The 115,343-nt window shown below is 71.2% G+C and carries 91 protein-coding genes and 2 pseudogenes (1 of these 93 running past the window's edge); 58 read left to right on the top strand and 35 right to left on the bottom strand.

The features are described from left to right. The 10 genes from FB557_RS00475 to FB557_RS00430 all read right to left on the bottom strand — a co-directional run. Positions 1 to 588, bottom strand: the 5' end (the start) of a protein-coding gene (locus FB557_RS00475) for a hypothetical protein (protein WP_144854660.1). 3,132 nt of this gene lie to the left of the window's left edge; the window shows 588 of its 3,720 coding nt (coding positions 1-588); its start codon is at positions 586 to 588; its stop codon lies beyond the left edge, outside the window. Further along, a complete protein-coding gene (locus FB557_RS00470; RefSeq protein WP_144854658.1) occupies positions 585 to 4,394 on the bottom strand; it encodes a hypothetical protein in 3,810 nt (1,269 codons plus the stop codon). The genes FB557_RS00475 and FB557_RS00470 overlap by 4 nt, the downstream gene beginning before the upstream one ends. A gap of 2 nt (positions 4,395 to 4,396) precedes the next feature. Further along, positions 4,397 to 5,368 (bottom strand): hypothetical protein, encoded by a 972-nt coding sequence (locus FB557_RS00465; RefSeq protein ID WP_144854656.1) that lies wholly within the window; start codon positions 5,366 to 5,368, stop codon positions 4,397 to 4,399. Next, positions 5,368 to 7,476 carry a hypothetical protein gene (locus FB557_RS00460; RefSeq protein ID WP_144854654.1) on the bottom strand — a complete coding sequence of 703 codons (2,109 nt, stop codon included), beginning with the start codon at positions 7,474 to 7,476 and terminating at the stop codon, positions 5,368 to 5,370. The genes FB557_RS00465 and FB557_RS00460 overlap by 1 nt, the downstream gene beginning before the upstream one ends. Further along, complete coding sequence (locus tag FB557_RS00455) at positions 7,473 to 17,405, bottom strand: DUF6603 domain-containing protein (protein WP_144854652.1); 9,933 nt, start codon at positions 17,403 to 17,405, stop codon at positions 7,473 to 7,475. The genes FB557_RS00460 and FB557_RS00455 overlap by 4 nt, the downstream gene beginning before the upstream one ends. A 13-nt stretch (positions 17,406 to 17,418) precedes the next feature. Continuing rightward, entirely contained in the window at positions 17,419 to 18,060 is a 642-nt protein-coding gene (locus FB557_RS00450) for a hypothetical protein (RefSeq protein ID WP_144854650.1), read from the bottom strand. 517 nt (positions 18,061 to 18,577) lie between these two features. After that, complete coding sequence (locus tag FB557_RS00445; protein WP_144854649.1) at positions 18,578 to 20,476, bottom strand: protein kinase family protein; 1,899 nt, start codon at positions 20,474 to 20,476, stop codon at positions 18,578 to 18,580. 144 nt (positions 20,477 to 20,620) lie between these two features. Beyond that, complete coding sequence (gene murJ / locus FB557_RS00440; protein WP_246074255.1) at positions 20,621 to 22,297, bottom strand: murein biosynthesis integral membrane protein MurJ; 1,677 nt, start codon at positions 22,295 to 22,297, stop codon at positions 20,621 to 20,623. After that, a complete protein-coding gene (locus FB557_RS00435) occupies positions 22,294 to 24,402 on the bottom strand; it encodes a DUF6049 family protein (protein WP_144854647.1) in 2,109 nt (702 codons plus the stop codon). The genes murJ and FB557_RS00435 overlap by 4 nt, the downstream gene beginning before the upstream one ends. Beyond that, positions 24,375 to 24,857, bottom strand: a complete 483-nt coding sequence (locus FB557_RS00430) for an NUDIX hydrolase (RefSeq protein ID WP_144854644.1) — start codon at positions 24,855 to 24,857, stop codon at positions 24,375 to 24,377. Before FB557_RS00430 ends, FB557_RS00435 begins: the two co-directional genes overlap by 28 nt. 76 nt (positions 24,858 to 24,933) lie before the next feature. Here FB557_RS00430 and FB557_RS00425 point away from each other — a divergent pair, with 76 nt between their 5' ends. From FB557_RS00425 to FB557_RS00345, 17 genes are all read left to right on the top strand, one after another. Next, positions 24,934 to 26,547: a serine/threonine-protein kinase gene (locus FB557_RS00425; RefSeq protein WP_144854641.1), complete on the top strand. Its 1,614-nt coding sequence runs from the start codon at positions 24,934 to 24,936 to the stop codon at positions 26,545 to 26,547. After that, positions 26,544 to 28,019: a CCA tRNA nucleotidyltransferase gene (locus tag FB557_RS00420; RefSeq protein ID WP_144854639.1), complete on the top strand. Its 1,476-nt coding sequence runs from the start codon at positions 26,544 to 26,546 to the stop codon at positions 28,017 to 28,019. Before FB557_RS00425 ends, FB557_RS00420 begins: the two co-directional genes overlap by 4 nt. Before the next feature lie 69 nt (positions 28,020 to 28,088). Continuing rightward, positions 28,089 to 28,475, top strand: coding sequence for a hypothetical protein (locus FB557_RS00415; RefSeq protein ID WP_144854637.1), 387 nt, complete (start codon positions 28,089 to 28,091; stop codon positions 28,473 to 28,475). A 90-nt stretch (positions 28,476 to 28,565) separates the two neighbouring features. Next, positions 28,566 to 30,002, top strand: coding sequence for a WXG100 family type VII secretion target (locus FB557_RS00410; protein WP_144854635.1), 1,437 nt, complete (start codon positions 28,566 to 28,568; stop codon positions 30,000 to 30,002). Positions 30,003 to 30,029: 27 nt separating this feature from the next. Next, the gene (locus tag FB557_RS00405) at positions 30,030 to 30,503 is read left to right on the top strand and encodes a hypothetical protein (protein WP_144854633.1); all 474 of its coding nucleotides are present in this window, start codon (positions 30,030 to 30,032) and stop codon (positions 30,501 to 30,503) included. A 10-nt stretch (positions 30,504 to 30,513) separates the two neighbouring features. Then, positions 30,514 to 30,987: a hypothetical protein gene (locus tag FB557_RS00400; protein ID WP_144854630.1), complete on the top strand. Its 474-nt coding sequence runs from the start codon at positions 30,514 to 30,516 to the stop codon at positions 30,985 to 30,987. A 32-nt stretch (positions 30,988 to 31,019) separates the two neighbouring features. Further along, on the top strand, positions 31,020 to 31,796 hold the full coding sequence (locus tag FB557_RS00395) for a PP2C family protein-serine/threonine phosphatase (RefSeq protein ID WP_144854628.1): 777 nt from the start codon (positions 31,020 to 31,022) through the stop codon (positions 31,794 to 31,796). Next, positions 31,789 to 33,390 carry an FHA domain-containing protein gene (locus tag FB557_RS00390; protein ID WP_144854626.1) on the top strand — a complete coding sequence of 534 codons (1,602 nt, stop codon included), beginning with the start codon at positions 31,789 to 31,791 and terminating at the stop codon, positions 33,388 to 33,390. The genes FB557_RS00395 and FB557_RS00390 overlap by 8 nt, the downstream gene beginning before the upstream one ends. Further along, on the top strand, positions 33,387 to 35,048 hold the full coding sequence (locus FB557_RS00385) for a serine/threonine-protein kinase (RefSeq protein ID WP_144854624.1): 1,662 nt from the start codon (positions 33,387 to 33,389) through the stop codon (positions 35,046 to 35,048). Before FB557_RS00390 ends, FB557_RS00385 begins: the two co-directional genes overlap by 4 nt. A gap of 30 nt (positions 35,049 to 35,078) precedes the next feature. Continuing rightward, positions 35,079 to 35,792 (top strand): hypothetical protein, encoded by a 714-nt coding sequence (locus FB557_RS00380; RefSeq protein ID WP_144854622.1) that lies wholly within the window; start codon positions 35,079 to 35,081, stop codon positions 35,790 to 35,792. A gap of 97 nt (positions 35,793 to 35,889) precedes the next feature. Then, positions 35,890 to 42,384 carry an Ig-like domain-containing protein gene (locus FB557_RS00375; protein ID WP_144854620.1) on the top strand — a complete coding sequence of 2,165 codons (6,495 nt, stop codon included), beginning with the start codon at positions 35,890 to 35,892 and terminating at the stop codon, positions 42,382 to 42,384. A gap of 73 nt (positions 42,385 to 42,457) precedes the next feature. Beyond that, positions 42,458 to 43,432 carry an AAA family ATPase gene (locus tag FB557_RS00370; RefSeq protein WP_144854617.1) on the top strand — a complete coding sequence of 325 codons (975 nt, stop codon included), beginning with the start codon at positions 42,458 to 42,460 and terminating at the stop codon, positions 43,430 to 43,432. Positions 43,433 to 43,436: 4 nt separating this feature from the next. Further along, positions 43,437 to 44,951, top strand: a complete 1,515-nt coding sequence (locus tag FB557_RS00365; protein WP_246074254.1) for a DUF58 domain-containing protein — start codon at positions 43,437 to 43,439, stop codon at positions 44,949 to 44,951. Continuing rightward, positions 44,948 to 47,356 carry a transglutaminaseTgpA domain-containing protein gene (locus tag FB557_RS00360; RefSeq protein ID WP_144854615.1) on the top strand — a complete coding sequence of 803 codons (2,409 nt, stop codon included), beginning with the start codon at positions 44,948 to 44,950 and terminating at the stop codon, positions 47,354 to 47,356. The genes FB557_RS00365 and FB557_RS00360 overlap by 4 nt, the downstream gene beginning before the upstream one ends. Beyond that, on the top strand, positions 47,353 to 51,762 hold the full coding sequence (locus FB557_RS00355) for a type VII secretion EssC family protein (protein WP_144854613.1): 4,410 nt from the start codon (positions 47,353 to 47,355) through the stop codon (positions 51,760 to 51,762). The genes FB557_RS00360 and FB557_RS00355 overlap by 4 nt, the downstream gene beginning before the upstream one ends. 138 nt (positions 51,763 to 51,900) lie before the next feature. Further along, a complete protein-coding gene (locus FB557_RS00350; RefSeq protein WP_144854611.1) occupies positions 51,901 to 52,176 on the top strand; it encodes a WXG100 family type VII secretion target in 276 nt (91 codons plus the stop codon). A gap of 49 nt (positions 52,177 to 52,225) precedes the next feature. Next, complete coding sequence (locus tag FB557_RS00345; protein WP_144854609.1) at positions 52,226 to 52,510, top strand: WXG100 family type VII secretion target; 285 nt, start codon at positions 52,226 to 52,228, stop codon at positions 52,508 to 52,510. Between the two features lie 111 nt (positions 52,511 to 52,621). Here the strand turns inward: FB557_RS00345 and FB557_RS00340 are convergent, their stop codons facing one another. The 4 genes from FB557_RS00340 to FB557_RS14260 form a co-directional block, all read right to left on the bottom strand. Further along, positions 52,622 to 52,840 (bottom strand): biotin/lipoyl-binding carrier protein, encoded by a 219-nt coding sequence (locus tag FB557_RS00340; RefSeq protein ID WP_144854607.1) that lies wholly within the window; start codon positions 52,838 to 52,840, stop codon positions 52,622 to 52,624. A 340-nt stretch (positions 52,841 to 53,180) separates the two neighbouring features. Then, the gene (locus tag FB557_RS00335; RefSeq protein ID WP_144854605.1) at positions 53,181 to 54,272 is read right to left on the bottom strand and encodes an inositol-3-phosphate synthase; all 1,092 of its coding nucleotides are present in this window, start codon (positions 54,270 to 54,272) and stop codon (positions 53,181 to 53,183) included. Positions 54,273 to 54,334: 62 nt separating this feature from the next. Further along, positions 54,335 to 54,913: a PadR family transcriptional regulator gene (locus FB557_RS00330; protein ID WP_144854603.1), complete on the bottom strand. Its 579-nt coding sequence runs from the start codon at positions 54,911 to 54,913 to the stop codon at positions 54,335 to 54,337. Between the two features lie 300 nt (positions 54,914 to 55,213). After that, positions 55,214 to 55,576 carry a hypothetical protein gene (locus FB557_RS14260; RefSeq protein ID WP_211356445.1) on the bottom strand — a complete coding sequence of 121 codons (363 nt, stop codon included), beginning with the start codon at positions 55,574 to 55,576 and terminating at the stop codon, positions 55,214 to 55,216. 31 nt (positions 55,577 to 55,607) lie between these two features. Between FB557_RS14260 and FB557_RS00320 the strand changes: the two genes are divergently transcribed. The 10 genes from FB557_RS00320 to FB557_RS00275 all read left to right on the top strand — a co-directional run bounded on the left by FB557_RS00320 (position 55,608) and on the right by FB557_RS00275 (position 64,468). Beyond that, complete coding sequence (locus FB557_RS00320; protein WP_144854599.1) at positions 55,608 to 55,871, top strand: hypothetical protein; 264 nt, start codon at positions 55,608 to 55,610, stop codon at positions 55,869 to 55,871. Between the two features lie 105 nt (positions 55,872 to 55,976). Beyond that, positions 55,977 to 58,328, top strand: a complete 2,352-nt coding sequence (locus FB557_RS00315; protein ID WP_144854597.1) for a transglycosylase domain-containing protein — start codon at positions 55,977 to 55,979, stop codon at positions 58,326 to 58,328. 32 nt (positions 58,329 to 58,360) lie between these two features. After that, positions 58,361 to 59,737, top strand: a complete 1,377-nt coding sequence (locus FB557_RS00310) for a hypothetical protein (RefSeq protein WP_144854595.1) — start codon at positions 58,361 to 58,363, stop codon at positions 59,735 to 59,737. Positions 59,738 to 59,769: 32 nt separating this feature from the next. Further along, complete coding sequence (rpsF, locus tag FB557_RS00305) at positions 59,770 to 60,057, top strand: 30S ribosomal protein S6 (RefSeq protein WP_144854593.1); 288 nt, start codon at positions 59,770 to 59,772, stop codon at positions 60,055 to 60,057. Positions 60,058 to 60,139: 82 nt separating this feature from the next. Continuing rightward, entirely contained in the window at positions 60,140 to 60,733 is a 594-nt protein-coding gene (locus tag FB557_RS00300; protein WP_144854591.1) for a single-stranded DNA-binding protein, read from the top strand. Between the two features lie 89 nt (positions 60,734 to 60,822). After that, entirely contained in the window at positions 60,823 to 61,059 is a 237-nt protein-coding gene (gene rpsR / locus FB557_RS00295; RefSeq protein WP_144854589.1) for a 30S ribosomal protein S18, read from the top strand. 22 nt (positions 61,060 to 61,081) lie between these two features. Next, positions 61,082 to 61,528 (top strand): 50S ribosomal protein L9, encoded by a 447-nt coding sequence (gene rplI / locus FB557_RS00290; RefSeq protein WP_144854587.1) that lies wholly within the window; start codon positions 61,082 to 61,084, stop codon positions 61,526 to 61,528. 201 nt (positions 61,529 to 61,729) lie between these two features. Beyond that, entirely contained in the window at positions 61,730 to 62,290 is a 561-nt protein-coding gene (locus FB557_RS00285; protein WP_144854585.1) for a hypothetical protein, read from the top strand. A gap of 5 nt (positions 62,291 to 62,295) precedes the next feature. Then, a complete protein-coding gene (locus tag FB557_RS00280; RefSeq protein ID WP_144854584.1) occupies positions 62,296 to 62,886 on the top strand; it encodes an OmpA family protein in 591 nt (196 codons plus the stop codon). 37 nt (positions 62,887 to 62,923) lie between these two features. Beyond that, on the top strand, positions 62,924 to 64,468 hold the full coding sequence (locus tag FB557_RS00275) for a gamma-glutamyltransferase (protein ID WP_144854582.1): 1,545 nt from the start codon (positions 62,924 to 62,926) through the stop codon (positions 64,466 to 64,468). Between the two features lie 297 nt (positions 64,469 to 64,765). On the opposite strand, the gene FB557_RS00270 is transcribed toward FB557_RS00275, so the two are convergent. The 3 genes from FB557_RS00270 to FB557_RS00260 all read right to left on the bottom strand — a co-directional run bounded on the left by FB557_RS00270 (position 64,766) and on the right by FB557_RS00260 (position 68,291). Next, positions 64,766 to 66,457 (bottom strand): alanine/glycine:cation symporter family protein, encoded by a 1,692-nt coding sequence (locus tag FB557_RS00270; RefSeq protein ID WP_144854580.1) that lies wholly within the window; start codon positions 66,455 to 66,457, stop codon positions 64,766 to 64,768. A 135-nt stretch (positions 66,458 to 66,592) separates the two neighbouring features. Further along, entirely contained in the window at positions 66,593 to 66,919 is a 327-nt protein-coding gene (locus FB557_RS00265; RefSeq protein ID WP_144854578.1) for a rhodanese-like domain-containing protein, read from the bottom strand. Between the two features lie 25 nt (positions 66,920 to 66,944). Further along, entirely contained in the window at positions 66,945 to 68,291 is a 1,347-nt protein-coding gene (locus FB557_RS00260; RefSeq protein WP_246074253.1) for an MATE family efflux transporter, read from the bottom strand. A gap of 363 nt (positions 68,292 to 68,654) precedes the next feature. On the opposite strand from FB557_RS00260, the gene FB557_RS00255 reads away from it, so the two are divergent. From FB557_RS00255 to FB557_RS00230, 6 genes are read left to right on the top strand one after another with little or no spacing between them, the layout of a single operon-like run. After that, entirely contained in the window at positions 68,655 to 69,665 is a 1,011-nt protein-coding gene (locus tag FB557_RS00255; protein WP_144854576.1) for an AAA family ATPase, read from the top strand. Between the two features lie 14 nt (positions 69,666 to 69,679). Continuing rightward, positions 69,680 to 70,561, top strand: coding sequence for a DUF58 domain-containing protein (locus tag FB557_RS00250; RefSeq protein WP_144854574.1), 882 nt, complete (start codon positions 69,680 to 69,682; stop codon positions 70,559 to 70,561). Beyond that, positions 70,551 to 71,021 (top strand): hypothetical protein, encoded by a 471-nt coding sequence (locus tag FB557_RS00245; RefSeq protein WP_144854572.1) that lies wholly within the window; start codon positions 70,551 to 70,553, stop codon positions 71,019 to 71,021. The genes FB557_RS00250 and FB557_RS00245 overlap by 11 nt, the downstream gene beginning before the upstream one ends. Further along, positions 71,012 to 71,995: a VWA domain-containing protein gene (locus FB557_RS00240; RefSeq protein ID WP_144854570.1), complete on the top strand. Its 984-nt coding sequence runs from the start codon at positions 71,012 to 71,014 to the stop codon at positions 71,993 to 71,995. Before FB557_RS00245 ends, FB557_RS00240 begins: the two co-directional genes overlap by 10 nt. Then, entirely contained in the window at positions 71,992 to 72,975 is a 984-nt protein-coding gene (locus FB557_RS00235; protein WP_170236133.1) for a vWA domain-containing protein, read from the top strand. Before FB557_RS00240 ends, FB557_RS00235 begins: the two co-directional genes overlap by 4 nt. Next, complete coding sequence (locus FB557_RS00230; RefSeq protein ID WP_144854565.1) at positions 72,972 to 73,721, top strand: hypothetical protein; 750 nt, start codon at positions 72,972 to 72,974, stop codon at positions 73,719 to 73,721. The genes FB557_RS00235 and FB557_RS00230 overlap by 4 nt, the downstream gene beginning before the upstream one ends. Positions 73,722 to 73,986: 265 nt before the next feature. Here the strand turns inward: FB557_RS00230 and FB557_RS00225 are convergent, their stop codons facing one another. Both FB557_RS00225 and FB557_RS00220 read right to left on the bottom strand, forming a co-directional pair. Then, positions 73,987 to 75,201, bottom strand: coding sequence for an NAD(P)/FAD-dependent oxidoreductase (locus FB557_RS00225; RefSeq protein ID WP_170236132.1), 1,215 nt, complete (start codon positions 75,199 to 75,201; stop codon positions 73,987 to 73,989). 20 nt (positions 75,202 to 75,221) lie between these two features. Beyond that, the gene (locus FB557_RS00220) at positions 75,222 to 75,962 is read right to left on the bottom strand and encodes a GntR family transcriptional regulator (RefSeq protein WP_144854561.1); all 741 of its coding nucleotides are present in this window, start codon (positions 75,960 to 75,962) and stop codon (positions 75,222 to 75,224) included. 144 nt (positions 75,963 to 76,106) lie between these two features. Here FB557_RS00220 and FB557_RS00215 point away from each other — a divergent pair, with 144 nt between their 5' ends. From FB557_RS00215 to FB557_RS00175, 9 genes are all read left to right on the top strand, one after another. Further along, positions 76,107 to 77,213: a Gfo/Idh/MocA family protein gene (locus FB557_RS00215; protein WP_144854559.1), complete on the top strand. Its 1,107-nt coding sequence runs from the start codon at positions 76,107 to 76,109 to the stop codon at positions 77,211 to 77,213. Continuing rightward, on the top strand, positions 77,210 to 78,139 hold the full coding sequence (locus FB557_RS00210; RefSeq protein ID WP_144854557.1) for a TIM barrel protein: 930 nt from the start codon (positions 77,210 to 77,212) through the stop codon (positions 78,137 to 78,139). The genes FB557_RS00215 and FB557_RS00210 overlap by 4 nt, the downstream gene beginning before the upstream one ends. After that, positions 78,139 to 79,104: a 5-dehydro-2-deoxygluconokinase gene (gene iolC, locus FB557_RS00205; protein ID WP_144854555.1), complete on the top strand. Its 966-nt coding sequence runs from the start codon at positions 78,139 to 78,141 to the stop codon at positions 79,102 to 79,104. Before FB557_RS00210 ends, iolC begins: the two co-directional genes overlap by 1 nt. Next, on the top strand, positions 79,101 to 80,030 hold the full coding sequence (locus FB557_RS00200) for a Cgl0159 family (beta/alpha)8-fold protein (RefSeq protein ID WP_144854553.1): 930 nt from the start codon (positions 79,101 to 79,103) through the stop codon (positions 80,028 to 80,030). The genes iolC and FB557_RS00200 overlap by 4 nt, the downstream gene beginning before the upstream one ends. Further along, entirely contained in the window at positions 80,027 to 81,064 is a 1,038-nt protein-coding gene (gene iolB / locus FB557_RS00195; protein WP_144854551.1) for a 5-deoxy-glucuronate isomerase, read from the top strand. The genes FB557_RS00200 and iolB overlap by 4 nt, the downstream gene beginning before the upstream one ends. Beyond that, positions 81,061 to 83,001, top strand: coding sequence for a 3D-(3,5/4)-trihydroxycyclohexane-1,2-dione acylhydrolase (decyclizing) (gene iolD, locus FB557_RS00190; RefSeq protein ID WP_144854549.1), 1,941 nt, complete (start codon positions 81,061 to 81,063; stop codon positions 82,999 to 83,001). The genes iolB and iolD overlap by 4 nt, the downstream gene beginning before the upstream one ends. Before the next feature lie 30 nt (positions 83,002 to 83,031). Continuing rightward, positions 83,032 to 84,012, top strand: coding sequence for a sugar ABC transporter substrate-binding protein (locus tag FB557_RS00185; protein WP_144854547.1), 981 nt, complete (start codon positions 83,032 to 83,034; stop codon positions 84,010 to 84,012). Continuing rightward, positions 84,009 to 85,055 carry an ABC transporter permease gene (locus FB557_RS00180; protein WP_144854546.1) on the top strand — a complete coding sequence of 349 codons (1,047 nt, stop codon included), beginning with the start codon at positions 84,009 to 84,011 and terminating at the stop codon, positions 85,053 to 85,055. Before FB557_RS00185 ends, FB557_RS00180 begins: the two co-directional genes overlap by 4 nt. 95 nt (positions 85,056 to 85,150) lie before the next feature. Beyond that, positions 85,151 to 85,900: an ATP-binding cassette domain-containing protein gene (locus tag FB557_RS00175; protein ID WP_246074402.1), complete on the top strand. Its 750-nt coding sequence runs from the start codon at positions 85,151 to 85,153 to the stop codon at positions 85,898 to 85,900. Positions 85,901 to 86,053: 153 nt separating this feature from the next. Here the strand turns inward: FB557_RS00175 and FB557_RS00170 are convergent, their stop codons facing one another. Genes FB557_RS00170 through FB557_RS00160 form a run of 3 tightly spaced genes read right to left on the bottom strand, consistent with a single transcriptional unit; the run spans position 86,054 to position 89,064 of the window. Further along, positions 86,054 to 87,070 carry a Gfo/Idh/MocA family protein gene (locus tag FB557_RS00170; protein ID WP_144854542.1) on the bottom strand — a complete coding sequence of 339 codons (1,017 nt, stop codon included), beginning with the start codon at positions 87,068 to 87,070 and terminating at the stop codon, positions 86,054 to 86,056. Continuing rightward, positions 87,070 to 87,840: an SDR family oxidoreductase gene (locus tag FB557_RS00165; RefSeq protein ID WP_144854540.1), complete on the bottom strand. Its 771-nt coding sequence runs from the start codon at positions 87,838 to 87,840 to the stop codon at positions 87,070 to 87,072. Before FB557_RS00165 ends, FB557_RS00170 begins: the two co-directional genes overlap by 1 nt. Positions 87,841 to 87,891: 51 nt before the next feature. Further along, positions 87,892 to 89,064 carry a phytanoyl-CoA dioxygenase family protein gene (locus tag FB557_RS00160; protein WP_144854538.1) on the bottom strand — a complete coding sequence of 391 codons (1,173 nt, stop codon included), beginning with the start codon at positions 89,062 to 89,064 and terminating at the stop codon, positions 87,892 to 87,894. 105 nt (positions 89,065 to 89,169) lie between these two features. Here FB557_RS00160 and FB557_RS00155 point away from each other — a divergent pair, with 105 nt between their 5' ends. Further along, on the top strand, positions 89,170 to 90,207 hold the full coding sequence (locus FB557_RS00155) for a LacI family DNA-binding transcriptional regulator (protein ID WP_144854536.1): 1,038 nt from the start codon (positions 89,170 to 89,172) through the stop codon (positions 90,205 to 90,207). A 52-nt stretch (positions 90,208 to 90,259) separates the two neighbouring features. On the opposite strand, the gene FB557_RS00150 is transcribed toward FB557_RS00155, so the two are convergent. Continuing rightward, positions 90,260 to 90,766 carry a hemerythrin domain-containing protein gene (locus FB557_RS00150; protein WP_144854534.1) on the bottom strand — a complete coding sequence of 169 codons (507 nt, stop codon included), beginning with the start codon at positions 90,764 to 90,766 and terminating at the stop codon, positions 90,260 to 90,262. A gap of 52 nt (positions 90,767 to 90,818) precedes the next feature. On the opposite strand from FB557_RS00150, the gene FB557_RS00145 reads away from it, so the two are divergent. After that, positions 90,819 to 92,117, top strand: coding sequence for a hydroxyacid-oxoacid transhydrogenase (locus tag FB557_RS00145; protein ID WP_144854532.1), 1,299 nt, complete (start codon positions 90,819 to 90,821; stop codon positions 92,115 to 92,117). Positions 92,118 to 92,121: 4 nt separating this feature from the next. Here FB557_RS00145 and FB557_RS00140 read toward each other — a convergent pair whose 3' ends face one another. Beyond that, a complete protein-coding gene (locus FB557_RS00140; RefSeq protein ID WP_144854530.1) occupies positions 92,122 to 93,843 on the bottom strand; it encodes an alkaline phosphatase D family protein in 1,722 nt (573 codons plus the stop codon). A gap of 113 nt (positions 93,844 to 93,956) precedes the next feature. Between FB557_RS00140 and FB557_RS00135 the strand changes: the two genes are divergently transcribed. From FB557_RS00135 to FB557_RS00115, 5 genes are all read left to right on the top strand, one after another. Continuing rightward, entirely contained in the window at positions 93,957 to 94,292 is a 336-nt protein-coding gene (locus tag FB557_RS00135; RefSeq protein ID WP_144854507.1) for a YtxH domain-containing protein, read from the top strand. A 163-nt stretch (positions 94,293 to 94,455) separates the two neighbouring features. Beyond that, positions 94,456 to 94,731 carry a DUF2277 domain-containing protein gene (locus FB557_RS00130; RefSeq protein WP_144854528.1) on the top strand — a complete coding sequence of 92 codons (276 nt, stop codon included), beginning with the start codon at positions 94,456 to 94,458 and terminating at the stop codon, positions 94,729 to 94,731. 300 nt (positions 94,732 to 95,031) lie between these two features. Then, entirely contained in the window at positions 95,032 to 97,635 is a 2,604-nt protein-coding gene (gene dnaB, locus FB557_RS00125; protein WP_144855937.1) for a replicative DNA helicase, read from the top strand. 67 nt (positions 97,636 to 97,702) lie between these two features. After that, on the top strand, positions 97,703 to 98,509 hold the full coding sequence (locus FB557_RS00120; RefSeq protein ID WP_144854511.1) for a MerR family transcriptional regulator: 807 nt from the start codon (positions 97,703 to 97,705) through the stop codon (positions 98,507 to 98,509). Further along, the gene (locus tag FB557_RS00115) at positions 98,506 to 98,895 is read left to right on the top strand and encodes a VOC family protein (RefSeq protein ID WP_144854513.1); all 390 of its coding nucleotides are present in this window, start codon (positions 98,506 to 98,508) and stop codon (positions 98,893 to 98,895) included. The genes FB557_RS00120 and FB557_RS00115 overlap by 4 nt, the downstream gene beginning before the upstream one ends. On the opposite strand, the gene FB557_RS00110 is transcribed toward FB557_RS00115, so the two are convergent. Beyond that, on the bottom strand, positions 98,859 to 99,350 hold the full coding sequence (locus tag FB557_RS00110; protein ID WP_144854515.1) for a hypothetical protein: 492 nt from the start codon (positions 99,348 to 99,350) through the stop codon (positions 98,859 to 98,861). The two genes, FB557_RS00115 and FB557_RS00110, sit on opposite strands and share 37 nt — an antisense overlap. Before the next feature lie 140 nt (positions 99,351 to 99,490). On the opposite strand from FB557_RS00110, the gene FB557_RS00105 reads away from it, so the two are divergent. Then, positions 99,491 to 99,724: a YdeI/OmpD-associated family protein gene (locus tag FB557_RS00105; protein WP_144854517.1), complete on the top strand. Its 234-nt coding sequence runs from the start codon at positions 99,491 to 99,493 to the stop codon at positions 99,722 to 99,724. 378 nt (positions 99,725 to 100,102) lie between these two features. On the opposite strand, the gene FB557_RS00095 is transcribed toward FB557_RS00105, so the two are convergent. After that, positions 100,103 to 100,747: a class I SAM-dependent methyltransferase gene (locus tag FB557_RS00095; protein WP_144854519.1), complete on the bottom strand. Its 645-nt coding sequence runs from the start codon at positions 100,745 to 100,747 to the stop codon at positions 100,103 to 100,105. After that, entirely contained in the window at positions 100,728 to 102,431 is a 1,704-nt protein-coding gene (locus FB557_RS14775; protein ID WP_211356444.1) for an NAD(P)H-binding protein, read from the bottom strand. Before FB557_RS14775 ends, FB557_RS00095 begins: the two co-directional genes overlap by 20 nt. A gap of 126 nt (positions 102,432 to 102,557) precedes the next feature. On the opposite strand from FB557_RS14775, the gene FB557_RS00080 reads away from it, so the two are divergent. Then, the gene (locus tag FB557_RS00080) at positions 102,558 to 103,331 is read left to right on the top strand and encodes a siderophore-interacting protein (RefSeq protein ID WP_144854526.1); all 774 of its coding nucleotides are present in this window, start codon (positions 102,558 to 102,560) and stop codon (positions 103,329 to 103,331) included. 312 nt (positions 103,332 to 103,643) lie between these two features. Here FB557_RS00080 and FB557_RS00070 read toward each other — a convergent pair whose 3' ends face one another. Continuing rightward, entirely contained in the window at positions 103,644 to 104,417 is a 774-nt protein-coding gene (locus FB557_RS00070) for a siderophore-interacting protein (protein WP_144854526.1), read from the bottom strand. A gap of 126 nt (positions 104,418 to 104,543) precedes the next feature. Here FB557_RS00070 and FB557_RS00065 point away from each other — a divergent pair, with 126 nt between their 5' ends. The 3 genes from FB557_RS00065 to FB557_RS00055 are packed head-to-tail and all read left to right on the top strand — an operon-like array spanning position 104,544 to position 106,871. Continuing rightward, a complete protein-coding gene (locus tag FB557_RS00065) occupies positions 104,544 to 105,449 on the top strand; it encodes an NAD(P)H-binding protein (protein ID WP_144854523.1) in 906 nt (301 codons plus the stop codon). Continuing rightward, complete coding sequence (locus tag FB557_RS00060; protein WP_144854521.1) at positions 105,446 to 106,246, top strand: TspO/MBR family protein; 801 nt, start codon at positions 105,446 to 105,448, stop codon at positions 106,244 to 106,246. Before FB557_RS00065 ends, FB557_RS00060 begins: the two co-directional genes overlap by 4 nt. Beyond that, on the top strand, positions 106,227 to 106,871 hold the full coding sequence (locus tag FB557_RS00055) for a class I SAM-dependent methyltransferase (protein WP_144854519.1): 645 nt from the start codon (positions 106,227 to 106,229) through the stop codon (positions 106,869 to 106,871). The genes FB557_RS00060 and FB557_RS00055 overlap by 20 nt, the downstream gene beginning before the upstream one ends. A gap of 378 nt (positions 106,872 to 107,249) precedes the next feature. Here FB557_RS00055 and FB557_RS00045 read toward each other — a convergent pair whose 3' ends face one another. Then, positions 107,250 to 107,483, bottom strand: coding sequence for a YdeI/OmpD-associated family protein (locus FB557_RS00045; RefSeq protein WP_144854517.1), 234 nt, complete (start codon positions 107,481 to 107,483; stop codon positions 107,250 to 107,252). Between the two features lie 140 nt (positions 107,484 to 107,623). Between FB557_RS00045 and FB557_RS00040 the strand changes: the two genes are divergently transcribed. Beyond that, positions 107,624 to 108,115 (top strand): hypothetical protein, encoded by a 492-nt coding sequence (locus tag FB557_RS00040; RefSeq protein WP_144854515.1) that lies wholly within the window; start codon positions 107,624 to 107,626, stop codon positions 108,113 to 108,115. Here FB557_RS00040 and FB557_RS00035 read toward each other — a convergent pair. From FB557_RS00035 to FB557_RS00015, 5 genes and pseudogenes are all read right to left on the bottom strand, one after another. Continuing rightward, entirely contained in the window at positions 108,079 to 108,468 is a 390-nt protein-coding gene (locus FB557_RS00035) for a VOC family protein (protein WP_144854513.1), read from the bottom strand. The genes FB557_RS00040 and FB557_RS00035 overlap by 37 nt on opposite strands. Next, positions 108,465 to 109,271: a MerR family transcriptional regulator gene (locus FB557_RS00030; protein ID WP_144854511.1), complete on the bottom strand. Its 807-nt coding sequence runs from the start codon at positions 109,269 to 109,271 to the stop codon at positions 108,465 to 108,467. Before FB557_RS00030 ends, FB557_RS00035 begins: the two co-directional genes overlap by 4 nt. A 67-nt stretch (positions 109,272 to 109,338) precedes the next feature. Then, a pseudogene (gene dnaB / locus FB557_RS00025) lies at positions 109,339 to 111,941 on the bottom strand (replicative DNA helicase). Positions 111,942 to 112,241: 300 nt separating this feature from the next. Further along, on the bottom strand, positions 112,242 to 112,520 hold the full coding sequence (locus FB557_RS00020) for a DUF2277 domain-containing protein (RefSeq protein WP_144854509.1): 279 nt from the start codon (positions 112,518 to 112,520) through the stop codon (positions 112,242 to 112,244). A gap of 162 nt (positions 112,521 to 112,682) precedes the next feature. Then, a complete protein-coding gene (locus FB557_RS00015; protein ID WP_144854507.1) occupies positions 112,683 to 113,018 on the bottom strand; it encodes a YtxH domain-containing protein in 336 nt (111 codons plus the stop codon). A gap of 113 nt (positions 113,019 to 113,131) precedes the next feature. Here FB557_RS00015 and FB557_RS14905 point away from each other — a divergent pair. The 3 genes and pseudogenes from FB557_RS14905 to FB557_RS14765 form a co-directional block, all read left to right on the top strand. Continuing rightward, a pseudogene (locus FB557_RS14905) lies at positions 113,132 to 113,197 on the top strand (DUF7800 domain-containing protein); the annotation flags it as partial. Positions 113,198 to 113,294: 97 nt separating this feature from the next. Further along, the gene (locus FB557_RS14770; protein ID WP_342778881.1) at positions 113,295 to 113,789 is read left to right on the top strand and encodes a hypothetical protein; all 495 of its coding nucleotides are present in this window, start codon (positions 113,295 to 113,297) and stop codon (positions 113,787 to 113,789) included. Then, complete coding sequence (locus FB557_RS14765) at positions 113,786 to 114,856, top strand: metallophosphoesterase family protein (RefSeq protein WP_342778880.1); 1,071 nt, start codon at positions 113,786 to 113,788, stop codon at positions 114,854 to 114,856. Before FB557_RS14770 ends, FB557_RS14765 begins: the two co-directional genes overlap by 4 nt. A 4-nt stretch (positions 114,857 to 114,860) precedes the next feature. Here FB557_RS14765 and FB557_RS00005 read toward each other — a convergent pair. After that, a partial coding sequence (locus tag FB557_RS00005) for a dehydroquinate synthase/iron-containing alcohol dehydrogenase family protein (RefSeq protein WP_144854505.1) occupies positions 114,861 to 115,343 on the bottom strand: 483 nt, incomplete at its 5' end.

Below are 115,343 nucleotides of genomic sequence, written 5' to 3'. Positions count from 1 at the left end.
GCCGACATCGACGGTGGCGGGGCCGATGGCGGACAACACGCCCACCCCCGCCATGCGCCCGCCTGTAGGGCCACGCGTTGGCGTGATCTCGCCCGTGCCCACAAGCACGACATCGAGGTCCTCAATGATCCCGAAGTCCACCAAGATCGATCCGCAGGCCTGCGCGTTGACGTGGCCGCCGGTGGTCGGCGAGTACTGTGCCCAACCGCCCACGGGCTGCCACGAGGCGCCCGCGTCGTGGGTGTACCAGACGCCGCCTTTGGCGGTGGCCGCATACGCGCGCACCCCATCGGAGTCCACGGCCAGATCCCGAATGCGGCCGGTGACGTTTGGGCGGTCCAGCGCCTGACCCCTCCGCGCCACAGACGGCCCAATGGAGACCCACTTACCTTGCTCATTGATCGGGAACGCCCGGGCAGCCCGCGATCGCGACGGGCGCCCGCTGGCCGTGGTCAGCGATTCCTCGCGATCGCGCAGCAGCGCGGCCATGGCCTGCGCCAAAGCTGCCTGGTCAACACCGGCCTCGCGGGCGGCGTTGTACGACGCCCGGGCTGCTGCCCGAGCCTTCTTGTTGGGGTCGCGGCTCACGGTGACTCCTCCTGGGGAGCCACCCGAATCCAGCCCTCTTGCACCTCATGGGGCATCGGGGGCAGCAGGGCAGCCGACGTCGCCGCGGTGATCGGGTCATCGCGCCACGACAGCCCACCGGTGCGCCGGGTGAATACCTGGTCTTGCGGCAGAGTCGAAACCGTGGGCAGACGGATCGCGGCCGGGTCGACCAAGACCGGCCCTAGCCGCACCGACGGTGACATGCGCCGCAACCCGGGGCTGACCCAGTCTTCGGACAGCGCCAGGGCCTTGCGCGGAGCAATGCCCGAGGTGAGGTGCACCCGGCCGGCAGGCAACATGATAATGGTCAGCGAGCGCACTTGCCCGACCCGAATAGTCAGGGTGTCTTCGAGCACGAGATACGGGTGGTCAAGGGGGTCTTCATCGGGCACCACGGTCTGCCCCAGGAGCCCCAGTTGGCCCCGGTGGGCGCCCGCCTGCCGGGCCGCACTGGCCACGGCCTTGTCCACCACGTGGAAGTGGGAATAGTCGTCGTCGACGAAGAACCCGAGGGCGGAGTCATCGGAGCGGCCCAGGTCACCCAGCCGGAACTGCAGGCTCTCGGTGCTCAAGGCTGCGAAAGCTTCCCGACGCTCGGCCTCGCCACCGGGGGAGGTGACCTCAACCCCGGCGAGGTCATCGGGGGCGTCGAAGCGGATGCTGGCTCGTACTACCGCCAGCGGCCGACCGACCAGGCCCGCGATCGTCGGCGCCCCCACTCCGGCGTAGGCGTCGACGGTGTGCAGGGTGGTGTCGATCGCCCGCAGTAGTGCGGTCAAGGTGCTTTCGGTGGGAGGGCTGGCGGCATGCCGGGTCTGGACATCACTGGTCACCAAACCCATGGCCAACAGCGCCACATGCGTAGCGGTGGGCGGCGCGCCGTCGGTGGGCGCGGCATCCGGCGGCAATGGACGCCCCGGGGCTGGCACCCATTCCACCCCGCCGGTCAGGGGGTCGTGCCCTACCTCGCCCAGCGGATTGCCCTGCGCGTCGAAGACCTCCAACGTTTCGTCGATGTGGTCGGGCAGCAAGAAGCCGGATACCGGGTTCACGGTCAGGGTGGGATCGACCTGGTTGACGAAGGCCTCGGGGGCGGCGGCGATGTCACTGCCGATGGGGTGAGCGGGATCGATGAGGCGCAGTAGCCAGCGGCCACCATGTTGCAGCCGTGGCGGCAACGTGATGGTCGCTGGCTCCCCCTCGACTTCGCGGGCCAGCGTGGTGGCCACCTGATCAACCGTGACCCCACGCACCCGCCCAAAGGCATCAACGATGCGCAATGCGTTGACGGTCAAGGTGCCGCCGAACAGCGGAATCGGTGGTTGGTCGGCCCGGGGCAAGACGTCGCTGGTCTCGTCGTCGGCGGTCATCGTGAGCAGACTCTGGAAGTCGATGCCGAGGAGGTTTTCCCGCACGCCGTCGAGGCTGCACGACATCACCTCTAGCGGTTCCAACAGTTCGCTGAGGGCCTCGAGCACGGATTCATCGGGGTCGGAGAGCACCGACGAATTGGGCGAGGCGAGGTCGCGCTCGTTCTCGGTCTGGAGCCAGCGGGCGATGCCGTCGGTGAGCGCCTTTCCCACGCCGCGGGCCAGCGGGCTGCGTCCGGTGCTCCGGCGCTCCAGCGTTGGCGCCGGGCCGCCCGTGAGATCACGCCCGGTGAGCTCCCAGCCCTTGAGAGTGGTGGAGCCACGCACCGTGACATCCCACTCCACGAAAATCGGCACCCAGGGTTGGCGCCACACGGTAAAACCGACCGGGCTGGGTGGTGTACCCGGCAGGAACGCGTGGCGCGCCAGTTCGCTGGCGGCCGCCGTCATCGCGGGGCTGTGCAGATCGTGGAAGAGGTTGCTGGCCCGAGCCCGGGGCCCGTTTTCACGCACTCGGCTCTCGGCGATTGCGAACCGTCCGGAGGGATCGTAGGTGCCGGAGCCGCCCAGCACGCGCACGCGCTCGGCGCCGAGGCGGGCTATCACCGCAGGCAGTTCGGCGTCGGCGCGGCCGGATGCCCCCGCCAACCAGCCGTCCGCCCACGGGTCGAGAAGGATCGCTTCGCGCACCACGCCCACCACTTCCGGAGGGATCGACCCACTGCCCAAGCTCGGCAGGATCAAGGCGCCGGACACGGTGCCGTCGATCTCGGGGATCGCCTCCCCTGGGTAGCGGCACCGGAGAATCCCGGCGTCGTCATAGAGCCCGTCGCCGTGGTGTCGAGGGTGCGGTTTCGCCCCGCGGATGCCGACCATCGGCGCGGCCGGACGGAAGATCCGGGGTGCCGGGCGCACCTTTTCGCGGCCCACGGCGCCCGAACTGGCTGTGGGCTTGACTTTGGGCTCATCGAAACGCCGCACTGCGGTTGCTGGCTGTTGATGGCTGCCGTCACGCAGGCCCTGCCAGCCCATGACTTTGCCCGTGCGGGTGCGGCGTCGTTCGACCGTGGTGCGCGCGGTGATGGCGGGCCCAGCGGCAGCGGTGCGCCCCTTGCGTCCGACCGACAGCGGCCCTCGCGAGAGCGCATCGTCTTCGCGCACGACGTCGGGGCGGGCGCTGGGCAACGGCGGGCCGGGAGCCGAGTCAAAGGTGTCGCTGTGCTCGCGATCTTCCAGCGAATCCAGGCCGTCGGGCTGGCCTAGTTCCTCGAGCAGGTTGCCGGTAAAGGCAGCCAGAAGCCGCTCGCCCGTGAGACGGTCCTCATCGCTGGTCCCCAGAGAGGGGGCGGCGAACGCGGCGGCGATGTCGTCGACGTCGAGCCCGAGCGAGGCGGCCAGCGCCGCGGTGCGCGGGGCTTCGTCCACGGTGGGTACATCGGTCAGGGGCACCCCCACCACGCTGCCGTGCAGGAGGGTGGCGTAGCGGGTGGGTGACGGTGCCACCAAGACCTCGCTGATGGCCTCAAAAGGAACCCCCACGCGGGGTGCGAAGTCTTCGTAGGTGTTGCGACCCAGCGAGTACTGCCCGATGGTCGTGGTGCGGGTGCGGTCGCTGCTGGATGTCGCGCCAGACATCGACTGCAGCTGGAGCTCTCGAGGGTCAGCGTCTTCGTTGAGCCGCGCTTCCCCGTCGGGGGTGAGTCCCCATGAGCGCTCAGCCAGCCGTTCCAGCAGGCTCCACGGTCCACCGGTCAGCGGGTCCTCGTCGGTGCGTGACCACCAACCGGCCACGGTATAACTGGCCCGCGCCACCGTGAGGGCTCCGAAGTCCACGTCGCTCAGCGGGTCGTGCAAAGAGTGGCGGCCGACGCTGCCGTGATACGTGGCCCCCCACATCAACGACCCTCCGCTCGCTGCGGTCGGGGCGCTCACCGCGGCATCGCGCTGCCCACCGCCCCACTCGGTCAGCGGGGTCACCGTCAGCGAGGCGGTGTCGATCACCCAGCCGTCCGTGCGGGCCGCGCGGGAGCCCTTGGGCAGCAAGGCCCGCACCACCACGAAACGGTCCGGCAGGTCGGGCAGTTCCAGGTCGTTGCCGTCCTCGCTGGCGACGCCGTGCATGAGGGCGTCGGGCATGGCCCAATGCAGGTGCACGCCCGCGGCCAGCTCGGTGCCGTCGCTGAAGGGGGCGGGGTCGTCGCTGCGGCCGGCCAGCCCCACCACGGACTCGCTGGAGCCGTTGACGACGTAGGCCTGAAGATCGATGGGTACCAGAATTCGCTTCAGCCGCGAGAGGGTCACATCCCAGGTGCGCAAGGTGGCGACATCGGTCTCGAACCGGGTGAGCCCCGACCAGCGGCGCGACGTCGTGGTGGTGATCAGGACATCGCGGTTGAACATCTCCTCGGTGGGCATGATCAGCCTCCATCGTGTGCGATCGTCGCCCAGTTGATGTACGACACGGTGGCCTTGAAGACCGAGGCGTATTGCGCGGATTCGTCATCGCCCCACACCTGACGCCAGGGGAACCGGATCATCTGGAGCGCATACTCGGCGGAGTCCAGGGAGTCTTGGGCGCCGGTGCCGTGAAGCTCGGCCAGGTCCTTCTCGAGTTGCTCGATATCGATCACCCCACTGGCTCCGGGCAGGCTGCGGAACATGACGGGCACCGGATCCTCGTTCAGGTACTCAAAAGAGTCCCGGTCGCGGGGCGGCACCACCGCGGTGGCCCCCGAGCCGTCGATCTCCATGTCAACCCCGAACTGCACTCCTTGTCGCGGTTCTTCAAGGTGCACCACTTCGGGGATGCCATCGATGAGGCAGAACAGCACGCCCGGGGCCAGCCGCTCCAGCCGCAACAAGCGCAGGCGGCGAGGGTCGTCGTCGGCATAGCGGGCGTCGTCGGCCTCATCGGGGTCAACGGAAAAGGCCCGCACGTGCAGTCCGGGCCAGCCCGCGACCGCAGCGGAGCGCAGAATGAAGCCGCTGACGGCCCCCACCTGGCCACCGAACCGAGCCGTGCCCGCTAGCCGACGCACATTGCGCTCTTCGGTATCGAGCTCAGCGCGGATCGCGGGGTAGGCGGCGCTGAGGTCAACCCGATCATCGGTGGTTACCGTGCCGACGGAGAGTGCGCCTTGCACCAACGCGTCGGTCCAGCGGCGGTCAAGGTAGAACCAGCGGATCGACTCCATCGGCAACAGCTCGGTGTCGGCCACGAGGTTGGCGAACGGCACCCCGTTCAGCAACCGCAGGGAGACCAGCCAGGAGCGCAGGTCGGCGGGCATCGCGGTGTCTTCATCATCAACCGCTGCGATCAGGGGCTCGGCGACTTGGCTGGCCAGGGTCAGCGGAAGGTCGTGAATCAGGGTGGTCGTGTGCAACTGCATCAGGGCGCCTCCCTCGTCGGCGATTTGGTGCTACCGGCACTCGCGCCTGCGGCGTGGTCCAGGTCGCTGGTGTCGCCCACCAACGCGGCGAACGCTTCCCGGGCGGCCGGGTCGCCATCGCGTAGACGTGCGGCGGCCTCGGCCAAGGGCACGGGACCGTCGGGCAGGATGATCGTGGGTACCCCGCTGCTGCTGAGCACACCCCCGCTCCCGAACACCGGCTGGTCGGCGCCCACCAAGGTGTCACGTACCCGCAGATCGAGCGCCCCGTCGAGCACCGGGGTGACCGTATCGCGCACCAAGCCGGTCAAGGTACCGCCACCGATGTCGGCCTCATGGATGACCACCGGCGGTCGGTCCGCGAGGTCGAGCACCACGGCCTCAAGGTCGCCGCGGAAGCTGAACTCGGTGCCAAACCCGGCGCTGAGGATGCCCACCGGGTCGCCGGTCAATTCCGGCACACTGCCCGGCCGGAAGAGTTGCAGCGGCTCGCCCAGGGCACCGACCGGGTTTCCCACGATGTCGGCCGCCAGATGCCGTCCGAGGAGGTAGCCGACATCGCCCGGCAGGATGGTCAGGTCGTCGTCCAGGCGCAGTACCCCTTCGAGCAGGTCGGCCCAGATGGTGGTGGCCCGGGCGGCGATGTACCGGGTTTGACGCCACCGCAAGAGTGCGGCCACGGTTGAGGGAGTGTTCAGCGCCAGGAGCCGCCCGATCTCGAATGCGCTCGACAGCGAGAGGTCCTCGCGACCATCGGGAACATACATCCGCAGTTGGTCGCTGGCGTGCGCCAGCGGGAGCCGGTCGGCGCGTTCGTCGCCCGGGTGCGGCAGCAACGGGCCGCGGTACCAGGCCCGGGTCTCGTCGCCAGATCGGGTGCGATGTGTCAGCCCCACATGTCCGGTCTCCAGGGCCTCCAACGGGGGGCGAGCGGGGGCCGACTCCGGTGCCGGGTCGCGCGGCATGGTTCCCAGCAGCCCTGAGTCGAGGTCTTCCATGAGCGAACGGAAGGTCAGCGACCCGGTGGTGGTGAAAGACCAGTGCAGCAGAACCGGGAAGCGGCGCTCGGTCTGCAGTAGCGCGCCCGCGACATTGGTGGCGTTGACCGTCGCGTGGTACATCGCGTCGATGGTCTGCCGGGTGCTGCGGGTCCAGCCCCGAGCTCCGCTGTTGGCGACCGCTCCGCTTGCCGGAGTGGCGATGGATGCCGTCACCGCGGCATCGGCGACAAACGCCTGAGGTCCTGGCGCGACGAGATTGGCGCCCTGGAGTTTGATGCCCCCCGCCGTCACGCGAGGGTTGTAGACAGTGCCCATACTCACGTGGTCGTAGGTGGCGTGGGTAACGGTTAACGGGCTCAGGTGGGGTGCGGTCGCCAAAGCGCAAGTCAGCTGGCGCGGAGGCGACTCCGCAAGAAGGGTGTCGAACTGTCCTTCGAGATTGATCAGCGCGGCGGTGTACTTAGTGGGCACCTGCGCACCGGAGGGATCGGTGGCAGGCAACGGCAGGCGGTTGGCGATGACCACGGCCAGGAAGCCGTCGTCATCGCCCAGCATCAACTCGGTGTCGTTGATATCGACTTCGCGGGCATGCGCCAGGAGCGGCACGTCCTTGCGCGTGGGGAAGATCGTGCGCACCATGGCCTCGCTGATCGCGAGGTAGTTGGCGGTTGAGACCTCGGCGGCGCCATCGAGGGTCAGCCCGGGGGTGACACATTCGGCTACCGGCTGCGCGGTGCGCAACTCCGCCTCGTGCTCTTGGAAGACCACCAACGCCAACCAGGGGATGGTGCTGTCGTCGGCGACATCGCGTTCCCACGGCAGCGTGCGCCGTTTGATCACAATCTGCGGCAGCCGAGAGCCCCACGCACCCTGCGACTCCGCGGGCGGGAAGGTCGACAGCACTTGGTCGGGGGGTAGCAGGTACCGCGGTGAGGTGATCTCGACGTGCATCGAAGCATCGGCAACACCGAGGTCCGAGCCGTCCAGGCTTTCGCCGTTCGCGCCGGTACCCGCCATCTCGTGGCTGGCGGTGAAACGGTAGGTGCCCGCAGCCAACGGCGGGTCGAGGTGGGCGTGCAGCTGGAAGTGGCCGGGATCGATACTCATCGGGGCCTCCTACGAAGTCGGATGCCGACCGCGCCGGCGGGCACGCCGCGGCGAGGGCCACTGCTGCCGCTGATCACGCGTTCGCGCGGGAGCGGACCGGCGTCTGGGGCCATCACCCGCGGGGACGCGGCCGTGGCGCTGCGCGCTCGGGGGCTGCGCTGGCCGGGCGGGTCGTTGTAGGTCACGCGAGCCCCCGGGCCGGTGGTGGCGGAGAGTGCTGCCACCACCCCGGTCAGCCCGTCGCGAGCCAGCACCGAAGCAGCGTCGGTGGCGGCAAGCGAACTGGTGAGCACTCCCACCACCCGCATGCGATCGGTCATGGGGGTGACGACGGTCATGGGGCCGTCGGTATCGGCCAAGGCGTAGGTCAGCATCACGACTTCCCCGCTGGTGGTGGCTACCGGGGGTTGCAGAGCGCCGTTGGACTGCGTGGCCCGGCGCGCGCCGCGCAGGGTGAACGCGATGTCATCGAGCGCGCCGGGGGTGACCCCCGTGATCGCGATCGTGAGCGACGATCCAGCGATCGGGAAGTCAGTGGTGACCACGCGGGAGTGGCGCAAGAAGGCGGCGGCGGTACTCCACCCGGCTCCCGCGCGGGCGGAGGTACCGGCCGTGGTCAGGGTGCAGCCAGCGGCGAGGGCGGCGTCGGCGGAGAGCCCAGCCACCCGGGAAGACAACTGCCACCCCGCCTGCTTGGCGCTAACTGGCGTGGGGTCGCTGTGCAACCCCACGACCGTGGTGCCAGAGGGGAGCTTCACCTGCCCGTCGCGCACCTGCGCATCGAGCGCCACGCGGGTTCCAGCAATGGCCACCACGCGGGCGTGTCCATCGATAGTCAGCGATGCAGGACTCTGCGTGGTGTCGAGGTGGGGGTCGGGCAGGGCGAGCGTCACCACATCGCCGCTGCGCAGAAGCGAGGGCTTGGTGTCGGCGCGAGCCCGCGGTGATGACGCCACCCGAGGGGAGCGCCCCGCTGCGGACCCCAACCCGCCGATCATCTGCTGCACGGCCAGTGCGCCCAAGGGTCCGCTGCGCTGGCTGCGAGCACCACCGGTGACATCGGTACGGGGTAGCGCGCCGGCGCCACCGACCGCGGTCAGGGTGCCTCCGGTCACCGATGCGGCCAGCGAGTTTTGAGTGAGCTGAACCGGCAGCATGCGCCCTAAGCGACCGTGGACCGACGCGGTGGTAGGAGCGGGACGCCGGGCGAGGCGGCCATCGCTGACTGTGGTGCGCACGCTCGCCATCAGGGCACCCGCCCCGGCGCTGAAGACACCGGTGACGTAGGGGCGCCGCGGCAACCGAGCGAGTTCTTGGCCGGGGAGGTCGAGCTCGACCCGGTCACCGGCGGTGCCTTCGCGGTCGGACAGACCCTCGGTGAGCAGTCCGGGCAAAGGCGGCGCCACTCGCTCGCGGCTGAATCGGGCGCGACTGACCGCGGTGCGGGCCGGGGCGAGATGCGCTCCGTAGAGGGCGTCGGCAGCTAACCCCAGCGCTTCGGTGGAGGTGGTGGGCACGACCAGGGAGAACCGCCGCGAGGCGCGCAGCATCTCGCGCCGGGCTCGGGCCGATGCCGTGAGCGGCAGGGGCCGCCGCCCGCTGTCGACCCGGTAGTAGTTGATCTGGGGGCCGGTGGGAGTGGGCTGGGCTCTGGCGACCAGCGTGACGCAGGTGCCTGAGCTCACGACGTCGGTGGAAGGCAGAGCCGTGTTGTCGGCGTCGTCGCTCTGCGGCTGGCCCCACACCCCCAGCGGGAAGGACTCGCGAGTGAAGCGCGAGCCCGACTGCCCGACGCTGCCATCGCCGAGACCGAGAACCAGTGGGGTGAGGTCATCGTTTGGCACCCGCACCCAACGCCCACCCTCACGGCGGGTGACCGATAGGCGGAGCAGCGAGGAACTCAAGGTGGCGCCCATGGGGGCTACCCCCAATGATGCCGGCGAGCCGTCCAGCGTCGGGGTCAGTGAGATCAGGTCGAGCTCTTCTCCGAGCGAGAACCCGGTCATGGGGATGCTGGTGGTGATCGAGAACTCGAACTCGGCGAAGACCCGGAAGGGCAGATCGAGGCTGCCATCGGCCGATGGTGCCCCGGTATCGCCCTGCGTTGAACTGGGCAGGGTGCCGGCGCCGGTGATGGCGGAGATGGCCCGCGCGGTGGAGCTGGTGGCGGCTTCGAGGTACTTCTCGATGAACTCCGGCCATGACACGAGGGCCGGTTCGATGCGCCGCTTGCTGCCGAAGTCGACATCGACATCGCAGGGGCCGATCTCGAAGGTGGCCGTGCCGGCGAAGTCCGGGCCCCAGCAGGTGATGGTGGCGCCGATGCTGATCGAAATTCGAATCCGAATGAATCCGAGCTTGATGTTCAGGCCGGCGCTGATCCGGGCGTAGGCCATGACCTCGAACCAGAACGGGTCGAAATACACGATGCCGTGGGCGCCAAAGGCAACCTTGGCCCAGACCCAGCCCCAGTCGAGGCTGACTTCGACATCGACTCCCGCCATCAGCGCCTCGGAGGTCAGGGCGAAGTAGGCGCCGCCCTTGATGACCAAGGCGTCGGAGATCCGCCACTCGAGGCCGAGCCGCGGGACCACCGGGTAACCCTCGACGTGGAAGTTGGGGTGGTAGCCGCCCAAGGTGAGCACGAACTGCCCCGCGAGCGGGCCCTTCCACCACACGGCGAAGGCGAAGCCACCGGTGAGGCGCACGTCTTCATAGAGCAACCAGCTGTTTTCGGTGAGCTGGGCCTGGATCAGGAAGACGCCCTCTTTGGTGGAGAACCGGGCGAGCAGCGCCAACTCGATGGAGACGATGGCGGCGCCGGGGCGAGGGAGGGCCATGCGCGCCAACCCGAGCAGGTTGATTTCCAGGCCGTTGCCAAAGGAGACGGCGATGACCGCCACCCCGTCGACCAGAGCGAAGCTGGTGAACGAGATGCCAGCAGCAAACCAGAACGTGCCGACTTCGTGCGGGAAGTACTCCGAGAGCCGCCGCAACTCGCCCATGGGGTCATCGGGGGCTTGCGCGCCGGGGTCAAGCGCCTGCAAGAACGGGAAGCTGGGGAAGTCATTGAGATCCGAAGGGATGACCAGCCCACGGTTGATACCGAAGCCGCCGCCGAGCCCGGTGAGGAAGAACGCAGGCGGCCCCCCGATGGGTCCGTTGACCGCGCCGAAGATGAAGAACGAGGTGCCATCGGGGCCTTGGCTGTAGCCACCGAACACCGATAGGCCGTAGGTCGCGAAGCGGGCCACCAACATCCCCACGTACGAGACCTGCTGATCTGGAGGTTCACCCTCAACCGTCTTGAGGAGACCACCCGAAAGCATGATCCCCGACAGGTCGGCGCTCACTGCCAACCCCATGAGGTCGACCGACCAGCTGGAGATGGACAGCACGTCGCCGCCCAGCCACGAAATCGAGAGTTGTTCGACGGCGGCGGTGAGGCCAAACATCGACACCGAGCCGTTGAACAGCAAGGTGATCCGGGTGACCTGCCCACCGGACTCGGCGGTGTCCAAACCGACGGCATCGAGGTAGAGCGGCCCCAGTTGCCGCTGGATAACCAACCACCACGGGCCGGGTGGATCGCCCGCGCGCAGGCTGACGCCGAGATTGTGGCCGGGGGGCTTTTGGATCGCGAGCGACGGGCTGAAGGCGGGCCGGTTCTCGCCCGCTTCGGCTCCCGCGTCTTCCATGATGCCGCTGGCCACCGCGTTGTTGCCGCCCGCGCCTCCGGGCGTGATCGCCAGCCCTTCGATCTGCACCCGGGCGCCGCCGCCCACGCCCGCACCGGAGGCTTCGGCATAAGTATGCACGCCGATGGCGTCGACCGTGAGCCCGCCCAACGTGAGCAGGGGCCCGGTGCCCGCGCCGATGCGCACGCCCAGGCCAGCGACGGCGAAACGGGGCGAGAGCTCGAGAGAGGTGCCGGTGCCCTCCAACACGTAGATAGACAACCCGCCTTCAACGGGGGCATCGATCCAGGCGCTGTCGACCTCGAGGTCGAGCGTGGTTTCGCCGGTGACCAGTGGCAGCGAGGACCCAGCGGGCAGGGATACTGCGACGCCGATCTGCTGGCGTCCCCCACCAGTGGGACGGGCGGCGAAACCGACCGTGAGAGCTCCCGCGATCTCGATGCTCAGGGCCTCCGCTGCGGTCGCGCAGTTCCAGGCCAGCCGTTGCAGCCGGGTGAACAGCGCCTCGGGGTCGAGCAAATCGGAGAACAGGGTGGGGTCAAGGGTGGTGTCACCGTCGGTAAAGACCACCTCTTGGAGCGCGGCGACCACCTTGGCCGACAGGATCGATTGCAGCTGCTCGGCCAATACCCCGGTGACGATGGAGAGCAAGCCACTGAGCGCTCGCGTGGCGATCAGCACGGGGTCGGTGTCGATGCTGAGGTCGCCAGGCCCGACCCGCGTCAGGGCTACCAGTTCTGGAGCGCTGCCGTCGAGGGCCCAGGCCACTCGTAGCTGGGCGTCGCCGTCATCATCGAGAGCGATGCCGGCGCTGATGGAGCGGCTGAAACCAGCAGAGCTCACCCCGGCCTCAATGCTGACGGCGGGGCGCAGGCGAACTGGTCCGGCATCGAGCAGGATCGGGGCCGCGCTCACCGCGAGGTGTACCCCGGTGCCGCTGAGGCGCACGTGGTCGATGGTCAGGGTGCCGTGCCCGTCGAGGTCGATGCTGGCGAAGAAGGAGATTGCGCGCTCGGGCCCGGCGCTGATCAGGTCGATACCACCGACCGCGCCGGTGGTGAGGGCGATCCGGGTGGTGCCCGGGCTGGGAGTGGTGACGGCCACGACGCTCTGCGCGGGGTCGAGAGCCTCCGCGAGGAGGTCGATGCCGCTGACCACCAGGTCGGGCAGGTGCGCCAGGAGGTGGCTGGCCGGGTCCCCCGCGAAGGTGGTCAAGGCCGCCGAGTCGACGTCGTCGCTGGCATCCAGCAGACCCAAGGCTCCGGTCAAGGCGTGAACCGCGCGGGCCACATCTGAAAGCAGGGGATCGGTGGAGGTGCGCTCATCGATGAGCCGGTTCAGCACCAGCACAATGACGGCCGTGGCGCCCGTGGCCACCGCCTCCCCTAGACCCGGGCCAGCGGGATAGATGGGCAACGGCGTGCCGCCCGCGCGCAGAGCAGAGAGGGTGACGCTGGGGCTAATTTGCAGCTGGGCGCCCCATCCATCAACGGCCGAGCTGATGCCCAGCGCTGGCGCGAGGTGGCCGGTACGGCTGATGGCGAGCCCGGCGGCGATCGTACTGACGCTGGCGTGGCCGTCGATGGTGGTGGAAAGGTCGGCTTCCAGGGTGAGCGTCAAGGAGTCGCCGGTCAGCACGTAGGCCAGAGCGATCTCGTCGGAGAAGGTCCACAGGCCTGGGGTGAAACTGGGAACGAGGAGTTCGCCCAGCGCGTCGAGGGCGCTGCTCGCGACCGTCGTCGGGTCGAGCGTGCGCAGCCAGGCGCCGGGGGCGTCGAGCAAACCCCACGGGGTAACCATCTCCGGCAGCAGGTCGGTGCCGTGCTCGCGCAGCAGGCCGATGGCGGTCAGGAGGGCGTCAACCAGGTCCTTGCGGGCACCCGCCAGGGCCCGCATGCCCTCGGCCAGGAGCCGCAGCGCCAGTCCGGGGGCGAGGTCGCGCACCAGGGTCAGCGCGGCGTCGGGTGAGGGGTGGGGGAAGAGCTCGATGCGATGTGGTGTCTGGGCGCCGCGGGCGAACTCAACGATCGCCGTGGGGCCGCCCGGGCCAGCCGTCAGGACCACCTGCGCCCCGCCGAGCTGGGGATCGATCTCGCCCACCGTGGCGCTTGCCGTGGCCCCAATCGCGCTGGCTTCGACGGCGACGCGGATGGGTGGCATGCCGGGTTCGTCGAGGGTTACGACGGCGGTCAGGCTGCGACTGGCGAGGTCGACATCGGCGTACGCCTGGTCTAGGCCAATCCGCACCTGGGTCGGTGGCAGGGACGGCGGCTGGATGGTGGTGGACAGCGTCCGCAGCAGGGTGGCTACGTGGTTGGCTCCGGTAGCAAGCGCCGCATCGACCAGGCTGCGGGGGTCGTGCAGGAGGGTGTCAACGGCGCTCGGGTCGAGGCCACCGTCGCGAATGAGACCGGCCGCAGTCAGCAAATCGGCCAGCGCCGGCGCGTCGCGAACGACGCGTCCCACCACTTCACCGAGGAGCAGTTTGACCTCGGGCAGGGCCAAGCTGGCGTCGGCTTCCAGGGCTTCGGGGGTGACCAGCCAGCGGGTGCGGGTGACCCCGAAGGCGGTGGCGTCGTGAAGGACGAGGTAGCCCGAACCGGGCCCGCCCGCCAGGGGAATGAGCACGTGGATCTCGGCCCAGCGCACCTCGAGGTCTCGGCTATCTGCCCCCGGTCCGCCGACCATCCATCCATCGGTGATCCCGAGGTCGAGCTGCATATCCAGGGTAGAGCCGGCGCTCGCCGTGGGCCCCGCTCGCTCGACGGTCAGCAACTCCAGCCGGGCCCCGGCGCCCACCGTGATGCCGCCTATGTCGCCGGCCACCACGGGGAGGTCGATGCCGGCATGGAGGCTGGTCATGAGGGCGGTGGTTGCGGGCTCCTCGGACCGGGTATGTAGCGCGTGCCCGATCACGGCAGCCAGGCCGTGGGCTACCGCGCTGGCGTCGACAGCTCCGAACACGGCATGCACCGGCGTGCCGGCGGGCAAGGGCTCGGTGGCGGCGGTGGGCAAGTCCGGGGCGATGGGTACCGAGAGCGCGTGCTGGATCAGGGCCGTGCCGCGCATGAGGTCGGAGCTGTCGAGCCACTCTGGTGACCCAGGGGTGGCGCCCGTCTCCACGAGCGCGCCCAAGAGACGGAGGGCGTTGCCGGGCAGCCCGACCTGCAACCCGGTCACCGCCACGGCCGGGTGCCACGGCGTGCCGACCGTGGCCACCGCCGCCACGTGAGCTCCGTGGGCCGCGCGGACGCACGCGGCCCCCGCAGCGCCGTGCCCAACCAGCGTGACCGGGTTGGTGGGGCTGGCGATGGCCTCGGCAATGAGGTCAGCTTGGACCTGCACCGGATCCACCCCTGGGCGCTGTGCCAGGGAGGCGGCAACGGTGGGCAGCTTCAGGTAGCGAGTGGTGGTGGCGCCTGCCGGCATGGGGGTGGGGGAGCCGGTGGTGGCATCGATGCTCTCGGTGGCCGAGCGGCCGGTGAGCCAGTCGTCGCTGCAGCCGACGTGCACCACGAGGGCGGCCGGATCGATAGCGCCGAGCGGGAGCCCGTTCATGGCGGCGGCAGAGAGCTCGGCCAGACTGTGGCCGTCGAGCACGGTGGACCCAATGCCCGCAGGGACCGTTGCTGGCGGGGCGATCACCCCGTCGGTTCCGGCCCAGCGTGCGATCAACAGGTCGAAACCCTCGGCCACTCCGGGACGAGCGACGAGCTGATCGCCGATGTCGGGGTAGGTGATGGCGGCCTGGGTCAAGGCTGCTGCGAGGTCGTGCCCGCTGGGCGTGGCGGTGTCGTACAGAATGCTGTCCCAGCCAGCGACCCCGCGCATCGGGGGCCGGGGCGGGCACCCAGGCTGGGTCCATACGGCGAGCGCGGGGGCAGCACTCTGGCCGGCGAGGGGGGCGCGGAAGGGGCGCTGCGTCGAGCCCGCACCCAGCGCTCGGTTCAGTGACCCGGCACTGAGCACGAGAGCAGCGGCATCCATGACGGTGGCCAAGCGCGAGCAGTCGAGGACGAGCTCAGCGGCCCAGGTGCGCAGGGCCTGCGCCGGGTCGTTCACCAGGTCGGCCAATGACAGGGCGGGGAGGGTTCCGCTCCAGCCGATCAGCGTCATCATCCGACGCACGACCGGACCGCCGAGTTCAGCCAGCAGAACGGTGACCGTGTCTTGAATCGCGTCCCAGTCGGGGTCGGCGGTGTCCGGGAAGACGATGGGAATCGTGGTGTCGTCGGCGGTGGTGATCGACAAACCGGGGTGCCAGGGGTCGATCGAGAGGCCCGCGCCGGGGGACCAGGTGAGGCTCGCGCCGAGCCCAGTGGCGTGGGCGGTGAGACTGCCGAACGGAACGTTGAGGGTGGGGCCGCCGATGGGGGTGGCCACCACGTTGGCGCTCAGGGCGGTGCCGAAAACCGTGCTGCCGGTGGTGAGATCCACTGCCAGGGCGTCGAGCTGGGCCGAGGCGGTCAGGCGCACGGTGTCGGTGATGTCGTGGCTGATGTCGCTGTGCACGGCGAGGTGCACGGTGGAGCCCTCGCGCCAGACCCGGAGGTCAACGGTGGCGGCTGTCGAGAGGAAGGGGAGACGCCAGGGGTCCGCGGGGGTTCCGGAACCGGGGATGGCGGAGGTGGCGTCGGTGAGCAGATCACGCAGGTGACCTAGCAACTCCTGGGCCGCAGCCGAGGTGGTGGTGACCTCGTCGTAGTAGCCCCGCAGGGCCCCCAGTGGATTGCTGATGAGGGTGGCCACGCTCGTTCCGCTTACCCCGGCCGGGGGGTTGATGCCAATCAGGGCCAGCAGCGCGTCGGCGGCATCGCCCAAGCCGGATAGGGCGTCGGTGAGGGCGCCATCGAGCACGGTGTTCGCGGCATCCAGTGCCGCGTCGGGGTTTGAGAGATCCAGGACGTCGTGGTGGGTTCCGGTGAGCGTGACGTCATGGAGGGTGAGGGTGAAGGCTGGTGGGCTTTGCTCGCGTGAGGTGAGCCCGAGGTGGAGTGAGCCGATGTCGAGGTCGGCGGTGTCGATCAGGTCGCTGCCGCCAGCGTCGGCCCCGAACACGGCTTCCAGACCCGCCGACGGCAGGGCCACGGCCGCGCCCGTAGCGGTGTCGAGCCGCAACAGGTCGGCGTGCACTCGGATGTCGGCGCCGGGGCGGGTCTCGCGCGTGAGCCGCACCCAGGGCACCAACGTGCTGGCGCCCCCCAACCCCGGGGTGACCCGCAAGCCGATGACGAGGTCGGCGTCGCCGAGGGAGTACGACACGGCATCCTGCGCGGGGAGCGCAGTGCCCTCGACGAGGTCGGCTAGCTCTGCCAGCCAGGTGTCGCGTAGCGGGTCGTTTCCCAGGATCTGCTCGGCCCATTCCACGATCACCGCAAGGCCCCGCGTGGGCACCTCCGCCCACGCCGGGGCCGGGAGTCCGGTCACATCGCGCAGGCCGAGGATTCCTGCAAGAGCAGTGACGACCCGCAGTGCTGGGTCCGAAGGGTCTAGAGAATCGAGGTGGGCGCGCAGGAGTCCGATGACCAGGTCGAGCAGGTCGGTGCCGAGTTCGCCCGAATCGGTGAGGTCATCGATGCTGAGTTCGTGGTTGGCGGGAGCGGTAGCCCCAGGCAGTTGCAGGTTGGTGAGGTTCAGGGCGAAGCCGACGTCTTGGTTCGCAGCTGTGGGTACCAGCAGCGTGAGGCCAGCGCCGCCGAGGTGGGCCTGCCCGGGGGTGGGCGCGGCGGAGGTGAAGGTGGCATCGAGGCTGATCTCGATATCGGCACCGGGGCGCCCGAGGAAGAGCCAGCGCGGGGTGGTGCCACTGGCGTCTCGGGTGTCGGGGCCCTCGCGGGGAACCTGGAACAGGGGGACGTGAACGCTGCCGCTGACGGAGGGCTCGCCGTCACCGTGAGCGAATTCTGCGGCCACACCCAAGCGAACGGCTCCGGCGACAGGGGTGAGCACCGCGTAAATGGTGACGTTGGGATCGCCGCTGAAGAACAGTGGCACCCATGTGGCTTCCCCTTCGGCGTGCCGTTCGGGGGGGCCGAGGGTTGCGTCAACAAAATCGACCAGGGCATCGCGCTGGTCGTCGTTGGAGAGCATGGTTTTCAGCCCGGTGGGGTTTTCGGCTGAGCCTCCCACTGGGTCGGTAAACCAGGCGGCGTTGTTGCCGGTGTCGTCCGTGAGGCCGATGGCACGCGTGAGAGCCGCGAGATCGCCGAGATCCGATTCCGCCAGCGTCATGCCATCACCTCCGTTAGTCCCGCAGGTTGTGCCGGGCCATGGGTTGAATGTGCAGGGTGCCTGAACCTGAGGCGATGGCCACCGGGATCAGGGGTCGGCCCTGGGTGTCTTTGCCGGCGCGTTCGGCCAGGCGGCGGGCGGTTTCGAGCAGGGCTTCCCAGGCGAAGGCGACGATGGCGTCAGACCACCGGTCGACGATCACGTCGGGGCCGAGCAGGCGGCGTTGGGTTGACATGGTCAGACCCGCTGGGCGGTCGTGAGTGCCCACGGCGAAGGGCACTTCGATGGCGGCGGGGGCGTCGAGCTGATCGCAGGCCACCTTGATGCCGATGCGCACGAGTCCCACCAGGCAGGTGATGGTGGTGGCGCTGATGTCGACCAGGAGTTCGTCGTCGCCATCGGCCCAGACCACGAGCGGGCGCCCATCGGCCGGGAGGTCGGCCACGAAGCGCACCACGCTGCGCAGCACCTCGCGGGCGTCGGTTTGGGGCACGGCGAAGTCTTTGGGGGTGAGCGTGCCGGGCTCGAGCACCGCGTCATCGGGCAGCTGGAAAAACCAGTTCTTGCCCGCGATGGTGTCGTCGAAGGTGAGGAAGACCGGGTTGAGCGGGTGCAGGTCGAACCCCGTGGTGTGGCCGGAGGTGATCTCGCTCATCTTCCGCCTCTTGCCCTGGCCAGTGCGGTGACGGCTCTGACCCGGGGGGCCAGGTTCGCCGTACTCTTCGGCGCCTGCCGAGCGGTGGTGACCTCGCGGCAGGCCCCGCGTGGGGTCCTCAGTGGTTCGAAGGGCCGCCCCCGCCGACGGGGTGATACATCAACAAGGGTCTACTCACCATCCCGTGACCCAGATCACACTGTCAATACCGGGAGGGGTACACACTCCGTTCTCTTGGCCTCCCCGGGCCCACGGCATCACCCGATCCGCTCGGATCATCACAGGCAACAGCCCCTGCTGCCGCTCGGCGAATTACATCCACGCGGTGCACTCCTTCGCCTCACGCCACGACGGATCCGCCCCCCGCCCCCAAGCACAACGGCAGGGTCGAGCGCTACCAACGCGCCAAGACTATGGAATGCCTCTACGCCGCCGACGTATCAGAACAAGTCCGCCGCGACGCACTCCAAACCTGGCTCACCTACGACAACAACCACTGCACCTCGGAAGATTCGGATCAGCGCAGGACGACCTCGGCCAGGGACGCGCGGTGCCGACCGTCGTCGCCCTGGACGGTGGAGGTGAACCAGATGGTGACGTACTGGCCGGTGATCGGCTGATCGGCGCTGATGGTGATCTCGCCGTCGGCGCCGCTGCTCTGGCCCAGCTGCCCGGACTCGATGCCGGGGGTGTCGCCGACGTGCACCTGCACGGTGGTGGCCGTCGGGAGGGTCAACGTCGCCGAGCGGACCTCTTGTGCCTGGCCCAGGTCGAGCACGAGCCCGACTCCGGGCTTGTTGCCCATGTTCTCGGCGGCGTACCCCTCGGTCTGCCAGGACGTCTCGGCGTTGCCGTCGAAGACGCGCGGCGCCTCGGCGTTGTGCTCCCCGTCCCCGGCGATCGGGTCGTACCCGATGGCGGAGAGCACCGGGATGGGCTCGCCGCCGGCGTCGCCTCCCTCGCCACCACCCCCGTCGCTAGGGGTCTCGTTGGGGTCGGTCGTCTTGACCGCGGTGGGCTCGACGTCGGAGCCGAAGATCGCCTCGAGGTCGGTGTTGCTCCCGATGTTGGAGACCCCGATGAAGCCGAGGACCCCGGCGACGGCGACGATCGCGGCCATGATCCCGACGACGAGGCGAGACTGGCTCGACGACGGCGTGTACCCGGTCTCCTCGGGCAGCAGCGGGGCGGCCGCCTCGATCCGGTCGGCGCTCCCTGCGCTGCCGAGACTGACCCGGTCCCGGCTCTCGGAGGTACGGACGGCCTCGCGCTGGGCGCGGCGGTCCGCGGCGGCGGCCTCGGCGCGGTCACGGGTGCGCTGCGCGGCTCGCCCCACCCGCTCGCCGATCACCCGGCTGCCGCCGGCGATGACCTTGCCCCTGCCGGCGAGCGCCTTGCCGCCCCCGGCGAGCACCCCGGACACGCCAGCTGCTGCCGCCACGCCCGCCGCTCCGCGACGGCCGGTGGATCCCTGCGCGCCCTCCGGGTCCTCATCCTGCCCGTCGTCCGCGGCGTCGCCGTCCTGGGCATCAGCGCCGGCCTCGTCGGCTCCGTCCCCGTCGCGGTCCGCCAGCGGAGCGGCCATCGGCTCGATGTCAACCGGTCCGCCGACGGGCTGCCCGCGGGGTGGGTCGTCGCCCGCCAGGGCGGGCTCGTCGACGAGGAGAGGCATCCGTGACCAGGGGGCCACGGACGAGGCGTACTCGCCCGGGGTGTCGGGTCCTGCGTCCTCGGCGAGGGCTTCGCGGCACAGCGTGTCGAGATCTCCGGGCACCTTGTCGACCAGATGCGAAGGGGGCACCACCACCCCGGCGTCGCGGGGCGCGGGCTCGAGGCCCTCACCGTCGCCGGGCAGGGGCCACCGGCCGGTCAGCCCGGCGTAGGCGAGCGCGACGACCGCGGTGGCGTCGGCCTCGTCAGCCGCACGCCCCTCCTCGTCGATGCCCGCCAGCATGGCGTCGACGGCCAGTCCCTGGACCGCGACCGACCCGTCGCCGCCGATGACGACGGCCGACGGGGTGAGCGTGAGGTGGTGCAGGCCCCGGCGCCGCGCCGCCTCGAGGGCGGTCGCGGCCTCCCCGGAGATCCGCCGCACCTCCTCGGCCGGCAGCCCGTCGCCGATGAGGTCGGACAGCCGCCGGTCGTGCGGGTCCCCCGACTCGACCACCCAGCCGAAGCTCTCGTCCTGCTCGACGTCGAGGATGCGGGTCAGGTTGGGGTGGACCACGCCGCTGGCCCGCCGGGCCGCGTCCAGGGCAGCGTCGAGCCCGTCGTGGTCGGCGGGGACGACGAGCACGACGACATCGCGGTCGAGGTCCTCGTCCCGCGCGCTCCAGCGTTCGGAGCCGAAGCGTGCCTGGACGCGCTCGCCGAGGGTGTATCGGCCGAGCGTCTGCCCGGGGTGCACACCGTGCACGTCGGATCCCTTCGGTCGGCGGTCACGTACTCTGCCGCGTCATCCTAGGCCGCTGCTCTGGTGCGGCCAGGTTCCGACCCGCCGCCCCCTCCCCGTCGCGCGTGAGGTGGGGCGAAGGGAGGACCGGGACCGGGTTGCTCCGAGTCAGCTGCGGCGGACCCGCCGCAGCACCGGCCCGAGGACGTCAGCGACCTCGGGCACGCGCATCCGGGCGGCGAGGGCGAGGGCGACGAGCAGCAGGACCGGCCCGGCGACCCCGACCACGGCGACCGAGGTGAGCCAGCCGTCGGCGGCCACCCGGGTGAGCGCGAGCACCACCGCACCGGCGAGCACGGTGGCCACGCCGGCGGCGACGAGCAGCCGGACGTTCTGCTGAACGACGCCGGCGAGGCCGAGCGGCCCGAGCCGGCGACGTAGCAGATGCAGCCCCAGCGCGGCGCCGGCGAGATTGCTCACGGTCTGCCCGATGCCGACCCAGGTCGCCGTGTGCTCGAAGGGCCGGGTGGCGGCGAAGAGGGTGAAGGCCACGGCCACGCCGGTGACGATCAGCTGGAGGACGAAGGGGGTCTTGCCGTCCTCGTAGGCGTAGCAGGCCCGCTGCACGAGGTAGTACCACCCGTAGGGCACGAGCCCGACCGCCATCGCGACGAAGACCCCGACCGCCGCCCGGGCGTCGGCGGTCGGCGTGCCGGGCAGCAGCGCCGGGAGCACCCACGGGGAGAGCAGCACCATCGCGGCCGTGCCGGGGATGAGCACCACGGCCGGCAGCCGCATGCCGCTGCGCAGGTCGGCCTTGACCGACTCGGTGTCGCCGTCCTGGGCCGCGCCGGACAGACGGGTGAAGATCGCCGTCACGAGCGAGACGGTGATGATCGAGTGCGGCAGCATGAAGATGAGGAAGGCGAACTGGTACGCCGTCAGACCCGCAGCCGCGGCGCCGGCCTGGACGGAGGCGTCCGAGGCGCCGGTGAGCACCGGGCTGGTGACGAGGATGAACCCCAGCTGGCTGATCGCGACCGCACCGAAGGCCCACATCGCCATCCGCGACGCGCTGCCCAGCCCGCTCCCGCGCAGCCCCCAGGTCGGCCGGTAGCGGAAGCCGATCGCCCGCAGCGGCGGGATGAGCACGAGCGCCTGCACGACGATCGACAACGTCGCCGACCCGGCGAGCACCGCGATCATCGTCGCGTCCCACGACCCGACGTCGGTGACGGTGCGCTTGCCCTGCAGCAGGAACCACGCGAGCCCGGCGATCGCGACGACGTTGGCGACCGCGGGCGCCCACATGTACGCCGCGAAGCGGCTGTGCGCGTTGAGCACCTGCCCGAGCAGGGTGTAGAGACCGTAGAAGAACATCTGCGGCAGGCAGATGAAGGCGAAGGCGATCGCCAGCCCGCGGGCGTCGTCGTCCCAGCCCTTGCTCACGACGAGCCACACGAGGAGGGGGGCGGCGAGGGTGAGCAGGACGGTGGCTGCACCCATGATCGCCATGGCGACGGTGAGCAGCCGGTTGACGAAGACCTCACCGTCCGGCCGTCGGCTGGCCTTGGTGATCTGCGGGACGATGACGGCGTTGAGGACGCCGCCGGCGAGGAGCAGGTGGAAGAGGTTGGGCAGAGTGTTCGCGGCGTTCCAGGCGTCCGCGGCCAGCCCGACACCGCCGACGACGGCGATGGTCATCGACTGGCGCACCATCCCGAGGACCCGGCTGACCATCGTCCCCGACGCCATGAGGGCACCGGAACGCACGAGCGAGGGTCCCCCCTTCGCCCCGGGTGCCGCAGACGACGGCGAAGGGGTGGTCTCGGGCCGGTCGCTCACTGCGGCTCCTCCTGGGGCGGGCTGGTCGGGCCCGCCTCGGCGGGCCGCCGCCGCAGGCTACGCCAGGTGCCGAAGGCGACCGAGGCGAGTGCCACGGCGCCGATGGCCCAGTAGATCCAGCTGCCGGTCGGGCTGACCTGGGCGCGCAGCTCGGCCTCGGCCGACAGCGGATGGCCGCTCGGGTCGGTGACCGAGACCGCCACGGGCACCCGCCCTGGCGCCAGGGCGGTGGCCTGGAAGGTCACGGTGTGGCGCGAGCGGGGACCGACCGCGACCGGCTCGGGCTCGCTGTCGATCCGCAGGATCGGCGAGCCCGGCTCGAGGCGGACGACGAGGTTGTCCAGGGCGACGTCGGTGTGGTTCTCGACGGTGATCTGCAGCCGCCCGGTCTCGGCGAAGAAGTTGACCTCGCCGGAGGAGACGGTGAGGTCCTCCTCGGTGAGCCGGACCGCGTCCCGGGTGCTGGTGAGCAGGGTGGAGAACTCCGCGCGGGCGTGGCGCCACCGCGCCGAGGTCAGCTCGTCCTGGGCCTCGGCGATCATCGGCTCCCAGGTGTCCTGGTCGGCCCGCACGGAGGCGAAGGAGCGGCGTGCGCGGATGCCCTGCGCGAGGGTGTCGACCCGGCTCGGCGTAAGCACCGACGGGCCGAGGTCGTCCTCGGCCAGGTCGAGGTCGTCGACGGTCTCGGGGAGCTGCACGGTGCCGGCGGCGGGCGGGGCGGCCTCCGTCTCGTCCTCCTCGAGCGTCCCGGGCCGCAGCCAGGGGATCTGCGCGGTCGCCGCGCGCATCGCCGCGTAGCCCGTCGGGTCGGGGGTGCTGCCGCGAGCGGGGACGACTGCGATGGTGCGGGCGATCCCCGGCAGGTCCCCGAGCACGGCCGCGGAGTCCGCGACGAGCCGTTGGCGGGCGAGCAGCGCGTCGGCGCCGTCGCCGATCTGGCCCGCGAGTGCCGAGAGCTCGGGGTCGGTCACGAGCAGGGCGGTCCCGTCCTGGGCTCGCTGCTGGGCGTCGGGGGTTCGGCTGACGCCGACGAGTGAGCTGCGCGGCACGGCGACGGTGGGTCGGCTCGTGCCGAGCCCGGCCAGGACCTCGGCCCCGGTCGCGGTGAGCACCTCGTCGCCGGGCCAGACGAGGGTGCCGGCGGCGCCGATCTCCTCGGCGGCCGCGACCGCGCCGTCGAGCCTGGGGCGGAGGAGGTCGGCCGCCTCGCGACTGGTCCCCGCGGCGAGGACGTCGGCGTCGGCCTCGGGGAGGATCATCGTGCGGTCCGGGTCGAGGGCGTCGGCGAGGTCTCGCGCGCTGTCCTGGCGCACCTGCCGCTCCGCCTCGGGGGCGACCTCGACGCCCGGTGCCCGGCCGGGCAGGAGCCACGGGTCGACCAACCAGATCTCCCCCTTCGCCGTTCCGCCCTCGATCGTGGTGGCCAGGGCGGAGCCTTCGCCGAGGACCTCCTGCCAGGCCTCGCTGCGGGCCTCGCCCGGCGGCGACCAGAGGTCGGCGCGCGCGGGCAGGGTGACCGGCACGCCCCAGAGGATGCCGAGCGGCTCGTACTCCTTGGTGCGGTGCACCCCGACGAAGGTGTGCACCGCGATCTCGTCGGTCTGGATGCTGATCGGTGCGGCACCGTACGGGCGTCCGGGCAGGAGATCCTCGGCCGGCACCGAGAGGCTGAAGGAGTCGCTCTCGCCGGGGGCGAGCCTGGCCTCGTCGCCGGTGTCGTCGTCCACGGCGGTCCCGCCCACGGGGTTGGTGCCCCCCGCCCAGGCGGTGATGTCCTGCCGGTCCGGGCCGACCCGCCCGATCGCGACGGCGATGCGGGGCCGGTCGATGGCGGCGTCGCCGGTGTTGGTGACCCGCCCCTCGATCTCGGCCCGCGGCTCGTCCCCGTCCTCGTCCGACCCACCGTCCGCGGTCTCGGTGGTGGTGTCGACGACGGTGGTGATCGAGGTCAGGGTGATGCTCACCCCGTCGTCGGGGGCGGCCGGGGCCGACGGGGCGGAGGGTGCCGCGGTTGCGCTGCTGACCAGGGCGGTCGTCGCGAGGACCCCGAGCAGCAGGGTCAGGACGACCGCCAGGCTCAGGCGTCGCCGGCGAGCCGGTGCCACGCTTCCCTCGCGATGCGCCTTTCGTTGGGGAAGGTGAGGTGCCGGTGCGCCTCACGCAGCGGCAGCCAGGCGACGTCGACCGCCTCGTGATCGGGGTCCTTCTCGATCGTGAGGTACCCACCGACGGCTTCGAGCAGGTAGTGGTGGACAAACTTGTGGATCCGGTGGTCGCTCGTGGCGAACCAGTAGTCGATCGTCCCGAGCTCGACGAGCACCCGCGCCTCGATGCCGGTCTCCTCGGCGACCTCCCGGGCCGCGGTCTCGACGAGGGTCTCTTCCCCTTCGATGTGGCCCTTGGGCAGGCACCACTCGAGCCGTCCGGCCCGGTTGCGCCGAGCGATGACCGCGATGCGGGCCTGGCCCTCGTGCACGTCGACGACCACGCCCCCCGCGCTGCGCTCCTCGACCGCGGGCAGCCTCCGCGGCGCTCGAGGGGCGTGGGCGGCGTTCGTCATGGAAGTCACCATAGCCACATGCGTCTCGGCGTGAGCTGGGCGAGCACAATCGTCCCGCTGCGTAGTCTCGTGCGCGATGGCCACCTACCCGCCGCCGGAGATCCCCGGCCTGAGCCTGGTCCAGCGGATCGGCTCGGGTGGCTTCGCCGACGTCTACCTCTACCGGCAAGAGCTGCCGCGGATGCTCGTCGCGGTCAAGGTGCTGCGCTCCACCGACCCCAGCCTGGGCAGCAACCTCGTCGACGAGGCCAACACCCTCGCCGAGCTGTCCGAGCACCCGTACATCGTCACCGTGCTCCGCGCGGGCACCACCGACGACGGCCGCGCCTACCTCGTCATGGCCTACCTGCCACGACCGAACCTCTCCCAGAGCGCCCGCGACCAGCCGATGTCGGTGGCCGAGACGCTGCGCACCGGCGTGCAGCTGGCCTCGGCGGTCGAGACCGCCCACCGCGCCGGGGTGCTCCACCGCGACATCAAGCCGGCCAACGTCCTCGTCTCCTCGTACGGCCATCCGGCACTCGCGGACTTCGGCGTGGCCGGGCGGGCCGCTACCGCGCAGGACGACACCGAGGTCGGGGTATCCCTCGCCTGGGCGCCCCCGGAAGTGCTCCAGGGCCACTCCAGCGGCTCGGTCCGAGCCGACGTCTACTCCCTCACCGCCACCCTCTTCTACCTGCTCACCGGGCACACCCCCTTCGAGGCCAGCGGCGGCGACAACTCCGACACGGCGCTCACCGTGCGCACCCTGCACGAGCCGCCGCGGGCGACGGGCCGCGACGACGTGCCCGCGTCGCTGGAGCGACTGCTCCGACGGGGCCTGGCCAAGGACCCGTCGATTCGCCCGGAGTCGGCCCTGGCCCTCGGTCTGGAGCTGCAGCGCGTCGAGGCCGAGATGCGCCTGCCCCGCACCGAGCTGGTCGTGCTCGACGAGCACGAGGACCTGCACACGGCCACCGGGTCGCCCACGACCGTGCGCGCAGCGGGTGGGTCCTCTGCCGCCACTCCCGTCCAGCCCGTCGCACTCGGCCGGCCGGCCCACACCACCCGCCGCTGGCCCTGGGTGCTCCTCGCGGCCGCGGCAGCGTCGCTGCTCGCCGCGGGTGCCGTGGTCGCGGCGCTCCTCCTCGACTCCCTTCGCTTCACCGAGGAGCCGGCTGCCGCTCCCTCCAGCGCGCAGACCGGCTCGTCGTCGAGCCCCTCCGCCGCCAGCCCCGAGCCTTCGGCGAGCCAGAGCTCCGAGCCTTCTGCGAGCCAGAGCTCCGAGGAGACCCCGGACCCGGCGAACGGCAGTGAGATCGACCCGTGCCTCGTCGGATCGTGGGAGACGGTGCGCCACGAGGAGCCCGTCCCGCTCGTCGGGACCCTCACCGACCTGCAGCGGACGATGGACTTCACCGCGGACGGTCGCCTGACGATCAGCTACGACGACGCCCGGCCGAAGGGGGCCGGGTCCGGGATGGTCTTCGACGGCACCGTGGTCTACGAGATCACGACGAGCGACGGCCGGATGAGCTTCGACCTGATCGAGGACGACCTCGACGTCACCGCCAGCGGGATGCCGGTCGCGGCCGGTCCGGGGACGAGCGCCGTGGACTACACCTGCGAGGGCGACACCTTCACCGAGTCGGGCAACGGGATGGACGCCGAGTACCGCCGAGCTGACGGGGCTAGTCTGAGGACACCATGAGCACCCCCTCCGCGACGCCACCCGTACCGCGCGAGGTGATCGAGGAGGCCGTGGCCCGCCTCGCCCCGGTCCTGCCCCTGCTGCAGGGGCTGGGTGAGCGCTTCGCGGCGAAGGGGGAGGAGCTCGCCCTCGTGGGCGGCCCGGTGCGCGATGCCTTCCTCGGCCGTGCCAGCGGCGACCTCGACCTCACCACGAGCGCGGCACCCGAGGTGACCGAGGCGATCCTCGGGGAGTGGGGCGACGCCACCTGGGACATGGGCCGCGACTTCGGCACCATCGGGGCCCGCAAGGGCAGCCACACCGTCGAGATCACGACCTACCGGGCCGACGAGTACGACCGGAGCACCCGCAAGCCGGTCGTCGCCTTCGGCGACACCCTCGACGGGGACCTCGTGCGGCGCGACTTCACGGTCAACGCGATGGCGCTAAGGCTGCCCGACCTGGAGCTGGTCGACCCGCACGGCGGCCTGCTCGACCTCGCGGCCAAGAGGCTGCGCACCCCGAGCGCCCCGGAGGTCTCCTTCGCCGACGACCCGCTGCGGATGATGCGGGCGGCGCGCTTCGTCGCCCAGCTCGGGCTCACCCCTTCGCCCGAGGTTGTGACTGCGATGACCGAGGCCGCTGACTCTCTGCAGATCGTCTCGGCCGAGCGGGTCCGCGACGAGCTGGTCAAGCTGCTGCTCGCCGACGACCCGGTGCCCGGCCTGCGGCTGCTCGTCGAGGTCGGGCTGGCCGAGCAGATGCTGCCCGAGGTGCCCGCGCTGCGGCTCGAGATCGACGAGCACCACCGGCACAAGGACGTCTACGAGCACTCCCTGACCGTGCTGGAGCAGGCGATCGACCTCGAGTCCGACCCCGACGACCCGGACGGCCCGGTCCCCGCACCCGACCTCGTCCTGCGGCTCGCGGCGCTGCTGCACGACATCGGCAAGCCGGCGACCCGCCGCTTCGAGCCCGGCGGAGGGGTCTCCTTCCACCACCACGACGTCGTCGGGTCCAAGCTCACCGCCAAGCGGATGAAGGCGCTGCGCTTCGACAAGGAGACCACGAAGGCGGTGGCGCGCCTGGTCGAGCTGCACCTGCGCTTCCACGGCTACGGCGACGGCCAGTGGACCGACTCGGCCGTGCGCCGCTACGTCACCGACGCCGGGCCGCAGCTGCAGCGGCTGCACCGGCTCACCCGGGCCGACTGCACCACCCGCAACCAGCGCAAGGCGCGCCGGCTCTCCCGGGCCTACGACGACCTCGAGGAGCGGATCGAGCGGCTGCTCGAGGAGGAGGAGCTGAGCAAGGTCCGACCGGAGCTGAACGGTCACGAGATCGCCGCGGTGCTGGGGATCGAGCCCGGGCCGCAGCTGGGCAAGGCCTATCAGTACCTGCTGTCGGTCCGCCTCGACGAAGGGGTGATCGGCAAGGACGCCGCGGCGCAGCGGCTGCGCCAGTGGTGGGCGACGGTCAGCGACTCGGCCTGATGCCCTCGATCGGCTGGTGGGGCACACTGGCGCCGAGACCGCGAGAATGGGAAGCAGGGGATGATGGTGATGACAACGCGAGGAGCGCGTCGGACCTGGGCGGCGCTTGCTGCGGTGGCTGTGGCCACCACGCTCGCCGGGTGCAACAAGCAGACCTCGTCGTGCAGCTTCGAGTCTGGTGAGTACGGCGTGTGCACGGTCGACACCACTGGCTCCGCCGACAGCGTCGAGCTGCCCTTCTACGTCGACCCGGAGAAGTCGGGCAGCGAGTTCGCCGACCACTACGACTTCGAGAAGGCCGAAGGGGGCGTCGCTACCTTCGTCGCCGGCGACATCGAGCAGAGCTGCAAGCAGGGCGAGACCGTCGAGGTCGGGCAGGCCAGGGCAGACTGCCTCGAGGTCGGGGAGGACCGCCTCAAGGTGCGGCTCTACGTGGGGACGCCGCCGGACGAGTGAGGGGGATGGGGAGTCCTCCCCATGTACGTGCCGGGGCCGTCCTGCCTAGGGTGATCGCCGTTAAGGTCCGCCACACCAGCAGGGGGTTCGATGAGCGTCCGACAGGGCATGAACGTAGGCGCTGTCCGCGAGTCGGCTCGCGTGCTGAGCCAGCAGGCGAGCGAGGTCGACTCGCTCGTCTCGCAGGCCACCCGGTCCATCGCGGCGCTGGAGAACGCGTGGCGGGGCGACGACTTCGCCGGCTTCCACGGCCGGTGGCAGTCCTCGGGCGCCCCCGCCCTGGGCACGCTGGCCGACGAGCTGCGTCGTGTCTCTCGTGAGCTGAGTCAGCAGGCGGACGCCCAGAGCCGGGTCAGCGCCGAGGGTGGGCACGGCGACGGCGGGACAGGAGGGTCGCCGACCAGCGGACCGTCGGGCCCCTCGGGTCCGTCTGGGGAGCAGTCAACGGAGGGCAAGAAGGACTGGATCGACCCGAGCCACTCGAAGGCGTCGGGCAACCCTTACGACCCGGACAACCAGCGCACGTCGATGCCCGACGGCTCGACGATGATCACGGACGACCGCGGCAACACCTGGTACGAGGACTCCGCGGGCAACCTCTACCCGCCCGGCACGGCGGTGCGCCTGGACGAGCACGGCAACCCTGTCGGTGTCGACTACGGGGGACACTCCTCGAGCGGCGACGGGCCGGGCTCGCAGGAGTCCATGACCCGCGTCTACTCCGAGCGTGACGGCTGGGAGCGTCGCGACGGGTTCACCCACGAGTGGTCTCGCGAGCACGACACCGCCTACACCCGGTGGAAGGCCGACCCCGAGCGGCCTTGGAACGACGAGTCCAACCCGAGGTACGGGCTGTGGAGCGCACCCGGTGGTCTCAATGACGGGGTCGAGCGGATCGAGGATGGAGCGGCCTCGCGGGGGGTCGACCTCGATGTCAGCGGCGAGGTGAAGAACGACCTCTGGGAGCGCAAGGGCGCCGAGGAGGCCTCCGTCAGCCTGGCCCACAAGCAGTGGGGATCCGGAGAGAATCAGCTGACTGTCGCGGCCGGTGAGGCCCGGGCCGAGGCGGAGGGCAGCGTCGGCGTGGGGCCGACCGGCGCTGCGGCCGCCGGGTCTGCGGGCCTGGGTCTCTACGCGAGCCGGGCCGGGGCCCAGTTCCAGACCGGCAGCTGGAACGGAATGAGCGCGAGCGGTCAGGGAACCGCCTACGTCGGGGCGGAGGCCAAGGTCGGCGGGGAGGCGTCGATCGGACCGGGAGGCGCCAAGGTCGGTGTCAACGCGGAGGCCTTCGCGGGAGCCAAGGCCGAGAGTGAGCTCTCCGGCAAGGTAGGGCCGGCGGAGGTCACCGCCGGTGGCGAGCTGTCGGTCGGCGTGGGTGCCCACGCCGACGTCGATGCCGAGATCAGCATGGACAACGTCGAGGTCTCGGTCGACGTGGGCGCCACGCTGGGGATCGGAGGAGGCGTGAAGTTCGACGTCTCCTTCAGCCCCAAGGAAGTCCTCGATGTCCTGCCCGACCTATTCTGACCGATCTGACCCCAAGGAGCAGAGAGCATGCCACTGATCACCTACCCCAGCCCGGTCGTTCCCGGACCGCCCCCGCTGACGATCGAGGCACCCGACTCCTGGGAGCAGGTGTGGGCGCCGGAGACGCTCTTCGCGATCCGTGAGCCGGAGCGCAGCGACGGGTCTCTCCTCACCAACATCGTCGCTCGGCACTATCACCGCGGCTCCGAGTTCGGTCCGGAGCAGGCTGTCGAGGACCTGCGGGCCAACGCGGAGTCGAAGGGGGGAGAGCTGGGTCAGACCTTCGAGACCGAGATCGACGGCAGGACATTCTTCGGGGCCTCGACGAGCTTCGTCGACGACTCTGCAGGCACGATCGCGCAGGTGCATCTTTTCGCGGCGCAGCCGCAGGGGTCGGTGCTCGCCGTCCTCCAGCTCACCGGCAGCTGCGCCGGCTCTCGCGCCGACACCGAGGTCGACCTCATCCGCTCGGTGATGAAGACCTTGCGCATCAACCCCTGACGCCCCTTCGATGCGCACGATCAGCTACCCCAGCGAGGCCTTCCCCGGCCCCCCGACGGTCGACCTGGACCTCCCCGACGGCTGGGCTCCGATGCGGATGGTGGGTGCCCTGATGGCTGCCCGCGAGGTGTCGGCACCCTCGGGCTTCGCGAGCAACGTCATGGTGCGCGGGTACTCACGGGACATCACCTTCGACGTGCGTGAGGTGCGCCGTGACCTCCAGGCCTTCGCCGACGGGCAGGAGCACGGGGTCGTCGACGAGCCGTTCCGGGTGACGATCAACGGCGTGCCCTGGCTCGGGGTGAACGTCTCGTGGATCGACCCCGACGTCGGCCAGGTCCTCCAGGCTCACCTCATCGCCGGGTCCGAGCGCGGCGTGCTGCTCGACCTCGTGCACGTCGTCGGGGCCGTCGGTGGGGGAGACGTCATGTCGAGCTACCAGTCGCTGCACGACGTGCTCGTCACCGTGAGGCTCTCGCGTTGACGGCAGCCGCGACCGCGGGAGAAGGTCAGGGCATGTCGCTCACCGTCGGGTCCCGCACGCACGTCGGTCACGTGCGCACCGACAACGAGGACTCCCTCATCGCGGACTCCGGCGTCTACCTCGTCGCGGACGGTATGGGTGGGCACGCTGCGGGTGAGGTGGCCAGCCGGATCGTCGTCGACACCTTCGGCGACCTCGTCGGTCGACCCGACGTCCACCCCGAGGACGTCCGTGACCGGATGGCCACCGCAAACCAGCGCATCCGCGACGCGGTGCTGCAGGATCCCTCCCGCGCGGGCATGGGGACGACCGCCTCCGGTGTGGTGCGGGTGCGTGCCGGGGGGACGTGGCACTGGGCCGTGGTCAACATCGGCGACTCCCGCGTGTACCGGGCCGTGGGCGGCTCGGTGCGCCGGGTGACGGTCGACCACTCCGAGGTCCAGGAGCTGCAGGACGCTGGGCTGATCACCGCCGAGGAGGCCCGCACCCACCCCCTTCGCAATGTCGTCACCCGATCCCTCGGCGGACAGGACCTGCCGAAGGTCGATCTGTGGGTGCTCCCGCCGACCGCCGGCGAGCGATTCCTCGTCTGCTCCGACGGCCTGACGAACGAGGTCGCGGACGACGAGCTCGCCCGGGTGCTCACGAGCGAGGGCGAGCCGCAGGTCATCGCCGACGAGCTGGTGCAGCTCGCGCTCACCGGTGGGGGCCGCGACAACATCTCGGTCATCGTCGTGGCCAGCGACTCCGACGAGGCGGTCGAGGTCGACACCGCCCCCCGCGGACGAGACGGAGAGGGCCGTGGCTGACCCCGAGGTCGTCCTCACCGCCGGCGACGGCTGGCGTGAGCTGGTCGTCGGGGGGGTGCGCGGCCTGCTGCCGCAGCACTTGACTGACCCCGTGGCCGCAGCCGTGGACCGACTCGCCGACGCCGAGACGGTCTCGCTCGAGGACGTGCTCGACGCGCTGGTCGTCGGCGGTGTGCGCGGCATGCCCGACCTCGCGCTGGTGCAGGGGCGCCGGGTGGTGGTCCGAGGCACCGGTCGAGCGGTGGCCGGCACCGGTGTCGGCGACGAGGCAGCCGACGACGAGACTCGTGCGCACGAGACCCTTGCGCACGAGGGCCGGGGTCCGTGGACCGAGGTCGATCTCGGCGAGGACATCGCGGCAGTCGAGCTGCGGGCGGGGGAGACACCGGCGGCGGAGGCAGCCACCGGTCAGCAGCGCCTGAGCCTGATCGCCGGCTGGCGGCCGCCGAGCGCCCTCGAGGGCGCCGCGGCGGTCGTTCGCGGGAGCGCTCCCGACGAGCCAGATCACGAGGGTGGGCGCCCTGAGGGCGCCCTGGAGGACGACGAGCCGGTCGGCGAGAGCGCGTCTGACCTCGACTCCCGCGAGGTCGACGTGCCCTCGGAGGACGGCGGTGAGGGCGACCGGCCTGAGGACGACGGCCCTGGGAACGACAACGAGCACGACGTCCCCGACTACGACTTCCTCTTCGGGGACACTCAGATGGGCAGGCCGGACCCGCCGGCGGCCCCTGCCCCCGACGAGGTGGAGGCCGCGGCGGGAGTGACCCGGGACGAGCCGGGGTCGGAGACGATCCTGCCGGAGCACGACGATGCCGACGATCATCTGGAGGACGACGCGGCAGCGGGGAGTCCGGCAAAGCCCACACCGTCCGCGGAGTCCTCGATCCCCTCTTCGCCGACCCCGGCGAGCGGAGTGATCTCCTCGGTCCCGTGGGCACGCTCCGGCGGCGCGGACCAGCCGGCACCACCCCCTTCGCCCCAGTCGCCGCCACCCCCTTCGCCGGCGTCGCCTCCGACCGACGAACCGACCACGTCACCCGACGACGCCGCCGAGCCCGATGGCGCGGTAGATCCCGGGGCCGACACGACCGGTCGCGACGCCCTCATGGCCCAGGCCGCCACCGTCGACGGCCCCAAGGTGCTCGCCGTCATCTGCCCCGCCGGCCACCTCAGCCCACCCCACCTCGACGTCTGCCGTGTCTGCGCACGCGCGATGAGCGATCAGCAGGCCTTCGAGGCCGCGCGGCCCGCGCTCGGGGTCCTGCGGCTCGACTCCGGCGACGAGATCCCGCTCGACCGGGGTGTGCTGCTCGGCCGCTCGCCCAAGGCCAAGCCCGACCTCGACGTCGCCCGTCAACCCCACGTCGTGCGGCTGCCGAGCCCGGACAACGACCTCTCCCGCAACCACCTCGAGATCATCCTTGATGGCTGGCACGTGCTCGCCCGGGACCTCGGCTCCACCAACGGCACGACCGTTCAGCTGCCCGGTGCGGCCCCGACCCGGTTGCGGCCCGAGGAGCAGCTCACCCTCGAGCCGGGGTCTGTGCTGGTCCTGGCCGACTCCGTCTCGGTCACCTTCGAGGTGCCCCGATGAGCGTCGGCGTCCCACCCGAGCTGCCGGGCCTGACCTACATCCAGCCGCTGGGCTCGGGGGGCTACGCCGACGTCTTCCTCTACCAGCAGGAGATGCCTCGGATGCCGGTGGCGGTCAAGGTGCTCAAGGGCGACGGACTGACCGACGCGCTGCGGCGTCAGTTCATCGAGGAGGCCAACACGATGGCCCAGCTCGCCGACCACCCCTTCATCGTGCAGATCTTCCGCGCCGGGACGAGCGAGGACGGCCGCCCGTACCTCGTGATGAAGTACTACCCGCCGCCCAACCTCGCCGCCCGCGCCCGCGCCGAGCGGCTGAGCTGCGACTCGGTGCTCACCACCGGCATCCAGCTCGCGAGCGCGGTCGAGACCGCGCACCGCGCCGGCATCATCCACCGCGACATCAAGCCCGCCAACGTGCTCGTGAGCAGCTACGGCGCACCGGGGCTCACCGACTTCGGCATCGCCGGGCGGGGCGCGGCGCTCGAGGAGGACCTCGACGAGATCGGCGTCTCGGTCCCGTGGGCACCGCCGGAGGTCCTCTTCGGTCAGAGCAACGGCGACGTCCGAGCCGACGTCTACTCCCTCGCCGCGACCCTCTGGCAGCTCCTCGTGGGCCGCTCTCCCTTCGAGGTGCCAGGCGGCGACAACTCCGCCTACGACCTCATGCCCCGGATCCGCGACTCCGCGGTGCCCGCCACCGGCCGCGCCGACGTCCCGGCGTCGCTCGAGCGCCTGCTGACCCAAACAATGTCGAAGCGTCCCGAGGCCCGCCCGGCCAGCGCGATCGAGTTTGCCCGGGCCCTCCAGGCGATCGAGCAGGAGCAGCGCCTGCCGCGCACCCAGATCGTCGTCCTCGACGAGCAGGGTCACACCACGGTCGCCGACCGGCGGTCCACCCCCGATCGCGACGACCGCACCCGGATCAAGGCGCCCCAGGCGGTGCGCGGCGCCCAAGCCCTCGACCCGGCGACGGCACGGCGCAGCGCGGCGCGGTGGGGTCCGCAGGGCGCTGGGCCAGCCGATCCGGCAGCCCCGTCAGACCCGAGCGACTCCGTCACCGACCGGCGCCCCGCCGTGCCTGCCGTGTCCGCCGCCGAGACGACGGCCGGAGGCGTGGAGCAGTCCGACCCGGCCGATGCCGGGACGGTCCAGGTGCACCGCGAGCGGGTCCGGGCGGAAGGGTCGTCCGCGGCCACTGGTCCCGCGCGAGCCGAGAGCACGATCAGGATCGGCCCCGGCACGCTCGTCGGCGCCCTGCTCGCGCTGGTCCTCCTCGGCGGTGCGGCGGCGGTCGCGCTGACCCGGTCCGGGGAGCAGGCCGAGCCGCAGCAGAGCTCGACGAGCACGATCAAGCAGGAGAGCTCCGGCCCGATCGTCGCGGTGCCCGAGCCTCCCTCGCTCGCGGCCGCTCCGGGCGAGGGCGGCGTCGTGCTGACCTGGACCAGCGACGACCTGCAGCGCACCGACCGCTTCACCGTGCGGGCGGCGCAGGGTGAGGACGGCGACGTCGAGGCGGCCGACGCAGTCTCGGTGCAGGACGCCCGTCGCCACCTCGTCAAGGCCAAGGCAGGGACGAAGGTGTGTGCTCAGGTGCGCGTCGACCGCGCGGGGGTCTCGAGCACGTGGTCGGAGGTCCAGTGCGATGTCGCGACCTGACGATCGAGAGGTGAGCCGGTGCAGGACCACATGAGCAGCGTCGAGGTCGACTTCTGCGGAGAGATCTTCCGCGCCGAGGAGGGCCGACCGCTCGTCATCGGGCGAGAGGGCGACGTCGAGGTCGACGACAACCCCTACCTGCACCGCTCCTTCCTCCAGGTCGAGCAGGATGCCGGGCTGTGGTGGCTGCACAACGTCGGCTCCACCCTCACGGCCACGGTCGCCGATCCGACGGGGGCCTTCCAGGCGTGGCTCGCGCCCGGCGCCCGGATCCCGCTCGCCTTCGAGCGGCTCACCGTGTGGTTCACCGCGGGCCCGACCACCTACGACCTCGACGTGGTCGTCTCCAGCCCCGCCTTCCAGAGCACCGACCGGGAGATCAGCACCCCGCATACCGACTCCCACGGCGAGACGACTGTCGGCCGGGTCTCACTCACCCCCGATCAGAAGCTGCTGCTCGTCGCGCTCTGCGAGGACTTCCTGCTCCGGCCGACGGCCGGCGCCGGCACGGTGCCCAGCTCGGCGGACGCGGCGGAGCGGCTCGGGTGGGCCCTGACGAAGTTCAACCGCAAGCTCGACAACGTCTGCCAGAAGTTCGCCGACGCCGGGGTACGCGGGCTGCACGGCGGCCCGGGCAAGCTCGCGTCGAACCGCAAGAGCCGCCTGGCCGAGCACGCCCTCGCCACGCAGGTGGTGGGTGAGCCGGACCTCGCGCTGCTGCCGCGAGCTGGGAGCGCCGGGTGAGCAGGGTTGTCGCCGGACGTGGTCGGTGGGGCACACTGTGCCCGACGTCGCGCGGGTTGGTCATCGCGCATGGTGACAGCAGGAGGATGAGTCCCTCATGAGCACGAGGGCGGCGCGCGAGCAGGGCGCGCGGCAGGGGAGCGGTCGGACCCGCACCATCGCCTCGGCGACCGCTGTCGCGCTCGTCGCGGGTGGGCTGACGTATGCAGCGGTGCGCTCCGAGGGTGAGACGGTCCACCGCAGCGACCTCGACGACGGCGGGGTCTGGGTCACCTCCGCGCAGCAGGCTCGGTTCGGGCGCCTGAACACTGCGATCAAGCAGCTCGACGCCGGGGTCTCCGCCGATGTCGCCGAGGACACCTCGATCGACGTCCTCCAGGACGAGGACGCCGTGCTGGGCGTCGCCGCCGGCAACCAGCTGGTCCCCATCGACACCCGGACGGCTCAGGCCTCGACGAGCTCGACAGCGGCCCCGGCAGCCTCCTCCGGCACCGAGCTGAGGGTCTACGAGCCCTCGACCGTGGACATGCGCGGTGGCACGGTGGCGATGGTCGAGCCCAAGAGCGGCAAGGTCTGGGCGGCCCGCTTCGACCCCGCGACCGGGGTCCGCGACCTCGCGGGTCTGAGCACCTCGGGCAAGCCCGCGGTGACGGTGGGCGGTGTCGCGGCGCTCGCGGTGGGGGTCGACGGGGCGGTGCACGCCGTGTCCGGGGAGACCGGCAAGGTCGCGACGATCCCGGTCACCGACGGCGAGCTGGGCAAGCCAACGACCGAGACCATCGACGGCTTGCAGGCCAAGGCGGTCGACATCTCGGCGGTCGGCAGCACCTGGGTGGTCTACGACCCCACCGAGGACGCGGTGCACGTCAAGGGCCGGGACGAGGCGATCACCGGAGCCGGGGGTGGGGTTACCGACGAGGGGGGCATGGCCTACGCGGCCCTCCAGGTGCCGGGTTCCCGGGCCGACGCGGTGGGGATCGCCGGGCAGGCCCAGGCGGTCCGGGTGCCGATCGGCGACGCCTCGGTCGGCGCGGGGGTGCAGCTGACCGACCGCACGGCCGGTGCGGCGGCGAAGGTGACCCGTCCGGTCGTCTCCGGCGGGTGCCTGCACGCGGCCTGGGCGGCGAACGAGCGGGTCTACTACGGGGCGGACTGTGCGGGCCAGGAGGCGCAGGACGGCGAGGACGCCGCGCCGTCCGCGACGGTCGAGCTGGAGCGGCCGAAGGGGGATGAGGTGCGTGCCGGGGTGAAGTTCCGTCAGAACCGGCGCCAGCTGGTCCTCAACGACCTCGACACCGGAGGCGTGTGGGACCTCTCGCAGGCCCCGGAGCGCATCGACAACTGGGACAGCCTTGTCCAGCCCAAGCGCAAGGACGACACGAAGAACAAGGACGAGAACCTCGTCAACGACGAGCTGCTCAAGCAGCCCCCCAAGGCCGAGCCGGACAACCTGACCGTCCGGGCCGGGACGACGAGCAAGCTGCACGTCCTCGACAACGACTCCGACTCCAGCGGGGCGATCCTCGCGATCGCGCCGAAGGACCTCACCCAGCCCTCGGGCGACAAGGCCTCGGCCTCGGTCTCCGGCGACAGCCAGAGCGTCGACGTCGCCGTGGCCCAGGACGCGGCCGGCTCCTCCTTCGAGCTCAGCTACAAGGTCAACAACGGCAAGGCCACTTCCGAGAAGGCCGTCGTGCGGGTGAGCGTCGTGGGAGACGACGTGAACAACCCGCCGGCGCTCCGTCCCGGGAAGAAGACCCTCAGCGAGACGACCTACCCGGTCCTGCCCGGTAAGCAGGTCGAGGTCTCGGCCCTGGGCGACTGGCGCGACCCCGAGTCCGACCCGGTGACGCTCGAGGCGACCGACCCAGGGTCGACGGTCGACGGCAGCGGCAAGCTGACCGTGGTCGGGTCGGACGAGACGGGCAAGCGCACGGTCGAGTACGCCGTGGACGACGGGCGTGGAGGTCGGGCGAAGGGGGAGGCGAAGCTCACCGTCCTCGACCCGGTCGACGGGGAGCTCGTCGCGCCGAAGACCCAGCCTGACGTGGTCCGCGCCGTGGTGGGCAAGCCGGTGCAGATCGAGCCCCTGGCCAACGATGTCCCGGGCGCGGACCCATCCGACCCGGACGCGACCCTGCAGCTGGCCTCGGAGATCACCGGCAAGGGCGACCTCACGGTCGACACCGATCTGGACACCGGCGTCGTGACGATCACCCCGAACACCGCGGGGGTGCAGGAGCTGTCCTACGCCGGACGGGTCGGGGGCGGAGTGAGCTCCGGTCGGATCCGGCTCGACGTTGAGGCGGCCCCCGACAAGGACGTGCCCCCCGTCGCGATCCCGGACACGGCGACCGTGCGTGACCAGGCACCGACGATGGTCGACGTCCTCGCCAACGACTACAGCCCCCGGGCCGACGTCCTCGTGACGAAGTCTGTCGACATCGTCGGGGCGAGCTCGTGGCTCCGCCCGACGATCTACCAGGGCAGGTGGGTGCGCCTCGAGGCCCTCTCGCCCGTGCCGCTGGAGAGCGGCGGAGAGCCTCGCACCGGCAAGGTGCGATACACGGTCAGCGACGGCAGCAAGACCGCGACCGCGACGATCAGCGTGGTCCAGAAGCCGGCGCTGGACACCGAGCTACCGGTCGTCGAGGACGACGAGGCCGTGGTTCGGGCCGGTGACACCGTCACGATCCCCGTCCTAGACAACGACACGATGGCCTCCGGTGTGCCGCTGACCGTGGTGCCCGGAAGCGTCAAGGTGGTCGACGGCGAGGGCGACGCCTTCACCTCCGGCAACCTCGTGCGCTACGTCCCTCCGTCCCGGGTCACCGAGCAGCGCAGCGTGGTGCTCGAGTACGCCGCCCAGCCCGAAGGGGTCACCTCGCTCGCGCAGAGTGCGCGGGTCCGGGTGCAGGTCAACCCCGACCCCACCGAGGTGAGCCCCAACCGCGGCCCGTCGGCCCGGTCGTTCTCGGCGAGCGTCGTCGCCGGGGAGCGGCTGACGATCACCGTGCCCACCTCTGGCGTCGACCCCGACGGCGACACCGTGACGATCAACGGGATCGTGGGTGAGGGCGGGGACACCATCGATCTGACCCAGGGCCGGATCACCACGGTCGGCGCCTCGACGATCGTCTACGAGGCCTACCCCCGGTCGGCCGGCACCGAGGTCATCACCTACGAGGTGGTTGATCGGTTCGGGGCACGCAGCCAGGGTTTCGTCCGGGTCGGGGTGGTCCAGCCCGGCGATCCCCAGCCGCCGGTGGCGGTGCTCGACGAGGTCGTGGCCCAGCCGGGACGCACCGTCAACGTGTCGGTGCTGAAGAACGACCTCATCGCCCGTGGTGACCCGGTCAACGTCGAGTACGAGGAGCTCAACACGGCCGAAGCCCTCGAGGGGTGGTCGGTCGACACCGAGACCTACGAGGTCCGCACCACGGCGCCGGACGAGGGCGCCCCGGTGCACCAGATGACCTACGGGATCGACAACGGCATCTTCGACCCGTCCCGCGCCAGCGTGCTCGTCCGCGGGCAGGAGGGATGGGTCAACCCCCCGACGGCCGTGGACGACGTCGCCCGCCCGAAGAAGGACCAGACCAGCGCCGTGGTCGACGTGCTGGACAACGACTACGACATCGACTCGACCTCCGCCCAGCTCTCGGTGGACCGCGTTCTCTCCGAGCACGCGAGCGTCGAGGGCAACCAGGTGCGGGTGCAGGTCCTCGACCACCCGCACGTCGTGCCCTACGTGATCACCGACGCCGACGACGCCGAGGCGATGGCACTCATCTACGTCCCGACCGGCGACGACGGCAAGCCCTTCCTCGTGCCGGACAAGGTCATCGGGATGGACGCCGACTCCACCGAGCAGGTGAGCATCGGGGACTACGTGAAGTCTCCCCGCGACCGGCCGGTGAAGATCACCGCTGCCGCCACGGTGAGCACCTCGCCCCAGGACCACCTCACCGCCGAGGTGACCGGTACCGACTCGATCGAGCTGACCAGCCGCAACGGCTACGTCGGCCCGGCTGCGCTGATGCTCGAGGTGTCCGACCAGCAGACCGACGCCCAGTCCACCGAGGAGAAGAAGGACTTCGGCACCGCCTACGTGACGATCCCCGTCCAGGTCGGGCCGCAGATCCCGCTGCTCCGCTGCCCCGTCGGCTTCGACGTCACGCTCTACGCCGCGGGCCGTGCGCGTGACCTCGACATCCCCTCGCTGTGCCACGCCTGGGTGCCCATCGGGACCAACCTCGCCGACGCGGAGTTCGAGGCCGACTGGGAGTCCGAGCCAGCCGGCGTGCAGATGGAGCAGCAGGACGACGGCGGGCGTCGGGTCCTGCTGCGCGCCGACGCCGACGCCCCCGGTGGCCAGGGCCAGCTCACCGTCCGGGCGAAGGGGGCACCGGACGCCGAGGCGGGCCAGATCGGGGTCCGGGTCGTCCCGCAGGAGCCCGAGGAGGACGAGTCCGATGAGGAGCAGGACGAGAACGAGCAGGAGGAGGACGAGCCGGAGCCTCAGGTGCCGATGCCGCGCCTACGCCCGGTGAGCATCGAGGGGCTCGAGGCCGGCGAGAGCCAGACCATCGACCTGCGCGGCTACCTCGAGTCGCCCCTGGAGGACCCGGCGTGCACGATCGAGGCCGCGGCGGTGGAGTCCGGGGAGGGCCTGAAGGCCACGTCCTCGGGGTGCGAGCTCACCGTGACCGCAGGGGAGCGCCCCTCGCGGACCGGCACGATCGGCCTCGTCGTCTCCGACGGACCGGACCGCCAGGCAGAGGGCCGGGCGAGGGTCACGATGCTTGGCACGCCCTCGGCGCCGACCGCGGTGTCGGCCAGCGCCGACCGCGACACCGGCAGCCAGGCCAGCGTCCGCTTCGCACCGCCGGAGTACACCGGCGGCGCCCGGGTCTCGGAGTACCGCGTCGAGTGGGACGGCGGATCCACGACCTGCCAGGCCAGCCCGTGCACCATCACCGGTCTGACCAACGGCCAGGAGTACACCTTCACGGTGCGCGCGGTGACCAGCGTCGGCGAAGGGGAGCGCAGCAAGGCCTCCAACCCGGTCACCCCGGACACGCGGCCGGGAGCGGTGACCGGGGTGCGGATGACCGGGCGCGGCGACGGCTTCGTCGAGGTCTCGTGGTCTGGGGTGCAGAACAAGGGATCGGACCCGGTGCGCTACACGGTCCGGGCGGTCGATGCCGCCGGTCGGGTACGGACCCAGTCCACGGGTGCGCCGTCCACCGGTCCGGTACGGATCTCCGGCCTGGACAACAACCAGGTGCAGAATGTCCAGGTCCAGGCGGTCAACAAGGCAGGCGCCGGGCCGTTCAGCTCCTCGGTGCGGATGCAGTCCGCCGGCACCCCCGCGGCGGTTCCGGCGCCGAAGGTCACGGCGCGCGGCGCGACGGCGGCGGACAACTCCGCCTCCCTGCAGATCTCCTGGCCCGCGGTCAGCGCCAACGGGCCAGACCTCACGCGGTACACCCTCTACCGCCGGGCCAAGGGCGGGTCGTGGGCGCAGGTCACGACGACCTCGCCGAACGCGCGCACCGCGAGCACTACCGTCCCCTACGACGGCAAGACCTACGACTTCGTCGTCACCGCGACCAACGGCGCCGACAAGACCTCGCCGATGGCCAACCCGGCGTCCTTCTCCTCCAACGGGATCCCGCAGACGCCGAAGGTGACCGCGAGCACACCGAGCGCGGACTACAAGGCGCGCTGGGTGGTTACCCTCGGGTCGTCCCGTTCCTCCGGCTACTCCCAGATCCGGTGGCAGACCTCGTCCGGTCGGAGCGGCACGCGCACCTGCGGACCGTGCTCCGGTCAGGTCGTCATCGGCTCACCGGCCCTCTCGTCGGCGTCCGCCGCGGAGAGTCCGGAGACGGTGACCGTCACCGCGGTCAACGCCGCCGGCAAGGCGAGCAGCGCGGCCCGGTCGAATCAGTACACGGTCTACGGGCCGACCCGCGCGCCGACGACGGGCAGCGGTGCAGGTTGGGCCAACTCCAAGAACAGCACCAAGGTGAGCTTCTCGTGGGTCAACCACGCCAACGGCAGACCCTTGACCCGCCAGCAGGTCGAGATCCTCGAGCCTGCGGGCGCTCGTCGCACGGTGGACCGAGGTGCGTCCTCAGGGACCATCACCGTCGACGCCGGAGGGTATGACCGGACGGTGCGGATCCGCGTGCGCAACTACTCGGCAGCGGGTTGGTCTCCGTGGCACGAGGAGAGCGGCAGATCTGCTCAGGCTCCGGCACAACCCGCTATCCCCTCGGTCTCCATGGGGGAGGTGTTCCTCGGAGCGACCGACGCGTGCAAGAACAACTACCGGTGTCATCGCCCTCGATTTACTCTCCGCGACATGAAGGCCGGTCAGTACGGATTGCGGTGCTGGGCCAACAACGACAACGGCGAGCCCTTCTACTCGCGTTCTAACGTCGTGACGGTGACCGGTCCGACCTCCTGGAGATGGAGCGGGCCGAATATGTGCGGGCTGACCACGAACAACTCAACCATCAGGATCCAGCTTTTCGGCGGACCATCAGGCACGGTCACCTCGGGGTGGCATCCGTGGCGATGATGAGACGTCGACGAGGCTCGGCGACCATTGTTGCGGCCCTAACAACACACGCTGTGTGCGGAAGAGAGACACGATGACCGTCACCCACGACCAGGCCTCCTGGTTCGCCCAGACCTTTGACCAGCTCGTCGGCAACGTCGCTCAGGCCGTCGTCGGCAAGGAGCACGTCGTGCGGCTCGCGCTGACCTGCATGCTCTCCGAGGGCCACCTCCTCCTCGAGGACTTTCCCGGCACGGGCAAGACCCAGCTGGCCCGGTCCATCGCTGGGACGGTGCAGGGCACCAACAGCCGAATCCAGTTCACCCCCGACCTGCTGCCGAGCGACGTCTCCGGGGTGACCGTCTACGACCAGGACAAGCACGAGTTCACCTTCCACCCGGGCCCGATCTTCGCCACGATCGTCCTCGCCGACGAGATCAACCGTGCGTCGCCGAAGACCCAGTCGGCCCTGCTCGAGGTCATGGAGGAGGGCCGGGTCACGGTCGACGGGACCCCCCACGACGTCGGCGACCCCTTCATGGTCATCGCGACCCAGAACCCCATCGAGCAGGCCGGGACCTACCGGCTGCCGGAGGCCCAGCTCGACCGCTTCCTCATGAAGACCACGCTCGGGTACCCGGACCACGAGGCGACGATGGCGGTCCTCGCCGACGCGAAGAACAGGGACCGCGCAGCCGGTCTCTCCCCCGTCGTCACCTCCGCGGTGGTGGGCGACATGGCCGCGCTCGCCGACGAGGTCCACGTCGACCCCGCGATCCTCGCGTACGTCTCCCGCATCGCCGAGGAGTCGCGCCGCCACCCCAGCGTCCGGCTCGGGCTGTCGGTGCGTGGCTGCCTCGCCTTCGTCCGGGTGGCCAAGACCTGGGCGCTCAGCCAGGGCCGGGACCACGTCATCCCCGACGACGTGAAGCTGCTCGCCGAGCCGGTGATGAACCACCGGTTGCTCCTCACCGCCGAGGCGCAGTTCGCCGAGATCACCGTCCAGCAGGTCATCGATCAGCTGCTCACCCAGGTCCCCGCGCCCGCGGACCGGGTGGCGGCCCCGTGACGACGTGAGCACCCCCGACCCGGACGACCCGACGATGACCCGGCCGCGTGCTCGGCTGGGTCAGTCGCAGCCGGAGGTCGAGGAGTCGACGACGAGTAGGGAGAAGCTGCGGCGACGCCGCGGGCCGGCGGACTCGGGCGAATCCGTTGCCCGCCCACCTCGGGAGGACAAGCAGCGTCAGCGCGCCGAGCAGATGGCCCAGGCCCAGCAGCCACGCCGCCGAGGACCGTCGCTGCCGAGCATCACCATCCCGCGGATCACCCTGCCCGCGGAGGTGTCGCAGAGCCTGACCGGTGCGCGAAGGGTGATCGGCGACCGCCTCGCGCCGGTCACCGAGCGGACCCGGCCCTGGTGGTCCCCGGTGGCCACCGCCCTTCGCTGGGTCTCGGCGCTCGGGTGGACCATCGCCGGCCTCGGCGTCCTCGCGTGGTGGCTCGGCGCGCGGTACCAGTGGGTCGAGCTGACGATGGTCGCCGCCGGTTGCCTCGCGCTCGTGCTGGCCTGCGTGGTCCTGGCCCAGGGCCGGACGCGGGTGCGGATCGAGACCGTCGTCGACCCGCGGCGGGTGACCGTCGGCGACCCGGCGACGGGACGGATCGACATCGAGAACGAAGGCAAGGTGCCCCTCCTCCCGATCGTCGTCGAGCTGCCCGTCGGGCGCTCGGACGCGCGGTTCACCATGCCGAGCCTGCGCAGCGGCGAGGTGCACGAGGAGATCTTCGTCGTCCCCACCCAGCGGCGCGGGGTCATCCCGGTCGGCCCGGCCCGCACGGTCCAGGGAGACCCCTTCGGCCTGGTCCGCCGGGTCCTGCACTGGACCGACCAGACCGAGCTCTTCGTGCACCCGCGCACGATCCCGCTCGACAGCCATGCGCACGGGTTGCTCCGGGACCTCGAGGGGCAGAGCACCCAGGACATCTCCAGCTCCGATCTCGCCTTCCACGCGCTGCGTGAGTACGAGCCGGGCGACGACCTGCGCCACGTCCACTGGCGGTCCTCGGCCAAGACCGGCGTCCTCATGGTGCGCCAGTTCCTCGACACCCGACGCGCGCACCTCGCGGTCGTCGTCGACACCACCGGCTGGGTGTACCGGGACGGGGACGAAGGGGTCGAGCTCGCCATCGAGGTCGCGGCCAGCCTGATCGTCCGCTCGATCATGGACGACCAGGACGGCACCGTGGTCTGCAACGACCAGCAGGCCTCACGGACCACCGCACCCCTGCTGCTGGACACGCTGTCGCGGGCCATGGTCGGCCCGGTCGACCTCTTCGCCAGCGTGGCCGAGGCGGCGGCCCTGGCCCCCGACGCGAGCGTGGCGGCCGTCGTCACCGGATCGGGGCGGCCCTTCGTGGAGTCCCAGCGGGCGCTCGGCCAGTTCGGGCCGGAGGTCGCCCGCCTCGTCATCGTCGTCGACCGTGGCACCAAGCCGTCGGTGCAGCAGGTCGCCGGCCTGACCGTCCTGACCATCGGTGAGCTGGTCGACCTACGCCGTGTCCTCGTGAGCGGGGTGGCGGCGTGAGCAGCCCGATCCCCACCGTGCGCGAGCAGTGGATCCCGCAGGAGCGTGCGGGCGCCCGCGACCGGGCTGCCCGCTTCGCCGGGCGATACGCCCTCGACCGCGACGGGCTCGTCGACCTCGCGATGAGCGCGGTCGTGACCGCCATCGCCCTGGTCGGTCTGCGCACCGGCTTCATCGGGTGGCAGTGGGTCCTGGCCGCGGCTGGTGGCGCGGTGCTCGGGCTGCTCGTGACCCACGTCGTCGTGAGCCACCGCTGGCCGGCGGTGGTCACGGTGGCCGGCCTGGTGCTCGTCTACCTCCTCCTTGGCGGTCCGCTCGCCGTGCGCCAAGACCTCATCGGCGGGGTGATCCCCTCCGGGCAGACCTTCGCCGACCTCATCGGCGCCGCGGTGTCGGGGTGGAAGCGATGGCTGACGATGATGCCCCCGGTCGACGCCCGTGGCCCGCTCGTCGCGCTGCCCCTGATCGTCGGGCTGGTCGCCAGCGCCGTGCTGTACAGCGTGGCCCGCACGACGCGCCGGCCGTGGATCCTCTCGGCCGTGGTGCTCGCCGTGATCGCCGCCTCGATCGTCCTCGGGACGCTCGCGCCGGCCGGCACCCTCGTCCAGGGCGCACTCCTCGTCCTCGTCCTCCTCACCTGGCTGGTGCTGCGAGACCGCCGCACCCGTACTCCGCTGCAGAACGGCGCCGGTCACCGCGCACGGCTCGTCACCGCGCTCGCGCTCGCCACGGTCGCCGCCCTCGCCGCGACCCTCCTCGGTCCGCTGCTGCCCGGCCGCGACGGCGCGCAGGCCCGGACCGTCGCGCGGTCCCAGCTCGAACCCCCCTTCGACATCGCTCAGTACCCCAGCCCGCTGAGCGGCTACCGCCAGTACACCGAGCCCAACCTCGCCGACCTCTACGACCGGCCGCTCCTCGAGGTCGAGGGGCTGAGCGCCGGGCAGACCCTGCGCATCGCCACCCTTGACCGCTACGACGGGTCCGCCTGGGGCGCGGGAAACCGTGCCGAGGAGGGGTCGGGCGACCCCGGGGCCGCCTTCCAGCAGGTCGGCACCCGGATCGCTGCCGAGGGGCCCGGTGAGGAGCGTGAGGTGACGGTGACCGTGCCCGACGGGGGGTTCAGCGATGTCTGGCTGCCCACGGCCGGCACCCTGCGCGGGGTCGAGTTCGCCGGACCGCGGGCGCGCGAGCTGAGTGAGCAGATGTGGCTCAACGTCGACACCGAGACCGCGCTGGTCCCCGCCGGCCTGCAGCCCGGCGACCGGTACACGATGACCGCGCTCGTCGACCCTGCGCCGCCGACCGAGCTGCCCGAGGGGGTGCCGGTCGAGAGCGGGTCCCTCGTCGAGGGGTACGACGCGAGCTATCTCGACGGCAAGGTCGACCTGTGGAGCGGTGACGCCGCCGGTGGCTGGCCCCAGCTGCGGCAGATCGCCGGCTACATGAGCCGCGAGGGCGCCTACACCGACGGCGGGACCGAGAACTCCTACGAGAAGGTCTACCTCGGCGGTCACTCGACCGGGCGGCTGGCCCGCTTCGTCGGTAGCTCCCAGCTCGCCGGCAACGACGAGCAGTTCGCGGCCACGCTCGCCCTGGCCGCCAACCGCCTCGGCATGCCGGCGCGCGTCGTCATGGGCGCGGTCGTGCCCGAGGGTGGGGTGGTCAAGGGCCAGCACGTCCACGCGTGGGTGGAGGTGGAGACGCCCGACGGGTGGGTGGCGATGATGCCCGAGACCTTCGTCCCGGACCGCAACAAGAAGCCCAAGCAGCAGCAGATCCAGACCGAGGAGGAGCGGGTCGGCGCCCAGGTGCCGCCGCCGGCCGGGGTCAACCCGCCGAGCGTGCTGCAGGGACCCGAGCAGGCGCAGAACGACACCGACCTGCGCAAGAAGAAGACCCGCAACCCGCTCGACCCCTCCACCTGGCCGCTCTGGCTGCAGGTCCTCGTCCTCGGCCTCCTGCTGCCCGCGCTCCTCCTCCTGCTGCTCTACGCCTCGATCCGAGGCCTGAAGCGGCGCCGCCGCCGCAAGCGGGCGAGCACCGGACCCACGGCGTCGCGCGCCGCTCACATCTGGGCGGACCTCGTGACCGAGGCCCGCACCCTCGGTGTCGAGGTGCCGCACGCTGGGACCAGCCTCGAGCAGGCGAGGTCCCTGCCGTCCGACCAGGCCCCGGCGCTCGCCGCCCGCGGCAACGCCTTCGTCTTCGGTCCCGGCGACCCCGCCGCCGAGGCGGTGGAGGAGTACCGGGTGCAGGCCGAGGAGGTCCGCCGGTCGATGCGGGCCGATGCCTCGACCTGGCAGCGGCTGCGCTCCGACATCGACCCGCGTCCCCTCTTCGCCTCAGAGCGGATCGGGCGGCGCCGCCGCCCCCGCCCGACCTCGCTGCCGGAGGTCGCGCGATGAAGCTCAAGCTGACGCTCGAGGGGTCCGGCGACCCGACCGACCTCGCGGTCACGCTGGACTCCCAGACCACGGTCGGCCAGCTGGCCGACCACCTCGTGGCGGTGCACCCGGCCGGCGGGTCCCGTCCGGGCCTGCAGACCGGCGAGCACACGCTCGCGCTCGTCGACGAGAGCCACCGTGCGGTCGACCCCAGGGCGACGGTGTCGGAGAGCGGCTTGCAGTCCGGTTCCCGGGTCTCGATCACCCGGCGGACCGCCGGCTACGCCGACCCGCACCGAGTCGTCGCGAGGGTCCGCGTCCTCTCCGGCCCGGACGAAGGGAGGGAGTACCCCCTCGCGGCGGGTACCGCCTACATCGGCCGGGGCCGCAGCTGCGAGGTCCAGCTGAGCGACCAGTCGGTCTCGCGCCGGCACGCCAAGCTCGTCGTGGCCGACCAGATCGAGGTGGCCGACCTCGGTAGCTCCAACGGCATCCTCGTCAGCGACGAGCAGGTCGACCGCGCCGTGCTCGGCGACGGGGACGTGCTCTCCCTCGGTGAGACCACCGTCGCGGTGTCCGGCACCGGGGTGGCCGCGTCGGTGACCCGGGCCGAAGGGGGGACCCTCGCCTTCAGCCGGTCGCCGGTGATCAACCCGATCTACCCGGGCAAGGAGTACGAGCTCCCCGAGCTGCCGGAGCGGGGCAAGCCGCCGCGCATGCCCTGGGCGATGATGATGGTCCCGGTCCTCATGGGCCTGGCCGCCCTGGCGATCACCCGCTCGGCCTTCTCGCTGATCTTCATGCTCATGATGCCGCTGATGTACGTGGCGATGAACTACGAGGCGCGCCGCAGCGTCCGGTTGGACTTCGAGGAGGCGATGCGGGACTTCCGCGAGGACGTGAGCTTCCTCGTCGAGGACATCGAGGAGGACCAGGAGGAGGAGATCGTCTCCCGTCGCCGTGAGCACCCCAGCGCACTGGAGTGCCTCGGCGCGGCCGAGCGGCACCTGCCGCTCATGTGGAGCCGACGCCCGGGCGAGCCGGGCTTCCTCGAGCTGCGCCTCGGGCTGGCGAGCATGCCGAGCCGGTCCACGATCAACCTCCCCTCGATCGGTCGGAGCAAGGCCGAGGCCTGGCTGGAGCTCTCCCGGCAGATGGAAGGGCTCTCCAGCGTCGATGAGGTGCCGGTGATCGCCGAGCCGATGCTGCATGGCGCGATCGGCGTCAGCGGCCCCCGCGAGCACGCTGTCGCGGTGGCCCGCTCGCTCGTCGTGCAGGCCGCGGCGCTGCATTCCCCGGCCGAGGTGGTCATCGGCGCGATCACCTCGACCGGCACCGCGTCGGACTGGGCGTGGCTGAAGTGGCTCCCTCACGTGACGTCGGTGCACAGCCCGATCACCGCCCGGCACACGGCCACCTCGAACCAGAGCGCCGGGGCGCTGCTCGAAGAGCTCGAGAGCGAGCTGGCCGCCACCGCCGAGGCCGCCGAGAAGGGTAAGCCGCTCGTCGCGCAGGGCATCCACATGGTGCTGGTCATCGAGAACGACGCCCCGGTCGGGCGGGCGCGGCTGGTGACCCTCGCGGAGGAGGCGCACCGACGTGGCATCGCGGTCGTCTGGGTCTCGCCGGTCACCGACCAGCTGCCCGCCGCATGCCGGACCTTCGTGCAGGTGAGCGCGGACGGCTCCGCAGAGGTCGGCTACGTCGGTGACGCCGTCGTCGTCGTCCCCGTCGAGGCCGACCGCGTCGACGCCGAGAGCGCCCTGCGGATGGCTCGGGGCATGTCCTCGGCCACCGACGCCGGCGCTCCGGTGACCGATGACTCGGACCTGCCGCGCTCGGTCTCCTTCCTCTCCTTGATCGGACCCGAGCTGGCCAAGAGCGAGACGGCGGTGATCGAGCGCTGGGGAGAGAACAGGTCGATCCTCACCGGTCCCTTCGCGCCGGCACACCCGGTGAAGAAGCCGGGTTCGCTGCGAGCGATCCTCGGTCAGAGCAGCCAGGGCCCGTACTCGGTGGACCTGCGCTCCGACGGACCGCACGCCCTCGTCGGGGGGACGACCGGCGCTGGCAAGTCCGAGACGCTCCAGGCCTGGATCCTCGGCATGGCCGCCGCCCACTCACCCCAGCGCGTGACCTTCCTCCTCGTCGACTACAAGGGCGGCTCCGCCTTCCGCGACTGCGTCAACCTCCCGCACACCGTCGGGATGGTCACCGACCTCAGCCCCCACCTCGTGCGCCGCGCGCTCGCGTCCCTCTCGGCGGAGCTGCACCACCGGGAGCACCTGCTCGAGCGGCATCGGGCGAAGGACCTCGTCGAGCTCGAGCGTCGCGGAGAGGTCGACGCACCACCGAGCCTGGTCATCGTCGTCGACGAGTTCGCCGCGCTGGTCCAGGAGGTGCCCGACTTCGTCGACGGCGTCGTGAACATCGCCCAGCGCGGGCGTTCGCTCGGGATCCACCTCATCCTCGCTACCCAGCGGCCGGCGGGCGTCATCAAGGACAACCTGCGGGCCAACACCAACCTGCGGATCGCCCTTCGCATGGCCGACGAGTCCGACTCCGAGGACGTCCTCGGGACGGCCGAGGCCGCGTTCTTCGACCCCGCCATCCCCGGCCGGGCGATGGCCAAGTCCGGTCCGGGCCGGCTCATCCCCTTCCAGTCCGGCTACGCCGGGGGGTGGACGACCGACGCGCCGCCGGCACCGGAGATCCTCCTCGAGACCCTGACCTTCGGCACCCCGAAGGCGTGGGAGCTGCCGCCGCTCAGCCCCGAGGAGCAGCTGCGGCTGGAGCAGGAGGACCGCGGGCCGACCGACATCCAGCGGCTCGTCGGCTCGATCAGCGCGGCGAGCGTGCAGGCCGAGATCCCCGAGCCGCGCAAGCCGTGGCTGCCGGACATGAGCGAGGTGTACGACCTCGCCACGCTCCCGACCGAGCGTCGCGACGACCGGCTCGTCTTCGGGGTGCTCGACGACCCCGACCGCCAGCAGCAGCCGACGGTCGCCTTCCGTCCCGACGTCGAGGGCAACCTCGCGATCTTCGGCGCATCCGGCTCCGGCAAGTCGGCGTTGCTACGCACCTTCGCCGTCGCCGCCGGCTTCACCGTCAGGGGCGGTCCGTGCCACGTCTACGGCCTCGACTTCGGCAACCGGGGCCTGTCGATGATCGAGTCGCTGCCGCACGTCGGGAGCGTCATCGCCGGAGGTGACCACGAGCGGGTCGCCCGCCTGCTCCGGACGCTGCGCCAGACGATCGACGAGCGCGCGGTCCGCTACAGCGCGGCCAACGCCTCGAGCGTCACCGAGTACCGCAGGCTCACCGGGGAGCACGACGAGCCGCGCATCGTCGTCCTCCTCGACGGGCTGGTCGCCTTCCGCCAGATCTACGAGGCGCCGCGGATGGGTCACTGGATCGACATGTTCCAGGCGCTGCTGGCCGACGGCCGGCCGGTCGGCGTCCACTTCATCCTCACCGTCGACCAGCGCACCGGCCTGCCCAACCAGCTCGGCTCGGCGGTGCAGAGCCGGATCGTGCTGCGGATGGCCAGCGCCGACGACTACGCGACCTTCAACCTCCCTTCGGACGTACTCAGCCAGGACTCTCCTCCCGGTCGCGGCCTCTACCAAGGACGAGAGGTGCAGTGCGCGGTCCTCGGCGGCACCCAGACCGTCACCGAGCAGGCCAAGGCGGTCGAAGGCTTCGCCCGCACGATGGCCCGTGCCGGCGCGGATGAGGCCCCTCCCATCGGCTCCCTCACCGACAGCGTGGAGCTGGCCGAGCTGCCCGAGCGCACCCGCGACGGCCTGCCCGTCATCGGTGTCGGCTCACGCGACCTGGCCCCGGCCGGCGTCGACCCGCGCGGAGGCTTCGTCGTCACCGGGCAGGCCGGCAGCGGGCGGACCACCGCGGTGGCGACCCTCGTGGAGTCCCTGCGCCGGTCCGGCTCGGTCGACGAGCTGCACCTCTACACCCTTCGCAAGCGCTCGGACCTGCTGGACCTCCCCGGCTGGACGGTCACCGCGACCTCCGAGGACGACATCATGGAGGCCGCCGGCGACCTCGCCCTGCGCTACCAGGACGAGGAGGTCACCGGGCGGGTGGCGATCGTGCTCGAGCGGGTGGGCGACCTGAGCGACTCGATGGCCGAGGACCGGATCGAGAAGGCCGTGAAGCAGGCCCTTGATGCCGATCATCTCGTCATCGCCGAGGGCGACATCGGGTTCTTCAACTCCGGCTTCGGTCTGCCCGGCCTGCTCAAGGCGGCCCGCTCGGGTCTGATCCTGCACCCCGATGACGGCGACGCCGCGATGATCTTCCGCAGCGCCTTCCCGTCCTTCAACGCCACCGGCGCACCCGAGGGCCGTGGCTTCGTCGTCCAGCGCGGGCAGCAGGACCTCGTCCAGGTCGCTCTCCCCACCCGCTGATCCTCCGATGGGGAGTGCTCCCCATTCCCCTCTGCGCGAGCGGTCCCTACTGTTGGTCTCACAAGCAGGGGGACGGCGTACCGCCGACCACCGACCACGCAGCAGCGGCACCGCCGCCACAGTGATGAGGAGGCTCGAATGAGCGCTTGGAAGGGCATGAACGTCGCGCAGGTCCAGAAGGAAGGACGCGACCTCGACCGGATCGCCGGCGAGCTGAAGCGGATCTCTGGGGAGCTCGACAAGGAGGTCCGTGAGATCGACACCAACTGGAACGGTGAGGACTCCAAGAAGTTCGTCCAGGAGTGGGAGGGCGAGCACAAGGGCAAGATCGAGGCCGCCATCCGCCTCCTCCAGGACATGTCGGAGAAGGTCGAGCGCAACGCCCGCGGCCAGCAGGACACCTCGAACGCCTGACCCCAGGCACTCATCACCCACCTGAACCTCACACGAAGGGGAGCACACCATGGCTAACGTCCAGCAGGGAATGAACACCGAGGCCGTCCGCTCGTCGGCCGGCATCATCAAGAAGAAGGCTGCCGAGATCGAGGCCAAGTCCTCCGAGGCGCAGAAGGTCGCCGGTCAGCTCAAGCAGGACTGGCTCGGCAACGACAGCGACCAGTTCCAGAACGACTGGCAGCAGGCGAAGAAGAAGATCGACCTCGTCGCCACCGAGCTGCAGCGCTTCGCCAAGGCGGCGACCACGCAGGCGGACGACCAGGACAAGCGGTCCTCCAACGACAACGGCTGACCACGCCGCGTCGGATCACGGCGAAGGGGTGCAGGGCAGGGGCCTGCACCCCTTCGCCGTGCCCGTGCCCCCCTTCGCACCTGCCAAGGTTCGTACCCACCGGGGAAGGGCTCAGTCGTCGAGGACGACGAGCACCTCACCCTCCTGGACGACGTCACCGGCCTCGACCCGCACCGCGGTAACGGTGCCGGCGACCTCGGTGAGCACCGGGATCTCCATCTTCATCGACTCCAGCAGGAGCACCTCGTCGCCCGGCTCCACCGACTGGCCGGCCGCGACGTGCACGGCGATGACATTGGCGACGAGCTCGGACTCCACGACGTGACGCATGCCACACAGGGTACGGCGCCGTCGGGGCGGCTCCCCTCGAGGCCTCGCGCCGCGAAAGGGGGTGTGCGGGCTCAGCGCTCCTGCTCGATGAGCAGCGCCTCGTGCTCGCTCCACCGCGCGGGCGGCTCGTACCTCGCGACCACGCTCCTCCGCTGCGCTCTCAGCGCTCCTGCTCGATGAGCAGCGCCTCGTGCTCGCTCCGCCGCGCGGGCGGCTCGTACCTCACCGACCACGCTCCTCCGCTGCGCTCTCAGCGCTCCTGCTCGATAAGGATCGCCTCGTGCTCGCTCCGCCGCGCGGGCGGCTCGTACCTCACCGACCACGCTCCTCCGCTGCGCTCTCAGCGCTCCTCGGTGCCGGCGATGAAGGCCTCGAGCTTCGCCCGGCCCTCGGTGTCCTCACGCTGCTCCGGCGGGGACTTCATGAGGTAGCTGCTCGCGGACAGCAGGGCGCCGCCGATGCCGCGGTCCTTGGCGATCTTCGCCGCCCGGATCGCGTCGATGATGATGCCCGCGGAGTTGGGGGAGTCCCACACCTCGAGCTTGTACTCGAGGTTCAGCGGGACGTCACCGAAGGCGCGACCCTCGAGGCGGACGTAGGCCCACTTGCGGTCGTCGAGCCAGGCGACGTAGTCGGACGGGCCGATGTGGACGTTGCGGTCGTCCTTCTTGCCCGAGAGGGGGCCCTCGAGGTTGGAGGTCACCGCCTGGGTCTTGGAGACCTTCTTGGACTCCAGCCGCTCGCGCTCGAGCATGTTCTTGAAGTCCATGTTGCCGCCGACGTTGAGCTGGTAGGTCCGGTCCAGGACCACCCCGCGCTGCTCGAAGAGCTTGGCCATGACCCGGTGGGTGATCGTCGCCCCGACCTGGCTCTTGATGTCGTCACCGATGATCGGCACGCCCGCGTCCTCGAACTTCTTCGCCCACACCGGGTCCGAGGCGATGAAGACCGGCAGCGCGTTGACGAAGGCGACACCGGCGTCGATCGCGCACTGCGCGTAGAACTTGTCGGCCTCCTCAGAGCCCACCGGCAGGTAGGAGACGAGCACGTCGACCTGCGCGTCCTGGAGCGCCTGGACGACGTCGACCGGCTCGGCCGGGGACTCGTCGATCGTCATCGCGTAGTACTTGCCGATCCCGTCCAGGGTCGGACCACGCTGGACCTCGACGCCCGAGGTCGGTACCTCGGCGATGGTGATCGTGTTGTTCTCGCTGGCGTTGATCGCCTCGGAGAGATCCTTGCCGACCTTCTTGTCGTCGACGTCGAAGGCGGCGACGAACTCAACGTCGCTCACGTGGTACTCGCCGAACTGGACGTGCATCAGGCCGGGGACCGAGGCGTCGGCGGCCGCGTCCTTGTAGTACTCGACGCCCTGGACCAGCGAGCTGGCGCAGTTGCCTACGCCGACGATGGCGACGCGGATCGAACTCATGAGGTGCTCCTTGTGTGAACGGGTTCTGCTGAGGTGATGAGGGACGGGAGGGGCGAAGGGGGTCAGTGCTGGCTTGCTCCGTCGGTCGGCGGTGGTGGGCCCGGCGGGCGGTGCTCCGCGTCGATCAGCTCGGTGAGCCAGCGCACCTCCCGCTCCGTGGCCTCCTCGCCGTGCCGTTGAAGGGCCGCGGTCCAAGAGTCCATGCGCTCGCGAGAGCGAAGGGAGGCCTCCCGCATGGTCTGCAGACGCTCCTCGAGGCGGGACCGGCGGCCTTCGAGGATCCGCAGGCGCACGTCCCGGTCGGTGCGCGAGAAGAAGGCCACCCGCACGTCGAAGCCGTCGTCGTCCCAGGCGGCCGGGTCGGCGAGGCGAGCGCGGCTGTCGAACTCCCTTCGCCCGGCGTCGGTGATCGCGTAGGTGATCCTCGGACGGCGGCCCGCCGGTGCCGGCGCACTCGCGTCCTCGACGATCCATTCGTTGGCGAGAAGGTCCTTCAGGCAGGGGTAGAGCGTGCCGAACGACAGCGCCCGGAAGGCGCCCAGCGCCGCGTTGAGCCGACGCCGCAGCTCGTAGCCGTGCATCGGGGACTCGTGCAGCAGGCCGAGGACGGCGAAGTCGAGCAGCTGTCGCCGTCGTGCCACCACTGCCTCTCCTCACGGTCGTCTGGTCCGATCACGCTCACCGCGTCGTCACGGTGACGAGTCGGGGAACGACAGACAGTACAACAGATGTATCGGCACGATAGATCGACACTCAGCGGATCGGTGAATCACCAGGTCACAGGGCTGTGCCAGGGACCGCTGGACCTGGCGGAGCGGGCCGATGAGGTCTCCTTCGACGCGGAGGCCTGGGTAGCGAGCGTGGGCGCTGGATCTGCATCCTCCGCCAGCGCTGCGTCCGACGGGTCGGCAAGCCAGGGTGCTGCGCACTCCGCTGGGGTGTCAGGCACCTCCGGGGGGCTCGGGAGCGGCGCGGTGATCGGCGGACTGGGCCTGGTCGGCCTTGCCGCGGCGGCCGTGGTGGCGGTCGCCGTCGTCGACGACGAGCCCGAGCCGCCCCGAGCCGCCCAGCTCGCCCCCTTCGCCCCGGTCCCCTGTGTCGTCCTGGTCCGCCCCGTCGAGCGGGTCCACCTCGACCAGCCGTACCACGACGAGCACGTCACCGAGCGGCGACGCGACCGTCCCGTCATCGTCCACCGCGACCCCTCCTCCCCCGGCGAGGCCCACCCCGACGTCTACCTCGCCCTCCACGACGACCCCGCCCCCGACGAGCTCACCGAGCCCGCCGGCCGCCCCGCAGGTCACGGTCGTCCAGGGCCAGCAGGTCGGTGGCGGCGTGGTGTGCGGTGATCTCCTCAGGTCCTGCTACGAGGTCGACGCGGTCATCGAGGGTCTCGAGCCGGGGTCCTACGACGTCCGCTGCGAGGTCGCCGTCCTCGGAGTGCTCGTGATGTCTCGCACGTCAGCGGTCGAGCTGGGCGTGGACCCGAGCACCGTCCCGACCGGGTGCGTCGCCGACCCCACGCTCGACCCGGTGATCGAGGTCCAGGTTCGTCGCGCGGATGTCGTCGTCGCGTCGAGCGGGCGGGTCCGCTGGTAGGCCCTCACCCCCTTCGCGCGACGCTCGACCTCGGCCCGCGTCCAGGCCGAAGGGTCATACTGGTACGAGCCGTCATGGCACCCCGATCCATAGGAAGTCTCTGCAATGCCCTCATCTTTCAGCCGCGGTGACGCGCGCACCACGCGCACGCGACGCCGCAAGACCTCGCGTCGCAGGGGATTCCTCCGGTGGCTCGGCCTGGCCCTGCTGGCCCTCGTCGTCACCGGTCTGGCCGCGCTGGGCATCGCCTACGCCACCACCGACATCCCGGAGCCGAACGAGCGGGCGACGCAGCAGACCTCGATCCTCTACTACGCCGACGGCAAGACCGAGATGGACCGCATCGCCGAGGTCAACCGCGAGGTGGTCTCCATCGACAAGGTGCCCGAGCACGTGCGCCAGGCCTTCCTTGCCGCCGAGGACCGCAGCTTCTACGAGAACGAGGGGATCTCGCCGAAGGGGATCGCCCGCGCGGTGTGGGTCGCGATCCGAGGTGGTGAGCAGCAGGGTGGCTCGACGATCACCCAGCAGTACGTCAAGAATTTCTACCTCACCCCCGAGCGGACCCTGACCCGCAAGGCCAAGGAGCTGCTCATCTCGGTCAAGATCGACAACGAGCTGAGCAAGGACGAGATCCTCCAGGACTACCTCAACACGATCTACTTCGGGCGCAACGCCGACGGCATCCAGTCGGCGTCCAAGGCCTACTTCGGCAAGGACGTCAGCAAGCTCACCCCGAGCGAAGGGGCGTTCCTCGCCTCGGTCATCCGCGGGCCCTCGCTCTACGACCCGCGGCTCGGCGAGGAGCAGAAGGAGCTGGCCCAGGGCCGGTGGGAGTACGTCGTCGACGCCATGGCCGAGCAGGGCTGGCTCACCGCAGAGGAGCGGGAGAAGGCGGCCTTCCCGGACACGGTGAAGATCAACGAGAAGCGGGGACGCAGCGACGAGATTGGCTTCATCACCGAAGAGGTCCGGGACGAGCTGCGCGGCAAGCTCAAGCTCAGCGACGCGCAGATCGCCAAGGGCGGGTTCAAGATCGTCACGACGATCGACAAGCAGGCCCAGAAGGCCTCGTCCACGGCGGTGGAGAACCTGCGCCCGGAAGGGGAGAAGGCCAAGGACCTGCACATCGGGCTGGTGTCCATCGCCCCCGGCGACGGCGCGGTCCGCGCGATGTACGGCGGGGCGAAGTTCGGCGAGAGCAGCTACTTCAACGACGCCATCGACGGCAAGATGCAGGCCGGCTCGACGATGAAGCCCTTCACGATGATCGCGGCGCTGGACAAGGGCATCCCGCTGTCGACGGTCTACTCCGGCGCCAGCCCGTACTACAACAAGGCCTTCGTCTACGACCAGCCCGATGCGACCGCGATCCAGAAGGCCGGGGGCGTGGTCAACTACAACAACACCAGCTACGGGCCGGTAAACATGCGCACAGCGACGCAGAAGTCGATCAACACCTACTACGCCCAGCTCAACCTCGCGGTGACCCCCAAGGCGAGCGCCGAGGCGGCGAAGGCCGCAGGGGTGCGCGGGTTCAACGGCACCGAGGAGGTCGACCTGAGCACCGCCCCGAGCAGCGTCTTCGGCACCGACGCGGTCCGGGTCCTCGACATGGCCAACGCCTACGCGACGATCGCCGCGCAGGGCAACCGGTCCACCCCGTACTTCATCCACTCGGTCAAGGGTGAGGGCGAGTACAAGATCGACTACACGGTGAAGAAGGACGTCCGCAAGGCCTTCCCCCAGGACGTCGCCCGCGACGCGATCCAGGCGATGAGCCAGGTCGGGACCGCCGGCGGCACCGCCTACCCGACTGCGGCGAACCTCGGCCGACCGCTCGCCGGCAAGACCGGGACCACGTCGGACAACTACGCTGCGTGGTTCACCGGATTCACGCCCGGCCAGCTGTCCACGGCGGTCGGGATCTACAAGGGTGACGGCTCGCTGCAGGAGAAGAACCAGCTCGTCGGCATCGGTCAGTACTCCGAGATCACCGGCGGCACCCTGCCCGCCCAGATCTGGACGCAGTTCATGATCGGCGCCCTCGAGGGCAAGAAGGTCGAGCAGCTGCCGCCCCCGGGCAACGTCCAGTACCGGCCGCAGTCGAGCAGCACGCCGCCGACCTACCAGCCCCCGGCGCCGCCCCCACCGCCCTCGACCACCCAAGCGCCGCAGCCGACGACCACGCAGAAGTCGTCCTCAAGCACCTCGTCGAAGAGCTCGTCGAGCACCTCGTCCAGCTCGACCACGAAGGAGTCCTCGTCGAGCAGCACGACGAAGGAGTCGCCGTCGTCGACCACGACACCGAAGCCGTCAAGCTCCTCCACCCCGCCGCCGTCGTCCTCGACGCCACCACCGACGTCGACGCCGCCCCCTTCGCCGTCGCCACCGAAGCCGTCGACACCCAGCCCAAGCCGGACCTCTGAGCCGGCCACGGGCTCCGGGGGCGGCTGACGTCGGTGCCCCAGGATGTGCTGCCGGCGCGGGTGAGCGCTGTCATCGGCGGGGTGCGCGGACGGCACGCGTCGGCGCGCTCCGGCGGCCTCGCGCACCTGCTCGCTCTCATCGCGGGGCTGAGCGCGCTGCCGATGGTCGCCGCGGTTGCGCGGCAGGGCCACTGCGTGGCGAAGGGGTGGAACGGCGACGAGCAGTTCTGGCGGGGCTGCTTCTCGGACCTGCCCGCGCAGCACCAGATCGCCGGGCTCGACCGCGGCCTGGGCGGCTGGATCGCCGGTGACCTCGGCCTGGAGCAGCTTCCTCTGCTCTCCGGCGCGATGGCCCTCGTCGCCGAGCTGGTGCCCGATGGCGGCTGGCTGGACAGCTCACGCTGGTACCTCGCCCTGTGGGCGGTCATCGTCGCCGCGCTCGTCGCGTCCGGCGTCGTCGCGATCGGGCTGACCCGCCCCGACCGGCTCGACCTCGCGACCCAGGCAGCGCTCAGCCCGGTCTACGTCGTGGCCGCGCTGCTCAGCGCCGACATGCTCGTCGTCGCCCTCGTCCTGTGGTCGATGTGGGCCTGGTCGGCGCGGCGAGCCGGACTGACCGGGGTGCTGCTCGGGCTGGCGATGCTCGGGCACGCCTGGGTGTGGGGGGTGGCGCTAGCGCTCGTGGGGGCCGCGCTGGCGCGGGAGCGCAGGGCTGAGCTGGCGCGCGCGCTCGGGACCGCCCTCGCCGTGGTCGCCGGCGCGGGCGCGGTCCTGCTCGCGCTCACCCCTTCGCTCGTCACCGCCCCGGTGCGGGCGTGGTGGGCGATGGGCTCGGGCTACGGCTCGCCCTGGCACGTCCCGGCGCTGCTGGGCTCCGCGCTGCCGGCCTGGTCGACGACGACCTTGACGGCGCTGGGGGCGCTCGCCGCGGCGATCCTGGGCCTGGCTCTCCTCCGGCGCCCCGGCCGGGTGCCGTCGTGGGCGCAGCTGGCTGCGGTCGTCGTCCCGGTGCTGGCGATCACCGGCAAGGCGACCCCGGTGCAGGCCGCGCTGTGGGTGGTGCCGCTGGCGATCCTCGCGGGCGTCTCGTGGCGCACGCACCTCCTGGTGGTCGCCGTCGAGGCGGTCCACGCGAGCGCGCTGTGGCTCTACATCGGCGGCCTCACCGACGCCGACAAGGGCCTGCCGGCGCAGTGGTACGCCGTCGTGATCCTCGCCCGGGTCGTGGCCTGGGGTCTGCTGCTGTGGTCGCTGTGGGCGACGCCGGAGGAGACGGCCGTCGAGGGCGAAGGAGGTGTCTCCGGCTCCTCGTCGACACCGAGGATTTCCGGGGCCGCCGCCGCGCCCGCTACCCTGGACCGGTTGCCCGCTTCGAGCACGCCTGTGCCCGCTGCCGGGCAGCGCCGCATCAACCCTCCTGTCACGGAGAGACCGTGACCGACTCAGACCGAAGGAGGCGGGTTATCAGCATGCGTCAGTACGAGCTCATGGTCATCTTCGACCCCGAGCTGGACGAGCGGAACATCGCTCCGACCCTCGACAAGTTCCTCACCGTCGTCACCAAGGACGGCGGCACCGTGGACGAGGTCGACCACTGGGGTCGTCGCCGTCTGGCCTACGAGATCAACAAGAAGCCCGAGGGCATCTACGCCGTCGCGACCATCACCTGCGAGCCGGCCACGAGCAAGGAGCTCGACCGTCAGCTCGGCCTCAACGAGCAGGTCCTGCGGACCAAGCTCCTCCGCGTCGACGCCTGAGATCAGGCTCGACGCACGGCGTTGTCGGTGGCTACCGGCACGCTGACCCGGACACGATCACCGATCGAGAAGGAACCCGGACATGGCAGGCGACACCGTCATCACGATCATCGGCAACCTCACCGCCGACCCCGAGCTGCGCTTCACCCCCAACGGTGCTGCGGTGGCGAACTTCACCGTGGCGAGCACGCCGCGCTCGTTCGACCGGCAGACCAACGAGTGGAAGGACGGGGAGACCCTCTTCATGCGCTGCTCGGTGTGGCGCGAGGCGGCGGAGAACGTCGCGGAGTCGCTGACCAAGGGCGCGCGCGTCGTCGTCCAGGGCCGGCTCGTCTCCCGCTCGTGGGAGGACAAGGAGACCGGCCAGCGCCGCTCCGTCATGGAGATGCAGGCCGACGAGGTCGGCCCGTCGCTGCGGTACGCCACGGCCAAGGTCACCAAGACCCAGCGCGGTGGTGGCCAGGGCGGCGGCTCCTGGGGCGGCGGCTCCGGTGGCCAGGGCGGCCAGAGTCAAGGCGGCGGCTTCGGCGGCCAGTCCGACGACCCGTGGGCGGCCGGCAACCAGGGCGGCCAGGGCGGCCAGGGCGGCTTCGGCGGCCAGGGCGGTCAGGGCGGACAGCCCGGCGGCCAGGGCGGCTGGGGCAACGCGCCGAGCTACGACGAGCCCCCCTTCTGATCGGTCCCCGTCCGGGGCCCGACATCCCTCATTCACCACCCATCCCGAGGACCAACCTCGGGCTCACCTAGATCAAGGAGAGCACCACGATGGCCAAGCCCGTTGTGCGCAAGCCCAAGAAGAAGGCCAACCCGCTGAAGGCGGCGAAGGTCGAGAACATCGACTACAAGGACGCGGCCCTGCTGCGCAAGTTCATCTCCGACCGCGGCAAGATCCGCGCCCGCCGCGTGACCGGCGTCTCCGTGCAGGAGCAGCGCCTCATCGCCACGGCCGTGAAGAACGCCCGAGAGATGGCGCTGCTGCCGTACTCGTCCACCAACCGCTGATCGAGAGAAGGAGACGAACGCGATGAAGGTCATCCTCACTCACGAGGTCAGCAACCTCGGTGCCCCCGGCGACGTCGTCGAGGTCAAGCCGGGCTACGCCCGCAACTTCCTCTTCCGCCGTGGCCTGGCCACCCAGTGGACCAAGGGCGCGCAGAAGCAGGTCGACGCGCTCGCCGCCGGCCGTCAGGCGCGCGCCGTGAAGTCGCTCGAGGAGGCGCAGTCGGTCAAGGGCAACCTCGAGGCGAAGACTTACTCGGTCAGCGCCCACGCCAGCGACTCCGGTCGCCTCTTCGGTGCGGTGACAAGCAAGGAGATCGCCGAGGCGGTCGCCGCCGACGGTGGCCTGCAGATCGACCGCCGCACGGTCGAGATCCCCGACCCGATCAAGTCGACCGGCCCGGCGACGGCTCTGGTCCGCCTCCACCCGGAGGTCCAGGCCACGGTTCAGCTCGAGGTCGTCGCCGGCTGAGCGAGTCGGCAACCACCCCCACAGGCCCCGTCGGATGACTCCGGCGGGGCCTGCGCCGTTCCCTGCCAGGGGAGTGCTCCCCATCGCGCTGCCCGAGCGGTCCTCGTTATCCTGGGCCACAGGCGCACGGCACCGGCCGGCGAGCAAGGATCTCAGGGGTTGACGATGACGAAGTCCATATCTGTTCGAGCGGCGGCTGCGATGGCTGGCGCGACCGTTCTGCTCGGGGGATGCTCCCTCGTCGAGGACGCCACCGGCTCGGGTGAAGAGAGCAGCGCATCGAGCGAGGGGTCCGCAGCGGGTGAGAGCGCCGACGGTTCGGTGACCGGTGACGAGAGCGGTGCCAAGCAGGCCGGGATCGATCTGGAGAACCCGCCGAAGCCGATCGCCGAGGTGACCGTTCGACCGAGCGGAGACGACGACATCGACTCCACGAAGATCGAGCTGCTCGAGCTGCGTCGCGACGACAACGTCATGCTCGCGACCTTCCGCCTCACTGGGGACGGTCGCGGCAACGAGTCCAAGACCATGAGCCGGCTGCTTGGATACTCCAGCTTCGAGCCGGTCTTCATCGACATGGACAAGCTAGAGAAGTACAGCAACGTCTCCGACCTCACGAGCTCGAACAACGCCAAGGCACCGCTCGGAGAGCCGGTCTACGCCTTCACCGCGTTCCCGCTGCCGAGGGACGGGGTGACCTCGATGAATCTGCAGATGACTCGGGGAGCACCCACCGTCGACGACATCCCGATGCCGGAGTGAGCGCGATGAGCTCGCGCCACCACACCCACGTCGTCGTCGGCGGGCTCGCCGTGCTCGCGCTGGCCGTTGGCGTACCGACTGCCGCGATGGCCGACACGGAGGACTGGCTCTCCATCGACAACCTCCCCGGCGTGACCGACGCGGACCTCGAGGACCACATCCGATCGATCGACGTCCCGGACATCGACCCGGTCTCGGTCCCGGACATCAAGCCCTTCGAGCCTGAGGTGACCAGCGATGGAGGGGATACCGTCGTCAGCCTCGATACCGACGTCCTCTTCGACTTCGGTAAGGCCGATCTGGGTGACGGGGCCAAAGACGCCGTGGCAGAGGCGGTGGAGGACGTCCCGGACGGCGCGAAGGTCCGGGTCGAGGGTCACACCGACTCGGTCGGCCCTGACCGCGAGAACCAGGCGCTGTCCAAGCAGCGGGCCCAGGCCGTGGCCGACGCGATCGCGGCGTCCCGCGATGACCTCGACCTCACCGTGGCCGGCAAGGGTGAGAAGGACCCGGTCGAGCCGAACAGCCAGGGTGGCAAGGACAACCCGGCCGGTCGGGAGAAGAACCGGCGGGTCGAGATCCGCTACGCAGACTGACTGCTCACGACCTGGCCGGGCTGCATACGATCGGCGCATGACCGCTCGTCTCGCCGCCGTCGCCGCCCCCAACGCGTCCGCCGCGCGGGCCGGGGTCAGGACGGCCGAGGCGGGGGGCAACGCGGTCGACATCGCGCTCGCGTCGATGCTCGTGGCGATGACGACCGAGCCCGGCATCGTCAGCTCGATGGGTAGCGCCTTCATCACCGTGTGGGCGAAGGGGGAGGACCCGGTCGTCATCGACGGCAACGTCGTCATGGCCGGCAAGGGTCGCCCCGACTCCGCCTTCGGCGGAGGCTTGCGCGATGTCACGACGACCTACGGCGGCGGGGTGAGCATGAAGGTGGGGCACGGCTCGGTCGCGGTCCCCGGAGCGTGGGCCGGGATGGGCACCGCGCACGAGCGCTTCGGCTCCCTCCCCTTCGCCGAGGTGCTGCGACCCGCCATCGACCAGGCGCGCGAAGGGTTCGCGGTCGGCCAGGCCGGCGCGTCCTACCTGGCCCTCGTCGGCCACGACATCTACGGCTGGTGCCCGGACAGCGCGGCCCGGCTCGTCCCGGACGGGGTGGTGGTGACCGCCGGCCAGCACGTCGTCGACGACGAGCTGGCGCAGACCTACGAGCACATCGCGGCAGCAGGCTGGCGCGACGTGTACACCGGTGACCTGGCCCAGCGGCTGGTCGCCGACATGGACGCCCACGGCGGACTGGTCTCGAGCGAGGACCTCGCCACCTACGAGGCGCAGGTGCGCACCCCCCTTCGCGTGGGTCTCGAGGACTGGGACCTCGCGACCAACCCACCGCCCTCGGTCGGCGGGCCGATGCTCTCGCTCATGCTCACCGCCCTGGCGAGCAGGCGCCGCCGGGACTGGAGCGACATCATCGAGATCCAGCGGGCGGTCCTCTCCTACCGGCGCGGGGTGCACGACGTGAGCCCGGACCTAGAGGAGGCGGGCTGGCGAGCGCTCGAGCAGGCCCAGCGCTACGGCCTCGAGGGGCTGCCGACCTCGCCGAACACCGCCCACGTCTCGGTGGTCGATGCCGACGGCAACGGGTGCGCCTTCACCGCCTCGGCGGGGTACGGCTCGGGTGCCGTCGTGCCGGGGACCGGGCTGCAGCTGAACAACTCGCTCGGCGAGCTGGAGCTGAACCGGCTCGGGGTGCACGCGCTGGCCCCGGGAACGCCGCTGGCGTCCAACATGGCGCCGTCGGTCGCCCGCACCCACGACGGACGAGTGCTGGCCATCGGATCGCCCGGCGCCGACCGGATCACGACCGCCCTGATGCAGGTGCTGAACCAGGGCTGCCTGCACGGGGCCGACCTGCAGGAGGCGATCGACGCCCCCCGGGTGCACGTCAAGGTCGGCGGCGCGCTCGAGCGCACCGCCCAGGTCGACCACGAGAGCGACCCCGGCATCGAGGTCGCGGTCGCCGCGAGCGGCCTGCCCAGCTACGACCACGGCCCTCGCTCGATGTACTTCGGCGGCGTGGGCGCGGCCTACCTGCGCGAGGACGGCGAGCTCGAGGCCGCGGCCGACCCCCGGCGCGACTCCACCGCCCTGGTCACCCCCACCTCGGCCTGACCGCCCACCCCACCTGACCGCCCACCCCCACCTGACCGCCCACCCCCCCCACCTGATCCACCCCCTTCGCAGATCCCCGGGGAGCCTCAGACGGACGGTCACCCTCTTCGCGGCCCCATCCACTCGCAGATCCCCGGGGAGCCTCAGACGAACGGTCACCCTCTTCGCGACCCCAACCACTCGCAGATCCCCGGGGAGCCTCAGACGAACGGTCACCCGGGCAGACATGAAACCGCCCCCAGGACCACGCTGTCCTGGGGGCGGTTGTCTTGAGTAGCCGCGGCTACCGCGTCGCCGTCACCGGTCGTCGCCGGGGTGGCGGGTGCCTCCGCGAGCCCGGTCCTCCATCGAGAGGCCACTGTCGTGGAGGTTGTCGGACTCCATCCGCGGCAGCTCGCCGGTGTTGTCGTGCTGCTCGCGGATCGCGGCCAGCTCGGCCTCGTCCGCAGCGCCCAGCTCGTAGAGACGACCCGACTTACGGTCGGCGAGGTAGGCGTTCATCTCCTTCTTGATCTCCGGGAGCAGGAAGTACAGACCCAGGAGGTTGACGAACCCGCAGATGAAGAGGAAGGAGTCGGTGAGCTCGAGGACCTTGCCGAAGGTGAGCAGGGTCCCGACGAGGGTGAAGGTCACGAAGATCAGCTTGTAGATGAGGATCCCGGTCCGGTTGTGACCGAAGAAGTACTCCCATGCCTTCTGGCCGTAGTAGCTCCACGTGATGAGGGTGGAGAAGGCGAAGAGAGCGACCATGACCGTGAGGATCACGGGGAACTGCGGCAGGAAGGTCTCGAACGCGTCGCTGGTGAGCAGAACGCCGTCGGGGGCGCCTTCACCGGCCTTGACCTGCTCGATGCCACCACGGAAGGACGGGGCGTCGGCGATGATGATCGTCAGCGCCGTCATCGTGCAGATGACGACGGTGTCGATGAAGGGCTCCAGCAGGGCCACGAAGCCCTCCGAGACCGGCCGGGTCGTCTTCACCGCGGAGTGCGCGATCGGCGCCGAACCGAGCCCGGCCTCGTTGGAGAAGGCCGCACGCTGGAAGCCGACGATCAGCACACCGACGAGACCGCCTAGGCCCGCTTCGGGGCTGAACGCACCGCTGATGATCTCGCCGAAGGCCGACGGGATGTGGCTGATGTTGGAGAAGATGACGATGAGGCAGGCGATGACGTAGCCGATGCCCATGATCGGGACGAGCCTGCTCGTCACCGTCGCGATCGACTTGATGCCACCGAGGATCACCGCACCGACGAGGGCGGCGAGCGCCAGGCCGAAGACAAAGGCCGAGCCGTCGGAGCCGAGGTAGCCGTCGTCGCCACCGGTGACCTGACGAGCCTGGGCGAAGGTCTGGTTGGCCTGGAACATGTTGCCGCCACCGACGCCGAAGAAGAAGATCGCGATGGCGAAGATGCCGGTGAGGATCGCAGCGGGGGCCTTGCCGAACCGGCCGAAGGCGACCGGCAGGTACTTGAAGGGTCCACCGGAGACGGTTCCGTCGTCGTTGACGGTGCGGTACTTCACGCCGAGGGTGCACTCGGCGAACTTCGTCGCCATGCCGAGCAGGCCGCACACGATCATCCAGAAGGTCGCACCCGCGCCACCGAGGGCCAGCGCCGCGCCGACACCGGCGATGTTGCCCAGGCCCACGGTGCCCGAGAGAGCCGAGGAGAGTGCCTGGAAGTGGGTGATCTCGCCGGGATCGTCAGGGCGGGAGAACTTGCCGCGGACAACCTCGGTCGCGAGCTTGAAGGCCCGGAACTGCACGAACCCGAAGTACGTCGAGATGATGATGCCGGCGGCGACGAGCCAGAGCACGACGATCGGCAACGATGTCCCGCCGGGGAGCGGGATCGCGTAGAAGACGATGGCGCCGAGCCAGTCAGCGAACGGTCCGAAGACACCGTTGACGGCGTCCTCGACGGACTTCAGGGCACCGCTGTCAGCAGACGGCGGTGTGAGCAGGGGTGATGCTTGTGGCGTCAACATGCCCCCGAGGGAACCGCACACCGCGCCGGCCCGCAACGAAACCGCGCACTCCGTGACGGGTCTGTGACCTCCCGCACATCATCGGAGCGTCGCGAAGGGGGATGAGCCCCCGGGCCGCGGGAACCTGCGGCCGGGTCAGGAGACCGTCGGCTCCCCGCCGGACTCGGCCACCATCTCCTTGCCGGCACCCTGCCAGGCCTGCATCCCGCCGGCCACGTTGCGCACCTCGAAGCCGTTGCCCCGCAGCCACTCCACCGCCCGGCCGGACCGGCCGCCCGAGCGGCAGACCACCGGCAGGCCGCCGTCGACGGAGGGCAGCTCCTCGGTGCGGGTCGACAGCTCGCCGAGGGGGATGTGCACCGCGCCCGGCGCGTGCCCCGCCGTCCACTCGTCCGGCTCGCGCACGTCGAGCATGACTGCGTCGTCGGCCAGCTCGCTCACCTGCAGCTCGTCATCGCTCATGCCCCCATCGTGGCACGCTCGCGGCTCATCGCACCGCTCCGGTGACCATCCACCCCTCGCCGCGCACCCGCCACCACAGCGTCGCCCAGCGCACGAGCATGAAGCCGGTGAAGCCCACCCACAGCACCGCCAGCCCCTCCGCGGCGCCGCGCCCCTGCGCCATCTCGCGGGCCAGCCACAGCATCGGCAGGTACGCGAGGAGCACAACGGTCCCCGCGACCGCGAGCCATCGTCCGTCGCCCGCTCCGATGAGCACGCCGTCGACGACGAAGACGACCCCGGACAACGGCTGCCCGGCCGCGACCACGAGGAGGGCGGCCGCGATGGCCGCTCTCACCCCTTCGTCGCTGGTGAAGGCGACCGGCAGCACCCGGTGGGCCGCCGCGACGATCAGGCCGAGGACCACCCCGCACCACAGACCCCACCGGGTCATCGTCGTCGTCGCCTCGCGGACCGCGGCCCGGTCGCCCTGCCCGAGGGCGCGCCCGGTGAGGGCCTGCGCGGCGATGGCAAGGGCGTCGAGGGCGAAGGTGAGGGTCGACCAGATCGTCATCGTCACCTGGTGCGCCGCGAGCGGCACGTCGCCGAGTTGGGCGGCGACGGTGACGGTGAGCAGCAGCACCGCCCGCAGCGCGAGGGTGCGCACGAGCAGCGGCACCCCGTCGCGGGCGGCCCTCACCACGCCACCGAGGCGAAGCCGGGCGGACGCGCCCTCGCGCCGCGCGCGGCGGGCGACGACGGTGACCAGGGCCAGCGCCATGCCGACCTGGGCGATCACCGTGCCCCACGCGGCGCCGGCGATGCCGAGCCCGACCCCGTGGACGAGGGCGATGTTGAGCGCGGCGTTGGCGCCGAAGCCGACGGTGGCCACGACCAGCGGCGTCGTCGTGTCGAGCAGGCCTCGGAGCACGCCGGTGGCGGCGAGCACGACGAGCATCGCGGGCAGCCCAAGGGCACTGATGCGCAGATAGGTGGTGGCCTGGTCCAGGACGGCCGGGGACCCGCCGACGGCAGCGGCGAAGGGGTGAGCCCAGGTCGCGCAGACCACCGCGGCGAGCGAGCCGAGGAGGAGGGCGAGCCAGACCCCGGACCACCCGTCCTCGATCGCCTGGCGCTGCTCGCCCGCGCCGAGGCGGCGGGCGACCGCGCCGGTCGTGCCGTAGGCGAGGAAGACGAACAGGCCGGAGAGGGTGAGCAGGACCGCGCTCGCCGCGCCGAGGCCGGCCAGTGGCGCGACGCCGAGCCGGCCGACGACGGCCGAGTCGACGAGGAGGAAGAGAGGCTCGGCGACGAGGGCGAGGAAGGCGGGGACGGCCAGGCGCAGGATCTCTCGCGAGCTCGTGTCCGCGAGCCTGGGCGCGTCGTCGGTCACGACGCCCCAGCCTACGGCGGCTCGATCAGCAGGGGTTGAGCCGGATCGGCCAGAGGTCGAGGCTCGCTCCGCCGCTGGTCGCAGGGGTCGGACGAGGTACCGGACCCGATGATCTTCGTGCCCTTGTACAGGACCTTGAAGTTTGTGTTGCCGAAGGCAAGCGTCTCGACAAAGGCGCCGTTGGTACCCGCGTCGAGATCGGCGAAGGGAGGAGGTCGGTCACCGACGCCGGGCCGCCACCTTGGGTGAAGGTCAGTTCACTGCGCGACCACAGCCTCTTCGGTGCCGTTCGAGTTTGGTTCGGAACCCACCTCGCTGGGCCACGGCTCGGTCCGCGGGAGGCGGCGCGCCTACCATGGCGCGATGACCGAGTCATCGACGCGCCCGGCCGAGCGCGAGCAGAGAAGCGGAGCCGCGGCGCGGGCGGGGGAGCTCGTCGCCTCGATCGAGCGCAATCTCGACCGCCGGGTCGTCGGGCAGCAACGGCTGCGCGAGACCCTGCTCATCTCGCTGCTCACCGGCGGGCACGTCCTGCTCGAGTCCGTGCCCGGCCTGGCCAAGACCACTGCTGCGCGAGCCCTCGCCACCTCGATCGGCGGCAGCTTCAAGCGGATCCAGTGCACCCCTGACCTGCTGCCGAGCGACATCGTCGGCACGCAGATCTACGACGCCGGCCAGGGCGCCTTCGTCACCCGGCTCGGACCGGTGCACGCCAACTTCGTCCTGCTCGACGAGATCAACCGCAGCTCGGCCAAGACGCAGTCGGCGATGCTCGAGGCGATGCAGGAGCGGCAGACCTCGATCGGCGGGACGGTCTACCCGGTCCCGCAGCCCTTCCTCGTCCTCGCGACGCAGAACCCGATCGAGCAGGAGGGCACCTACGAGCTGCCCGAGGCCCAGCTCGACCGCTTCCAGCTCAAGGACGTGCTCGACTACCCCACGCCGGCCGAGGAGGCCGAGGTCGTCCGCCGGGTCGACTCCGGTGTCTTCGACGACGACGACCAGGCGGCGATCGACCTCGACCAGGCGCGCGAGCTGCAACGGCTCACCGCCGGGGTCTACCTCGACCAGGCGGTGCTCGACTACATCACCTACATCGTCGCCGCGACCCGGCGGGCCGGCGAGGTGCTCCCGCCCGACCTCGCCCGGTACGTCGAGGTCGGTGCCTCCCCGAGGGCCTCGATCGCCTTCGCCCGCGCGAGCCGCGCGAGCGCGCTGCTCCAGGGACGCGACCACGTCATCCCCGAGGACGTGCGCCACCTCGCCCACCGGGTGCTGCGCCACCGGGTGCTGCTCACCTACGAGGCGCTCGCGGACGGCGTCCGCGTCGAGCAGGTCGTCGACGCGGTGGTCCGCGCCGTGCGCACGCCCTGACCCCCCCTTCGCCCATGGGTGCACTGGTCAAGGAGATCAAGGCGCGGCTGTCGATCCACGTCCGCCGCCGCTCTCTCGCCCTGCTCGAGGGCGGCTACGCCTCGATCCACAAGGGCCGCTCGATGGACTTCGACGACCTGCGCGAGTACACCGCCGGCGACGACGTGCGCGACATCGACTGGAAGGCCACCGCCCGGCACGGCTCGACCCTGATCAAGCGCTATGTCGCCGAGCGGCACTTCGGGCTCGTCATCGTCCTCCCCGGCGGTCGGGAGATGAGCGCCACCACTCCCGCGGGTGAGCGCAAGGTCGACGTCGCGGTCACCGCCGCGGGAGCACTCGGCTGGCTCGCCGTCCGGCACGGCGACGAGGTGTCGATGGTCTCCGGGGCTCCCGGGCAGATCCACGCGACCCGGTCGCGCGCGGGTGAGGCGCACCTCGAGTCGTTGCTGCAGGAGATGCACGCCCGGTGCCACGACGACTCCGAGCCTGGCGACCTCGTGGGCCTCCTCGGTCACGTCGCCAGGCACGTCACCGGCCGCAAGATCCTCCTTGTCATCGCCGACGACGGCGCGGTGGCGCGCGACCTTGAGCCGGTGCTGCGCGAGCTGCGGGTGCGCCACGAGCTGCTCTGGGTGAGCGTCGGCGACATCGACCCGACCGCGGTGCCGGCCGGGGCCCAGGTCCGGGACGTGACCTCGGACCACCTGCTGCCGGCGCTGGTCGAGATCTCACCCGAGCTGGGCCGGTCCTTCGCCGAGGCCGAGACGGCCCGTCGCGAGGAGCTCGCGACCCTGCTGCGGCGGCTCGGCGCGTCAGCCGCCCGGCTGGAATCCCGCGACGACGTCGTGCCCGCCCTCATCCGGCTGCTGGAGCGCAGGCGCCGTGGACGCTGACCCGACCTACCTCGGACCGGGGACCTACGGCCTGCTCTGGCCCGTCCTCGGTGGCCTGCTGCTGCTCGCCCTGCTCGTGTGGGCCGGCCTGATCTACCTCTCTACCCGCCCGCCGGAGGAGCCGCGGCGGGCTCCCATGCCACCCGACGCGGTGACCCGGATCCGGCAGGCCGCGCTCGGGCGGATCGACGAGGTCGAGCAGCATGTGCACTCCGGTGGGCTCTCCGCGCGGGGCGGTCACCACGAGCTCTCCCTCGTCGTGCGCGGCTTCGCCGCCGAGGTGGCCGGGCTCGATGCGGACCGGATGACCGCCGCGGACCTGCGAGCCCGCGGTCCGGAGCACCTTGCGCGGCTCATCGAGGAGTACTACCCGCGTCAGTTCGGCGCGGCCGAGAGCGAGCCCCCGACGATCGACGCCTCGGCGCGCGCGGCCCGAGAGGTGGTCTCGGGATGGACCTGAGGTGGTGGTGGCTGGGCCTTGCCCTGGTCCTCGCGGCTGCGGTAACCGCGGTGCTCGCCTGGCGCCGGGCGCGGCAGGGCCGCAGCGGTGAGGTGGTGCGCGCTGCCCACACCGGTCGGCTCACCCGGCTGGCGGCGTACCAGAACGCCCTCTCCCGCCTCAGGCTGCAGCTCGCGGCGCTCGCCGTCCTGCTCACCCTCGTCGTCCTGCCGGCCGCGTGGGCGGCCTCCCGCCCCGCCGACTCGGAGCTGTCCTCACCGGAGCGGCGCAACCGCGACATCATGCTGTGCCTGGACGTGTCGGGGTCGATGTTCGTCACCGACCAGGCGATCCTGCGCTCCTTCGCCAATCTCGCGACCGGCTTCGAGGGCGAGCGGATCGGGCTGGTCCTCTTCGACGCTCAGGCGGTCACCGCCTTCCCGCTCACCGACGACTACGACCTGGTGAGGACCCAGCTGGAGGAGTACGCCGACGGCTTCGCCACCTTCGGCGCCGACGGGTCACGCGACCCGCAGGCGGGTACGTGGAACCCGAGCATCCAGGGAACCTCGCTCATCCCCGACGGCGTCGCCAGCTGCACCCAGGCCTTCGACCACCCGGAGGAGGAGCGGCCGCGTGCGATCGTCCTCGGTACCGACAACCTCGTCGCTGGCGAAGGGGTGTACACGCACGAGGAGGCGTTCGGCCTCGCGCAGGAGCAGGGGGTGCGGGTCTATGCCCTCGACCCCGGCTTCTCGGGTCGGCCGCACGAGCAGCTCAGCACGCTGACCGAGCAGACCGGGGGGCGGACCTATCAGCTGGAGGACCCCGAGGCGGTCACCCAGATCACCGAGGAGATCCAGCGGCTCGAGGCGGCACGGCTGCCCGAGCGTGAGCCGGCGCTCCTGCGGGTGGATGCCCCGCGCTGGCCCATGCTGGCGCTCGCCGTCGCGTTGCTGGCGTACCTGGGGCTGGCATGGAGGTGGCGGCGATGACCGGGCTTGCATTGCAACCGCTGCTGCCGTGGCCGCTGGCCCTGGCTGTCGGGCTGCTGCTCGTGGGGGCGGCGGTGGCGGGGCTCGTGACCAGGCCGCAGCGACGGCTGCAGTGGGCGCTGCGGGTCGCGACGGCCGGTCTCGTCGCTATCGGTCTGCTAGGGCCGGGCGTGGCCGGGGGCGACGCGCAGCAGGCGGGTCGCCTCGTCAACGTCTGGTTCGTCGCCGACACGACGAGCTCGTCGGTGGCCCGGGACTATCGCGGCGACCAGCCGCGCCTGGAGGGTTACCGTGACGACGTGGCCAAGATCGCCCGGCTCATGCCCGGCGCCCGCTTCTCGGTCATCACCTTCGACTCCTCCGCGCGGACCGAGATGCCGCTTACGACGGACACGACCGCCCTTCGCACCGCCATGCAGACGATGCGCCAGGAGCTGACCACCTACTCGACCGGGTCCTCGGTCTCGGCGGCCCGCGAGGAGCTGGGCCGCAGCCTCGAGCAGTCGCGTGAGCGGTACCCGGAGCGGGCGCGGGTGGTGTTCTACCTCGGGGACGGGGAGCAGACCAACGGGCAGGCGCCGGCGCCGATGGACCTTGCCGAGCTCGTCGACGGGGGTGCGGTGCTCGGGTACGGCACGAGCGAAGGGGGACCGATGGAGCAGCGCAGCAGCTCTGGCGGTGACGAGGGGGACATCGAGACCGACGACGGTCAGGTGGCGATCAGCTCGATCGACGAGGCCCAGCTTCGCGCGATAGCCGACCAGCTCGGCGTGCCGTACGTGAGTCGCAACGACGGCGGCGACATCTCGCCGGCGCTGCAGCAGGCCCGCCCGAGCGAGGTCGTCGAGGATGCGCTCGGGACGAGCCCCGGGCGGGTCTCGCTGGTCTGGGTGCTGGCCACCCTGGCCGCGCTCCTCATGCTGCTCGACGTCACGGTGCTCGCGCGCGACCTGGCGCGACTGAGGGGGGTTCGGTCATGACCGACCGTCCGTGGATCCGGCGCCAGTGGCGGCTGGTCGCCGTGTGTGCCCTGCCGATGCTTTTCGTGCTGCTCGTCGCGCTCAAGCTGCTCTCCCTGCCCGTGCTGACCTCGTCCGCCGGCGACGCACACGCCGCGGGCGACGGCGCCGGGGTACGCGGCGCGGGGGAGAAGCTCGGCGTGGTCAACGTGGTCCAGCGCTGGCGGGCGCCGTACGTCGAGGGGACCGGCCGGTCGATGGCAGGGGATCTCGACGGGGGCCGAGCCGACCTCGAGCGGGCGCTCGGGCTGACCGGGTCACCACCGGAGGACTGCACCGTGCGGACCAACCTCGTGCTCACCGTCGAGGCTCAGTCCGTGGCGGCGGGCGAAGGGGGTGACGACGAGGCGCGGCAGCGCCTCGCCGACGAGGCGTTGGCTCTCATCGACGAGGGCCCGCAGGGGTGCCTCGACGGGTCCGACGACGGCAACGGCGGCCAGGCGGGCGAGACGCAGCGGGCGGCCAAGGAGCGGCTCGAGGGCGGCGAAGACGAGGACGGCGACTCCGGCGAGGGCGAGCCCGAGGAGTCCGAGCAGGGCGAGGAACCCGCGCCGCAGGACTCACCGACCCAGTCACCGGAGGAGCAGGCCAAGGAGGAAGAGCTGCAGGAGCGCAACCGCTCCGGCCAGAGCGAGGCCGAGGCGAAGGAGCGCCGCGACGAGGCCGAGCGCAGCTCCGACGGCGGTTTCGTCGAGAAGCCCTGGTGACCCCCTTCGCCCCGCACCTGCCAAGGCTCACTGACAGCCGGCATGACTCGCGGGTAGGACGACTCGAGTCGGCAGACCGTGGCGGTTCGGCGCCGGATCAGCGTCTCCCGCTATCCCGCACAACGCACTCGTGTCGTCCTACCCGCGGTTCAGGGGCCTGGCGCTCGGCCCGCATCTGCCAAGGCAGGTCCCCAGAGGAGCGCACCTGCCACGGCAGGTACCGACGGGGCCGGGTACCTGCCTTGGCAGATGAGAGGGCGAGGGGCTAGGGGGAGGGGCGAAGGGGGAGTGCCGGGTCGACGAGGGCGGCCGGGTCGACCGGCGTGCCGGCCCGGATGATCCGCTCGGCCTTGCGCACGTCCTTGGCGACCGCGGCGCGGCCCGCCCCGGCCGCGCAGACCAGCCGGTCGGCGTCGTCCAGGCCCAGGTGCACCCGGCTCCCATCCGGCTCGGGTCGAGCCACCCATCGGCGGGCCGCATCGGCGACCCCGCTCACCTGCAGCGACAGGTCGTACTGGTCGGACCAGAACCACGGCACCGCGTCCAGCACGGCATCCTCACCGCGGATCGCGGCAGCGGCGACGACCGCCTGGTCGTGCGCCATCCGCCAGCTCTCCACGCGGCGCTTCTCCACCTCGCCGTCCCGCCCGAGCATGGCGATCGGACCACGGCAGCAGTCGCCGACCGCCCAGACCCCGTCCGCGCTCGCGCGGAGCTGCTCGTCGACGACGATCCCGTCGGCCACGACCAGCCCGGCGCTCTCGGCGAGGCCGACCTCCGGGACCGACCCGACCGCCTGGACGAGCACGTCCACCCGGTGGACCGAGCCATCGCTCAGGGTGACCACCCACCGGTCGCCCTCCTGGGCCACCGCGTCCACGCTCGTGCTCAGCCGCAGGTCCACCCCTTCGCGCTCGTGCCGGGCGGCCAGCTCCTCGGCCACCGGGTCGGGTACCGCCCGCTGCAGCACCCGGGACCCGGCCTCGACGACGGTGACCGCGAGCCCGAAGCCGCGGGCAGCGGCGGCCAGCTCGAGGCCGATCAGCCCGCCGCCGACGACGAGGAGATCGGTCCCGCCGCGCAGCCCGGCGCGCAGGGCGAGGGCGTCGTCGTAGGTGCGCAGGGTCGGCACCGACGCGGGCAGGCCCGGGACGCGGCGGGCGCGAGCTCCGGTCGCGAGGACGAGCCGGTCGTAGCCGAGGACATCGCCGGTGCTCAGGCCGACCTCGCGCGCGGAGGTGTCGGCCGTGGTGACGGTGACGCCAGAGCGCACCTGCACGCCCTGGTCGCGAAGCGGCCGCTCGCGGTACGGCTCGACCGGCCGCGGGTCGTCGGCGACGACCGTCTCCTTCGACAGCGGCGGTCGCTCGTAGACCGGCCGGTCCTCGGCGCCGAGCAGGGTGATCGGCCCCGGCCAGTCGTGGCTCGCGAGCTCGTGGGCGACCCGGGCACCGGCCTCACCGGCGCCAACGATCACCACGTGGTCTGCTGCCACCACGCTCAGCGCTCGTCGAGCACGAGGTCGATGGTGTAGGCCTGCGCCCGGTAGACGTGCTCGCCGAGCTCGACGGGTGAGCCCACGGCGTCGAAGGCCAGCCGGGACATGGTGAGCAGCGGCTCCTTCGCGCGAAGGGAGAGCGCGCGGCGCTCGCTCGCCGTCGGCATCCGGGCACCGATGGACTGCTGCGCGACCGCGGGGCGCGCGCCGCGGCGGCGCAGCACGGCATAGAGGCCGGCGTCCTCCAGCTCCTCGGTGGTGATGTCGGCGAAGGAGGGGGGCAGCCAGTTCTGCAGCAGGGCCAGGGGCTCGTCGTCGGCGTGCCGGACCCGCAGCAGGTGGAGCAGCTCGGTGTCCTCGGGCAGCTCGAGCGCCCCGGCCGCGTGCGCATCGGTGACCAGCTCGCGCTGCAGCACGGTCGTGCGTGGGTGCCGGCCCTGGTCGACGAGGTCGTCGTGCAGGGAGGAGAGGGCGGCCTGACGGTGCACCTTCGGGCTGGCCACGATCGTGCCCCGGCCACGCTGGCGGATGAGCATGCCCTGGTCGACGAGCTCCTGGATCGCGCGGCGCACCGTGGGTCGGGAGAGGGTGAGCCGGGAGGCCATCGCGACCTCGTTCTCGAAGGGGTCGCCCGGCGCCAGGTCGCCGTCACGGATCGCGGAGGTCAGCTGCTCCGCGAGCTGGTGGTAGAGAGGCACCGGGGAGCCGCGATCGATGGCGACGTCGATCTCCAACGCGGGCATGGCCGGAGCATACGCCCCACCATGATGCGAAGCGCTGACGTACAAATGTCCTGACAAAGTCTTGACACGCGATCCGGTGTCACGCGACAGTGAGGCAGGTCACCAGGCGGTCATCCGGTGACCAGCGAGGTCAGGAGGGGTGAGATGCGCATCGGTCTTGTCGGGCTCGGCCGGATCGGGCAGGGACACGCGGCGACGCTCCTCTCTCTCCCTGCGGTCGACCGGCTCGTCGTCGCCGATGCCGACCCGGGGCGAGCGGAGGCGCTCGCGGCGGCCGACCGCGTCGAGCCGGTCACCTCCGAGGCGTTGCTCACCGCAGACCTCGACGGACTTGTCGTCGCGACCCCTTCTCCTGCGCACGCCCAGTGGGTCTGCGCCGCCGCGGAGGCCGGAATCCCCACCTTCTGCGAGAAGCCGCTCGCGACGAGCATCGAGGACACGATCGACACCGCCGCGCGGGTGAGCGCGACCGGCACGCCGGTCCAGATCGGCTTCCAACGCCGCTTCGACCCCGGCTACCGGGCCGCCCGCCAGGCGATCGCGGCCGGTGAGCTCGGCTTCGTGCACACCATCCGGGCGATCTCGTGCGACGTCACTCCCCCTGCCGCGCAGTTCATCCCCGGCAGCGGGGGCATCTTCCGCGACTGCGCCATCCACGACGCCGACGTGGTGCGCTACCTCACCGGCGCCGAGGTCGCCTCGGTCTTCGCCACCGGCGGGACGAAGGGGGCGGAGTACATCGCCGCCGCCGGTGACGTCGACACCGGCCTGGCCGTGCTCACCCTCACCGACGGCACCCTGGCCTCGATCACCGTGGGTCGGCACAACGGGCAGGGCCAGGACGTGCGCCTCGAGGTGCACGGCGAGCTCGGGACCGTCGGCGTCGGCTGGGACGACTCCCTCGCCGTGCGCAGCGTCGAGCCGGGGGCGACCCAGCCCGCGGGGCCGACCCACCCGGACTTCACTTCGCGGTTCGCCGCCGCCTTCACCGCCGAGCTGAGCGAGTTCTGCGAGGTCGTCGCGAGGCGGTCAGCCTCGCCCTGCACGGTGCACGACGCGCTCGCCGCCGCCCGGGTCGTCGAGGCCTGCGACCTCTCGCGTCGGGAGCGGCGCCTGGTCGATCTCGCGGAGATCCCCGGCGCAGACATCCCCGTCACGAACGGCCCCGACCCGAGCCCGGCCCCCGCCGCGGACGACGACCTCGTCCTCACCGCTCCCACCACCCCCGCACCAGCGAAGGACCACCGATGAGCACACCCCTGGCCGACCGCATCGCCGCAGCACCCATCTCCTGGGGGGTCTGCGAGGTGCCCGGGTGGGGCTGGCAGCACCGGCCCGAGACGGTGCTGACCCAGATGCGGCAGCTCGGCGTGAGCGCCACCGAGTTCGGTCCGGACGGCTTCCTTCCCGACGACCCGCAGGCGAAGGCGCAGACCCTGGCCGACTACGACCTGGCCGCCGTCGGACAGTTCGTCCCCGTCGTCCTGCACGACCCGGGCACCGACCCGATGCCGGCCGTCCAAGCGGCGATGGAGGGGTTGATCGCAGCCGGCGCCGGGGTGGTCGTCATCGCCGCGGCCACCGGCGTCGACGGCTACGACGACCGTCCCGAGCTCGGCGAGGACGGCTGGGCGTACCTGCTGGGTGCCCTGGACCGGATCGACGCCGCGGCCCGTGAGCGCGGCCTGACCGCTGCCCTGCACCCGCACGTCGGGACGATGGTCGAGTCGGGGGAGGACACCGAGCGGGTGCTCGCCGGCTCCCGCATCGGGCTGTGCCTGGACACCGGGCACCTGCTCATCGGGGGCGGAGACCCCGTGGCGCTCGCCGCGACCCACCCCGAGCGGGTGGTCCACGTCCATCTCAAGGACGTCGACCTCGACCAGGCCCGGCAGGTCCAGGCGGGTGAGCGCAGCTACACCGACGCGGTCCGCACCCGGATGTACGTCGCGCTCGGCGAGGGCGATGTCGACATCGCCGCGATCGTGTCCTCGCTCGAAGGTGCCGGCTACACCGGCTGGTACGTCCTCGAGCAGGACATGATGCTGGCCGAGGATCCAGCCGGCACCGGCTCGGCCGCGCAGGGGGAGGTCGAGCAGGGCGCGGTCGACCCGGTGATCGACGTGCGCGCCTCGATCGACCACCTCCTCTCCGTCGACCCGGCGAAGGGGGCCTGATGCCCCCCTTCGACACCCCCTTCGACGTCGTCACTATGGGCCGGACCGGGGTCGACATCTACCCCCTCGACCACGGTGTGCCCCTGGAGGAGGTGCGGACCTTCGAGAAGTTCCTCGGCGGCTCGGCCACCAACGTCGCCGTCGCCGCGGCGCGGCACGGGCACCGGGTGGCGCTGGTGACCAAGGTCGCCGACGACGCCTTCGGCCGGTACGTGCGCGCCGAGACCGAGCGGCTCGGGGTCGCCGCCGACTTCGTCGCGACGCTCACCGGCGGACCGCCGACCCCGGTCACCTTCTGCGAGGTGCACCCGCCGGACCACTTCCCGCTCACCTTCTACCGGTACCCGACCGCGCCGGACCTCCAGCTGGAGCAGGCCGACCTGCCGCTGGCGCAGATCACGGAGGCGCGGATCTTCTGGGCCACCGTCACCGGGCTCTGCCAGGAGCCGAGCCGGGCCAGCCACCATGCCGCCTGGCGGGCTCGCGGGCGGGCCCGGCACACCGTGCTCGACCTGGACTACCGGCCGATGTTCTGGGACTCCGAGACCGAGGCGCGCGAGCAGGTGCAGCGTGCGCTAGGCCAGGTCACCGTCGCGGTCGGCAACGGCCAGGAGTGCGAGATCGCCGTCGGCGAGAGCGACCCGCACCGCGCCGCGGACGCCTTGCTCGAGCGGGGCGTCGAGCTGGCCGTGGTCAAGCAGGGGCCGAAGGGGGTGCTCGGCGCCACTGCGGACGAGCGGGTCGAGGTGCCGACCCATCCCGTCGACGTGGTCAACGGGCTCGGCGCGGGCGACGCCTTCGGCGGCGCCCTCTGCCACGGTCTGCTGCAGGGCTGGGACCTGCGGCGTACCCTCGAGGCGGCGAACGTCGCCGGGGCGATCGTCGCCTCGCGGCTCGAGTGCAGCACCGCGATGCCGACCACCGCCGAGGTGGAGGCCGCGCTGACCCCGGAGGAGGACCGATGACGGACCTCGCCGAGATCACCCGCATCCGCGTCGAGGACCCGGGCCGGATCGCTCGCGAGTGGGCGGCGCGGCGACCGGGGGCGATCCCCGCCGACGGCCGGCTCCTCCTCGTGGCCGCCGACCATCCCGCCCGTGGGGCCCTCGGGGTGCGCGGTGAGCCCACCGCGATGGCCAGCCGCAGCGACCTGCTGCGCCGGCTCGTGACCGCCCTGCGCCGGCCCGGCGTCGACGGCGTGCTCGGCACCCCCGACGTGCTCGACGACCTGCTGCTCATGGGTGCCCTCGACGGCGCGCTGGTGATCGGCTCGATGAACCGCGGCGGGCTGCAGGGCGCGGCCTTCGAGCTGGACGACCGCTTCACCGCGTACACCCCCGCCGAGATCGCGGCTCGCGGGCTGCAGGGCGGCAAGATGCTCACCCGGATCGCGCTGGACGACCCGGGCACCGTCGCCACCCTCGAGGCGAGCGCCGCGGCGGTCACCGGGCTGGCCGAGCGGGGGCTCATGGCGATGGTCGAGCCCTTCCTCTCGGGGCGGCGGGACGGCAAGGTCGCCAACCTCCTCGACCCGGACTCGGTGATCCGATCGGTCGCGATTGCCTCCGGCCTGGGCGCCAGCAGCGCGCACACCTGGCTCAAGCTGCCCGTCGTCGACGAGCTGGAGCGGGTCATGGACGCCACGACCCTGCCTACCCTGCTGCTCGGCGGGGACCCCACGGGCGACCCGCAGGCAACCTACGCCGGCTGGGGCGAGGCGCTCACCTTGCCCGCCGTGCGCGGCCTGGTCGTCGGCCGCGCGCTGCTCTACCCCCCAGACGGGGACGTCGCCGCCGCCGTCGACACCGCCGCCGCCCTCGTGCACGGCTCACGCCAGGACGAGGTGAGCCGGGAGACCGGCGCACCCGCGACGACAGGAGCCCGAGCATGACCACCCCCGATCGCAGCTCCCCGGGGAACCTCAGACCAACGGATACCCCCGCCCCCTATCGCAGCTCCCCGGGGAACCTCAGACCAACGGACGCCCCCCGGACCGGCGCCGACAACGATCGCTGGTTCCACCCCTTCGCCCATGAGGCCCGGCGCACCGGCCCCTGGACGATCGAGATCGGCGAGGACGTGCCCGGGTGGCGGCACACCTCGATCCGGGTCGTCGAGCTCTCGCCCGGCGACCAGGTCACCCTTGACCTCGGCGCCGAGGAGGCGGTCGTCGTGCCGCTCACCGGCGCCGTGGTCCTCGCCGCCGATGGTGAGGAGCATCGCCTCGAGCGGGGGGTCAGCGTCTTCGCCGGGGCCGGGGACGTCGGGTACCTGCCGGCGGGGCGCAGCGCGGTCCTCCGGGCGGACGGCGAAGGGGGGAGTCGGGTCGCCGTGTGCGGTGCCCGGGTCGAGGACCCCACCGGCGGAGGTCGCTCGGTGAGCGTGCTGCGCTCGCAGGACGTCCCGGTCGAGCAGCGCGGTGGCGGGGTGTGCCGCCGCGAGGTCCGCGCGCTCGCGATGCCCGACACCCTGCCCGAGGCCGAGCAGATCCTCGTCTGCGAGGTGATCACCCCGGCCGGTGGCTGGTCCTCCTACCCGCCCCACAAGCACGACACCGACCGGCCCGGTGAGGAGAGCGAGCTCGAGGAGATCTACTACTTCGAGACGCAGGCGGTGGGCGATGCCGGTGCCGGGGTGGCGCCGCTGCCGCGCGGCTCCGAGCGCTCCGACGGGCAGCAGCCGGTCGGCTACCAGCAGGTCTACGGAGCCGACCCGCAGCGCCCGATCGACGTGCTCGTCGAGGTGCGCACCGGCGACGTCGTCCTCGTCCCGCACGGCTGGCATGGTCCGGCGATGGCCGCCCCGGACGCCGACCTCTACTACCTCAACGTCATGGCCGGCCCGGGTGAGCAGCGCCAGTGGCTCATCTGCGACGACCCCGCACACGCCGCGGTCCGGTCGACCTGGACCGGAGGCGAGTCATGAGCGCCGTGCGCCTGACCGTCGCCCAGGCCGTCGTCCGATTCCTCGCCGCCCAGCACAGCGAGCGCGACGGTCAGCGTCAGCGGCTGATCGAAGGGTGCTTCGGCATCTTCGGCCACGGCAACGTCGCCGGCATCGGCCAGGCCCTGCTCCAGGACGAGCTCGGCGGGGCCGGCGGGCGCGACGAGGACGGGCGTCCCGGCCTGCCCTACGTGCTCGCCCGCAACGAGCAGGCCATGGTGCACACCGCCGTCGCCTACGCCCGTCAGCGCGACCGCCTCACCACTTGGGCGTGCACCGCCTCGGTCGGCCCGGGCAGCACCAACATGGTGACCGGAGCCGCGCTGGCGACGATCAACCGGCTGCCGGTGCTGCTCCTGCCCAGCTCGACCTTCGCCACCCGCGCCGCCGGTCCGCTGCTGCAAGAGCTCGAGCACCCGGTCAGCCCGGACATCACCGTCAACGACTCCTTCCGCCCGGTCTCGCGCTTCTACGACGAGGTGCGCCGGCCCGAGCAGCTGCCGAGCATCCTCATGGCGGCGATGCGCGTGCTCACCGACCCGGCCGAGACCGGGGCGGTGACGATCTCCTTGCCCCAGGACGTGCAGGCCGAGGCCCACGACTGGCCCGAGGAGCTCTTCACTGAGCGGGTCTGGCAGGTGCGCCGCCCGCCGGCCGAGCCAGGCCTGCTCGACGAGGCGGCGCGGCTCATCCGCGCCTCCCGCCGCCCGATGATCGTCGCCGGCGGAGGGGTTCACTACTCCGAGGCCGAGGAGGCGCTGGAGCGGCTGTGCGCGACCACCGGCATCCCGGTCGCCGAGAGCCAGGCCGGCAAGGGCTCGCTGCTGCACGGCAACCCGGCGTTGCTCGGCGCGCTCGGGTCCACCGGCACCACCGCCGCCAAGGCGATCGCCGCCCAGGCCGACCTCGTGATCGGCATCGGCACCCGCTACCAGGACTTCACCACCGCCTCGCGCACCGCCTTTGCCGCCGACGGGGTCCACTTCGTCAACGTCAACATCTCTCCCTTCGACGCGGTCAAGCACGCGGGGTTGATGGTCGTCGCCGACGCCCGCGAGGCGATCACCGCCCTGACCGAGCGGCTCGACGGATGGTCGGTGACGCGGGACTACCGCGACGAGGTGGTCGGCTTGGTGACCGAGTGGGACGCCGCCGTCGACGCCTGGCACCAGCCGGGGGTCGAGGTCACCGACGCCCTGCCCGAAGGGCGACTCACCCAGGGGCAGGTGCTCGGCGTGGTCCAGGAGCTCTCCGGGGAGCGAGACGTCGTGCTCTGCGCGGCCGGCTCGATGCCCGGAGACCTGCACAAGACGTGGCGGGTGCGCGACCGGCGCGGCTACCACGTCGAGTACGGATACTCCTGCATGGGCTACGAGGTGCCCGCCTCGATCGGGATCCGGCTCGCCGACCCCACCCGCGAGGTCTTCGCGATGGTCGGCGACGGTGGCTACCTCATGATGCCGACCGAGCTCGTCACCGCCGTGCAGGAGCGGGTCAAGGTCATCGTGGTCCTCGTGCAGAACCACGGCTTCCACTCCATCGGCTCGCTCTCGGAGTCCCTCGGCAGCCAACGCTTCGGCACCGCCTACCGCGAGCGGGGCTCTTCGGGGCGCCTGGACGGCGACGTGCTCCCGGTCGACCTGGCCGCCAACGCACGCAGCCTCGGCGCCACGGTGATCGAGGCCGGCGACCGGGACGACCTCGTCGCGGCCGTCACCGAGGCGATGGCCGCCCCCGATGACGCCGGGCCGATCGTCATCCACGTGCAGACCGACCCCTTCGTCCACGCCCCGGACTCGGCGTCCTGGTGGGACGTGCCGGTCAGCGAGGTCAGCGAGCTGACCTCGACCCGGGAGGCCTACACCGACTACCTCGACCACAAGCGTCACCAGCGCAGCTACCTCGATCCGCCGAGATAGCACCTCACCCACACCGAAAGGTTGACAACGATGTCACGACCGCACCTCACCAGCATCCTTGCTGGCACCGCCGCCCTCACCCTCGGCCTGGCTGCCTGCTCGTCCTCTGGGGGCAAGGAGGAGACCTCCGGCTCCGGCTCGGGCGGCGCCGGTGGCGTCGACACCCCCGAGATGACCGTCTCCCTCGTCACCCACGCCGCACCCGGTGACACCTTCTGGGACCAGGTCCGTGCCGGAGCCGAGGCCGCGGCGAAGAAGAACAACGTCAAGCTCGAGTACACCGCCGACCCTGACGGCGCCAAGCAGGCCCAGCTGGTCCAGCAGGCCGTCGACAAGGGAGTGGACGGGATCGCGGTGACGCTCTCGAAGCCGGCGGCGATGAAGGCCAACGTCGAGGGCGCGGTCAACGCCGATATCCCGGTCGTGGCGCTCAACGCCGGTATGGATGAATGGCAGGACATGGGCGCGCTGTCCTTCTTCGGCCAGGACGACCGGCTCGCCGGTGAGGCTGCCGGTGAACGCTTCACCGAGGAGGGCGCGGGCAAGGTCTTGTGCGTCATCCAGGAGCAGGGCCACGTCGGTCTCGAGGCCCGCTGCGAAGGGGCCGCCGAGAAGTTCGACAACACCGAGAAGATCTACGTCAAGGGCACCGACACCGCCAACGTCCAGTCCACGATCACCGCGAAGCTGCAGCAGGACAAGGACATCACCCACGTCTTCACCCTCGGCGCCCCCTTCGCCATGGTCGCCCTGGACTCCGTCGGCGAGGCCGGCAGCGAGGCCAAGGTGGCGACCGTCGACATCAACAAGGACGCGCTGCAGGCGATCAAGGACGGCAAGATCGAGTGGGCGGTCGACCAGCAGCCGTGGCTCCAGGGCTACCTCGCGGTCGACTCGCTGTGGCTGCGGGTCAACCAGGGCGCGACGATGGGCGGGCAGGAGCCGGTCTTCACCGGTCCCGCCTTCGTCGACGACTCCAACGTCGACGTGCTCTTGGAGAACGCGTCATGACCGCCGCCACACGGGAGGACGTCACAGCCGCCGACGACCGGGTCGGGGCGAAGGGGTCGGTCCGGCTCCTCCTCGCCCGGCCCGAGGTCGGAGCGCTCATCGGTGCGGTCGTCGTCGCGATCCTCTTCCTCTCGGTCGCGCCGAGCTTCCGCAGCGTCGGCAATCTCGGGACGATCCTCTACGCGGCCGCCTCGATCGGGATCATGGCGGTCGGGGTGTCGATGCTCATGGTCGGCGGGGAGTTCGACCTCTCCACCGGCGTCGCGGCGACCGCATCGGGGATCACCGCGGCCCTCACAGCGTGGAACTTCGGGCTCAACGTGTGGATCGGGGTGCTCCTCGCGCTCGTCTTCTCGCTGGCAGTCGGAGCTTTCAACGGCTGGCTGCTCATGACGACCGGGCTGCCGAGCTTCCTCGTGACCTTGAGTACGTTCTTCGTCCTCCAGGGGGCCAACCTCGCCGTGACCCGACTCGTCGGCGGCGCGGTCTCCACTCCGCGGATCGACGACATGGACGGCTTCGCCTCCGCGCAGGCTGTCTTCGCCTGGGAGGTCACCCTCGGTCAGGTCCGGATCAAGGCGCTCGTCGTCTACTGGCTGATCCTCGTGGTCATCGGAGCGCTGGTCCTGCAGCGCACCCGGATCGGCAACTGGATCTTCGCCGTCGGAGGCGACTCGGCCGCGGCCCGCGCTGTGGGCGTGCCGGTCAAGGTGGTCAAGATCGGGCTCTTCATGCTCGTCGGCTTCTGCGCCTGGGTCCTCGGGATGCACCTCCTCTTCGAGTACCAGGTGATGCAGTCCGGCGAAGGGGTCGGCAAGGAGTTCATCTACATCATCGCCGCGGTGGTCGGCGGATGCCTGCTCACCGGGGGTTTCGGGTCGGTCGTGGGCGGCGCCCTCGGCGCCCTGATCTTCGGGATGACCCAGATGGGCATCAACTACGCCGGGTGGAACGTCGACTGGTTCTGGACCTTCCTCGGCGTGATGCTCCTCCTGGCCACCCTGGTCAACCTCTACGTGAAGAAGAAGGCGGACGCGCGATGAGCACCGCGGCACAGCACGACGACGACGTCACCGGGCGGGCCGGCGACCCCGGCGAGGACCACCGCAGCGACGGCCGCCGCGCCCCGCTGGTGGAGATGGCCGAGGTCGGCAAGAGCTACGGCAACGTCCAGGCGCTGCGCGGGGTGAACCTCTCGGTCTACCCCGGTGAGGTGACCTGCGTGCTCGGGGACAACGGCGCGGGCAAGTCGACCCTGATCAAGATCATGGCCGGGCTGCACGAGCACACCGAGGGCACGTTCTCCGTGCACGGCATCTCACGCAACCTCTCCTCGCCCCGTGCGGCGCAGGGGCTGGGGATCGCGACGGTCTACCAGGACCTGGCCCTGGCGCCGTTGATGTCGGTGTGGCGCAACTTCTTCATGGGCAACGAGCTGCGCAAGGGCCTCTTCCTCGACAAGGACACGATGCGACGGGTGGCCGACGAGGAGCTGCAGAAGATGGGCATCGAGATCGGCGATCTCGACCGCCCGGTCGGTGGGCTCTCCGGCGGGCAGAAGCAGTGCATCGCGATCGCCCGGGCGATCTACTTCGGCGCGAAGGTGATCATCCTCGACGAGCCGACCGCCGCGCTCGGGGTGAAGCAGTCCGGGGTGGTGTTGAAGTACATCGCCGCCGCCCGTGACGCCGGGCTCGGCGTCGTCTTCATCACCCACAACCCGCACCACGCCTATCTCGTCGGCAACCACTTCGTCGTGCTCAAGCTGGGCCGGGTCTCGATGGACGCCCACCGCTCGGAGGTGACTCTCGAGCAGCTGACCGCGGAGATGGCGGGCGGGCAGGAGCTGACCGAGCTGCAGCACGAGATGCGTGGCGTCGGAGCCTGAGCGCCGGACACCTACCCCCTTCGGGCCGAATAGCACGGATCGGATATCTGGGCATGCCGTTGGTGCATGGCGATATGTCCGATCCGTGCTATGTGCCCACGACAGGGGTCCCGTCGCGGAAACAGCGCTCGTCCTCCGGCGGGCGGTGCCCGCTCAGGCGAGACCGTCGGGGGTGATCCGGACCGGTCGCCCTTCGCGAAGGGAGAGCGTGGCCGCCTCGGCGGTCCACGCCGTGCCCATGGCGTCCTCCACCGTGCAGGGGTTCTCCGCCCGGCCGGCGGCGACCTCGCAGAAGGTCCCCAGCTCGACCCGGAAGGCCTCGGCCAGCCGATCCATGAAGAAGCTGTGGGCCGGCCCGGCGGGCCAGGTCACCCCCTTCGCCGTGGAGCGAAGGGGGAGCCCGTCGTCCAGACCCGCGGCCACCGCGTCCTGGACGCCGTGCACCTCGAGCCGCACGTCGTAGCCGGCGGCGTTGGTCCGAGTGTTCGAGACGACCCCGATCGTCCCGTCGCTCAGGGAGAGCAGGGTGGTCGCCGTCGTGACGTCACCGTGCGCGGCATACATGTCGGGCGCCGCGGAGGGGTCGACCGCACCGGTGGCGTAGACCTCGACCACCTCCTGGCCGGTGACCCAGCGCACCGCGTCGAAGTCGTGCACCGCGCAGTCGCGGAAGATCCCGCCCGAGACCGCGAGGTAGGCCGGCGGCGGGGGTGCGGGGTCGAGGGTGGTCGAGCGCACCGTGTGCACGTGGCCGAGCGCGCCGGAGCGGACCGCCTCGCGGGCCGCGACGAAGGCGGGATCGAAGCGGCGCGGGTAGCCGATCTGGACCGGGACGCTCGACCCGGCGACGGCCCGCTGTACCGCGACGGCCTCGTCGATCGAGGCCGCGATCGGCTTCTCGCAGAAGGCGGGGACCCCCTTCGCCACTGCCGCGCGGACCAGGTCGGCGTGCGCGTTGGTCGCGGCGGCGATGACGACCCCGTCGACCCCGGAGTCGAGCAGCGTCGACGGGTCGGCGACCGCCGTGGCCTTCGCGGTGGAGGCAAGGACCGCGTCGACCGCAGGGGCGACCGGGTCGGTGACGACGAGCTCCTCGACGAGCTCGAGGTCGGCGAGGGTGCGGGCGTGGACCGCCCCGATGCGGCCGAGGCCGATGAGTCCGATGCGCATCAGTCGTGCGCCCCGACCACGCTCTGGTCCCAGTCGATGACCGAGCCGGTCACCACCCCTGAGCGCTCGGAGAGGAGGAAGACGACCGCGTCGGCGATCTCGTCGACCTGCCCGAGCTTGCCCATCGGCAGACCGGCGGCGGCGCGCTCGACCCAGCCGTCGTCGGCGTCGTGGAAACGGCGCTGGGTCTCGTCCTCACCCTCGGTCTGCGTCCACCCGATGTTCAGCCCGTTGATCCGTACCCGGTCGAAGCGGTGGGCGTGAGCGGCATTCTTGGTCAGCCCGATGAGGCCAGCCTTGGAGGCGACGTAGGGCGCGAGATAGGGCTGCCCACCGTGGGCCGACATCGTGATGACGTTGACGATCGTCCCGGCTGCGCCGCGCCGCGTCATGTCGGCGACCGCGGCCTGCATGGTGAAGAACGGGCCGCGCAGGTTGACCGCGACGTGCTCGTCGAAGAGCTCGGGCGTCGTGTCGAGCAAGGTGCCGCGGGTGGTCAGGCCCGCCGCGTTGACCAGGCAGTCCACCCGGCCGTGTCTGGCGACGGTCTCCTCGACGACCCGGCGGGCGTCGGCCGGGTCGGACTGGTCCCCGGCGACGAAGGACACGCCCTCACCGAGCTCGGCGGCCAGGGCCTCCCCGCGCTCCCTCCGCCGGCCGGTCACGACGACGCTGGCGCCCTCCCGAGTCGCGGCTCGCGCGATGCCGGCGCCGAGACCGGTGGTCCCTCCGACGACGAGGACGACCTTGTCCCGCAGCAGCTGGTCCATGTCACTCCTTGGTGAATGTTCAGATGTCAGGACAATAGTGCCTTACCCGGCTCACGGTCGAGAGAGCCGACCATGCGCCTCGAGGCGGCTGCGCAGCTCGGCCGGCTCCACCCCTTCGTCCAATGCCTCCCGGACGAGGTCGGCCTGCGTCGCCGGCGACATCCCACCCACCGGCTGGTCCAGGTCGAGGTTGGTCGGGAAGGCGTAGCCCTCGGCCGCGGCGGCGACCGCGTGCTGCACCCCCGGTCGGTCCCGGCGGGCCAGCAGGGCGGGGTAGACCGACTCGACCACGGCCGCCCGGTCCACGGCCTCCATCGCCCGCCCGAAGGCGGAGGAGATCTGCAGGAGGTTGGCCATCCGGGCGATGTCGCGCGAGCGGTTGGTGCCCGCGGCGTGGAAGAGCGCCGGGTTGAAGAAGACCGCGTCGCCGGCGGCCAGCGGGAGCTGCACGTGGTGGGCGCGGAAGTGCTCCTGGAAGTCCTCCAACCAGTAGGCCAGGTAACCGTGGGGGTAGAGCTGGGAGTGCGGCAGGTAGAGCGTCGGCCCGGACTCGATCGGCATGTCGACGTGCGCGACCGCACCCTGGAGGGTGAGCGCCGGGCTGAGGGCATGGACGTGCGCCGGGTACTGCTCGCTGACCTGCGGACTCTGGAAGCCCAGGTGGTAGTCCCGGTGCACGGTCTGCCCCTCGCCGCCAGGGTTGACCACGTTGACCTGGCTGGTCACCTGGTACCCGGGGCCGAGCCAGGCACGGGCGGCGAGCGCGAGCAGGTCGTTGGCGTAGTAGTCGACGAAGGCGTCGGGGTCGTGCAGCGCGAGCTTCTGCAGCGCGTTCCACACCCGGTCGTTGGCGCCGGGCTTGGCGAAGTGGTCGCCGGCCACCTGCCCGGAGGCGCGCTGGTCGGCGATGATCTCCTCGAAGGCCCGCGAGACCGGCTCGATGACCCGCGGGTCGAAGGCCCCCTCGAAGACGACGATCCCCGGACCGTCGGCGAGGGCGCGGGCGATCTCGGCTTCGATCTCGACCGTCGCGGCCCCGCCCGGGTCGCCGAGGAGGGAGCGTAGCCGGCCGGAGTCATAGACCAGCACCTCCTGCTCGACCCGGTCGGCGAAGGGGTAGTCAGCTGCCTCGGTGCGCCGGGAGGCGAGCAGGGAGGTGAGGTCGTCGAGGTGGCAGTCCTCGCGGCGGAGCCGGCCGTGAGCGAAGGCGTGGGTCGTGGTCATGACCTCCACGATCCCGGCGTCGGGGTCGCGGCACCAGGGGGCGATCACCTCAGATTCACCTCAGCATCGCGGCCGGTGAGAGCCGCTCCGCCCTACGCTGCATGGGTGCGCAGCCACCGCGTCCGCGACATCGCCGAGCAGGCGGGGCTCTCTGCGGCCACGGTCGACCGAGTGCTGCACGGGCGGCCTGGGGCCAGCCCGCGGGCCGCGCGAGCGGTCGAGCAGGCGGTGGCCGAGCTCGACCGGCAGGAGCGGGCGCTGCGCCTCGGTGCGCGCCCGATCGTGGTCGACGTCGTGATGCAGGCGCCACGGCGCTTCACCGACCGGGTGCGCGAGGCGGTCGAGAGCCAGCTGCCGGGCATCCCGGGCGCGAGGGCCCGCTTCGACCTGCGCGAAGGGGGAGAGCCGGCCGACCTGGTGAGGGTGCTCGAGCGGGTCGGGCGGCCTGGTCGGAGCAGCCACGGGGTGCTGCTCAAGGCGCCCGCGGTGCCCGAGGTGGAGAGCGCGGTCGCCCGGCTCGCCGATCGAGGGGTGCCCGTGGTCACCCTCGTGACCGATCTGCGGGCGCCTCGGATCGCCTATGTCGGCCTGGACAACGCGGCGGCCGGCCAGACCGCCGCCTACCTCGTGGCCCGGATGACCAGGTCCGAGGGGTCGGTGCTCACGACGGTGAGCCGCTCGAGCTTCTACGGCGAGGAGGAGCGGCGCTCGGCCCTCGTCGCGGAGCTGGACCGGCTGCGTCCCGACCTGGAGGTCCTCGGGGTGGCCGACGCCGATGGCCTGGACGGCTCGACCGGCGACGCGGTTCGCGCCGCGCTGGCTGGTCTCGCCGCGCCGGTGGTCGCGGTCTACTCAGCCGGCGGGGGCAACCGAGCGGTGCTCGGCGCCCTGGACGAGGCCGGCCAGACCTGCGAGACCTTCGTCGCGCACGACCTCGACGCAGACAACCTCGCCCTGCTGCGCGCAGGGCGGATCGATGTCGTGCTGCACCACGACCTGCGCGCCGATGCCCGGACCGCGCTGACCCAGCTGCTGCGCCATCACCACCTGGAGGCCGGCAGCCCGGTGTCCGTCGGCGCCGCGGTGCAGGTGGTCACCCGGACCAACATCCCGGCTCGCCTGGGCCCCGCGTGGCTGCGGTGACCACGGGTCAGGGTGGCGCGGTGAGCCCGCTCGGCTCCGCCGGACCCCTTGCTCAGCCGGTGAAGTCGGCCGGGTCCTTGTCGACCGGAGTGACCCCCTTCGCCCAGTGCTCGGCCTCGAAGCGCAGGAACTGCACGGCCAGGTCGTGGCGCCACTGCAGGCTGGCCTGCTGGCGGAAGTCGGTGAGGTCCTGACGCTCCTCCTCGCCCATGTGGTCGCTGTTCTGGGTGTTGGCGTCGACGACGGCCTGCCACCACTGCTCGCTGCCGGGCTTGGCGGAGTCGGCCCGACGCACCGCTTCACGGATCTTGTTGTGGTCCTTGATCGCGTCGGTGATCTCCTCGTCCTTGCTCTCGGCGTCACCGGCGCCCTCGCCGACCTCGTCGAGCTGGTGGTAGAAGAAGCGCTCCTCGGCCTCGGCGTGCACCTCGAGGAGGATCGCAAGGCGACGCCACATCGCCTCGAGGCCGGCAGTGTCCTCGCGCGGCCACTGCTCGAGGTAGGCAAACATCCGACGCTGCTCGTCGTGCTGGTGCTGGATGATCTCGGTGATGTCCATGAACACCGACGCTAGCGCCGGGTACCGACGCCGTGGGGGCCAGGATGGGGGGATGACGCACCCGCAGCCGCAGACCCCCGAGACGATCTTCACCTACGCCACCCCGCAGCTGAAGTTCGGCGCGGGGGCATCCGAGGAGATCGGGTACGACCTCAGCCTCACCGGGGCGAAGCGGGTGCTCGTGGTCACCGACCCCGGTGTCGCAGAGGCGGGGGTCGCGCAGCGGGTGGCCGACCAGATGGGGCAGTTCGGCATCGAAGCGGTGCTCTGGTCCGGTACCCACGTCGAGCCGACGGACCACTCCCTTCGCGAGGCGGTCGAGCACGCCCGATCTACTGGGCCGTGGGACGCCTTCGTCGCCGTCGGGGGTGGCAGCACGATCGATACCGCGAAGGCGATCAACCTGCTCACCACCAACGACGGCGAGCTGATGGACTACCTCAACGCCCCGGTCGGCGAGGGCCGGGCGCCGGAGCACCCGCTGAAGCCCCTCGTCGCCGTCCCCACGACGACCGGCACCGGGTCCGAGAGCACGACGATCTGCGTCCTCGACGTCCTCTCGCTCCAGGTCAAGACAGGGATCAGCCACGCCCGGCTGCGCCCGAGCATGGCGGTGATCGACCCGCTGCTCACCGTGACCCAGCCGGCCGGGGTGACCGCGGCGGCCGGGATGGACATCCTCTGCCACGCGTTGGAGTCCTACACCGCGCGTCCGTACACCTCCTACGAGCGCAAGCAGGCCCACGAGCGGGTGCCGTACTGCGGCTCGAACCCGATCGCCGACATGTTCTCCGAGAAGGCGCTGTCGCTGCTGGCCGGCTCCTTCCGCACCGCGGTTCGTGACGGCGGCAACCTCGATGCCCGGGGCGACATGGCACTCGCGGCGACCTTCGCCGGGGCCGGCTTCGGCAACGCCGGGGTGCACATCCCGCACGCCAACGCCTACCCGATCGCCGGACGGGTCAAGGACTTCCACCCCGCCGACTACCCCGGGGAGGAGCCGCTGGTGCCGCACGGCATGTCCGTCTCGCTCACCGCGCCCGAGGCCTTCCGCTTCACCTTCGACGCGGCACCGCAGCGCCACCTGGCGGCGGCCCGACTGCTCGCCGGCGACTCGGAGAAGGACTACGGCACGGTCGCCGACGAGGAGCTGCTGCCGACCGTGCTCATCGACCTCATGCGCGACATCGGGATCCCGAACGGGTGCGGCGCGGTCGGCTACGGCAGCGGCGACATCCCCGACCTCGTCACTGGCGCGATCCAGCAGCAGCGGCTGCTCGCGACCGCACCGAAGCCGGTCACCGAGGACGCCCTCGCCGGGATCTTCGAGCGCAGCCTGGCGCTGTGGTGAGGCTCTAGCGGGGCGGGTCGATGGTGATGTCGGCGACCTGCTGCAGCACCGGGCGGTCGTGCTCGTCACCACTGACCACCCCGCGGGCCCACCACATGCGCAGGCCGCGCCCCTGCACCTCGAGCGTCGCGAGGTTGTTGTCGAACCACGGCCCCTCGACGTAGGTCCAGCGAAGGGGTGGCCTCGGGACCCGGGTCGCCAGTGACGCCGCCCGGCCGATCGGCGCGGCGACGCTGCGGGAGAGGAAGGCGGTTCCCACCCGGACCGAGCGGGGGAGGGGGTTGCGGATCGGTGAGCAGACCGCCTGGATGACCCGACTGCGAAGGGGGTCGACCCCCCTTCGCTCGTTGGCTCGGGTGTGCCAGGCCTCCGAGACATAGCTGTGGTGCACGTCGCCGGAGAGGAAGGTGACGGTGCCCGGTGGGGCGCCGCGCCGGCCGCTCGCCACCTCGATGACCATGTCGCAGACCTGCGCGAAGCCCTCCTGGAAGGCCGCCCAGTGCTCCATGTCGACCGCCTGGCGCAGCTTCTCGCCCACCTGGGCCGCGCGCTCGCCCCAGGCGCCGGCGGCGAGCGCCTCGTTGAAGGCCTCGAGGTTGTGCAGCCCCTGCGCGAGGAAGAAGGGCAGGGAGGTGCCGATGAGCAGGTGGTCGACATCGCCGCGCATCTGCCCGTCGAGCCAGGCCATCTCCTGGTCGTCGACGATGGAGCGGCGTCCCGGCTCGAGCACCCGGGCGGCGCGGGAGTCGACGACGACGAGCCGCACCTGGTCGCCGAAGTCGCGGGAGTAGCTGAAGCGGTAGGCGGACGGCTCGGCGTCGACCCGCTCCGCGAGGTCGTCGAGGGTCTGGGTGAGGTCGAGCTCGCCCGGCCCGTCGTGGCCGGTGATGATCTGCCAGATGTCGTCGTCCGCGCGCTCGGCGGCGGTGAGGTTGCCCAGGTGCTGGTAGACCCAGTACGACGAGAGCCCGGCGACGATCCGCTCGTGCCACCACGAGGTGGCCTCCATCTGCCGGCGCCAGGCCAGCGAGGTGTTCCAGTCGTCGCGCACGTCGTGGTCGTCGAAGATCATCACGCTCGGCAGCGTCGAGAGCAGCCAGCGGGTCGCCGGGTCGCGCCAGGCGAGGGCGTAGAGGTGGGCGTACTCCTCGAAGTCCTTCAGCTCCTCCCACGGCGCCTCGTCCAGCGAGCGGCGCGAGGCGATGAACTCCCGCATCGCCGGAGAGGTCTCGTCGGCGTAGACCTGGTCGCCGAGGAAGAGGACCATGTCGGGCCAGCGGGTGTCGGACTCGTCTGCGCCGTCGGGGTCCTCCTCGGAGTGGGTGATGCCGGCCATGCGCAGGCCGTAGGCGCGCAGGGCGTCGACACCGTGGGTCGCGTTGCCGTCGGCGTCGTGCGGGACGCTCGTGCGGCAGGAGCCGAAGGCCAGGCGAAGGGGGCGCTGCTCGTCGATCGTCGTGAGGACCGGCGCTGGGTACGGGGAGTCGGGCTCGGGCCAGACCAGCTCGTCGTCGACGAGCACCTCGTACGGGGTGGGCTCGGCCGGGGTGAGCCCGTCGATCACGACCAGGGCGTAGTGGTGCCCGTGGACGGCGAAGGTGGGGGCGCTCGCCTCGGTCTGACCGGCCTGGACGGTGACGGTGGCGGCACCCGCGGTCTCGACCCACACGGCGGCGGACGTGGCCTCCACGCTGCGCAGGAGCGGTCCGAGGATCAGCGCTGACATGGGCCCCACTCTCGCACGGGCCGCTCACGTGCAGTTTTGCCCGGCCCGCTAGAGCGCACCGGGCGCCCGAACGTGGCACCGTAAGCCTCGTACCCGATTCGAAGGAGGCCGTCATGGCCAAGATGTCTTTCCTCGCCGGCATGGCTGCCGGCTACGTCCTCGGTGCGCGCGCGGGCAAGGAGCGCTACGAGCAGATCAAGACCCAGGCCAACCAGCTGTGGTCGAGCCCGAAGACGCAGAAGGCCGTGGGCCAGGCCAAGCACACCGCGCAGACCCAGGGCCCGGCCGTGGCCGACAAGGTGACCGGCGCGGCCAAGGACGCCGCCGGCACCGTCAAGGACAAGGCGAGCCGCGGCGAGGACCTGCCGGACACGATCCACCGCGGTGACGACGGCGAGCTGCACGCCGACACCAGCGGCTTCGGCCCGGGCGGCGACAAGCTGCCCTGAGCCTTAAGGCTCGACCGACGCGAAGGGGGAGGGCCCGCCGATGGCGGCCCTCCCCCTTCGCCGTCCCCTCCCCCGCAGCCGATTCGAGGTAGAAACGCCCGGCCTGATACACCGGTCCTACCTCCACCGACCTGGGCCCCGAGGCGAGGCGCACACTGGTCGCATGTGCCGCAACATTCGACAGCTCCACAACTTCGAGCCGCCCGCGACCTCCGAGGAGGTGCGCGCCGCCGCGCTGCAGTACGTGCGCAAGGTGAGCGGGTCGACCAAGCCGTCGCAGGCCAACGCGGAGGCGTTCGCCGAGGCCGTGGACGAGGTGGCTGCGGCGACCCAGCGGCTGCTCGGACAGCTCACGACCGCCGCTCCGCCGAAGGACCGGGAGGTCGAGGCGGCGAAGGCACGAGAGCGTGCCCGCGCTCGCTATGCAACTTCTGGGTAACCTCCTGTGACTCCTGAGCCCTGTGGGTAACGGGGCGGGACGAAGAATCTTCTATGCACAGCATGTGAGGTGACGCAGCCCCGGAAAATGAGGGTTACTGCGAAGTCACGTCGGCGCCTCTCCGGACCATCCACAGGGTTGTCCACGGGCTGTGCACACGCCGATCGCGTGTCGTCCACAGATTGTCCACACCTCCTCCACAGGCCCGTTAGGTCGTTGTCGGTGCTCGGTGCCACAGTTGCCTGACCGCGCGCGGGAGGTGCTGTGACCACGAGTGATCTGGAGTCGATGTTCGGCTCGATGCCGCCCGCAGACGAGGGCGAAGGGGGCGGCCGGCCCGGCGACAGAGTGCCGCCGCAGGACCTCGGGGCGGAGCAGTCCGTGCTCGGCGGGATGCTGCTGAGCAAGGACGCGATCGCCGACGTCGGCGAGACGGTGCGTGGGGGCGACTTCTACAAGCCGGCGCACGAGCTGATCTTCGACGCGATCATTGACCTGTACAGCAAGGGCGAGCCGGCCGACGCGATCACCGTCGCCGACGAGCTGAGCAAGCGGGGGACGCTGCAGCGAGCGGGTGGGCAGGCCTACCTGCACGACCTCATCCAGTCGGTGCCGACGGCTGCCAACGCCGGCTTCTACGCCCAGATCGTCGCCGAGCGGGCGATCCTGCGCCGGCTGGTCGACGCTGGGACCCGGATCGTGCAGATGGGCTACGGCACCGGCGGCGGGGACGTCGAGGAGATCGTCAACGCCGCCCAAGCAGAGATGTATGGCGTTGCCGAGAAGCGTGGCGGCGAGGACTACGTCGCGTTGTGGGACACGCTCAACGAGACGATGGCCGAGATCGAGGTGGCCTCGGGGCGCAGCGACGAGCTGACCGGGGTGCCGACCGGCTTCACCGAGCTCGACGAGCTGACCCACGGGCTGCACCCCGGTCAGATGATCGTCGTGGCGGCCAGGCCTGCAGTCGGCAAGGCGCTCGCGCTGGAGACCCCGTTGCCCACCCCGACGGGCTGGACAACGATGGGCGAGGTCGCCGTGGGCGACCAGTTGCTCGATGCCACGGGACGTCCGACGAGGGTGGTCGCCGCTACCGAGGTGATGAACGGCAGACCCTGCTACGAGGTGGAGTTCTCCGACGGGACGGTCATCGTGGCAGATGAGCAGCATCAGTGGCTCACCGACACCCGAGCGTCGCGCAGGTCCTTCCAGTCCGCGCGGGACAAGCGCAACCGATGCCAGAACCAGCAGACCTTCGCTGAGGTACGGACGACGTCGGAGATCGCGGCGACGCTGCGTACGCAGACCGCGGAGCGCCGGCTGAACCACTCGGTGAAGCTGGCCCGGCCTCTCGACCTGCCTGAGGCAGACCTGCCCTTGTCTCCTTATGTGCTTGGGGCGTGGCTCGGTGATGGGTCGACCGACTGTGCAGCTATCACGACAACCGATGACGGGATCGTCCAGCGACTCGAGAGCGAAGGGCTTGTGGTCACCAAGACGGCCGCTCCGATGCGGTACTCGCTTCGGCTTCCCGTGACGGAGGCCGCCACCCGTACCTGCGTGGTGTGCGGTGAGCACTTCGTGCCGAGAACCTCGCAGGTCAAGACCTGCGGCCGGTCGTGCGGGGGCCGTTCACGTGGGACTGATCGGATGCCGGCACCTCGCTGCCCGGACTGCGGTCAGCCGTCATCTGGACAGCGACGCTGCCAGGCATGTCATGCCGAGCACGGCACGGTCCAGGGGCTGCTACGCACGGTCGGAGTGCTCGGCAACAAGCACATCCCGATGGTGTACCTGCGAGCCAGCGAGGCTCAGCGCAGGGAGGTGCTGGCGGGACTGCTCGATACCGACGGGACGGTGACGAAGGCGGGGTGCGTCCAGCTCACGACGACGTCTCGCCGACTCCGCGATGACGCCTACGACCTGGTCGCGGGACTGGGCTATCGGTGCGGCGTGAGCGAAAAGGCCGTACACGGCCGCTCGGTGCAGTCCTCGACCGCATACACCCTGACCTTCAGCGCCGATGAAGAGGCCTTCGCCTTGGAGCGCAAGGCGACGTTGCATCGCGAGCGTCGGGGGCGGACTTTCCAGCGCCGGGACTCACGGTTCATCACCGACGTCCGGGCCGTGCCATCGGTGCCGGTCCGCTGCGTCGAGGTGGACAACGACGACCACCTCTACCTCGCTGGGCGGGCGATGGTGCCGACGCACAACTCGACGCTGGGAATCGACGTGGCCCGCGCGGCAGCGATCCAGCACAAGATGGCGACGGCCGTCTTCTCGTTGGAGATGAGCCGCACCGAGATCACGATGCGGGTTCTCGCGGCGGAGGCCTCCATCTCGCTGCAGAGCCTGCGGCGGGGGCGGATGAGCGACCCCGAGTGGGGCAAGCTCTCGCGGGTCATGGGACGGATCAGCGCGAGCCCGCTCTTCATCGACGACAGTCCCAACCTTGCGCTCATGGAGATTCGAGCCAAGGCGCGCCGGCTGAAGCAGCAGCACAACCTCAAGCTCATCGTCATCGACTACCTGCAGCTCATGACGAGCGGCAAGAAGGTCGAGTCGCGTCAGCAGGAGGTCGCCGAGTTCTCCCGGGCGCTGAAGCTGCTCGCTAAGGAGCTCGAGGTACCGGTCATCGCGATCAGCCAGCTCAACCGTGGCCCCGAGCAGCGAACGGACAAGCGTCCGGCGATGAGCGACCTTCGCGAAAGTGGCTCGATCGAGCAGGACGCCGACGTCGTCATCCTGCTGCACCGGGATCGCGACCCCGAGGCAGGGCGCGAGGGCGAGGCCGATGTCATCGTCGCCAAGCACCGCAACGGACCCACCGCAGACATCACCCTTGGCTTCCAGGGCCACTACGCCCGGTTCACCAACTTCCAGCGCGAGGGCGGCGACTTCTGATGGGTTTCGCCGCCTGTCGAGGCGCCGCCCTTGCTCCTGACGCGACGTGAGGTCTTAGCGTGGCGGCATGACCAGCACCAGCCCCGGCGGCCAGTGGGGCATCGGCGACGTTGCCCGACGTACAGGCGTCACTGAACGCACTCTGCGGTACTACGAGGAGATGGGCCTGCTGCTTCCGGCCCGCGATGTCGGTGGCCGGCGCCGGTACGACGGCGGCACCATCGATCAGCTCTACCGGATCCGGCTGCTCCGCGAACTTGGTACGTCCGTGGCCGACCTCAACCTCGATACGGACGAGCTGCCCGGCCTCACTCGGCGCCACCTCGTGGACCTCGATTCGAAGCTGGCCGACCTCGCTCGGGCGCGGGAACGAGTTCGGGGCGTCGAGGCCCGTCTCCTCGAGGGCGACCAGCCCACTGCCGAGGCCCTGCTTGAACTGCTCTCAGGACTACCGGCTGATGAGCCCGCGTTGACGCGGCGGATCACGTTGCTGGTGTACCGCGACATCGCGGCCGGGCACGCCTATCTCGTCGATGTACTGGGTCTGGCTCCTGGACCGATCAGCTTCGACGGCGATCGGGCGGTGCACGGCGAGGTCCATGCTGGCGACGGCGTGGTCTGGCTGCACCGGGAGGCCCCCGAGCACCGGATGGTCTCGCCGCTCACCACCGGCACGGTCACTGCCTCGCTCGCCATCCTCGTCGACGACGTCGACGCCCACCACGCCCGCGTGGCCGCAACCGGCGCCGCGATCGACCACCAGCCGGCCGACATGCCCTACGGCGTGCGCGAGTACAGCGTGCGCGACCCGGAGGGCCACCTCTGGTCGTTCCAGACACCCCTCCCCGATCTCGAAGAACAGGAAACCCGATGACCCAGCTGACTCCCTATCTGTGCGTCGCCGACGCCCGAGCCGCCATCGAGTGGTACGTCGCCGCGCTGGGCGCCGAAGTGACCTACGACCCGATCGTCATGGACGACGGTCGGGTCGGCCACTGCGAACTAGCGATTGGCGAGGCCCAGTGGATGATGTCCGACCAGTTCGACTCCGCCGGGATAGCGGCCCCCGACCCCGCCCGCGGGGCGGCGGTGTCACTGCACCTCACGGTCGCCGACGTCGACGCGGCCGCCGCCCGCATCGTCCGCCAAGGAACGCCAATGGCCAGGGGCCCCGAGGACAGCCCGCCCTCCGGGCGGGTGGCGGTCTTCGTGGATCCGTTCGGTCACCGCTGGTTCCTGAACCAGCCTGCCGAGAGCTGACTCAGGTTCGCAGCAAGGGTCTGGGCACCGAGTTCGGTCTGCGTGCCCGCGCCTGCACGGTTCCACCGACGAGCTTCGAGCCAGGACGCGAGGGTGGCTGCCCGCTCTCTGAGCCCGAAGACGACCTGCCAGGCCATCGGGAGCGAGAGGATGATCACGATCGCTGCCGGGGTGTTGAGGAGGAGGAACCCGAAGGCAACGCCTTGGAGCACGTAGAGCAGCAGCATGGCGAGCGACCCGGCGATGGCCGTGGCCTCGAACGAGTAGCCGACGTCGGTCCCGGCCAGGTCCGCGGCTGCGGCCACCGCATACGAGCCGATGAGGGTGGCGACGACGACGAGCGCGCTGAGGACGGTGACCGCCACGATGCGGGCGGAGATAACGCGCCAGCGGCGCGGTTCGACCGTGAAGGTGACCAGGCCGGCGCGCTGGCTCCACTCCGCCGTGGCGGCCATGATGCCGATGACGGGTAGCAGGATGCTGAACGGGATCCCCGCGATCTCGAACAGCCCGAGCGCCCGACGCCTTCCGGTTCACCGAGGTCGGCCAGGTCAGCCAACACGAGGACACGATCCGCGCCTACCTGCGCGAGGCCATGGGGTACGCCGAGCAGGGCGTGCGGCCACCCAAGGTCGAGCTTGAGGTGGAGATGCCCGAGGCGCTGGCCGCCGACCCCGAGATGGCGCAGGCCTTCGACGCGCTCACCCCCGGCCGGCAGAAGAGCTGGGCGCTTCGCGTCGGCTCCGCGAAGAAGACCGAGACCCGCGCCAGCCGCTCGACCAAGGCGCGGGAGAAGATCCTCGCCGGCAAGGGCGCCCTTGAGCGCTGAGTCCACCGCCGATGGACCGTTGGTCTGAGGCTCCCCGGGGAGCTGCGAAAGGGGGTGGCGGTCGGCTCGGCTGTTGCCCCAGATACTGGGGCAACGGTGGAGGCTGATGAGATGGCACCGCGCGCGCCGCACGGCGACCTTCGCCCCCACCCGCGGGGGCGAAGCACCGCCGGCCGAGGCGGGGCCTATCCGGCCACGTCGAAACGGTGCGGGATCACCCCTTCGCCCCCGCGGTAGGGGACAAAACCCATCGCCCGGTGGTACGCGAGCCCGGCCTCGTTGTCCGCGCCGATCGTCGCGTCAATGTGTGGCAGCCCCGCCGCTCGGGCACCGCGGCCGTGGCCTCGGAATCGTCGTCCCGAGCGTGTCGCAGCGTGATCACGGCCGCCGCCCGGTGGCGAGGAACATCGGGAAGTCGCGCTCGCCGCCGTCGACCTCCTTGGTGATCGCACCGGCGTCGCGTACCTCGACCTCGACCAGCCCCGCGCTCTGCAGCCATGACCTCGCGCTCTGCCGAGTGAAGCCGTCGTGCCCGTCGAAGTCCTCGACCCCGGCGTGGAAGGCGCCCTCCGCGTCATGGTCGAGATCGACCAGCGCGAGGTGACCACCGGGACGCAGCAGCTGGGCGCACCGACCGATCACCGCGGCGACGTCACCCATGTGATGCAGCGTGAGCACCCCGACGACGACGTCGAACCGCTCGTCGAGCAGCTCGTCCCGCTCGATGTCGTACCGCCGCGCCTCCCACCCCTCGAAGCGAGGATCGGCCAACCGCTCCCTGGCCACCTCGACCATCCCTGGCGCGACATCGGTGACGACCGCTCGGCCAATGACATCGGCCAGCTCGCGGCTCAGCGACCCGGTGCCACCGCCGATCTCGAGCAGCTCCAGGTCGGGACGAAGGGGGAGAGTCGCCCGCAGCAGCGCGGCGACTGCCAGGGTCCGCTCGGCGTGCCCGGGCTTGTCGTCCCACCCGGCGGCCTCGTCGCTGAACCGGTCGGCGTCAGGCTGGTGCTGTGTCATCGGCCCATCCTCGCCTACGTGCCACGAGGGCAGCGGCGACGACGACCACAGCCGCCACCCCGGCCGCGATCGCGGTGGCCAGCGACTCCGGCTCGTCCGTGAGGCGCCCGACGACGATCCACGCCAGACCCCAGGCCATCGCCCCGGCGACCGCGAGTCGCCCGCCCAGCCGGCGGGCGAGGACGACCCCGAGCACGGCGACCACGACGAGCACCCCGACGGCAGCGGCGTCGGCGACGGCGGCACCAGGCTCGACCCCCGACGAGACGAGCGCAGCTGTGATGTTGGCGCAGGTCGCAACCGCGACCCAGCCCAGGTAGAGCCCGAGCGTCCCGTCAAGGACGACCCGGTCGACCGGCCCCTCGGCCGCGACCTCGGTCAGTCGCCGCACGACCACCCCGAGCACCAGCGCGAGCGTGACGATGACGCCGACGCTTACCCAGATCCAGCCAGCCTGCGTCACGAGCAGCCAGGCCGCGTTGAGCACCATCGACGCGGCCACCCACCAGCCGGTGGCTCGATGCCGCGCACGCGTGGCCTGGCTCGGCAACCACTGGTAGATGGTCAGCGCGAACAACCCGAGGTAGATCACCGACCAGATCGAGAAGGCCGGCCCGGCCGGCGCGATCCGGGTCGCGTCGGCCGCGAGCGCACCGCCGGAGGACTCGGCCACCCGGGTGCCGATCACCCCCGTCCCGACGAGGGTGCCGACGATGCAGAAGACCTCAGCCAGGGTGACCGCGACCCGGCGCAACCGGTCACCACCCATGCCGGCACTCACCCCTTCGCGTCGTCGTAGGCGGCTCGGTCCGCGAGCGCCCGCTCCACGGCCTCGCGGTAGGTCATCGGCTCGAAGGGGACGACCTCGCGGATCGTGTGGTCGGTGACGAGGACCTCGACGTCCATCGAGTCGATGAGGTTGCGCCCTGTGGTGACGTCGACATCGGTGACCAGCGCGAGCCAGCGCGCCGAGAGCTGCGGGGTGAGCACCGGCACCTCCACGATCGGCGGCACCCGGCGGTCCCCCGCTCTCGGCGGCCTGCTGGAGCATCTCGACGTAGGTCAGCTGGTCCGGCCCGCCGATCTCGAAGACCTGCCCGATCGCCGCCTCGACCCCGGCGACCCCGACGAGGTAGCGCACGACGTCATCGAGGGCGATCGGCTGGGTCCGCGTCTGCGCCCACTTCGGGACGACCATCGCGGGCAGGTGCTTGACCAGCTGGCGGGTGATCTCCCAGGAGATCCCGCCGTGCCCGACGATCACCGCCGCTCTCAGCACGGTGACGGGCACACCCCCTTCGCCCAGATGTCCCTCGACCGCCCGGCGCGAGCGCAGGTGCACCGACAGCTCGTCGGTCTCCGAGCCCAGCCCACCGAGGAAGACGATCTGATCGACCCCGGCGTCGGCGGCCGCCTGCCCGAAGGCGCGGGCCGAGCGCGCCTCGGCCTCCTCGAAGTCCTCCTGGTCGAGGGAGTGCACGAGGTAGTACGCGATGTCGACCCCCTCCATCGCCGGGCCGAGGGTCTCCGGCCGCTCGACGTCCCCCTCGACCGCCTCGCCGGGACCGGAATACTTCTGCGGGCTGCGGGTCATCGCCCGCACCTCGTGGCCGGCGTCGAGCAGGGCGGGGACGAGACGCTGACCGACGAAGCCGGTGGCGCCCGCGACGAGGACGGTGCTCATGGAGCCAACCTACGCACGATCAACGGCCCCGGGAGCGCTGAGCCCCATCGCCGTTCGCTGGGCTACGGGGGCGAGGCGTCAGGGGGCCGGTGGCATCCCGACCGCAGATTAGGTATACCTAATCTCATGCCTGAGCGTCCTCGCCCCCCTCTGCGTACCGCCACTGTCGACCGCACCGAACGCATCGGTCGCGACCTCGTCCGGGTCGTGCTCACCGGCGAGGCTCTCGCCGACCTGCCCGAACTGGCCTTCACCGACCACTACGTCAAGCTCCTCTTCGGCGAGGTGACCCGCACCTACACCATCCGCAGCTTCGACCGCGTGACCCAGGAGATGGCGATCGACTTTGTCGTGCACGGCGACGCCGGCCTGGCGGGTCCGTGGGCGGCGCGAGCACAGCCGGGGGAGGAGATCAGCTTCCGCGGGCCCGGCGGCGCCTGGGCGCCGGACCCGAGCGCCGACGTGCACCTGCTCGCCGGTGACGAGAGCGCCGTCCCGGCGATCGCCGCGGCGATGGAGCAGCTGCCCGTCGGCGCGCGGGCCGAGGTCGTGATCGAGGTCGCCGACGCGGGGGGCGAGCTCGACCTGCCCGGCTGCCCGGGCGCTCGCATCACCTGGGTGCGCCGCGACGAGACCGGTCTGGGCTACGGGCATGCGCTCGCGGCGGCGGTCCGCGACCTGGAGTGGCCGAGGGGCCGGGTCGCGGCCTTCGCGCACGGCAACGCCGACATGGTCAAGGATCTGCGCCGCTACCTCTTCGTCGAGCGCGGCCTGCCCCGTGACCAGGTGTCGATCTCGGGGTACTGGCGCACCGGCCAGGACGAGGGCGCGTGGCAGGCCGGCAAGCGCGACTTCGTTGCCGCGATGGACGCCGAGGAGGCCGCGCTGGCGAAGGGGTGAGCCTAGGGGCAGCAGCGCCGACGGGTGAGCGCGGTGCTCAGGAGCCGGCGAGCTTATCCAGCCGGGTCTGCATCGCCTCGCGGCGGTGGCGTTGCCGTGCAGGTCGACGTAGCGCTGCCCGTAGTGCTCGAGCAGGTCGTCGTCGAGCCGGCGCGGTGCGCCGGCTCGACGACGACCTGCTCGAGCACTACGGGCAGCGCTACGTCGACCTGCACGGCAACGCCCACCGCCGCGAGGCGATGCAGACCCGGCTGGATAAGCTCGCCGGCTCCTGAGCACCGCGCTCACCCGTCGGCGCTGCTGCCCCTAGGCTCACCCCTTCGCCAGCGCGGCCTCCTCGGCGTCCATCGCGGCAACGAAGTCGCGCTTGCCGGCCTGCCACGCGCCCTCGTCCTGGCCGGTGCGCCAGTACCCCGAGATCGACACCTGGTCACGGGGCAGGCCGCGCTCGACGAAGAGGTAGCGGCGCAGATCCTTGACCATGTCGGCGTTGCCGTGCGCGAAGGCCGCGACCCGGCCCCTCGGCCACTCCAGGTCGCGGACCGCCGCCGCGAGCGCATGCCCGTAGCCCAGACCGGTCTCGTCGCGGCGCACCCAGGTGATGCGAGCGCCCGGGCAGCCGGGCAGGTCGAGCTCGCCCCCCGCGTCGGCGACCTCGATCACGACCTCGGCCCGCGCGCCGACGGGCAGCTGCTCCATCGCCGCGGCGATCGCCGGGACGGCGCTCTCGTCACCGGCGAGCAGGTGCACGTCGGCGCTCGGGTCCGGCGCCCAGGCGCCGCCGGGCCCGCGGAAGCTGATCTCCTCCCCCGGCTGTGCTCGCGCCGCCCACGGACCCGCCAGGCCGGCGTCGCCGTGCACGACAAAGTCGATCGCCATCTCCTGGGTCACGCGGTCGAAGCTGCGGATGGTGTAGGTGCGGGTCACCTCGCCGAAGAGGAGCTTGACGTAGTGGTCGGTGAAGGCCAGTTCGGGCAGGTCGGCGAGAGCCTCGCCGGTGAGCACGACCCGGACGAGGTCGCGACCGATGCGTTCGGTGCGGTCGACAGTGGCGGTACGCAGAGGGGGGCGAGGACGCTCAGGCATGAGATTAGGTATACCTAATCTGCGGTCGGGATGCCACCGGCCCCCTGACGCCTCGCCCCCGTAGCCCAGCGAACGGCGATGGGGCTCAGCGCTCCCGGGGCCGTTGATCGTGCGTAGGTTGGCTCCATGAGCACCGTCCTCGTCGCGGGCGCCACCGGCTTCGTCGGTCAGCGTCTCGTCCCCGCCCTGCTCGACGCCGGCCACGAGGTGCGGGCGATGACCCGCAGCCCGCAGAAGTATTCCGGTCCCGGCGAGGCGGTCGAGGGGGACGTCGAGCGGCCGGAGACCCTCGGCCCGGCGATGGAGGGGGTCGACATCGCGTACTACCTCGTGCACTCCCTCGACCAGGAGGACTTCGAGGAGGCCGAGGCGCGCTCGGCCCGCGCCTTCGGGCAGGCGGCCGCCGACGCCGGGGTCGATCAGATCGTCTTCCTCGGTGGGCTGGGCTCGGAGACCGACGAGCTGTCGGTGCACCTGCGCTCGCGCCGGGCGGTCGAGGGACATCTGGGCGAAGGGGGTGTGCCCGTCACCGTGCTGAGAGCGGCGGTGATCGTCGGGCACGGCGGGATCTCCTGGGAGATCACCCGCCAGCTGGTCAAGCACCTGCCCGCGATGGTCGTCCCGAAGTGGGCGCAGACGCGGACCCAGCCGATCGCCCTCGATGACGTCGTGCGCTACCTCGTCGGGGTCGCCGGGGTCGAGGCGGCGATCGGGCAGGTCTTCGAGATCGGCGGGCCGGACCAGCTGACCTACGTCGAGATGCTCCAGCAGGCCGCCGAGAGCGGGGACCGCCGGGTGCCGCCGATCGTGGAGGTGCCGGTGCTCACCCCGCAGCTCTCGGCGCGCTGGCTCGCGCTGGTCACCGATGTCGACGTCACCACAGGGCGCAACCTCATCGACTCGATGGACGTCGAGGTCCTCGTCACCGACCACACGATCCGCGAGGTCGTCCCCTTCGAGCCGATGACCTACCGCGAGGCCGTGGAGCGGGCGCTCGCGGACCGAGCCGCCTACGACGACGCGAAGGGGTGAGTGCCGGCATGGGTGGTGACCGGTTGCGCCGGGTCGCGGTCACCCTGGCTGAGGTCTTCTGCATCGTCGGCACCCTCGTCGGGACGGGGGTGATCGGCACCCGGGTGGCCGAGTCCTCCGGCGGTGCGCTCGCGGCCGACGCGACCCGGATCGCGCCGGCCGGGCCGGCCTTCTCGATCTGGTCGGTGATCTACCTCGGGTTGTTCGCGCTGACCATCTACCAGTGGTTGCCGAGCCAGGCCACGCGTGCGCGGCATCGAGCCACCGGCTGGTGGGTGGCCGCGTCGATGGTGCTCAACGCGGCCTGGCTGCTCGTGACGCAGGCTGGCTGGATCTGGGTAAGCGTCGGCGTCATCGTCACGCTCGCGCTGGTGCTCGGGGTGGTCGTGCGGCGACTGACCGAGGTCGCGGCCGAGGGGCCGGTCGACCGGGTCGTCCTTGACGGGACGCTCGGGCTCTACCTGGGCTGGGTCGCGGTTGCGACCTGCGCCAACATCACAGCTGCGCTCGTCTCGTCGGGGGTCGAGCCTGGTGCCGCCGTCGCCGACGCCGCTGCCGTCGGGGTGCTCGTCGTGGTCGCCGTGCTCGGGGTCGTCCTCGCCCGCCGGCTGGGCGGGCGACTCGCGGTCGCCGGGGCGATGGCCTGGGGTCTGGCGTGGATCGTCGTCGGGCGCCTCACGGACGAGCCGGAGTCGCTGGCCACCGCGATCGCGGCCGGGGTGGCGGCTGTGGTCGTCGTCGCCGCTGCCCTCGTGGCACGTAGGCGAGGATGGGCCGATGACACAGCACCAGCCTGACGCCGACCGGTTCAGCGACGAGGCCGCCGGGTGGGACGACAAGCCCGGGCACGCCGAGCGGACCCTGGCAGTCGCCGCGCTGCTGCGGGCGACTCTCCCCCTTCGTCCCGACCTGGAGCTGCTCGAGATCGGCGGTGGCACCGGGTCGCTGAGCCGCGAGCTGGCCGATGTCATTGGCCGAGCGGTCGTCACCGATGTCGCGCCAGGGATGGTCGAGGTGGCCAGGGAGCGGTTGGCCGATCCTCGCTTCGAGGGGTGGGAGGCGCGGCGGTACGACATCGAGCGGGACGAGCTGCTCGACGAGCGGTTCGACGTCGTCGTCGGGGTGCTCACGCTGCATCACATGGGTGACGTCGCCGCGGTGATCGGTCGGTGCGCCCAGCTGCTGCGTCCCGGTGGTCACCTCGCGCTGGTCGATCTCGACCATGACGCGGAGGGCGCCTTCCACGCCGGGGTCGAGGACTTCGACGGGCACGACGGCTTCACTCGGCAGAGCGCGAGGTCATGGCTGCAGAGCGCGGGGCTGGTCGAGGTCGAGGTACGCGACGCCGGTGCGATCACCAAGGAGGTCGACGGCGGCGAGCGCGACTTCCCGATGTTCCTCGCCACCGGGCGGCGGCCGTGATCACGCTGCGACACGCTCGGGACGACGATTCCGAGGCCACGGCCGCGGTGCCCGAGCGGCGGGGCTGCCACACATTGACGCGACGATCGGCGCGGACAACGAGGCCGGGCTCGCGTACCACCGGGCGATGGGTTTTGTCCCCTACCGCGGGGGCGAAGGGGTGATCCCGCACCGTTTCGACGTGGCCGGATAGGCCCCGCCTCGGCCGGCGGTGCTTCGCCCCCGCGGGTGGGGGCGAAGGTCGCCGTGCGGCGCGCGCGGTGCCATCTCATCAGCCTCCACCGTTGCCCCAGTATCTGGGGCAACAGCCGAGCCGACCGCCACCCCCTTTCGCAGCTCCCCGGGGAGCCTCAGACCAACGGTCCATCGGCGGTGGACTCAGCGCTCAAGGGCGCCCTTGCCGGCGAGGATCTTCTCCCGCGCCTTGGTCGAGCGGCTGGCGCGGGTCTCGGTCTTCTTCGCGGAGCCGACGCGAAGCGCCCAGCTCTTCTGCCGGCCGGGGGTGAGCGCGTCGAAGGCCTGCGCCATCTCGGGGTCGGCGGCCAGCGCCTCGGGCATCTCCACCTCAAGCTCGACCTTGGGTGGCCGCACGCCCTGCTCGGCGTACCCCATGGCCTCGCGCAGGTAGGCGCGGATCGTGTCCTCGTGTTGGCTGACCTGGCCGACCTCGGTGAACCGGAAGGCGTCGGGCGCTCGGGCTGTTCGAGATCGCGGGGATCCCGTTCAGCATCCTGCTACCCGTCATCGGCATCATGGCCGCCACGGCGGAGTGGAGCCAGCGCGCCGGCCTGGTCACCTTCACGGTCGAACCGCGCCGCTGGCGCGTTATCTCCGCCCGCATCGTGGCGGTCACCGTCCTCAGCGCGCTCGTCGTCGTCGCCACCCTCATCGGCTCGTATGCGGTGGCCGCAGCCGCGGACCTGGCCGGGACCGACGTCGGCTACTCGTTCGAGGCCACGGCCATCGCCGGGTCGCTCGCCATGCTGCTGCTCTACGTGCTCCAAGGCGTTGCCTTCGGGTTCCTCCTCCTCAACACCCCGGCAGCGATCGTGATCATCCTCTCGCTCCCGATGGCCTGGCAGGTCGTCTTCGGGCTCAGAGAGCGGGCAGCCACCCTCGCGTCCTGGCTCGAAGCTCGTCGGTGGAACCGTGCAGGCGCGGGCACGCAGACCGAACTCGGTGCCCAGACCCTTGCTGCGAACCTGAGTCAGCTCTCGGCAGGCTGGTTCAGGAACCAGCGGTGACCGAACGGATCCACGAAGACCGCCACCCGCCCGGAGGGCGGGCTGTCCTCGGGGCCCCTGGCCATTGGCGTTCCTTGGCGGACGATGCGGGCGGCGGCCGCGTCGACGTCGGCGACCGTGAGGTGCAGTGACACCGCCGCCCCGCGGGCGGGGTCGGGGGCCGCTATCCCGGCGGAGTCGAACTGGTCGGACATCATCCACTGGGCCTCGCCAATCGCTAGTTCGCAGTGGCCGACCCGACCGTCGTCCATGACGATCGGGTCGTAGGTCACTTCGGCGCCCAGCGCGGCGACGTACCACTCGATGGCGGCTCGGGCGTCGGCGACGCACAGATAGGGAGTCAGCTGGGTCATCGGGTTTCCTGTTCTTCGAGATCGGGGAGGGGTGTCTGGAACGACCAGAGGTGGCCCTCCGGGTCGCGCACGCTGTACTCGCGCACGCCGTAGGGCATGTCGGCCGGCTGGTGGTCGATCGCGGCGCCGGTTGCGGCCACGCGGGCGTGGTGGGCGTCGACGTCGTCGACGAGGATGGCGAGCGAGGCAGTGACCGTGCCGGTGGTGAGCGGCGAGACCATCCGGTGCTCGGGGGCCTCCCGGTGCAGCCAGACCACGCCGTCGCCAGCATGGACCTCGCCGTGCACCGCCCGATCGCCGTCGAAGCTGATCGGTCCAGGAGCCAGACCCAGTACATCGACGAGATAGGCGTGCCCGGCCGCGATGTCGCGGTACACCAGCAACGTGATCCGCCGCGTCAACGCGGGCTCATCAGCCGGTAGTCCTGAGAGCAGTTCAAGCAGGGCCTCGGCAGTGGGCTGGTCGCCCTCGAGGAGACGGGCCTCGACGCCCCGAACTCGTTCCCGCGCCCGAGCGAGGTCGGCCAGCTTCGAATCGAGGTCCACGAGGTGGCGCCGAGTGAGGCCGGGCAGCTCGTCCGTATCGAGGTTGAGGTCGGCCACGGACGTACCAAGTTCGCGGAGCAGCCGGATCCGGTAGAGCTGATCGATGGTGCCGCCGTCGTACCGGCGCCGGCCACCGACATCGCGGGCCGGAAGCAGCAGGCCCATCTCCTCGTAGTACCGCAGAGTGCGTTCAGTGACGCCTGTACGTCGGGCAACGTCGCCGATGCCCCACTGGCCGCCGGGGCTGGTGCTGGTCATGCCGCCACGCTAAGACCTCACGTCGCGTCAGGAGCAAGGGCGGCGCCTCGACAGGCGGCGAAACCCATCAGAAGTCGCCGCCCTCGCGCTGGAAGTTGGTGAACCGGGCGTAGTGGCCCTGGAAGCCAAGGGTGATGTCTGCGGTGGGTCCGTTGCGGTGCTTGGCGACGATGACATCGGCCTCGCCCTCGCGCCCTGCCTCGGGGTCGCGATCCCGGTGCAGCAGGATGACGACGTCGGCGTCCTGCTCGATCGAGCCACTTTCGCGAAGGTCGCTCATCGCCGGACGCTTGTCCGTTCGCTGCTCGGGGCCACGGTTGAGCTGGCTGATCGCGATGACCGGTACCTCGAGCTCCTTAGCGAGCAGCTTCAGCGCCCGGGAGAACTCGGCGACCTCCTGCTGACGCGACTCGACCTTCTTGCCGCTCGTCATGAGCTGCAGGTAGTCGATGACGATGAGCTTGAGGTTGTGCTGCTGCTTCAGCCGGCGCGCCTTGGCTCGAATCTCCATGAGCGCAAGGTTGGGACTGTCGTCGATGAAGAGCGGGCTCGCGCTGATCCGTCCCATGACCCGCGAGAGCTTGCCCACTCGGGGTCGCTCATCCGCCCCCGCCGCAGGCTCTGCAGCGAGATGGAGGCCTCCGCCGCGAGAACCCGCATCGTGATCTCGGTGCGGCTCATCTCCAACGAGAAGACGGCCGTCGCCATCTTGTGCTGGATCGCTGCCGCGCGGGCCACGTCGATTCCCAGCGTCGAGTTGTGCGTCGGCACCATCGCCCGCCCAGCGAGTAGAGGTGGTCGTCGTTGTCCACCTCGACGCAGCGGACCGGCACCGATGGCACGGCCCGGACGTCGGTGATGAACCGTGAGTCCCGGCGCTGGAAAGTCCGCCCCCGACGCTCGCGATGCAACGTCGCCTTGCGCTCCAAGGCGAAGGCCTCTTCATCGGCGCTGAAGGTCAGGGTGTATGCGGTCGAGGACTGCACCGAGCGGCCGTGTACGGCCTTTTCGCTCACGCCGCACCGATAGCCCAGTCCCGCGACCAGGTCGTAGGCGTCATCGCGGAGTCGGCGAGACGTCGTCGTGAGCTGGACGCACCCCGCCTTCGTCACCGTCCCGTCGGTATCGAGCAGTCCCGCCAGCACCTCCCTGCGCTGAGCCTCGCTGGCTCGCAGGTACACCATCGGGATGTGCTTGTTGCCGAGCACTCCGACCGTGCGTAGCAGCCCCTGGACCGTGCCGTGCTCGGCATGACATGCCTGGCAGCGTCGCTGTCCAGATGACGGCTGACCGCAGTCCGGGCAGCGAGGTGCCGGCATCCGATCAGTCCCACGTGAACGGCCCCCGCACGACCGGCCGCAGGTCTTGACCTGCGAGGTTCTCGGCACGAAGTGCTCACCGCACACCACGCAGGTACGGGTGGCGGCCTCCGTCACGGGAAGCCGAAGCGAGTACCGCATCGGAGCGGCCGTCTTGGTGACCACAAGCCCTTCGCTCTCGAGTCGCTGGACGATCCCGTCATCGGTTGTCGTGATAGCTGCACAGTCGGTCGACCCATCACCGAGCCCACGCCCCAAGCACATAAGGAGACAAGGGCAGGTCTGCCTCAGGCAGGTCGAGAGGCCGGGCCAGCTTCACCGAGTGGTTCAGCCGGCGCTCCGCGGTCTGCGTACGCAGCGTCGCCGCGATCTCCGACGTCGTCCGTACCTCAGCGAAGGTCTGCTGGTTCTGGCATCGGTTGCGCTTGTCCCGCGCGGACTGGAAGGACCTGCGCGACGCTCGGGTGTCGGTGAGCCACTGATGCTGCTCATCTGCCACGATGACCGTCCCGTCGGAGAACTCCACCTCGTAGCAGGGTCTGCCGTTCATCACCTCGGTAGCGGCGACCACCCTCGTCGGACGTCCCGTGGCATCGAGCAACTGGTCGCCCACGGCGACCTCGCCCATCGTTGTCCAGCCCGTCGGGGTGGGCAACGGGGTCTCCAGCGCGAGCGCCTTGCCGACTGCAGGCCTGGCCGCCACGACGATCATCTGACCGGGGTGCAGCCCGTGGGTCAGCTCGTCGAGCTCGGTGAAGCCGGTCGGCACCCCGGTCAGCTCGTCGCTGCGCCCCGAGGCCACCTCGATCTCGGCCATCGTCTCGTTGAGCGTGTCCCACAACGCGACGTAGTCCTCGCCGCCACGCTTCTCGGCAACGCCATACATCTCTGCTTGGGCGGCGTTGACGATCTCCTCGACGTCCCCGCCGCCGGTGCCGTAGCCCATCTGCACGATCCGGGTCCCAGCGTCGACCAGCCGGCGCAGGATCGCCCGCTCGGCGACGATCTGGGCGTAGAAGCCGGCGTTGGCAGCCGTCGGCACCGACTGGATGAGGTCGTGCAGGTAGGCCTGCCCACCCGCTCGCTGCAGCGTCCCCCGCTTGCTCAGCTCGTCGGCGACGGTGATCGCGTCGGCCGGCTCGCCCTTGCTGTACAGGTCAATGATCGCGTCGAAGATCAGCTCGTGCGCCGGCTTGTAGAAGTCGCCCCCACGCACCGTCTCGCCGACGTCGGCGATCGCGTCCTTGCTCAGCAGCATCCCGCCGAGCACGGACTGCTCCGCCCCGAGGTCCTGCGGCGGCACTCTGTCGCCGGGCCGGCCGCCCCCTTCGCCCTCGTCTGCGGGCGGCATCGAGCCGAACATCGACTCCAGATCACTCGTGGTCACAGCACCTCCCGCGCGCGGTCAGGCAACTGTGGCACCGAGCACCGACAACGACCTAACGGGCCTGTGGAGGAGGTGTGGACAATCTGTGGACGACACGCGATCGGCGTGTGCACAGCCCGTGGACAACCCTGTGGATGGTCCGGAGAGGCGCCGACGTGACTTCGCAGTAACCCTCATTTTCCGGGGCTGCGTCACCTCACATGCTGTGCATAGAAGATTCTTCGTCCCGCCCCGTTACCCACAGGGCTCAGGAGTCACAGGAGGTTACCCAGAAGTTGCATAGCGAGCGCGGGCACGCTCTCGTGCCTTCGCCGCCTCGACCTCCCGGTCCTTCGGCGGAGCGGCGGTCGTGAGCTGTCCGAGCAGCCGCTGGGTCGCCGCAGCAGCCACCTCGTCCACGGCCTCGGCGAACGCCTCCGCGTTGGCCTGCGACGGCTTGGTCGACCCGCTCACCTTGCGCACGTACTGCAGCGCGGCGGCGCGCACCTCCTCGGAGGTCGCGGGCGGCTCGAAGTTGTGGAGCTGTCGAATGTTGCGGCACATGCGACCAGTGTGCGCCTCGCCTCGGGCCCAGGTCGGTGGAGGTAGGACCGGTGTATCAGGCCGGGCGTTTCTACCTCGAATCGGCTGCGGGGGAGGGGACGGCGAAGGGGGAGGGCCGCCATCGGCGGGCCCTCCCCCTTCGCGTCGGTCGAGCCTTAAGGCTCAGGGCAGCTTGTCGCCGCCCGGGCCGAAGCCGCTGGTGTCGGCGTGCAGCTCGCCGTCGTCACCGCGGTGGATCGTGTCCGGCAGGTCCTCGCCGCGGCTCGCCTTGTCCTTGACGGTGCCGGCGGCGTCCTTGGCCGCGCCGGTCACCTTGTCGGCCACGGCCGGGCCCTGGGTCTGCGCGGTGTGCTTGGCCTGGCCCACGGCCTTCTGCGTCTTCGGGCTCGACCACAGCTGGTTGGCCTGGGTCTTGATCTGCTCGTAGCGCTCCTTGCCCGCGCGCGCACCGAGGACGTAGCCGGCAGCCATGCCGGCGAGGAAAGACATCTTGGCCATGACGGCCTCCTTCGAATCGGGTACGAGGCTTACGGTGCCACGTTCGGGCGCCCGGTGCGCTCTAGCGGGCCGGGCAAAACTGCACGTGAGCGGCCCGTGCGAGAGTGGGGCCCATGTCAGCGCTGATCCTCGGACCGCTCCTGCGCAGCGTGGAGGCCACGTCCGCCGCCGTGTGGGTCGAGACCAGCGGGTGCCGCCACCGTCACCGTCCAGGCCGGTCAGACCGAGGCGAGCGCCCCCACCTTCGCCGTCCACGGGCACCACTACGCCCTGGTCGTGATCGACGGGCTCACCCCCGGCCGAGCCCACCCCGTACGAGGTGCTCGTCGACGACGAGCTGGTCTGGCCCGAGCCCGACTCCCGTACCCAGCGCCGGTCCTCACGACGATCGACGAGCAGCGCCCCCTTCGCCTGGCCTTCGGCTCCTGCCGCACGAGCGTCCCGCACGACGCCGACGGCAACGCGACCCACGGTGTCGACGCCCTGCGCGCCTACGGCCTGCGCATGGCCGGCATCACCCACTCCGAGGAGGGACCCGACGGCGCAGACGAGTCCGACACCCGCTGGCCCGACATGGTCCTCTTCCTCGGCGACCAGGTCTACGCCGACGAGACCTCTCCGGCGATGCGGGAGTTCATCGCCTCGCGCCGCTCGCTGGACGAGGCGCCGTGGGAGGAGCTGAAGGACTATCGAGGAGTACGCCCACCTCTACGCCCCTCGCCTGGCGCGACCCGGCGACCCGCTGGCTGCTCTCGACGCTGCCGAGCGTGATGATCTTCGACGACCACGACGTGCGCGACGACTGGAACACCTCGCTGGCCTGGCGCCGGCAGATGGAGGCCACCTCGTGGTGGCACGAGCGGATCGTCGCCGGGCTCTCGTCGTACTGGGTCTACCAGCACCTGGGCAACCTCACCGCCGCCGAGCGCGCGGACGACGACATCTGGCAGATCATCACCGGCCACGACGGGCCGGGCGAGCTCGACCTCACCCAGACCCTCGACGACCTCGCGGAGCGGGTCGACGCCGAGCCGTCCGCCTACCGCTTCAGCTACTCCCGCGACTTCGGCGACCAGGTGCGGCTCGTCGTCGTCGACTCCCGCGCCGCCCGGGTGCTCGAGCCGGGACGCCGCTCCATCGTCGACGACCAGGAGATGGCCTGGCTCGACGGGCAGATGCGCGGCGATGTCGACCACCTGCTCATCGGCACCTCCCTGCCCTTCTTCCTCGCGCAGGGGCTGCACAACCTCGAGGCCTTCAACGAGGCGCTCGCCGCCGGCGCCTGGGGCGAGCGCGCGGCCCAGGTGGGCGAGAAGCTGCGCCAGGCGGTCGACATGGAGCACTGGGCGGCCTTCCAGGAGGGCTTCGCGCAGGTCTGCGACATGGTCATCGAGGTGGCGAGCGGCCGGCGCGGCGCCCCACCGGGCACCGTCACCTTCCTCTCCGGCGACGTGCACCACAGCTATGTCTCGGAGGCCTGGCACACCCGAGCCAACGAGCGAAGGGGGGTCGACCCCCTTCGCAGTCGGGTCATCCAGGCGGTCTGCTCACCGATCCGCAACCCCCTCCCCCGCTCGGTCCGGGTGGGAACCGCCTTCCTCTCCCGCAGCGTCGCCGCGCCGATCGGCCGGGCGGCGTCACTGGCGACCCGGGTCCCGAGGCCACCCCTTCGCTGGACCTACGTCGAGGGGCCGTGGTTCGACAACAACCTCGCGACGCTCGAGGTGCAGGGGCGCGGCCTGCGCATGTGGTGGGCCCGCGGGGTGGTCAGTGGTGACGAGCACGACCGCCCGGTGCTGCAGCAGGTCGCCGACATCACCATCGACCCGCCCCGCTAGAGCCTCACCACAGCGCCAGGCTGCGCTCGAAGATCCCGGCGAGGGCGTCCTCGGTGACCGGCTTCGGTGCGGTCGCGAGCAGCCGCTGCTGCTGGATCGCGCCAGTGACGAGGTCGGGGATGTCGCCGCTGCCGTAGCCGACCGCGCCGCACCCGTTCGGGATCCCGATGTCGCGCATGAGGTCGATGAGCACGGTCGGCAGCAGCTCCTCGTCGGCGACCGTGCCGTAGTCCTTCTCCGAGTCGCCGGCGAGCAGTCGGGCCGCCGCCAGGTGGCGCTGCGGTGCCGCGTCGAAGGTGAAGCGGAAGGCCTCGGGCGCGGTGAGCGAGACGGACATGCCGTGCGGCACCAGCGGCTCCTCCCCGGGGTAGTCGGCGGGGTGGAAGTCCTTGACCCGTCCGGCGATCGGGTAGGCGTTGGCGTGCGGGATGTGCACCCCGGCGTTGCCGAAGCCGGCCCCGGCGAAGGTCGCCGCGAGTGCCATGTC

This window comes from Marihabitans asiaticum, from assembly GCF_007828725.1.
Taxonomy (GTDB): Bacteria; Actinomycetota; Actinomycetes; order Actinomycetales; family Dermatophilaceae; genus Marihabitans; species Marihabitans asiaticum.
This window is presented reverse-complemented; position numbering and strand designations above follow the sequence as displayed.

Excerpts from the sequence above, each read along its gene's own strand:
- FB557_RS00470 (WP_144854658.1), bottom strand. The coding sequence starts at position 4,394 with ATGCCCACCGAGGAGATGTTCAACCGCGATGTCCTGATCACCACCACG.
- FB557_RS00465 (WP_144854656.1), bottom strand. The coding sequence starts at position 5,368 with ATGCAGTTGCACACGACCACCCTGATTCACGACCTTCCGCTGACCCTG.
- FB557_RS00460 (WP_144854654.1), bottom strand. The coding sequence starts at position 7,476 with ATGAGTATCGATCCCGGCCACTTCCAGCTGCACGCCCACCTCGACCCG.
- FB557_RS00455 (WP_144854652.1), bottom strand. The coding sequence starts at position 17,405 with ATGACGCTGGCGGAATCGGATCTCGGCGATCTCGCGGCTCTCACGCGT.
- FB557_RS00450 (WP_144854650.1), bottom strand. The coding sequence starts at position 18,060 with ATGAGCGAGATCACCTCCGGCCACACCACGGGGTTCGACCTGCACCCG.
- FB557_RS00430 (WP_144854644.1), bottom strand. The coding sequence starts at position 24,857 with ATGACGAACGCCGCCCACGCCCCTCGAGCGCCGCGGAGGCTGCCCGCG.
- FB557_RS00425 (WP_144854641.1), top strand. The coding sequence starts at position 24,934 with ATGGCCACCTACCCGCCGCCGGAGATCCCCGGCCTGAGCCTGGTCCAG.
- FB557_RS00420 (WP_144854639.1), top strand. The coding sequence starts at position 26,544 with ATGAGCACCCCCTCCGCGACGCCACCCGTACCGCGCGAGGTGATCGAG.
- FB557_RS00415 (WP_144854637.1), top strand. The coding sequence starts at position 28,089 with ATGACAACGCGAGGAGCGCGTCGGACCTGGGCGGCGCTTGCTGCGGTG.
- FB557_RS00410 (WP_144854635.1), top strand. The coding sequence starts at position 28,566 with ATGAGCGTCCGACAGGGCATGAACGTAGGCGCTGTCCGCGAGTCGGCT.
- FB557_RS00405 (WP_144854633.1), top strand. The coding sequence starts at position 30,030 with ATGCCACTGATCACCTACCCCAGCCCGGTCGTTCCCGGACCGCCCCCG.
- FB557_RS00400 (WP_144854630.1), top strand. The coding sequence starts at position 30,514 with ATGCGCACGATCAGCTACCCCAGCGAGGCCTTCCCCGGCCCCCCGACG.
- FB557_RS00395 (WP_144854628.1), top strand. The coding sequence starts at position 31,020 with ATGTCGCTCACCGTCGGGTCCCGCACGCACGTCGGTCACGTGCGCACC.
- FB557_RS00385 (WP_144854624.1), top strand. The coding sequence starts at position 33,387 with ATGAGCGTCGGCGTCCCACCCGAGCTGCCGGGCCTGACCTACATCCAG.
- FB557_RS00380 (WP_144854622.1), top strand. The coding sequence starts at position 35,079 with ATGAGCAGCGTCGAGGTCGACTTCTGCGGAGAGATCTTCCGCGCCGAG.
- FB557_RS00375 (WP_144854620.1), top strand. The coding sequence starts at position 35,890 with ATGAGCACGAGGGCGGCGCGCGAGCAGGGCGCGCGGCAGGGGAGCGGT.
- FB557_RS00370 (WP_144854617.1), top strand. The coding sequence starts at position 42,458 with ATGACCGTCACCCACGACCAGGCCTCCTGGTTCGCCCAGACCTTTGAC.
- FB557_RS00355 (WP_144854613.1), top strand. The coding sequence starts at position 47,353 with ATGAAGCTCAAGCTGACGCTCGAGGGGTCCGGCGACCCGACCGACCTC.
- FB557_RS00350 (WP_144854611.1), top strand. The coding sequence starts at position 51,901 with ATGAGCGCTTGGAAGGGCATGAACGTCGCGCAGGTCCAGAAGGAAGGA.
- FB557_RS00345 (WP_144854609.1), top strand. The coding sequence starts at position 52,226 with ATGGCTAACGTCCAGCAGGGAATGAACACCGAGGCCGTCCGCTCGTCG.
- FB557_RS00340 (WP_144854607.1), bottom strand. The coding sequence starts at position 52,840 with ATGCGTCACGTCGTGGAGTCCGAGCTCGTCGCCAATGTCATCGCCGTG.
- FB557_RS00335 (WP_144854605.1), bottom strand. The coding sequence starts at position 54,272 with ATGAGTTCGATCCGCGTCGCCATCGTCGGCGTAGGCAACTGCGCCAGC.
- FB557_RS00315 (WP_144854597.1), top strand. The coding sequence starts at position 55,977 with ATGCCCTCATCTTTCAGCCGCGGTGACGCGCGCACCACGCGCACGCGA.
- rpsF (WP_144854593.1), top strand. The coding sequence starts at position 59,770 with ATGCGTCAGTACGAGCTCATGGTCATCTTCGACCCCGAGCTGGACGAG.
- FB557_RS00300 (WP_144854591.1), top strand. The coding sequence starts at position 60,140 with ATGGCAGGCGACACCGTCATCACGATCATCGGCAACCTCACCGCCGAC.
- rpsR (WP_144854589.1), top strand. The coding sequence starts at position 60,823 with ATGGCCAAGCCCGTTGTGCGCAAGCCCAAGAAGAAGGCCAACCCGCTG.
- rplI (WP_144854587.1), top strand. The coding sequence starts at position 61,082 with ATGAAGGTCATCCTCACTCACGAGGTCAGCAACCTCGGTGCCCCCGGC.
- FB557_RS00285 (WP_144854585.1), top strand. The coding sequence starts at position 61,730 with ATGGCTGGCGCGACCGTTCTGCTCGGGGGATGCTCCCTCGTCGAGGAC.
- FB557_RS00280 (WP_144854584.1), top strand. The coding sequence starts at position 62,296 with ATGAGCTCGCGCCACCACACCCACGTCGTCGTCGGCGGGCTCGCCGTG.
- FB557_RS00275 (WP_144854582.1), top strand. The coding sequence starts at position 62,924 with ATGACCGCTCGTCTCGCCGCCGTCGCCGCCCCCAACGCGTCCGCCGCG.
- FB557_RS00270 (WP_144854580.1), bottom strand. The coding sequence starts at position 66,457 with ATGTTGACGCCACAAGCATCACCCCTGCTCACACCGCCGTCTGCTGAC.
- FB557_RS00265 (WP_144854578.1), bottom strand. The coding sequence starts at position 66,919 with ATGAGCGATGACGAGCTGCAGGTGAGCGAGCTGGCCGACGACGCAGTC.
- FB557_RS00255 (WP_144854576.1), top strand. The coding sequence starts at position 68,655 with ATGACCGAGTCATCGACGCGCCCGGCCGAGCGCGAGCAGAGAAGCGGA.
- FB557_RS00250 (WP_144854574.1), top strand. The coding sequence starts at position 69,680 with ATGGGTGCACTGGTCAAGGAGATCAAGGCGCGGCTGTCGATCCACGTC.
- FB557_RS00240 (WP_144854570.1), top strand. The coding sequence starts at position 71,012 with ATGGACCTGAGGTGGTGGTGGCTGGGCCTTGCCCTGGTCCTCGCGGCT.
- FB557_RS00235 (WP_170236133.1), top strand. The coding sequence starts at position 71,992 with ATGACCGGGCTTGCATTGCAACCGCTGCTGCCGTGGCCGCTGGCCCTG.
- FB557_RS00230 (WP_144854565.1), top strand. The coding sequence starts at position 72,972 with ATGACCGACCGTCCGTGGATCCGGCGCCAGTGGCGGCTGGTCGCCGTG.
- FB557_RS00220 (WP_144854561.1), bottom strand. The coding sequence starts at position 75,962 with ATGCCCGCGTTGGAGATCGACGTCGCCATCGATCGCGGCTCCCCGGTG.
- FB557_RS00215 (WP_144854559.1), top strand. The coding sequence starts at position 76,107 with ATGCGCATCGGTCTTGTCGGGCTCGGCCGGATCGGGCAGGGACACGCG.
- FB557_RS00210 (WP_144854557.1), top strand. The coding sequence starts at position 77,210 with ATGAGCACACCCCTGGCCGACCGCATCGCCGCAGCACCCATCTCCTGG.
- iolC (WP_144854555.1), top strand. The coding sequence starts at position 78,139 with ATGCCCCCCTTCGACACCCCCTTCGACGTCGTCACTATGGGCCGGACC.
- FB557_RS00200 (WP_144854553.1), top strand. The coding sequence starts at position 79,101 with ATGACGGACCTCGCCGAGATCACCCGCATCCGCGTCGAGGACCCGGGC.
- iolB (WP_144854551.1), top strand. The coding sequence starts at position 80,027 with ATGACCACCCCCGATCGCAGCTCCCCGGGGAACCTCAGACCAACGGAT.
- iolD (WP_144854549.1), top strand. The coding sequence starts at position 81,061 with ATGAGCGCCGTGCGCCTGACCGTCGCCCAGGCCGTCGTCCGATTCCTC.
- FB557_RS00185 (WP_144854547.1), top strand. The coding sequence starts at position 83,032 with ATGTCACGACCGCACCTCACCAGCATCCTTGCTGGCACCGCCGCCCTC.
- FB557_RS00180 (WP_144854546.1), top strand. The coding sequence starts at position 84,009 with ATGACCGCCGCCACACGGGAGGACGTCACAGCCGCCGACGACCGGGTC.
- FB557_RS00175 (WP_246074402.1), top strand. The coding sequence starts at position 85,151 with ATGGCCGAGGTCGGCAAGAGCTACGGCAACGTCCAGGCGCTGCGCGGG.
- FB557_RS00170 (WP_144854542.1), bottom strand. The coding sequence starts at position 87,070 with ATGCGCATCGGACTCATCGGCCTCGGCCGCATCGGGGCGGTCCACGCC.
- FB557_RS00165 (WP_144854540.1), bottom strand. The coding sequence starts at position 87,840 with ATGGACCAGCTGCTGCGGGACAAGGTCGTCCTCGTCGTCGGAGGGACC.
- FB557_RS00160 (WP_144854538.1), bottom strand. The coding sequence starts at position 89,064 with ATGACCACGACCCACGCCTTCGCTCACGGCCGGCTCCGCCGCGAGGAC.
- FB557_RS00150 (WP_144854534.1), bottom strand. The coding sequence starts at position 90,766 with ATGGACATCACCGAGATCATCCAGCACCAGCACGACGAGCAGCGTCGG.
- FB557_RS00145 (WP_144854532.1), top strand. The coding sequence starts at position 90,819 with ATGACGCACCCGCAGCCGCAGACCCCCGAGACGATCTTCACCTACGCC.
- FB557_RS00140 (WP_144854530.1), bottom strand. The coding sequence starts at position 93,843 with ATGTCAGCGCTGATCCTCGGACCGCTCCTGCGCAGCGTGGAGGCCACG.
- FB557_RS00135 (WP_144854507.1), top strand. The coding sequence starts at position 93,957 with ATGGCCAAGATGTCTTTCCTCGCCGGCATGGCTGCCGGCTACGTCCTC.
- FB557_RS00130 (WP_144854528.1), top strand. The coding sequence starts at position 94,456 with ATGTGCCGCAACATTCGACAGCTCCACAACTTCGAGCCGCCCGCGACC.
- dnaB (WP_144855937.1), top strand. The coding sequence starts at position 95,032 with ATGCCGCCCGCAGACGAGGGCGAAGGGGGCGGCCGGCCCGGCGACAGA.
- FB557_RS00120 (WP_144854511.1), top strand. The coding sequence starts at position 97,703 with ATGACCAGCACCAGCCCCGGCGGCCAGTGGGGCATCGGCGACGTTGCC.
- FB557_RS00115 (WP_144854513.1), top strand. The coding sequence starts at position 98,506 with ATGACCCAGCTGACTCCCTATCTGTGCGTCGCCGACGCCCGAGCCGCC.
- FB557_RS00110 (WP_144854515.1), bottom strand. The coding sequence starts at position 99,350 with ATGGCCGCCACGGCGGAGTGGAGCCAGCGCGCCGGCCTGGTCACCTTC.
- FB557_RS00105 (WP_144854517.1), top strand. The coding sequence starts at position 99,491 with ATGGGGTACGCCGAGCAGGGCGTGCGGCCACCCAAGGTCGAGCTTGAG.
- FB557_RS00095 (WP_144854519.1), bottom strand. The coding sequence starts at position 100,747 with ATGACACAGCACCAGCCTGACGCCGACCGGTTCAGCGACGAGGCCGCC.
- FB557_RS14775 (WP_211356444.1), bottom strand. The coding sequence starts at position 102,431 with ATGAGCACCGTCCTCGTCGCGGGCGCCACCGGCTTCGTCGGTCAGCGT.
- FB557_RS00080 (WP_144854526.1), top strand. The coding sequence starts at position 102,558 with ATGCCTGAGCGTCCTCGCCCCCCTCTGCGTACCGCCACTGTCGACCGC.
- FB557_RS00070 (WP_144854526.1), bottom strand. The coding sequence starts at position 104,417 with ATGCCTGAGCGTCCTCGCCCCCCTCTGCGTACCGCCACTGTCGACCGC.
- FB557_RS00065 (WP_144854523.1), top strand. The coding sequence starts at position 104,544 with ATGAGCACCGTCCTCGTCGCGGGCGCCACCGGCTTCGTCGGTCAGCGT.
- FB557_RS00055 (WP_144854519.1), top strand. The coding sequence starts at position 106,227 with ATGACACAGCACCAGCCTGACGCCGACCGGTTCAGCGACGAGGCCGCC.
- FB557_RS00045 (WP_144854517.1), bottom strand. The coding sequence starts at position 107,483 with ATGGGGTACGCCGAGCAGGGCGTGCGGCCACCCAAGGTCGAGCTTGAG.
- FB557_RS00040 (WP_144854515.1), top strand. The coding sequence starts at position 107,624 with ATGGCCGCCACGGCGGAGTGGAGCCAGCGCGCCGGCCTGGTCACCTTC.
- FB557_RS00035 (WP_144854513.1), bottom strand. The coding sequence starts at position 108,468 with ATGACCCAGCTGACTCCCTATCTGTGCGTCGCCGACGCCCGAGCCGCC.
- FB557_RS00030 (WP_144854511.1), bottom strand. The coding sequence starts at position 109,271 with ATGACCAGCACCAGCCCCGGCGGCCAGTGGGGCATCGGCGACGTTGCC.
- FB557_RS00020 (WP_144854509.1), bottom strand. The coding sequence starts at position 112,520 with ATGTGCCGCAACATTCGACAGCTCCACAACTTCGAGCCGCCCGCGACC.
- FB557_RS00015 (WP_144854507.1), bottom strand. The coding sequence starts at position 113,018 with ATGGCCAAGATGTCTTTCCTCGCCGGCATGGCTGCCGGCTACGTCCTC.